We start from the raw sequence: 113,846 nt of genomic DNA, 5'->3' as shown, positions 1-113,846 counted from the left end.
GGCAGGAAGCCATGGCGGCCGCCGCCGTATTCGACGAAGGCCGCTTCCAGCGAGGGCTCGATGCGGAAGATCCGGCCCTTGTAGATGTTGGACTTCTTCTGTTCCTTGGACGGCTGCTCGATATCGATGTCATACAACGACTGGCCATCGACGATGGCAACACGCAGCTCTTCGGCCTGCGTGGCGTTGATCAGCATTCGCTTCATTCTTGCGTTCCTCGCAAGCGGCTACCGCGCGGAACGCCATGGGGTTTCGCCTCTGGATACGGCTCGCCGCCCATTCGCGCATGCGCGGGGAGGGCAGCTTCGGTTTCCAGCGCTACGACACCACGGCAGGCCGCGGGAGCGCTTCACTCTTATGGGTTTTGGGGTGTTGCAGGGCCGCAGGCAGCTGTCAGCCAGGCTGGAGCGCCACGCGGGACATGTTCAGCTCGGTTGCGTGTCAGGCATCCGGCGATGGCCGGGAAGGCCGGTGAGCCGCTAACATGGCCGCCCCGCGGGCGGTGGTCGCGCACTGTGCCGGATTCGTCGGAAGCTGGGCTTCTGGCCCTGAGTAACTTCCAACGAAATCAATCCCTTATCTCGCCCCCCGAGTGTAACAGAATAAACAGCCCGATGACTGCATCAGACCCCACCAAGCCGGCCGGCGACAAGCCTTCCGTGCGCATGATCACCGTTCCCGAGGACCGCGCCGGCCAGCGGCTGGACAACTTCCTGCTGGGCCAGCTGAAGGGCGCCCCGCGCAGCCTTGTCTACAAGCTGGTGCGCAGCGGCCAGGTGCGTGTGAATGGCGGCCGCGCCAAGGCCGAACGCAAGCTGGAGGCGGGCGACGAGGTGCGTGTGCCGCCGGTTCGTCTCACTGAAGAAGGAGACAAGGCCGGCCCGCCCGAGGCGTTCATGCACCGGCTGGAGCAGGCGATCGTGTTCGAGGACGCGCGCCTGCTGGCCCTGAACAAGCCCACCGGCGTGGCCAGCCACGGCGGCAGCGGCATCAGCTTCGGCGCCATCGAAACCCTGCGTGCGCTGCGCCCGGGGCAGACCCTGGAGCTGGTCCACCGGTTGGATCGCGACACCTCGGGCCTGCTGATCGTGGCCAAGAAGCGTTCGGCGCTGAGCGAACTGCAGGCCCTGCTGCGTGAAGACCACGGTGCCGGCATTCGCAAGCGCTACCTGACCCTGCTGGCCGGGCGCATGCCCGACGGCGTGATGACCGTGGACGCCCCGCTGCACGTGGGCCTGCGCCAGGGCGGCGAGCGCCATGTGCAGGTGAACGCGATCGGCAAGGAATCGATCAGCCACTTCCGCGTGCTGGAACGGCGCGGTGGGCACTCCTACTGCGAGGTGCGCATCGAAACCGGCCGTACCCACCAGATCCGCGTGCATGCCCAGCACCTGGGGCACCCGGTGGCCGGTGACGACAAATACGGCGATCCTGCCGTCAACAAGCGGCTTCGTGAGCAGATCGGGCTGAAGCGCCTGTTCCTGCACGCGGCCTCGCTGGAGTTTGCGCTGGACGCGGGCAAAACCCCGTACGTGCTGAACGCGCCGCTGGCCGAAGAACTGGTGGAAGCGCTGGACCGCCTGCGCTGACGTCGCGCGGAACGCCAGTCGAGCAAGCTCGACGCTACGGGGCCGTGGCGGTAGATCCACGGCATGCGTGGATGCGCCGTGCGGGGGCCGTCACCACTTGAACAGCACCAGGCTGATCGCCAGCGTGCCCATGCCGGCCACCAGCCCGTACACGGTCTCGTGGCCCTTGGCATAGCGCTTGGCCGCCGGCAGCAGCTCGTCCAGCGCCAGGAACACCATCACCCCGGCAATCAGGCCGAATACCCAGCCGAACGTGGCATGCGACAGCGCGCCCTTCAGCAGCACATAGCCGAGTACCGCGCCCACCGGCTCGGCCAGGCCTGACAGCAGGCTGGCGGCGAAGGCGTGCAGCTTGTTCTGCGTGGCGAAGTACACCGGCACGGCGATCGCGATGCCTTCGGGAATGTTGTGGATGGCGATGGCAAAGGCCAGCGGCATGCCCACCGATGGGCTTTCCAGGGTGGCGAAGAAGGTGGCCAGACCTTCCGGGAAATTGTGCGCGGTGATGGCGATGGCGGTCAGCAGGCCAACCCGCTTGATGTACGCCTTGTTGTTGTCGCGGAACGCGGGGTCCTGCTTGTCCAGCGTCTCGTGCGGGTTGGGAATCAGGTGGTCGATGACCACGATCGCCAGCATGCCCAGCAGGAAGGCTGCCGTGCCGTAGGTGAAGCCGCTGCGCTCGCCGTAGGCCAGCGAGAACGAGTCGATGGCCTTGTTCAGGATTTCCGACAGCGAGACATAGACCATCGCGCCGCCAGCGAAGGCCAGGCCGAAGGCCAGCAGGCGCGGGTTGGGCCGGCGCGAGAACAGCACCAGCAGGCTGCCGATGGCCGTGGCCAGGCCGGCCGCCAGGGTGACGGCCAGCGCCATCCAGATGTTTTCAGGGGGGATCTGCAGCATGTGCCGACGCGTTCCAGGGGGTCAGTCGACCGCCCCGGCACGGGCCGGGGCGGCAGGGGCGAGGCGGGCGTCGGCTGGCCTCGTCGCAGTCAGCGCGATCAGCCGCCGCGGCGGGCGCGCTCTTCAATGGCAAAGCACTGGTCGGGCTTGGGCTGCGGCGGGTTGAAGCTGACCGGCACCTGGATCGTGGCCGGCACCGCCGCCCCATTGCGGGTGGCGGCCTTGAACTGCCAGCCCTGCACGGCGGTGCGGGCCAGTTCGTCCAGCTGCGGGTTGCCCGCGCCGGTCAGCAGGGCCACGTCGCTGGGCTTGCCGTCGGTGCCGATCACTACCTTGAAGGTGCTGGTGCCGCCCACGCCCAGGCAGGCCAGTTCCAGCGGGTACTGCGGCGGCGGTGTCTTCACCGCGGCCACCTCGGTGGGCGGCGCGGCCGGCGCCGCCGGCGGTTCTGCGCCACCGCAGCCGGCCAGGCCGGTGGCAGCCAACAGGGATAGGGTCAGCAGTCGCACATTCATCACTTTTGCTCCGTCAGGGCCGAAGTCTTGGCCGCGCAGATGAAGTCGTTCTCGCTCAGGCCGCCCACGTCGTGGGTGGAATAGCGCACGACGGCGCGGTCGTAGTGCACGCCCAGGTCCGGGTGGTGGTCCTCGTGGTGGGCGATCCAGGCCAGCGCGTTCACGAAGGCCATGGTTTCGTAGTAGTTCTTGAAGCGGAAGGTGCGCAGCAGGGCCTGGCCGGCCTCGGCCAGCTCCCAGCCCGGCACCTGCGGCAGCAGCTCGGCCAGGCGGGCTTCGCCCAGCTTGTGGTCGCTGCCCTTTCGCGGCACGCAGTGCGCCTGTGCCAGCGGAATCAGGTCGGACATGGGTTCCTCCACCTCGTGTTGACTGAACAATGCGCCGGACAGTGTATAAATCGAATGAGCGGCCGACGCTGACTTGGCTAGAATAGCCTGATGATCCAGATCTCCGACACTGCCCAGACCCATTTCCGCAAGCTGATCGAACGTGAGGGCGTGCCCGGCATGGGCGTGCGCCTGAGCGCCGTCGATCCCGGCACCCCACGCGCCGATGCGCGCCTGGAGTTCGCCGAGCCGACCGATCTGCTGGGCGACGAATGGGCCGTGGATTGCGACGGCTTCACCCTGTACGTCGACGCCACCAGCGTCGGCTGGCTCGATGGCGCGGAAATCGACATCGTGCCCGGCACCGCCGGTACCCAGCAGCTGACCATCAAGGCGCCGCGCATCAAGGGCGAAGCGCCCGGCGAAGCGGCTTCGCTGGTGGAGCGCGTGCATTGGGTGGTGGAAAACGAGGTGAACCCGCAGCTGGCCTCGCACGGTGGCAAGGTGGCCGTGCAGGAAGTCTCGGCCGACGGCGTGGTGCTGCTGCGCTTCGGTGGCGGCTGCCAGGGCTGCGGCATGGCCGATGTCACCCTGAAGCAGGGCATTGAAAAGACCCTGATGGGCCGGGTGCCGGGCGTGACGGCGGTGCGTGACGCCACCGACCACGACAGCGGCCACGCGCCGTACATTCCCCGCGGCAACGCCGCCTGACCGGCACCGCGTGCCTCTGCCCAGGGCTGAGCAACTTGTCGATGTGCTGCTGGCACGCCAGCAGCAGCGTCTCATTCTCGAAAAGCACACCCGCCTGCCGTATGGCTGGGCGATCTGGCTGCGCTCGCTGAAACCCCTGCCTCGCCTGTTCCATGCCCGCGATGTGATTGCGGTGCTGCTGCCGCGGCCGTTGCCGGGGCGTCCGGGACGACTGCCCGCACTGTCGCCGTGGAATGCGGCGCGCCGCCTGTTCTGGCAGGACTGGGAGCCGGCGCCGCGTGACCAGCGCTGGATGCGCTGGACCTCGGCCGTGCTCAGCGCCTTGCTGCACCTGCTGTTCTTCCTGCTGCTGCTGTGGGTGGCAGTGATCCGCACCACCGAGCCCGATGCGGACGGCGCCGAAGGCGAGCGGGTGCAGATTGAATTCATCGGTGCCGGCGCGCAGGAAGGTGGTGGCGACCAGGCCGGTGCCGAAGCCGCCGCTGCCGCAGCGCCGGCCGGTTCCAGCGCTGCCAGCGGTGCGCCCGGCGGTGCTGCCACCGCACCGCAGCCGCAACCGCAGCCCGTTCCGCCCGCACCTGCAGCGCCCGCCGCAGCGGCTGCGACGAGTGCCCCGCCAGTGGCCGAGCCGGCGCCTGCGGTGGAGACCGCGCCGCCGCCCTCACCGGTGCAGGCCACCGAGGTTGCTGAGGTCACGTCCGATTTCGTGGTGCCACCAGTGACGGTGCCGCGCACCGAGGTGAGCGTGGTGCCGCGCAGTGTCACCCCCAGCGTGACCGAGCGCAGCGTGCCGCTGCTGCAGGCGCCGGCCACCCCGGCGCCCGTGGCACCGACGCAGGTGGTGGTGCAGACGCCTGCACCGCGCGATATCCAGGTGCGCGAGCGCGAAGTGGCCGTGGTGGATGCACCCGTGCTGTCGCCGCAGCCGATGCGCAGCGTGGACGTGCCGGTGTCGATGCCGCAGCGCGAAGTGCAGGTGCGCGAACGCGAAGTGCAGGCGGTGGTTGATCCGCAGGTGCGCATGGCGACCGTGGCCGGCCGCGAGCCGACCGTGCGTGCGCCACAGGGCCGTGACGTGCAGGTGCGCGAGCGTGCGGTCGCCCCGGCACCGGCTGCCGCGCCGTCGTCGGCCACCGGTAGTGGTGCTGCGCAGGCCGCGGCAGCCTCGGCCCAGAGCGCGGCGGCGCAGAGCGCGGCCAGCACGGCGGCCAATGCTGCGCCCGCTGCTGCAGCGAAACCGGCACAGGCCGGTGCGCGGCCGGCGCCGACACCGGGCAACTGGGCCACGCCGGCGCGCGGCGACGATTGGGGTGCATCCAGCCGCAACCGTGACGGTGCCACGCAGGGCAGCAGCCAGGCCAGCCGCAGTGGCCAGGGCGAGGGCTTGTTCAACGCCGACGGCAGCGTGCGCGTGCCCGGCCAGGAGGGCGCGGGCGCGGCCGAGCGCGGCGCCCCGGGCGGGGCCAATGATGGTTGGAGCAAGGAACGCATCGCCCAGTCCGGCACCTGGCTCAAGCGCCCGCCGTACGACTACACGCCCACCTCGTTCGACAAGTACTGGGTGCCGCAGGAATCACTGCTGGCCGAATGGGTGCGCAAGGGCATCAAGGCCATGGAGATTCCATTGCCTGGCACCAGCACGAAGATTTCCTGCGTGATCTCGATCCTGCAGGCCGGTGGTGGCTGCGGCCTGAGCGACCCGAACATGCAGGACCAGCCGGCCATCGCGCGACCGCCGCCGGACATTCCGTTCAAGAAAGAGCTACAGGAAGACAATGGGAGCCGCTAGCGGCTCCCGTTGTCCACGCATGTTTCCTTATCCCCGCGCCGTTGGCGCGAGCGCCGACCAAGGTCGGCCTCTACCAATGCAGAAGTAGATCCACGCCATGCGTGGATGAACCGCCGACGCGGCCTGGTCCTCACTCGCTCTGCGACAGAAACACCCAGAACGGCACATCACGCCCGACCCAGTCGCGGCAGGCTTCATCCATCACGTCCAGCAGCGTATCGAAGTCCTTGCCCGCTTCCGCGCGCAGGGTATCCACGTCGGCCAGGAACAGCGCATAGCCCGGCGCCGGCAGCCACTGCAGGTCGCGCAGGTTGTCTGAAAGGGCATCCCAGTTGCCACCGAAACCGGCGGGGAAGTCGAGCTGCGCCGACAGTCGCGCCAGCAGCGTGCGCTTGTCGGCCACGCCCTGCAGGTCGATGCGGATCACCTTCAATTGTGCATCGCGCATGGCAGCCGACAGTGCGGCGATGTCGCCGGTGTCGATGGCATAGACGCCAGCATTGTTGATGTCGTGCAGGCCGAGGCCGAAATCATCGTGGCTCATGGGCGGTCTCCGGAAGCGGGTACGGTGAAACTGCGGAACGATTCGTAGTGGTCGTCGGTGTAGTACCAGGCCTGGGCCGGGTCGCCGCCGGTAACGATGCGGCGCGCACCGCGGTTGCGGGCGCCCGGAGTGTCGACGGTGTATTCGCGGTAATAGCCACGGTCACGCGGCGGCAGCCGCTGTTCGCGGTTGCCGAAGGTGCTGCCATCCTGGCGGTGCGGGAACGGGCCGCCGCGCTGGATGAGGGCGATGGTCTGCCGCGCCTCGGCCGGCAGGAAGGCGGGCAGGGCGTCGTTGCGGGCGCTGGCCTTCGGTGCCGCCACGGCCGGTTGGCCGGCAAGGCTGGGCGCGAACTGTGGCGGCGCCGGCCGCTGCAGGAAATGGTTGGCCAGCAGGCCCAGCAACAGCAGGGCGATGGCGGTGATCAGCAGCCGGGGGTTGCGCATGGGTGGGCGGGGCAGGGAAGGTGCAGGCACTGTAGCGCCTGCGCGCTGCATCGCGCATGAGGACAGCGACAGCGTCACCGCTGCGTAACAATTGCCGGAGGGCTCACGGGCAGGACGCAATTTCCTTTACATCCCCCTTGGTAATCTGCGCGTCTGTCCCCATCATTCAACGCGCACTGCCCGGCGACACCGCCGGGTGCCCTCGCTATCAGGAGATGCATCATGGCCTACACCCTGCCCAAGCTGTCCTACGCCTACGACGCTCTGGAACCGCATATCGATGCGGCGACGATGGAAATCCATCACACCAAGCACCACCAGACCTACATCAACAACGTCAACGCAGCGCTGGAAGGCACCGAGTACGCCGACCTGCCGGTGGACGAACTGGTGAAGAAGCTGAAGTCGCTGCCGGAAAACCTGCAGGGTCCGGTGCGCAACAACGGTGGTGGCCATGCCAACCACTCGCTGTTCTGGACCGTGATGGCCCCCAACGCCGGTGGCAACCCGGTGGGCGACGTGGCCAAGGCCATCGACAAGGACCTGGGCGGCTTCGACAAGTTCAAGGATGCCTTCACCAAGGCGGCGCTGACCCGCTTCGGCAGCGGCTGGGCCTGGCTGAGCGTCACCCCGGACAAGAAGGTCGTGGTTGAAAGCACCGGCAACCAGGACAGCCCGCTGATGGAAGGCAACACGCCGATCCTGGGCCTGGACGTGTGGGAACACGCGTACTACCTGAAGTACCAGAACCGCCGTCCGGAATACATCGGCGCGTTCTTCAACGTGATCGACTGGAACGAAGTCGAGCGTCGTTACCAGGAAGCGATCGCCTGATCGCGGCACTGGAATGAAACGAAGAGGCCGGGGCAAACCCCGGCCTTTTTGTTTGCGTGCGATGGCATCCGCCGGGCATGGCCCGGCGCTACCGGGCGTCGGCGCGGCGCATCGGCATGCCCGGCCGGCAGGACGAGGCGATCATTCGCTGGACGCGGGCACACCCTGCAGGCGCAGCGTGGCCATCACCCCCAGCCGCACGCCGGGTGCTTCCCCTGCGGCCGGCAGGTCGATGGCCTGCTGGCGGATGCCGCCGAAATGTTTGACCTGGAACAGCACGTCCAAGCCGTGCCCGCTGGCACCGCCACCATTGGCGGCCGCCGTGTCCGGGCGTCCGCCGGGATTGCGCCGGGCCGGCTGGAAGCCCGGCGTGCTGCGTACCAGTTCGGTGGTGGGCGCGGCGAAGTCGCCGGCAATCAGGCTGGGCAGCCCTTCGGCGGTGGCGCCGATCCAGGCCATAAGATCGCTGGTCTGGTGCTGGCGCGCGCTGGCCTCGTCCGCTTCCGGGCGCAGGCGTGCCACATAGACATTCAACAGCGCCTCGCCCAGCCGCAGCCGCAGCATGCCCGCCGCACTGAAGGTGCCCGGCGGATGCAGCAGGGTCACCCCGTCTTCGCTCACCGGCAGCCGGGTCAGCATGGCGTTGCCGTGGCGCAGCGGCTGGCTCGGCGGGTCGGCGGTGACGAAGTCGCAGCTGTAACGAAGGCGGCTGGCCAGCCAGCACGCCGGGTTGCGGCCCTGTTCCTGCAGCACCTGCTGCACGGAAATGACATCGGGCTGCAGCTCGGTCAGCAGTTGCAGCACCTGTTCGCGCCGCTGCTTCCACTGCGCGTCGTCGCGGCTGGGCAGTTCCAGCGCCGCCACCGTCAGCTGCCGCACGTCGCTGGCCGCGCCGGGCGCCGGCGGCAGCTGCGGGCGCGCCAGGGCAGGCAGGACCAGCAGCAGCGCAAGGCTGCCGAGCAGGAAGCGGGCGGGGGCGAGGGGGCGCATAACGATAAGTTTACGCTTTCGCCGTGCAGGTGCCGTGACTTCCGGCACGGTGTGGTGCGCCTGCCATGGATTGGCGGCGCTGTCATGCAGCCCTGCAGCGTGCTTCGCGGGCGCAGGTTCCGGTAACCTTCACCCTTTCGCTTTGCAGGAATGCCTTACAGGATGAGCCACGACGCAGTCGCCCCCATCGCCGGCCAGGGAAAGATGCCGCGCCAGATTCCGTACATCATCGGCAATGAGGCCTGCGAACGGTTCAGTTTCTACGGGATGCGCAACATCCTGGTGCAGTTCCTGATCACCTCGCTGCTGCTGCAGGAACTCACTGCAGAAGGCCGCGCCGGTGAAGCCAAGGACATCATGCACAGCTTCATGATCGGCGTGTACTTCTTCCCGCTGCTCGGTGGCTGGCTGGCCGACAAGTTCTTCGGCAAGTACCACACCATCCTGTGGTTCAGCCTGGTCTACTGCGCCGGCCACCTGTGCCTGGCGCTGTTCGAGAACAGCCGCGAAGGCTTCTTCCTGGGCCTGGGCCTGATCGCGCTGGGCGCCGGTGGCATCAAGCCGCTGGTGGCCTCGTTCATGGGCGACCAGTTCGACCAGAGCAACAAGCACCTGGCCAAGATCGTCTTCGACGCCTTCTACTGGATCATCAACTTCGGCTCGCTGTTCGCCTCGCTGCTGATCCCGCTGGTGCTGAAGAACTGGGGCCCGCAGTGGGCCTTCGGTATTCCCGGCATCCTGATGTTCATCGCCACCTTCGTGTTCTGGCTGGGCCGCAAGCGCTACGTGCTGGTGCCGCTGCCGCCGAAGGATCCGCATTCGTTCGCCAACGTGGTGCGCACCGCGCTGACCGCGCGCGTGGCCGGCCGGGGCCGTCCGGGCCTGGTGATGGCCGTTGCCGGTCTGGTGCTGGCCGCTGCCTCGTTCGGCCTGGTCGGTTCGCTGGGCATCGTGATCTGCCTGTGCCTGGCGCTGGTGGCCATCCTGGCCGGCATCGGCGGCGGCACCTGGCTGCAGCTGGACCGCGCCCGCGCGCAGCATCCGGCCGAAGCCGTGGAAGGCGTGCGCGCCGTGCTGCGCGTGCTGGTCATCTTCGCCCTGACCACGCCGTTCTTCTCGCTGTTCGACCAGAAGGCCTCCACCTGGGTGCTGCAGGGCCAGCAGATGCAGATGCCGAGCTGGTTCACCGCCTCGCAGATGCAGGCACTGAACCCGCTGCTGGTGATGATCCTGATCCCGTTCAACAACCTGGTGCTGTACCCGGCGCTGCGCCGCTTCGGCTTCGAACCGACCGCGCTGCGCCGCATGACCGCCGGTATCGCCTTCAGCGGCCTGGCCTGGATCGTGGTGGGCGGCATCCAGGTGGTGATGGACGGTGGCAATGCCATGTCGATCTTCTGGCAGATGCTGCCGTATGCGCTGCTGACCTTCGGTGAAGTGCTGGTCTCGGCCACCGGCCTGGAGTTCGCCTACAGCCAGGCGCCGCAGGCCATGAAGGGCGTGGTGATGAGCTTCTGGAACCTGACCACCACCATCGGCAACCTGTGGGTGCTGCTGTCCAACGCGGCGGTGCGCAACGAGGCGGTGACCCACAAGATCGCCAGCACGGGCCTGAGCGAGGCGGCGTTCCTGATGTTCTTCTTCGCCGGCTTCGCCTTCATTGCGGCGTTCGCCTTCGGTTGGTATGCACGACGCTATCGTATGGTCGACAACTACCGCAGCGCCTGAGCCTGACCTGACATGACCCCCGTCAATCTCCTGTTGATCGCCATCACCGCCGTGCTGTCCTGGATGGCGTTCAACAACCGCAAGCTGGCTGACCGCCTGATCCTGTGGCCGCCGGCGGTGGACCGCCACCGCCAGTACGACCGCCTGGTCACCTACGGCTTCATCCATGCCGACTGGCCGCACCTGATCTTCAACATGTTCACCCTGTTCTTCTTCGGGGGATACATCGAGAGCGTGATGGTGCAGCTGACCGGCAGCTTCCTGACCTATCCCGCGTTCTACCTGGGGGCGCTGCTGGTGTCGATCCTGCCCAGCTACCTGAAGAACCAGAAGAATCCGAACTACCTCAGCCTGGGCGCGTCCGGTGCGGTGTCGGCGGTGCTGTTCGCCTACATCCTGCTGAACCCCTGGAAGATCATCCTGGTGTTCTTCATTCCCGCGCCGGCGATCGTGTATGCCGCGTTCTACGTCGGCTACAGCATCTGGATGGACAAGCGCGGCGGCGATCGCATCAACCACAGCGCGCATCTGGCGGGCGCAGCGTTCGGCATCATCTTCATGCTGGCCATGCAGCCGGCCATCTTCAGCCACTTCCTGCGCGAGCTGTCCAACCCCACCTTCAGCCTGGGCGGCTGAAGCGTGCCTGGGGTCGGATCCGCTGGATCCGACCCCGGTCTACCCGGTTTCAGGCCTGGCTGGCCTGGCCGTAGGTATCCAGCAGCCGCGAATACACTTCCTCGCCGATGCGCTGGAAGTCCTGCTCTTCGGTCTGCCCTTCCACAGCCAGCTGCAGGAGGCCTTCCAGCAGGGCGCGGTCGGTATCGGATGGGGACGGGTTGGGGTGCATGACGGGCCTCCACGGCAGAGTACGGGGACATCTTTCGCAAGGGCCGTGCCAGCGCGGCCGTACCCCTGCGAAGGGGTTAGCGGCCGCCCGCGCTGCAGCTTGAGGGGCACAAACTGACGCAGCCCGGCAGTCCTTGCCCCTGTTCAGGCTTCACGCGATCATGGCGCCCGGCTGCGCACCATCCACGCAGTCGCCGCAGGAGACAGTCCCATGGCTTCGGTCACACCCCCCGGTCTGGCCTATGAGGTCGCGCATGACCAGGCCAACCACCGTTTCACCGCCCGCGTACGCGGGCACGTGGCGGTGCTGGACTACCAGCTCAAGCGCAAGCGCATGGTGATCACCCACACCGAAGTGCCCGAGCCGATTGCCGGCCGCGGTGTTGCCGGCGAGTTGACGCGGGTGGCGCTACGCTTCGCCCGGGAGCACAAGTACAAAGTGGTGCCGGCCTGCGCCTATGCCGAGGCATTCCTGCAGCGGCACGAGGAGTTCCACGACCTGCTGGTGGGGTGATGCCGGCGGGCCACGCTTCAGCCACCGCGGGCGATGATGTACGAACATGAACAGGGGATCCCGATGAAGAACGGAAACAACCGGCCGTTGCGCGCAAGCGTGCTGGCCGGGGCAATGGGCGTGCTGCTGCTGGCCGGTTGCCAGCGCGGCGACGATGCGGCACCGGCCACCGACAGCGCACCCAGCGCGGATGCCAGCGCGCCGGCCACGGTGCAGGCGCCTGCCGCTGAAGCGCCGCTGGACCTGCGCGATGTGATCGAGAACAACGAACGCGAGGTGGTGGGAATCAGTTACCCGGCCGGCATCGACCGCTACCCGGGCCTGGCCCGCGCGCTGCAGGACTACGCGACCTCGGCACGCAGCGATCTGCAGCAGGCGCTCGATGGCCTGGGCAACGACAAGCCGACCATGCCTTACGAGCTGTCGCTGAGCTTCGAGAAAGTGCTGGAAACCCCGCAGCTGGTGGTGGTCAGTGCCGATGGCAGTCGCTACACCGGTGGCGCCCACGGCGAACCGCTGGTGGCACGCTTCGTCTGGCTGCCGCCGCAGCAGCAGATGCTGAGCGCCGACAAGCTGGTGGCCGACAGCAAGGGCTGGAAGGCGGTCAGTGATTTCGTCGCCGACCAGCTGCGCGAGCGCGTGGCCACGCGCCTGAGCGGCGAAGACATGGAACCGGCCGAACTGCAGGAATCGCTGCGCAATGCCTCGCGCATGATTGCCGAGGGCACCGGCCCGCAGGCCGACAACTTCAGCCAGTTCCAGCCGCTGACCGATGATAAGGGCCAGATCACCGCCCTGCGGTTCGTGTTCCCGCCCTACCAGGTGGGGCCGTATTCGGATGGCACGCAGACCGCTGATGTGCCGGCCGCCGTGCTGCTGCCGCACGTGGCCAAGGACTACGTGGAGCTGTTCGCCCGCGGTTGACCGCCCAGCAGGAGGTGTCGTGGATACAGGGTTGCAGGAGCGGGTGACCGGCCTGCTCCACGAAGCCGGGGTCCGCATTGGCGGCACCCAGCCACAGGACATCCAGGTACATGACCCGCGCTTCTTCGCGCGGGTCATGGGCCAGGGCTCGCTCGGCCTGGGCGAAAGCTACATGGATGGCTGGTGGGACGCCAACGTGCTGGATGAATTCCTGGTGCAGCTGATGCAGGCGCACCTGGATGAGCGCGTGCACGGCTGGCGCGAAGTGGCCGATGCCTTGAAAGCGCGCCTGTTCAACCTGCAGGCCGGGCAGGGCAGCTACGAGGTGGGCCGGCGCCATTACGACCTGGGCAACGATCTCTACCAGGCCATGCTGGGCCAGTACATGGTCTACAGCTGTGGCTACTGGCGCAACGCGGTGGACCTGGATGCGGCGCAGGAGGCCAAGCTGGATCTGGTCTGCCGCAAGCTGGGCCTGCGCCCGGGCCAGCGGGTGCTGGACATCGGCTGCGGCTGGGGCGAAGCATTGAAGTACGCTGCCGAGCGCTACGGCGTCAGCGGTGTGGGCGTGACCATTTCCCAGGAGCAGGCTGCGTTCGCCCGTGAGCGCTGTGCCGGGTTGCCGATCGAGATCCGCCTGCAGGATTACCGCGAACTGGACGAACCGTTCGATGCGATTTTCTCGATCGGCATGTTCGAACACGTGGGCGACAAGAATTACGGCAGTTTCTTCGAGGTGGCACGGCGCTGCCTGTCGCCACGTGGCCTGCTGCTGCTGCACACCATCGGCAGCAACGTTTCCCGCCACCGCACCGACCCGTGGATCGCCCGCTACATCTTTCCCAACTCGATGCTGCCCTCGGCGGTGCAGATCAGCCGCGCGTTCGAAGGGCAGTTCGTGCTGGAGGACTGGCACAACTTCGGCACCGACTACGACCTGACGCTGCAGGCGTGGCGGCGGAATGTCGAAGCGGCCTGGCCGACCCTGGACGCGCAGCGCTACGACGAGCGCTTCCGCCGCATGTGGCGGTTCTACCTGGCCGGTTCGATGGCCAGCTTCCGCTGCCGCCATGCGCAGCTGTGGCAGCTGGTGCTGTCGCCCGAGGGCGTGCCGGGTGGATACGTCGCGCCGCGTTGAGGGCGGGCATGGGGTCGAGGCATAGGGTCAGAGCCCTTTCCTGCGGAAAGGGATCTGACCCCGGCCAACAAAAAAACCGCCCGGTTTCCCGGGCGGTTTTCGTTTCACGCTACCAGGCGGGCGATCAGTTGCCGGCGCCGGTCAGGCCACGCTTTTCCAGCAGCGGTTCGATCTGCGGCTCGTGGCCGGCGAAATCGCGGAACAGCTGCATGGCATCCACGCTGCCGCCCTTGGACAGCAGGGTGGCGCGGAAGTGGTCGCCATTCTTGCGGCTCAGGCCGCCGTTGTCGCGGAACCACTTCTGGGTGTTGGCGTCCAGCACTTCCGACCAGATGTAGGCGTAGTAGCCGGCCGAGTAGCCACCCATGATGTGGCTGAAGTACGGGGTCTTGTAGCGCGGCGGCACCGGCGCGTAGTAGATGCCGTCCTTTTCCAGGGCCGCACGTTCGAAGGCCATCACGTCCTTGGCCGCCGGCACCTGGTCAGCGCCGATCTGGTGCCAGCGCTGGTCCAGCATGGCCGCACCCAGGTATTCGGTGGTGGCAAAGCCCTGGTTGAACTTGGCCGCGGCCAGCACCTTGTCCAGCAGCGCCTGCGGCATGGCCGAACCGTTCTGGTAGTGCTTGGCGTAGTTCTTCAGGATGGCCGGGTTGTCCGACCACATCTCGTTCACCTGCGAGGGGAACTCGACGAAGTCACGCGGCACCGCGGTGCCCGAGAAGTACGGGTACTTCACGTTGGAGAACATGCCGTGCAGGGCGTGGCCGAACTCGTGGAAGGTGGTGGTCACTTCATCCCAGGTCAGCAGCGTCGGCTGGCCGGCCGGCGGCTTGGGGATGTTCAGGTGGTTGGCCACCACCGGCTTGAAGCCGGTCAGCTCGGACTGCGAAACGTAGGAGTTCATCCACGCACCGCCACGCTTGGAAGCGCGCGCGTACGGGTCGAAGATGAAGATCGCCAGCTGGCTGCCATCGGCATCGAACACGTCGTAGACGGTCACGTCATCGTGGTAGACCGGCAGGTCGGTGCGCTGCTTGAAGGTCAGGCCAAATTCCTGGTTGGCGGCGAAGAACACGCCGTTTTCCAGCACGTTCTTCATTTCGAAGTACGGCTTCAGCTGCGACTCGTCGAAGTTGTACTTGGCCTGGCGCACCTTCTCGCTGTAGAACGCCCAGTCCCACGGTTCCAGAGCGAAGGTCGGCTTGCCGGCGGCCTTCTGTTCCTTGTCGATCATCGCCTGCAGGTCGGCGGCTTCGCGCTTGGCGTTGGCCACCGCGGCCGGGGCCAGCTTGCCCAGCATGGCGTTGACCGCTTCGGGGGTCTTGGCGGTCTGGTTGGTCAGGTTGTAGGCGGCGAAGTTGGCAAAGCCCATCAGCTTGGCCTTGTCGGCACGCAGCTGCATGATGCGCGAGACCAGCGCGGTGTTGTCGAACTCACCGCCACGGCTGCCACGGCTGATCGACGCTTCGTAGATCTTCTGGCGCAGTGCACGGTTGGCCAGGTTGGTCAGCGGCGGCTGGCCGGTGGTGTTGAGCAGGGTGATCACGTACTTGCCGTCCAGGCCACGGGCCTTGGCGGCTTCGGCAGCGGCGGCGATCTGTTCCTGCGACAGCCCGTCCAGTTCCTTCACGTCGTTGACCGTGATCGCCGAAGCATTCACTTCCGACTGCACGTTCTGGCTGAACTTGGTGCCCAGGTTGGCCAGCTCGGCATTCATCTTCTTCAGCGTGGCCTTGTCGGCCTCGGACAGCTTGGCGCCGGCGCGCACGTAGTTGTCGTAGTACTTCTCGACCAGGCGCACGCCTTCGGCATCCAGGCCCAGCTGGGTGCGGGTGTCATACAGCGCCTGGATGCGCGCGAACAGCTTGCCGTTCAGGGCGATCGCATCGCTGTGTGCGGCGAACTTCGCCGAGTAGTCGGCCTGCAGCTTCTTGCGTGCGTCGTTGGTGTCGGCGCCGACCAGGCTGAAGAACACGGTGGTCGCACGGTCCAGCACGTCACCGCTCTTTTCCAGGGCGATGATGGTGTTGTCGAAGGTCGGCTTGGCCTTGTTGTTGGCAATCGCCTCCACTTCCTTCAGTTGCTGCGCCATGCCGGCGTCGAAGGCCGGGGCGAAGTCGCTGTCCTTGATCTTGTCGAACTGCGGGAAGTGCAGCGGCAGCGGGCTGTCGGCGAAGAACGGGTTGGCCTGCTGGGCGTTGGCGGCAGCCGCCGGGGTGGCAGCGCTGGCCGAATAGGCGGGCAGGGCAAGGCCGAGGGTCATGGCCACGGCAAGGGCAAGGCGGGTGGTCAAGGCGTAACTCCGGTAAGACAGACAAGGGCCCGAGCGTAACCTGCGCAGCGGGCTGGGCACTTGTGTCGAAAGGCATGGACGCCGCCCGCGCGGGGTGGCCCGCTGCGATTACCATGGGGGTTTCCCGCCCGGAACGCTGCCATGGCCACCGCCTTCGACTTCACCTTCGTAGACCTGGACGGCCAGCCGCAGGCCCTGGCCCAGTACGCCGGTCGCCCGCTGCTGCTGGTGAACGTGGCCAGCCGCTGCGGCTTCACCCCGCAGTACACCGGGCTGGAGCAGCTGTGGCAGGACTACCGCGAGCGGGGTCTGGTGGTGGTCGGCTTCCCCTGCAACCAGTTCGGCGCGCAGGAGCCGGGCGATGCAGCGCAGATCCGCCAGTTCTGCTCGCTGGATTACCCGGTCAGCTTCCCGCTGTCGCAGAAGATCGAGGTCAATGGCGAAGGAGCCGACCCGCTGTGGGCGTGGCTGTCGCAGCAGAAGCGCGGGCTGCTGGGCAGCGCGCGCATCAAGTGGAACTTCAGCAAGTTCCTGGTCGATCGGCAGGGCAACGTGGTGGACCGCTTCGCGCCCACCACCAAGCCCGAGCAGCTGCGTGGGGCCATCGAAGCGCTGCTGTAACCGCCCACGCCCCGGGGTAGCGCCGGGTCATGCCCGGCGTTGCGCGCGCTTGCCGCCGCTCAGTTGGCTGCCGCGCCCGCCTGCGATGGGCGATTGCGCACGTCTTCGGGCAGCGCAGCGATGATTTCCTCGAGGATGCCCGGCAGGCTCGCTTCGCTGTAGCCGCGATGGGCATGGGCGACCTGTCCATCGCGACCGATGATGAACATGTGTGGCACCGCGGCGATGCCGTACTGCTCGGCCAAGGCGCCACGCGGATCGTGCAGGTAGTCCAGCTTCGGCCAGTCGCGGTGGCGCACCAGCCGGTTGACGTCGTTGCGCGGCTCGCCCCAGTTGATCGCGTAGACCTTCATCGCGTCTTCGCCGACGACCTTCTGCAGGTGCGCCAGGATCGGCAGTTCCTTGCGGCAGGGCCCGCACCAGGACGCCCAGAAGGTCACGATGACCACCTTGCCGCGTTGGTCGGCCAGGTTGACCGGCTTGCCCTGGCGGTCGTTGCCCAGCGCCTGTGGCGGCACCTCACCGGGGGCGGGCGATGCGGCCAGGGCCGGAACGGCCATGACCGCAAGCGCGGCCGCACATACCCACGCCCGCACCGACTGCGGGAACCGCTTGTTCGTCATCCTTGAGCCCCTGTTCGGACCGACGGCCCGTGCAGCGCAGACGATGCCGGGAAGGCAGCGTCCACGCAAGGGGCAGGGCAGGGCAGGACTTACTTTTCGACGAACGCGCGCTCGAACACGTAGTGGCCCGGCTGGCCGATGCGCGGCGAGACCTGGAAGCCGCGTGCATCGAGCACTGCGCGCAGGTCGGCCAGCATCTGCGGGCTGCCGCAGATCATCGCGCGGTCGTTTTCCGGGTTCAGTTCCGGCAGGCCCAGGGTGCGCTGCATCTCGCCGCTTTCCATCAGCGAGGTCAGGCGGCCCTGGTTGGCGAACGGTTCGCGGGTCACGGCCGGGTAGTACAGCAGCTTGTCGCCGATCATTTCGCCCAGGAACTCGTGCTCACGCAGTTCCTTTTCGAAGTAATCGCGGTAGGCCAGGTCCTTTTCGTAGCGCACGCCGTGGCACAGGATCACCTTGTCGAAGCGCTCGTAGGTTTCCGGGTCCTTGATGACTGACAGCCACGGCGCCATGCCGGTGCCGGTGCCCAGCAGGTACAGGTTCTTGCCCGGGTGCAGGTCGCTGATCAGCAGGGTGCCGGTGGGCTTCTTGCCAACCAGCACCTTGTCGCCCGGCTTGATGTGCTGCAGGCGTGAGGTCAGCGGGCCGTCCTGCACCTTGATGCTGAAGAACTCCAGATGCTCTTCCCAGTTCGCGCTGGCGATGGAATAGGCGCGCAGCAGCGGCCGCGCCTCGGTTTCCAGGCCGATCATCACGAACTGGCCGTTCTCGAAACGGAAACCGCTGTCGCGGGTCAGGGTGAAGCTGAAGTAGGCGTCGGTCCAGTGGCGGACCTCAAGCACCGTTTCGGCGCCGAAAGCAGAAGACATGGGGGTAGTCGGGGCATGGTTTCGTCCCCTCCATTCTACCCCAAATGAGAGAAGTTCTCATTGGCCGGAACGAGAGGCGTTCTCAGGCCGCCGGCACGGTTCAGCGATAGCCCGCCGCCTGCAGTTCGAACAGCTCGGCATAGCGCCCGCCCTGGGCCATCAGTTCGGCGTGGGTGCCGCTGGCCTCCAGCCGACCTTCGGCCAGCACCAGGATGCGATCGGCCATGCGCACCGAAGAGAAACGGTGCGAAATAAGCACCGCGGTGCGCTGCTCGGCCAGCTCGCGGAAGCGCTGGAACACTTCGAACTCGGCGCGGGCATCCAGTGCCGCGGTGGGCTCGTCCAGGATCATCACCTGCGCATCGCGCATCCATGCGCGGGCGATGGCGATCTTCTGCCACTGCCCCCCGGACAGGTCCACGCCCTGCTTGAAGCGCCGCCCGATCAGCTGTTCGTAGCCACCGGGCAGGGCATCGATCACCTCTTCGGCCATGCCGCGGCGTGCCGCATCTGCAATGCGCGCCTGGTCGGCCATGGCCTCCACCTGGCCCACGCCGATGTTCTCGGCGGCGGTCAGGTTGTAGCGCACGAAATCCTGGAAGATCACGCCCAGGTTGGCGCGCAGGTCGTCCAGGTCGTAGTCGCGCAGGTCGCGCCCGTCCAGCAGGATGCGGCCTTCATCCGGCTCGTACAGGCGTGCCAGCAGCTTCACCAGGGTGGTCTTGCCGGCGCCGTTCTCGCCCACCAGGGCCAGTACTTCGCCGGCGTGCAGCTGGAAGTCCAGGTGGCGTACGGCCCACTGCTCGGCATCGGGGTAGCGGAAGCCCACGTTCTCGAACACGAATCCCTGCTGGATCGGGCGCGGCACGGCCACGGCGTTGTCGTGCGAATGGATTTCCGGCTGGATCTGGAAGAACGAATACAGATCGTCCAGGTACAGCGCCTGGCTGGCCACCTGCGAGAACCCGATCAGCAGTCCTTCCAGCAGCTGGCGCAGGCGCAGGAAACTGCCGGCCAGGAAGGTCAGGTCACCGATGCTGAAATCCCCGCGCACGGTGCGCCAGGCGATGTAGGCGTAGGCGGTGTAGTAGCCCAGCGTGCCCAGCGCCGCCAGCAGCGTGCCCCAGAACGCGCGGCGCCGCGCCAGCGAACGGTTGGCCAGGAACAGCGCCGCCGACAGCCGTCGGTAGCGCTCCACCAGGAAACGGTGCAGGTTGAAGATCTTTACTTCCTTGGCCGTTTCCACGCTGGCGCCGAGCTGGCGCAGGTAGTCCAGCTGGCGGCGCTCAGGCGTCCACAGGAAGTTGAGGCTGTAGCCGGCCGCGTTGAAGTGCGATTCACCGATGAAGGCGGGCACCAGGGCCAGCGCCAGCAGCACGATCAGCCACGGCGCGTAGACCAGCAGGCCCACGGCCAGGCTGACCACGGTGATCGCATCCTGCACCTGGCCGAACAACTGGCTCATCAGGTTCATCCGGCCCATGGTCTGGCGCCGGGCGCGGTCCAGTTTGTCCTGCAGGTCGGGGTCTTCGAAGTCTTCCAGGTCCAGCGTGGCAGCATGTTCCATCAAGCGCACGCTGGTGGCGTTGGCGAACAGTTCCGACAGCAGCGCGTCGGCGTAGCTGACCAGCCGCCCCAGCAGGTCCGAGGCGATGGCCAGGCCGAATTCCAGCGCCAGCAATCCCAGCAGCGGGTTCAACAGGCCGCTGGACAGCGCTTCGTTCAACGGCGGGAAGCCGGCACCGTGCTGGCTCAGGTGCAGGGCGGTATCGATGATCAGCTTGCCCACGTACAGCATCGCCACCGGCAGCAGGGCGCGGATGATGCGCAGGCCAAGGCTGGCCAGGGTCAATGCCGGGCTGGTCTGCCATACCTGGCGCAGGAACGGCGGCAGGTTGCGCATGGCCTTGAAGCGCTGGCGCAGGCTGGGTTTCTTTTCGTTGGCAGCAGGCATGCCGCCATTGTGCGCGCGCACGGCGTGCAGATGGGGTCAGATGGGGTCAGATCCCTTTGCAGCGCAAAGGGCTCTGACCCCGCCACCGCACCTCGGGGTCAGAGCCCTTCGCCATGCGAAGGGATCCGACCCCATCTGAGCTCTCACATCCACGATCGATGATCAGCTTGCCCACGTACAGCATCGCCACCGGCAGCAGGGCGCGGATGATGCGCAGGCCAAGGCTGGCCAGGGTCAATGCCGGGCTGGTCTGCCATACCTGGCGCAGGAACGGCGGCAGGTTGCGCATGGCCTTGAAGCGCTGGCGCAGGCTGGGTTTCTTTTCGTTGGCAGCAGGCATGCCGCCATTGTGCGCGCGCACGGCGTGCAGATGGGGTCAGATGGGGTCAGATCCCTTTGCAGCGCAAAGGGCTCTGACCCCGCCACCGCACCTCGGGGTCAGAGCCCTTCGCCATGCGAGGGGATCCGACCCCATCTGAGCCCGCACATCCACGCATGAGGTGGACCCATCGTGTCGACCAAGGTCGACACCTACCAACAGCAGCGGGACATCTGTCGACGGCGGGGCGGGCCAGGTCGCAGGGGCGTGAGCCGCATGGATGCGGCGACCGAGCTTACATGGACGTACGTGCAGCGTCCCCTGCGACCTGACCCGCCCCGCCATCCCACAGAGCCCCAGCTGTTGACGTTGCTCTTGCTCTGGCCGTTGCCTCTGCGGGTGCCGGGCGCAGCCCGGCCAGGCAACCCCCCTTACGGCAGCGGCGGCAGCAGGCCGGCGCCCAGCCGGTTCCAGGCATTGATCACCGCAATGCCCATGCTCAGGTCGCTGATGCCCTTCTCATCGAAGTGCGGGGCCAGCGCATCGAACGCGACCTGCGACGGTGCGCCATCGGTCAGCCGGGTCAGCGCCTCGGCCCAGCCCAGCGCAGCGCGTTCGCGGGCATCGAAGAAGCGGCTTTCGTGCCACGCGGGCAGGGTGTCCAGCTTGCGTGGCTCGATGCCGCCCTTGCGCAGCGCAGTGCCGTGCATGTCCATGCAGTAACCACAGCCATTGAGCTGGGACACGCGCAGGAACACCAGTTCCATCAACGTCGGGTCGATCGAGCTGTCATGCACCGCCTTGCTGGTGGCCAGCAGGCCCTTGAAGGCCTCGGCGGCCAGGCGGGTGTAGGGAACGCGGGGAGAGGCGTGGTCGGACATGTTCGGCTCCACGGCGGCCACGATGGCCGCCTTTCACTACCAGGACGCCGCCGCGTCCGCCGCCGTGACAACCGCCGGCAATTTTTCCGGATTCAGCACGCTGTAGACCTCGGCGATGCGCCCGTCCACCACCTGCACCGTGGTGACCGAATGCAGGCGCTGGCCATCGAAGCGCAGGATCGCCGGTTCGCCGTTCACATAGCCCAGCTGCGCGGTGTGGCCCAGGCCGCGCTGGGCAATGGCCCAGAACAGCCGACCGATGCGCTCGGCGCCCAGCAGCGGCCGGATCGCGGCGGTCACCACGCCGCCGCCATCGGAGACCAGGCGCGCGTTGGCATGCAGCAGGGCCTGCACGGCCTGGCTGTCGCCCTGCTGGGTGGCGTGCATGAAGCGCGCCAGCAGTTCGCGGTGCTGGCTGGCATCGGCGTTGAAGCGCGGGCGCCCGGCCTGCAGACGCTGCCGGGCCCGATGCACCAGCTGGCGGCAGTTGGCCTGGCTGTGGCCGATCAGCTCGGCGATCTCGGCATAGTCGTGGTCGAACACTTCCTTCAGCAGGAACGCGGCGCGCTCTTCCGGTCCCAACTGTTCCAGCAGGGTCAGGAAGGCCACCGACACATCGTCGGCCAGCGCGTGGCGTTGCGCCGGGCCAGGGGCCGGGTCGGGTTCCAGGCTGATCGCCAGCGGTTCGGCCAGCCACGGGCCCACGTAGTGCGCGCGCTCGCGCCGGGCCGCGCGCAGGCGGTCCAGGCCCAGTCGCGTGGTCGCGGTCACCAGCCACGCCTCGGCATCGCGCACGCTGGCCGGGTCGGCGCCGGACCAGCGCAGCCAGGCGTCCTGGACGACATCCTCGGCGTCGGCGCGGCTGCCCAGCAGGCGGTAGGCCAGCGCCATCAGGCGCGGGCGGTGGGTCTGGAAGGTCGATTCAGCGTTCATGTTGGCAAGGACGCCAGAGAGGGCGGGGGCGTGACAAGGGGGGCGGGGTCAGAGCCCTTTCCGCCGGAAAGGGATCTGGCCCCTGCGAATCTACGCGCAGTCGGCGGAGGGGGTAAAATGGGCGGATTACCCCCGCCAGCCTTGAGCAAGCGAGCAAGCCGTGACATCGATCAAGCAGGAAGACCTCATCCAGTCCATCGCCGACGCGCTGCAGTACATCTCGTACTACCACCCGGTCGACTACATCAAGAACCTCGCCGCTGCCTACGAGCGCGAAGAGTCGCCGGCCGCGAAGGAAGCGATGGCCCAGATCCTGATCAATTCGCGGATGTGCGCCGAAGGCCACCGTCCGATCTGCCAGGACACCGGCATCGTCACCGTGTTCCTGGAAATCGGCATGGACGTGCGTTGGGACGACGCCACCATGGGCGTGGAAGACATGGCCAATGAAGGCGTGCGCCGCGCCTATCTGCACCCGGACAACAAGCTGCGCGCCTCGGTGCTGGCCGATCCGGCCGGCAAGCGCATCAACACCAACGACAACACCCCGGGCGTGGTGAACGTGAAGGTGGTGCCGGGCAACACGGTCGATGTGATCGTGGCCGCCAAGGGCGGTGGTTCGGAAGCCAAGACCAAGTTCGCCATGCTCAACCCGTCCGACTCCATCGTCGACTGGGTGCTGAAGACCGTGCCGACCATGGGCGCTGGCTGGTGCCCGCCGGGCATGCTCGGCATCGGCATTGGCGGCACCGCCGAAAAGGCAATGCTGCTGGCCAAGGAAGCGCTGATGGAGCCGATCGACATCACCGAGCTGCAGGCCCGTGGTGCATCCAACCGCATCGAAGAGCTGCGCCTGGGACTGTACGAAAAGGTCAATGCGCTGGGCATCGGCGCGCAGGGCCTGGGCGGCCTGACCACCGTGCTGGACATCAAGATCAACGATTACCCGACCCACGCGGCCAACCTGCCGGTGGCGATGATCCCGAACTGCGCGGCCACCCGCCATGCGCACTTCACCCTGGATGGCAGCGGCCCGGTGATGCTGGACCCGCCGTCGCTGGAAGACTGGCCGAAGCTGACCTACGACGCGTCCAAGGGCACCCGCGTGGACCTGGACACGATCACCCCCGAAGACGTGGCCAACTGGAAGCCGGGCCAGACCCTGCTGCTCAACGGCAAGCTGCTGACCGGCCGCGACGCCGCGCACAAGCGCATGGTCGACATGCTCAACAAGGGTGAGGAACTGCCGGTCGACCTGAAGGGTCGCTTCATCTACTACGTGGGCCCGGTCGATCCGGTGCGCGACGAAGTGGTGGGCCCGGCCGGCCCGACCACCGCCACCCGCATGGACAAGTTCACCGAGCAGGTGCTGGCGCAGACCGGCCTGCTGGGCATGGTCGGCAAGGCCGAGCGCGGCCCGGCCGCCATCGAGGCAATCAAGAAGCACAAGTCGGCCTACCTGATGGCCGTCGGTGGTTCGGCCTACCTGGTGTCCAAGGCGATCAAGGCGGCCAAGGTGGTCGGTTTCGCCGATCTGGGCATGGAAGCGATCTACGAATTCACCGTGCAGGACATGCCGGTGACCGTGGCAGTCGATTCCACCGGCGAATCGGTGCACAAGACCGGCCCGCGCGAATGGCAGGCCCGCATCGGCAAGATTCCGGTGGTGGTCGAGTAATCCGCAACGGAACCACGGAGAACGGCGTCGCAGGGCGCCGTTTTTCGTTGGCGGGCCATGATCGCCCGCGACACGACGGGGTAGAGTCGACTGTCAGTCGACTATCGCGCGCAGCGCGGGGTTTTCGTGGCCTGCGCGAAGGGCAGTCGACTGACAGTCGACTCTACCGAGCGGGTTTGATCGACCGGTGGCGGTCCCGGGGTCAGATCCCCGAAGGGGCTCTGACCCCAGGGCCAAGCGCAGGGCCAGCCGAGCATGGCTCGGCTCTACCGGGGCGGGTGGCCGCGCGTAGCGCGGGATTTTCGTGGCCTGGGCGAACAGCAGTCGACTGACAGTCGACTCTACCAAGGCGGGTGGCTTACAACAGCTCCAGCACGGTTTCCGGCGGTCGGCACAGCCGCGTGCCCTTGGGCGTGCGCACCACCGGCCGATTGATCAGGCGCGGGTGTTCGGCCATCGCGGCCAACAGCGCGGCGTCATCCGCATCGGCCAGGCCCAGTTCGGCGAACTGCGCCTCCTTGCTGCGCACCAGCTCAGCGGCGCTCAGGCCGGATTCGGCCAGCACCGCACGCAGGGTCGCGATGTCAGGCGGGGTGCCCAGGTAATCCACCACCACCGGTTCGATGCCGGCCTCGCGGATCAAGGCCAGGGCCCCGCGCGAATTGCTGCACGCCGGGTTGTGCCAGATCGTCACGGTCATCAGAACCACTCCAGCAGCGACACGCCAACGCCCACGTAGGTGGCCTTGTGGTTGTAGTCGATCAGGCTTTCGCCGTAGCCGTCGAAGATCTGCACGTGGCCGCGCAGCAGGTTGCTGATCGGGAAGCCGTAATCGAGCTGCAGCGCGCCGTGCGAGCGGTCGCCGGTGCGCAGCGAATGGCGTGCCATCAGCGAGACCTCGTGGCCGTTGCGGTTCCAGATCAGCGTGGCATCGCCACGGCCCATGTAGTCTTCGATGTCCGGGTTGTTGTCGTCGCTGCGTGTTTCCGGAATGCGGTACCAGGGCCGCAGTACCAGCGCCCAGTTTTCGCGGTCCAGGCCGATGTTGAGCATCACCCGGTTCCAGCTGCGCGACAGCGGGTCGGCGCGGCCGTTGGACTGGTGGTTCAGGCTGATGCCGGTCATGCGCCCGCGCCAGCCGCCGATCGAATAGCCATTGCGGAACACCATCATCACTTCCGGCTCGTAGTTCGTTTCGCGGAAGGGGCGGGAATTCTCGGCGTTGTAGGCCTGCCAGCGCGAGCTCTGGGTATAGCCGGCCCAGATATCACCGTTGTCGCCGAACAGGTTCTCGGCGATCTTGGTCTTGAAGCTGATCTGGAACTTCAGCTCGGTGCTGTCCAGCACCTGCGGCGTGGTCACGCTGTTGGCCGGGTTCGGCGACTGCGGCATCTGGTTCTTGTCGCTGGTCCAGAACGCGGGCAGCAGGTACACCGGCTTATAGGCGCGCAGCTGGAACGGGCCCAGCTTGGAGTCTTCGGCCAGTTCCCAGCGGCTGTCCAGCAGCGAGCCACGGCCGGCGTTGGCCAGCGCGCTGTCATCCGGGGCAGGGCGGAAGATGTCACCCACGCGGGCGCGCAGGTTCTCTTCACCCTGGCTCAGGCGTGCGGCGCGGCGTTGTTCGCGCAGCGTCTGTGCGGCCTGCTGGGCGGCCGCATCGGCGGCGGCGGTGGCCTCGGCACTGCGGCCGAACAGCCGGTCGTAGCAGGCCAGGCGGGCGGCGTCGGTGTCGATGGCCGCGCAACCGGCCGGTGTGGTGGTGGCGGTCGGCACGATCTCCTGCGCGGCCACGGGTGCGGCGGCCAGGGCCAGCGCCAGCGGAGCAAGGCGGGGGAGCAGAGCGGGGAGGGTCATTGCAGCAGGCCCTTCAAAATGAATACGGTGGATGCACAGTGTGGCGGCTGCCCGCACCTGCGGCCAGCCCCTTCGGTTTATGCCCGGCACCGGCGTGCGTGGGGTGTGAAGACGGGGGCGTCAGAAGAACCACGCAAAGGCGAACAGCCCCAGCATGGCGATGACCAGCGCCAGCTTCAGTGCCAGCCCCAGCAGGATGCCCAGCCAGGTGGCCAGGCCCACCTTGGTGGAGCGGCCCAGCTCGCGGCTGTGCCAGTACTCGCCCAGCAGGGCGCCCACCAGCGGCCCGGCGAACAGGCCGATGGGCATGAAGAACAGGCCCACGATGCTGCCCACGAAGGTGCCCCACAGCGCCTTGCGGCTGGCGCCGACCCGTTGCGCACCCACCACCGTGGCCAACACGTCGACCAGCAGCGACAGCACGGTCAATACGGCCAGGATCACCAGCGTGGGCCAGCCCACATGCGCGAAACCGTCAGCCCAGGCCGCCAGCAGCAGGCCCAGGAACACCAGCGGCACCCCCGGAAGGGCCGGCAGCACGATGCCGGCCAGGCCGACCAGGACAGAAATGACCGCTAGCAGATACAAGATGAATGAGAGGTCCATGCTGTTCCGTATGGTTGGCTTTTTGGGGTTGACAGTGAAAGATTTTGCCAGTTGCTTTTTCGTTTTGGTCGGGTTAAGTTGCAGTCGCTGAGCTTGGCAAGGTCACCGTGGATCGTGGCCTGATGAAGCAAGATCTCACCGATCCGCTGCATCGTTGCACCTCGCTTCCCCCTTGCTTGTCAGCCGCCCAACCAGGCGTATCCAACAACAAGAGAGAGTCACCAGGGAGTGAGTGAGATGTCTGATCGCGAGAGCGGTACCGTCAAGTGGTTCAACGATGCAAAGGGCTTCGGCTTCATCAGCCGTGAAAACGGCGAAGATGTGTTCGTGCACTTCCGTGCCATCCAGACCCAGGGCTTCAAGAGCCTGAAGGAAGGCCAGAAGGTCACCTTCACCGTCGTGCAGGGCCAGAAGGGCCTGCAGGCCGATGCCGTGCAGCCGGTCTGACCGGAGCGCATCGCGTTGAACGAAAAAGGCCCGCGCAAGCGGGCCTTTTTCTTTGCCAGTGGCCCGGGGCAGGTCAGCGCAGGATCACCCGGCCGTTGACCACGCGCACGTAGGTGTTTTCGCGGATACCGGCCAGGTCGCGCTGGTTCACCACCACGGTGCGGCCATCATCCATGCGCACGGTGATGTCGTAGGTATCGCTGGTCACGTTCTTCTGGATCTGGTTGCCGGCCAGCGCGCCACCCACCGCGCCTGCGGCGGCAGCGATGTTCTTGTTGCCGCGGCTGCCGCCGGTGTGGTCGGAAATCTCATGGCCGGCAACGGCGCCGACCAGGCCGCCCAGGATGGCGCCGGTGGCGGCCGGTGCGGTGCGGCCCGAGGCCACGGTGTTGATGCGGGTCACGATGCCGCAGTCCGCGCAACGGCCCTGGTTGTAGCCGGAGTTGTTGCCGTAGCCGCCGTTGTTGTAGCCATTGTTGTAACCACCGCCGCCGTAGCCGGGCGAGGTGGCGCAGCCGGCCAGCGCGAGGGTGGCGATGGTGGCGGCAGCGATGAGCTGGATCTTCATGGGGCGTCTCCTGGCCGTGAAGGCGGGTGCGGGTGGTACTGCGTCATGCAGCAGGGTGGCTGGAATCGTCCGCTTTCACACGTGAACAAGGTGCCAACCGCGACAGCGCATTCCGGCTGGAAGATGAATCAGCGGAAATCCTGGTGGCAGGCGCGGCAATCGTCCTGCACGGCCTGCACCAGTGTTGCCAGTGCCGTGCAGTCGGCGGGCGGCGCGGCCAGCGCGTCGTTGAGCCTGCCCCGGTAGGCACTGGCATGGGCCTGGAAGCGGCGGTCGTGCTGCAGTTGCGGGAAGGCCAGGTCCAGGTCGTTGGACAGCAGGCGCAACGCCTGCAGGCGCGGCACGCTGTCGGCCAGGCTGCAGCGGTTCTGCTGCTGGGCCTGCTGCAGCAGTTGCGACTGCCGCTGCATCACCTGCATCAGGCTGTCGGGAAACGGATCGCGACGGGCCTGCAGGGCACGGCCCACCATCACCGTGGCCACCAGACCGATCAGCAGGCCAAGGGCCAGCACGAACAGATAGCGGTAGGCCGTGGTCTGGCCGGGGGAGGGGCTGGCAGTCATGCGGGCACTCCGGGCATGCAACGGTGGGTTCGGTTGCGGCGCGCTGTGGCGACCGCCGCCTGCACGTTAAAATAGCCGCATGAACGAACAGGTCAAAGAACGCTTCGCCGGCATTGAACGGCTGTATGGCGTGGGTGCGCTCGAGCGCCTGCAGGGCAGCCGCGTGGCGGTGGTGGGCATGGGCGGCGTCGGCTCGTGGGTGGTCGAAGCGCTGGCGCGTTCGGCGGTGGGGCACCTGACCCTGATCGATGCCGACGATATCTGCGTGTCCAACACCAACCGCCAGTTGCCCGCCATGGAAGGCAACTACGGGCGCAACAAGTCGGTGGCGATGGCCGAGCGCTGCCGTGCCATCAATCCGCAGATCCAGGTGGATGCGGTGGAGGCGTTCCTGACCACCGGCAACATGGCCGAACTGCTGGACCGCAGCTTCGATCTGGTCATCGACGCCTGCGACAGCTTCCGGGTGAAGGTGGAAACCATTGCCTGGTGCCGCCGCCGCAAGCTGCCGCTGTTGACCGTGGGCGCAGCCGGTGGCCGCACCGATCCCACCCTGGTGCGCATCCGCGATGTCTCGCGCACCGAACATGACGCCATGCTGGCGCTGATCCGCAAGAAGCTGCGCAGCGAGTTCAACTTCCCCAAGAACGCCAAGCGCTACTTCGGTGTGCCGGCGGTGTATTCGCTGGAAAACGTGAAGTACCCGCAGGCCGATGGCAGCGTCTGTGGCCTGCGCCCGAACCTGGGTGCCGATGCGGCGCTGAAGCTGGATTGCGGTGCCGGCCTGGGTGCGGCCACGCACATCACCGGAGCCTTCGCCTTCGCAGCAGTGGGCAAGGCGCTGGAGATGCTGCTGGAGCCGAAGAAGGTGAAAGCCGAAGCGGACGCCGCGTAGGACCGGTAGCGCCGGGCCATGCCCGGCGACGCGTCAGACTGCGGGCAGATTGAACAGCCGCCGGGCGTTGTCGGCGGTCGCCTGGGCCACCGCCTCTACCGCTATCCCGCGCAGCGCGGCCACGTGGCGGGCAATCACTGCCAGCCGCGCCGGCTCGTTGCGCTGGCCGCGAATGCCGGCATCGGGCTGGTCGGGTGCATCGGTTTCCAGCAGCAGCTGTTCCAGCGGCATGTCGCGCACCAGACGGTGCAGGCGCTGGGCGCGCTCATGGGTCAGCGGCCCGCCCAGGCCCAGCAGAAAGCCCTGCTTGTGCAGCTGCACGGCCTGTTCGGGGCTGCCGGAATAGCTGTGCACCACCCCGCGCAGCCCGCCGATGCGGCGTATCGCGGCGATCACCGCATCCACTGCCTTGCGCGCGTGCACGATCACCGGCAGGTCGAATTCCCGCGCCAGCTGCAACTGGCCCAGGAAATAGTCCTGCTGGGCCTGCATATCCAGATCGCCCACGAAGAAATCCAGGCCGCATTCGCCGATGGCACATGGGCGCTCGCGCTCGATCCAGTCGCGCAGCTGCTGCAGATGCTCTGGCCGGTGCTCGGCCAGGAACATCGGGTGCAGGCCGTACGCCGGGTACAGCCCCGGCGCCTGCTGGCAGACCTGTCGCAGCTTCGGCCAGCTGGCCGCAGTAACCGCCGGCACCACCTGGGCCTGCACCCCGGCCGCCTGGGCGCGGGCGATCACCGCATCGCGGTCGGGGTCGAATTCGCTGGCATCCAGGTGGCAATGGCTGTCGATCAGCACGCTCAACCCTGCTGCAACGGCGGTGGCACGGCCGCGCCGCGCTGCTTCCAGTTGGCCAGCAGCAGCGTGCCCAGGCCCAGCAGCAGCTCATCCACGAACGGAATCGGGTCCGGGATGAAGAAGGTGATGGCAAACAGACCGGCGGTCAGCTTGAACAGGGTGGGGTAGCGCAGCCGGCGTGCCCATTGCAGAACCGGCAGCAGCATCGGGTTGGCCATGGTGGAAGTCCATGCGGGGAATGTGCAAACGCTACCACGGGCACAGCATTTCCAGATGCTGAATGGGTTACGGCCGTGAGCAGGAAATGTGGAGATTCCGTTCAGGCGGACCATGCTGCAATCTGTCCCAAGAACGTTGCGGATCGTCCGCAGGGAGCAGGTCATGAAAAGCACAACTACAACGGTCCTGGTCGCAGCAGGCGCACTGCTGGTCGGTGGTATCGCTACCGCCGCCTTCATGAAGAGTGGCTCGTCGGCCGATGTGGCCGGTTCGGCCCAGCCCTCGGCCGAATCCCGCCTGGCCGACGGCAGCACCGCCGATGACGGTGCGCGCACCGATACGCTCGACCCGAGCGCGCCGCGCGGGCTGGAATACGCCGATGTGCTGAAGGTCGATCCGATCACTGAAAAGCAGAAGGCCTACGCCACGGTCATCGGTACCGATGCGGTGCGCGAGACCTCCACCACCCAGACCCCGCACGAAGTCTGCCAGGACGTTGTTGTGCAGGAGCGCCTGCCCGAGCGTGATGGCAACGTCGGTGGCACCGTGGTCGGCGCCGTGGTTGGTGGCCTGCTGGGCAACCAGGTCGGTGGCGGCAACGGCAAGAAGGCCGCTACCGCTGCCGGTGCCGTGGCCGGTGGCTTCATCGGCAACCAGGTGGACAAGCGCCACGTGGGCGGCCGCGTGGTGAACCGCACCGAGCGCCAGTGCCACACCGAAACGGCCACCTCCGAATCCAGCCGCGTGACCGGCTACAACGTGACCTACCGCAACGAAGACGGCACCACCGGCACCATGCGCATGGCCAGCAAGCCGGGCAACCGCATCGCCATGGGCACCAACGACGTGGTGAAGGGGTACAACGTGACCTACCGCTACGACGGTGCCGAAAAGACCGTGCGCCTGGACAACAAGCCGGCCAGCGATCGCCTGCCGGTGGTCGACGGCCAGCTGGTCACCCAGACCGCGGCAGCGGGCGATACGGCGGCCAACCGCCAGTAACGCACGCAGCGCAATGGGAATCGGACAGGCCGGCATCTGCCGGCCTGTTTCGTTTGCGGGTCTGGATTCCGGGCCGGTATCGACGATGATGTCCGGCCATGGTCTGGCAGAGGAACCGGAATGAGCATCTTCGATCTGCGCATCGAAACCGAGCGGCTGATCCTGCGTCCGCCGCAGGCGCAGGACCTGGAACCTTACCTGGCGTTCTGTGCCGATGAAGAAACGATGCGCAGCCTGGGCGGGGTGCAGCCACCGTCGGTGGCCTGGCGCAGTTTCTGCAGCCTGGCCGGTGCCTGGCAGTTGTTCGGGTACTCGATGTTCAGCGTGATCGAAAAAGCCAGCGGTGAGTGGGTCGGCCGCATGGGCCCCTGGCAGCCGCTGGGCTGGCCCGGCCCGGAGGTGGGCTGGAGCATCCGCCGCGCCAGTTGGGGCCAGGGCTATGCGCCGGAAGCGGCGGTGGCGGCCATCGATTGGGCCTTCGCTACGCAGGACTGGCAGGAAGTGATCCATACCATTGCCGAGGACAACGAAAAATCCAGGGCCGTGGCGCGCAAGCTGGGCAGCCAGCTGCTGCGCATGGGCCAGTTGCCGCCGCCCTACCAGGGCGCGCCGCTGCAGATCTGGGGGCAGTCGCGCGCGCAGTGGCAGCAGCGCCCGCGCTGATTGTGTGACGGCCTGCGCGGCGATGCTGCATCCGCGCTTGGCAGCGCTGCCGGCAGTTGCCAGACTGCACCCAGCCGGCCGTCGGCCGGGTTTCGCTGGAGCAGGCAATGGTGGAAGAACGCGTTCCGTTGACGGTGCATGGCATGTCGGTGTCCGGCAACTGCCACAAGGTGCGGCTGCTGCTGGAACAGGTGGGCAGCCGCTACCGCTGGGTGGAAGTGGACAGTGCGCATGGCCAGACCCACACGCCTGAATTCCTGGCGCTCAATCCCAATGCCAAAGTGCCGTTGATCGTGCGCGATGACGGCCGCGTGCTGACCGAATCCAATGCGATCCTGTTCTGGCTGGCCGAAGGCACCCCGTACCTGCCGGCCGATGGCTGGGAGCGCGCGCAGGCGCTGAGCTGGATGTTCTTCGAGCAGTACACCCATGAGCCCTGCATCGCGGTGGCGCGCTTCATCCGCGGCTGGACCGAGCAGGATTCGCCGCGCCGGGCCGAGCTGCCGCGCCTGCACGAGCGTGCGCAGCACGCGCTGGCGGTGATGGAACAGCACCTGCGGCAGGCGATGTGGTTCACCGGCAGCCATTACGGCATTGCCGATATCGCGCTGTTTGCCTACACGCATGTGGCCGAAGACGGTGGCATCAGCCTGCAGCCGTTCCCGGAAGTACGCGGCTGGCTGCAGCGGGTGCGCGAACAACCGCGCTTCGTGCCCATGCCGGCGGTCACCGCCGAGGTGCAGGCACGCCTGGATGCACGCGGGTAGGTAGCGCCGGGCCATGCCCGGCGGAATGCAGCAACGACACGGAGGGTGTTCGATGTTTGCAGTCGTTCCAGATCCGATTCCCGCACGCATGCGCGCGCTGAACCGCGCCGAGGTGTGCGACGTCAATTTCCTTGAAGCGGTGCGTGGATGGGATGGGGTGGCGCGACAGCGCCCGGCACCGGATGCGCCGATCCTGCCCGGCAGCGGCCTGGGCGCCGCCGCGTTCGGCGAGCTGTTCGAATCACAGCTGGCCAGCCGCCAGCTGGACCTGATGGCCCGCGTGCTGCGGGTACAGAACAAGGTCTTCTACACCATCGGTTCGTCCGGGCATGAAGGCAACGCGTTGCTGGCGCGGGCGTGCCGGCACACCGATCCGGCCTTCCTGCACTACCGGTCCGGGGCGTTCATGATCGAGCGTTCGCGGCACGTGCCCGGGCTGGACCCGCTGCGTGATGCGGCGCTGTCCTTTGCCGCCAGCGCCGAAGACCCGGCCAGCGGGGGGCGGCACAAGGTCTGGGGCAGCCGCCCGCTGTGGGTGCTGCCGCAGACGTCCACCATTGCCTCGCACCTGCCCAAGGCGGTCGGCACCGCCCTGGCCATCGAGAGCGGCAAGCGCCTGGGGCAGCCACTGCCGATTCCGGCCGACAGTCTGGTGCTGTGTTCCTTCGGCGATGCCTCGGCCAACCATGCCACCGCGCAGACCGCGTTCAACACCGCCATGTGGGCCGCCTACCAGAAGCTGCCGGTGCCGGTGCTGTTCGTCTGCGAAGACAACGGCCTGGGCATTTCGGTGAAGACGCCCGAAGGCTGGATCGCCGAACGTTTCAGCCGCCAGCCGGGCCTGGATTACTTCTTTGCCGATGGTCTGGACCTGGCCGCCGGCCACAGCCAGGTGCAGGCCGCGGTGGAGCACTGCCGGCGCACGCGGCGGCCCACCTTCCTGCACCTGCGCACCACGCGGCTGATGGGCCACGCCGGCACCGACTTCGAGGTGGAATGGCGCGCGCTGGCCGACCTGTGCGCGGCCGAGGCGCAGGACCCGCTGCTGCGCTCGGCGCAGATTGCGCTGGAATCGGGTTGGATGACGGCCGCGCAGATCGAGCAGGCCTACGAAGACCTGCGCGCACGCTGCCTGACGGCGGCCCATCAGGCCGATGCACGGCCGAAGCTGCAGTCGCTGGACGAAGTGCTGGCGCCGCTGGCGCCGTACTCGCCGGCCGCGGTGCAGGCCGAAGCGGAGCGGGTGCTGGCGCCGGCGCTGCGTGAATCGATGTACGGCGGCGCCGATCATCTGCCCGAGGTGCAGCCGCCACGGCATCTGGCGGTGCAGATCAACCAGGCCCTGCAGGAGCTGCTGGGCAAGTACCCGCAGGCGGTGCTGTTCGGCGAAGACGTGGCACAGAAAGGCGGGGTCTACACCGTCACCCGCGACCTGCTGCGCCGCTTCGGTCCACGCCGGGTGTTCAACACCCTGCTGGATGAAACCATGATCCTGGGCATGGCCCAGGGCCTGGCCAACCTGGGCCTGCTGCCGATACCGGAAATCCAGTACCTGGCTTACCTGCACAACGCCATCGACCAGCTGCGCGGCGAGGCCTGCTCGCTGCAGTTCTTCTCCAACGACCAGTTCCGCAACCCGATGCTGGTGCGGGTGGCCGGCCTGGGCTACCAGAAGGGCTTCGGCGGCCACTTCCACAACGACAACTCCATTACCGCCCTGCGCGATATTCCCGGGCTGGTGGTCGGCTGCCCCTCGCGCGGCGACGATGCGGTGATGATGCTGCGCACGCTGGCTGCGCTGGCGCGGGTGGATGGGCGGGTGTCGGTGTTCCTGGAGCCGATCGCGCTGTACATGACCAAGGACCTGCACGCAGCAGGCGATGGCCAGTGGCTGTTCGACTATCCGCCGCCGGGGCAGGCACTGGTGCCCGACGAAGGGCGCATCTATGCGCCCGAGGCGCAGGACCTGCTGGTGATCACCTATGGCAACGGCGTGCCGATGGCCCTGCGCGCGGCACGCAGTATCGAGCAGCAGCTGGGCTGGCAGGTGCGCGTGCTCGACCTGCGCTGGCTGGTGCCGCTGCCGGCGGCGTTCATTGCCGCCCAGGCCGCCGACGCACGGCGGGTGCTGGTGCTGGACGAGGGCCGTCACAGCGGCGGGGTGGGCGAGGGCGTGGTGACCGCCCTGGTCGAGGCCGGGCTGGGCCACCTGCCACTGCGCCGGGTCTGCGGTGCCGATACCTATACGCCGCTGGCGGGGGCAGCAATGTTCGGGCTTCCAAGCGACAATGCAGTGGTTGGCGCCGCCCTGGACCTGGCGCAGGAAACCTGATGCATGTGTGGATTGGCGGGAATGTTGTTGCCGGCGGCGCAGGCCCCGGCCGAGCGGCTGCAGGCGCAGGCGCTGGCCATGGGCCAGGCGCTGCACCACCGTGGGCCCGATGACGGTGGCACCTGGGTGGACGCGGCGGCTGGCATTGCCCTGGCCCACCGGCGGTTGAGCATCCTCGACCTGTCGCCGCTGGGGCATCAGCCGATGGCGTCCAGCGATGGCCGTTACGTGATGGCCTACAACGGCGAGGTCTACAACTTCGCCGAGCTGCGTGCCGAGCTGGAACCGCTGGGCCACAGCTTCCGCGGCCATTCTGATACCGAAGTGCTGCTGGCGGCGGTGTTGCAATGGGGCGTGGAAGACACCCTGCAGCGCGCCAACGGCATGTTCGCCATCGCCCTGTGGGACCGCCAGCAGCAGTGCCTGTGGCTGGCCCGCGACCGGGTGGGCAAGAAACCGCTGTACTACGGCTGGGCCGGCGACACCCTGGTGTTCGGTTCGGAACTGAAGGCGCTGTGGCAGCACCCGGATTTCGACAACGAGATCGACCGCGATGCGCTGACCCTGCTGCTGCGCCTGGATTACATTCCCGCCCCGCACAGCATCCACCAGCGCTGCTTCAAGCTGATGCCCGGCCGGGTGCTGCGGCTGGATGCGGCCACGGTGGCCGCCGGTGCGGGCGCACACCGTCCCGAGCAGGCGCAGCGGCCGTACTGGGATGCGCGTGCGCGCATGCAGTCGGCGCTGGCCGCACCGTTCCAGGGCAGCATTGAGGAGGCCGAAGAACAGCTCGACGGCCTGCTGCGCGATGCGGTATCGCTGCGCATGGTGGCCGACGTGCCGGTGGGCGTGTTCCTGTCCGGTGGTACCGACTCCTCGCTGGTGGCCGCGCTGATGCAGGCGCAGAGCGCCACGCCGGTGCACAGCTTCAGCATCGGCTTTACCGGTTCGCACCACGACGAGGCGCCGCTGGCGCGGGAACTGGCCACCCACCTGGGCTGCGACCACACCGAACTTTATGTGAGCGGTGCCGATGCGCTGGCGGTGGTGCCGCAGTTGCCGGCCATGTTCGATGAACCCTTCGCCGATGCCTCGCAGGTGCCGACCGCACTGGTCGCGCGGCTGGCGCGGCAGGGCGTGACCGTGGCGCTGTCTGGCGACGGTGGCGACGAACTGTTCTTTGGCTACATGCGCTACGTGCGCGCGCTGCGCAACTGGCAGATGCTGGGGCGCGTGCCGGCGCCGCTGCGGCGCTGGATGGGCGCGCGTGCGCACCAGCAGGGCGAGGCCTCGCGCACCGGCGGGCTGGCCGCGCTGCTGGCCGAAACCGGCGCGCGCGGTATCGGCGATGTGTACCGCAACCGCATTTCGCGCTGGCGCGACCCGGCGGCGGCGGTGATCGGTGCACGCGAGGCGGGCAGCTTCTACGACCTGGCCGACCCGCTGCACGGGGCCGGCACCCCGGCCGACGCGATGATGCTGGCCGATTTCGTGTCCTACCTGCCCGATGACCTGCTGTGCAAGGTGGACCGCACCTCGATGGGGGTCAGCCTGGAGGCGCGGGCACCGCTGCTGGATTGGCGGGTGGCCGAATTTGCCTGGTCGCTGCCGCTGGCGTTCAAGCGCAGCCAGGACACCAGCAAGGTGCTGCTCAAGCGCGTGCTCGGCCGCTACGTGCCGCAGAACATGGTGCATCGACCGAAGCGCGGCTTTGGCGCACCGGTGAGCGACTGGCTGAAGGGCGACCTGCGCCCGTGGGCCGACGATCTGCTGCAGCCGGCGCGGCTGGAGCGCGAGGGCGTACTGTCGGCGGCGGCGGTGCAGCCGCTGTGGCAGCAGTTCCTGGGCGGCCAGCGCAAGTGGCATACCCATCTGTGGAACGTGCTGATGTTCCAGGCCTGGCAGGACCATTGGCGGCAGGTGCGCGCAGGCGTCACCCGCGGCTGATCTTCACCGGGGCACATCGGGCCGGCCGCTAGGCTGGTCCTTTCCCCGTCAGGAGTGTGCCGCCATGCCTGTACCCACCATCGCCGTGTTCGTTGGCAGCCTGCGCAAGGAATCGTGCAACCGCCGGCTGGCCCTGGCCCTGCAGAAGCTGGCCGGCGAGCGCGCGCGGTTCCAGTACGTGCGCATCGACGATCTGCCGCTGTACAACCAGGATTTCGATGGCAGCTACCCGGCCCAGGGCACCCGTCTGAAGGATGAGGTGCGCGGCGCCGACGCGGTGCTGTTCGTCACCCCCGAATACAACCGCTCGGTGCCGGGCGTGCTGAAGAACGCCATCGACATCGGCTCGCGGCCGTATGGCGACAGCGCGTTCGGCGGCAAGCCGGCGGCGGTGATCGGTGCCTCCATCGGCCAGATCGGCACGGCCGTGGCCCAGCAGCACCTGCGCAACAGCCTGGCCTTCCTGGACATGCACGTGCTCGGCCAGCCCGAAGCGTTCATCCACCTCAAGGATGAGCTGATCGGCGCCGATGGCACGATCCACAACGAGGGCACGCAGAAGTTCCTGCAGGGCTATGTGGACCGCTTCCTGCAGTTGATTGCGGTGCATGCCAAGGGCGACTGAGGTTGCCATCGGGGTCAGAGCCCTCTGCTGCCGGGTTCGGATCCCGTCGCGAAGCGGCGGGCTCTGACCCCCGTTTCCCGATCTGCGATAATGACCGTCTCAGGCTGTGCAACCGCGCTGTGCCGCGGCAGCCATCCCCCGTTCGTCCACGGCTTATCCACAGAGTTGTCCATGGCCGCCGGTGTGGGTGCATGCCTACACTGGCCCCGGCCACTTTCGCAGGAAACACCGCAGCATGTCCGCCCGTCCCGGCTTCCGTTCCAACCGCAAAGACCGCGGCGATGGCTTTGATCGTGATCGTGACGATTCGCGCATCGACCAGCTGCGCGTGCCCCCGCATTCGGTGGAAGCCGAACAGGCGGTGCTGGGCGGCCTGATGCTGGCCCCGGAAGCCTACGACCGGGTCAACGACCAGCTGAACGAAACTGACTTCTATCGTCGCGATCACCAGATGATCTACCGGGCGATCCGCGAGCTGTCCGAGCGCGAGCGTCCGTTCGATGCGGTCACCCTGGGCGAGTGGTTCGAGTCGCAGGGCAGGATGGAGCTGGTGGGCGATGGCGCTTACCTGATCGAGCTGGCCAGCACCACGCCGTCGGCGGCCAACATCGTGGCCTATGCCGAGATCGTGCGCGACAAGGCGGTGCTGCGGCAGCTGATCCAGGTCGGCACGGACATCGTCAACGACGGTTTCCAGCCCGAAGGGCGCGACAGCAGTGAACTGCTGGCATCGGCGGAAAAGAGCGTGTTCGCCATTGCCGAACAGGGCGCGCGCGGCCGTACCGATTTCGTGGCGATGCCCGGCGCACTGAAGGACGCCTTCGAAGAGCTGCGCAACCGCTTCGAGAACGGCGGCAACATCACCGGCCTGCCCACCGGCTACACCGACTTCGATGCGATGACCGCCGGCCTGCAGCCGACCGATCTGATCATCCTGGCCGCGCGCCCGGCAATGGGCAAGACCACCTTCGCGCTGAACATCGCCGAGTATGCGGCGATCAAGTCGAAGAAGGGCGTGGCGGTGTTTTCGATGGAAATGTCGGCATCGCAGCTGGCGATGCGCCTGATCTCCTCCAACGGCCGCATCAACGCCTCGCGCCTGCGTACCGGCCAGCTGGAAGACGAGGACTGGAGCCGGGTCACCAGCGCGATCAAGATGCTGAAGGAAACCAAGATCTTCATCGACGATACGCCGGGCGTGTCGCCGGAGATCCTGCGTTCCAAGTGCCGCCGCCTGAAGCGCGAGCACGACCTGGGCCTGATCGTGATCGACTACCTGCAGCTGATGAGCGTGCCGGGCAACAGCGAAAACCGCGCGACCGAAATCTCGGAAATCTCGCGTTCGCTGAAGGGCCTGGCCAAGGAACTGAACGTGCCGGTGATCGCGCTTTCGCAGCTGAACCGCTCGCTGGAAACGCGTACCGACAAGCGCCCGGTGATGGCCGACCTTCGCGAATCGGGCGCAATCGAGCAGGACGCGGACATGATCGTGTTCATCTACCGCGACGATTACTACAACAAGGAAAATTCCCCGGACAAGGGCCTGGCCGAAATCATCATCGGCAAGCACCGTGGTGGTCCCACCGGTTCGTGCAAGCTGAAGTTCTTCGGCGAATACACCCGTTTCGACAACCTGTCCCACGATTCGGTGGGTTCGTTCGAATAACGCCTGCGGGCGTTACCGTAGCGCCGGGCAATGCCCGGCCGCTTCCCGCGGTTTCGTCAGCCCCAGCCCGGTTTCGTCGCAAACCGTTTGCGGGCGGGCGGGCAGGGCGCCAAGGTGATCCCAGGCGGCAGGGTGCCGCTGCAAGGGAGACCTGTCATGAAGACGCTGTTCGCGCTGGGCGTGTGGTGCCTGCTGTTCGTGCTGTGCTGGCCGTTGGCGATCCTGGCCCTGCTGCTGTGGCCAGTGGTCTGGCTGCTGAGCCTGCCGTTCCGCCTGGTCGGCATCACCTTCTCGGCGCTGCTTGCCTTCCTGCGTGCGCTGTTCATGCTGCCGGCACGGCTGCTGGGTGGCCGGGCGGTGGCGGCATGAGGGCGCGGCTGATGCTCGGCCTGGCCCTGCTGGCAGGCCCGGCCCTGGCCGAACCGCCGCCGCCGGCACCCACCTCGGCCTGGCTGGAGCGGCAGCAGGTGGCTGCCGCCGATGAAGCCAACGCCGCGGCGGCCACGCCGTCGAAGAAGCCCGAGGCCAAGGAACGCTGCCGGGTCACGAAGGAATGGAAGGTCGGCGAGACGCTGGTGCAGCACAAGGTCTGCGAAGATCCGCCAAAGAAGCCGGCTGGAAAGGTGTAGCGCCGAGCCCATGCCCGGCTCTGAACGAAAACGGACAACAAAAAACCCCGCCGAAGCGGGGTTTTTCGTTTGCAGTTCAGTGCCGACCAACAGTCGGCACCCACCCCGAAGACGAACGATCAGTTCGCCTTGTGGATGGCGCGCTTGCTGACCGCCATGGCCGCGTCGTGGATCACTTCCGACAGCGACGGGTGGGCGTGGCAGATGCGGGCCAGATCATCGGCCGAACCGCTGAACTCCATGGTCAGCACGCCTTCGTGCACCAGCTCGGACACGTTGGCGCCGACCAGGTGCATGCCGAGGATGCGATCAGTTTCGGCATGGGCCAGGATCTTCACGAAGCCCGCCGGCTCGATCATCGCCACGGCACGGCCGTTGGCGGCGAACGGGAAGCTGCCGGCCTTGTACGGAATGCCTTCGGCCTTCAGCTGGGCTTCGGTCTTGCCAACCCAGGCCAGTTCCGGCTCGGTGTAGATGACCCACGGAATGGTGTCGAAGTTGACGTGGCCCGGCAGGCCAGCGATCAGCTCAGCCACCGCGATGCCTTCCTCGAAGCCCTTGTGCGCCAGCATCGGGCCGCGCACGCAGTCACCGACCGCCCACACGCCGTCAACGCCGGTGTGGCAGTGCGCGTCGACTTCGATCTGGCCACGGTCGTTGATCTTCACGCCGGTGCTTTCGGCCAGCAGGCCCTTGGTGGCGGCGCGACGGCCAACGGCCACCAGCAGCTTGTCCACGGTCAGGGTCTTTTCGCCTTCGCTGTCGGTATAGGTGACAACGACTTCCTTCTTCTTGCCCTTGCCGGTGATCTCGGTCTTGGAGACCTTGGCACCCAGGCGGATATCCAGGCCCTGCTTCTTGAATTCCTTGGCAGCGGTCTTGGCCACTTCGGCGTCGGCCACGGCCAGGAACTCCGGCAGTGCTTCCAGGATGGTGACTTCAGCGCCCAGGCGCTTCCACACGCTGCCCAGTTCCAGGCCGATCACGCCGGCGCCGATCACGGCCAGGCGGTTCGGCACTTCGGTGAAGTCCAGGCCGCCGACGTTGTCGACGATGGTCTCGCCGTCGAACTTGGCGAACGGCAGTTCGATCGAATCCGAACCGGCGGCGATGATCACGTTGGTGCCCTTCAGCTCGACGATGGAACCGTCATGCTGGGTGACCTTGACCACGTTGCCCGGCTGCAGTTCGCCGAAGCCGTAATAGGCGGCGACCTTGTTGGCCTTGAACAGCATGCCGATGCCGCCGGTGAACTGCTTGACGATCTTGTCCTTGCGGCCAACCATCGCTTCGACGTCGATCTTGGCGTCCTTGAAGCTGATGCCGTGGTCGCCAAAGATGTGGCCCATGTTCCAGAACTGGCGCGAGGAATCCAGCAGCGCCTTGGACGGGATGCAGCCCACGCGCAGGCAGGTGCCACCCAGGGCCGGCTTGCCGTCCTTGCCCAGCGCTGCGTCGATGCAGGCGGTCTTCAGGCCCAGCTGTGCGGCGCGGATGGCCGCGTGGTAACCGGCCGGGCCGGCACCGATGACGACGACGTCGAATTGTTCAGCCATTGAATTATTCCTTGTTGCTATACCAGAACCCCTCCGCGCGGACGCGGAGGGGCGGGAGGTCTCTTACAGGCCGAACAGCATGCGGCCCGGGTTTTCCAGCTGGTTCTTGATGTCCACCAGGAACTGCACCGAGTCCTTGCCATCGATGATGCGGTGGTCGTAGGACAGCGCCAGGTACATCATCGGCGCGATTACGACCTGGCCGTTCTGGGCGATCGGACGCTCCTTGATGGCGTGCATGCCCAGGATGGCGCTCTGCGGCGGGTTGATGATCGGGGTCGACAGCAGCGAACCGAAGGTGCCGCCGTTGGTCACGGTGAAGGTGCCGCCCTGCAGTTCGTCCAGGCCCAGCTTGCCGTCACGCGCCTTCTTGGCGTAGTCGGCAATGGTCTTTTCGATGTCGGCGAAGGACATGCGCTCGACGTTGCGCAGCACCGGGGTCACCAGACCCTTTTCGGTCGACACGGCAATCGAGATGTCCGAGTAGCCGTGGTAGATGATGTCGTCGCCGTCGATGGAGGCGTTGACCAGCGGGAAGCGCTGCAGGGCGTTGGCAGCGGCCTTCACGAAGAAGCTCATGAAGCCCAGCTTGATGCCGTGGGTCTTGACGAACTCGTCCTGCAGTTCCTTGCGCGCAGCCGACACCTTGGACAGGTCGACTTCGTTGAAGGTGGTCAGCATGGCGGTGGAGTTCTTCGACTCCATCAGGCGTTCGGCAATGCGCTTGCGGATGCGGGTCATCGGCACGCGTTCTTCCGGACGTGCGCCACCGGCCTTGCCGGCGCCGCCGTTGCGGGCGAAGTTGACGATGTCTTCCTTGGTGACCGCGCCGCGACGGCCGGTGCCGTCCACGTCGGCCGGGTTCACGCCTTCGGTGATGGCGGTGAAGCGGGCGCCCGGGGGCAGGCTGTCGGCAGCCGACTTGGCAGCCGGGGCCGGTGCAGCAGCGGCGGCCGGAGCGGCAGCAGCCGGGGCAGCGGCGGCAGCCGGAGCGGCTTCAGCGGCCGGGGCCGGGGCAGCAGCCACGGCGCCTTCTTCGATGATCGCCACGACCTGGCTGGAGGTGACGGTGTCGCCTTCCTTGAACTTGATTTCCTTGATCACGCCATCGACCGGCGACGGCACTTCCAGGACGACCTTGTCGGTTTCCAGGTCAAGCAGGTTTTCGTCGCGCTTGACGGCGTCGCCCACCTTCTTGTGCCAGGTGGCGATGGTGCCGTCGGCGACGGATTCGGGCAGTACCGGGGCTTTGACTTCGGTGGCCATTGCGGGAGCTTCCTGGTTTGTCTTCTAAATAGGGGGAGGAGTTATTCAGCGACCTGGTCGTTGAACGGGTTGACCAGTGCGTCGGCGACCAGCTGCTGCTGTTCACGCACGTGGTCAGCCATGTGGCCGGCAGCCGGCGAAGCCGAACGCGCGCGACCGGCGTAGTGCAGGTTCTGGCCATCGGCCAGGCAGAACTGCAGGTGGTGGCGGATCTGGTACCACGCGCCCTGGTTCTGCGGTTCTTCCTGCGTCCACACCACGTCGGTGGCGTTGCCGTACTTCTTCAGCTCGGCGGCCAGCAGCGCGCGCGGGAACGGGTACAGCTGTTCCACGCGGATGATGGCCACGTCGTCCTGGCCGCGCTTGGTCTGGTCTTCCAGCAGGTCGTAGTAGACCTTGCCCGAGCACAGCACCACGCGCTTGACCTTCTTGGCGTCTGCGTTGGCGTCGCCGATCAGGTGCTGGAACTCGCCATTGGCCAGTTCGTCCAGGGTCGACACGGCCAGCTTGTGGCGCAGCAGCGACTTGGGCGACATCACCACCAGCGGCTTGCGGGTGGTCAGGTGCAGCTGGCGGCGCAGCATGTGGAAGGCCTGGGCCGGGGTGGACGGCACCACGACCAGCATGTTTTCCAGTGCGCACAGCTGCAGGAAGCGCTCCAGGCGCGCCGAGCTGTGTTCCGGGCCCTGACCTTCGTAGCCGTGCGGCAGCAGCAGGGTCAGGCCGGAAATGCGGCCCCACTTGGCTTCACCGGCGGCGATGAACTGGTCGATGACCACCTGCGCGCCGTTGGCGAAGTCACCGAACTGGCCTTCCCAGATGCACAGGGTGTTGGGGTCGGTGGTGGAGAAGCCGTATTCGTAGGCCATCACCGCTTCTTCGCTCAGCAGCGAATCGATGACGGTGGCCTTTTCCGGCGAATCCACCAGCTGCCGCAGCGGCAGGTAGTAGTTGTCGGTGGCCTGGTCGTGCAGGATCGCGTGGCGGTGGGTGAAGGTGCCGCGGCCCACGTCCTGGCCGACCAGGCGCAGGGCATTGCCCTCGTCCAGCAGGGTGGCGTAGGCCAGGTTCTCGGCAAAGCCCCAGTCACCCGGGATCTCGCCGGCGGCCATCTTGCGGCGGTCGTCGTACACCTTGGCCACGCGCGAGTGCAGCTGTACTTCTTCGGGCACGGTGTTGATCAGCTTGGCCAGCTCCAGCAGCTTGGCCTTGTCGACCTTGGTCGAGATCGGATCGGACAGCTTGCCTTCCAGCAGCTTGGGCCAATCGACGAACAGCGGGCTGGTCGGCGGGGTCTTCTCGACCTTGGCCAGCTCGGTGGTCACTTCGCCGCCGTCCAGCTTGTCGCGGTATGCATCGACCATCGCCTTGCCGGCGCCGGCGGCGATCACGCCTGCCTTTTCCAGCTGCTCGGCGTACATCTCGCGGGTGGTCGGGTGCTTGCGGATCACCTGGTACATCAGCGGCTGGGTGATCGCCGGTTCGTCGGCCTCGTTGTGGCCCCAACGGCGGTAGCACATCAGGTCGATGACCACGTCCTTGGCGAACTTCTGGCGGAACTCGAAGGCCAGCTGTGCAGCGAACACCACCGCTTCCGGGTCATCGCCGTTCACGTGCAGCACCGGGGCGGCGATCATCTTCGCCACGTCGGTGGCATAGCGCGTGGAGCGCGTGTCCTGCGGGTTGGAGGTGGTGAAACCGACCTGGTTGTTGACCACGATGTGCACGGTGCCGCCAACGGCGAAGCCGCGGGCCTGCGACATCTGGAACAGCTCCATGACCACGCCCTGGCCGGAGAAGGCCGCGTCGCCGTGGATCAGGATCGGCATGACCTGCTTGCGCGCGGTGTCCTTGCGGCGCTCCTGGCGCGAACGCACGGAACCGGCCACGACCGGGTCAGCGATTTCCAGGTGCGACGGGTTGAACGCCAGCGCCAGGTGCACCGGGCCGCCTTCGGTGGCCACGTCGGCCGAGAAGCCCATGTGGTACTTCACGTCGCCGGCCGAGGCGTGTTCGTCGTGCTCGAACTTGCCTTCGAATTCGTCGAACAGCTTGCGCGGGTTCTTGCCCAGGGTGTTGACCAGCACGTTCAGGCGGCCACGGTGGGCCATGCCGACCACCACGTCCTTGACGCCATCCTTGCCGGCGCTGCGGATGATGGTGTCCATCATCGGGATCAGCGAGTCGCCGCCTTCCAGCGAGAAGCGCTTCTGGCCGACGTACTTGGTGTGCAGGTAGCGTTCCAGGCCTTCGGCAGCGGTCAGGCGCTCCAGGGTGCGGCGCTGGGTGTCAGCGTCCAGCTGATAGTTGCCACCGGCCAGTTCCAGCTTCTTGTAGATCCACTGGCGCTGCTCGACCTCGGAGATGTGCATGAACTCCGCACCGATCGAGCCGGTGTAGGTCGCCTTCAGGCGTGCCAGCAGGTCGCGCAGCTTCATGCGCGGCTGGCCGCCCACGCCGCCGGTGCTGAACTCGCTGTTCAGATCGCCATCGGACAGGCTGTGGAAGGGCAGGCCCAGGTCCGGGGTGTTGACCGGCTTGGTCAGGCCCAGCGGGTCCAGGCGGGCATCGAGGTGGCCGCGCGAACGGTAGGCGGTGATCAGACGACCGACATTGCGCTCACGCTCGTCGCCCGCACCGCTGCCGGTGCCGGCTTTCAGCGCATCCTTGGCCGCGTCCGCAATGTGGGAGATGACGGCCGAGTGCGGAATGTCGCCTGCTTCGCGGCCCTTGAAGCCGTCGAAGTAGGTCTTCCATTTGGGATCGACACTATCCGGGGAGACCAGGTACTGCTCGTACAGGTCCTCGACATAGGAGGCGTTGCCGCCGGCGAGTTGCGAAGATTGCGCAAACTGCTTCAGTTGATTGTCCACGATGGAGGGTGTTGATTCGCTTTGTGGGGTATGGCTTCAGAAGGACCCTGCAGGAAAATGAATAGCCCTGCACGGGCGCGTTCAAACAGCCAAATTGTACCCCCATCCGCACGGGATGGGGCAGCAACGGCGGCATTGCGCGCGTCGCGGTGTCGGTGCCAGACAGGTTTGTCCGCGTCGGCCGTGTCAGATGCCCAGGGCGCGCAGTTCGCTGCATTCGCGCGAACGGTCCCAGACGCGCTGCAATTGCTGCTCGAACGGCTGTGAACGTGCAGGCAGGGCGATCGCTGCCTCGCCGTCGAGGCGGTGGCCGATAAGACGAAAGTAGAAGTCGCCCGCGTCGTTGACCAGGCAGGCCGAGGCCAGTGCGCGGTCGACCGGATCGCTCACTTCGCGGAACTGGATCACGCTGGGCAGGCGCTGGTACAGCGCCAGCAGCGGTGCCCCGGCACTGGCAATCGCGGCAGCGTCGTGCACGATCACCCGCAGCTGCTTGTCATGGCGGGCCGTGGCGAAGCGGCGCAGGGCCGCCTGCACCGGCGGCGCATCCAGCAGCCCGGGGTCCAGCTGGCGGCTGTGCAGCCAGAGCTGGCGGCGGGCGCGGTGGATGATGGCGGTGGTGATGGCCACCGCCTCGGCGCGGCTGTCGATGGCGCTGGCCACGCCCAGCCGCCGGCGCATCTGCTGGTGGCCGATCCCGGCTTCCTCGAATACCTCGCCTTCGGGCAGGAATCCCTGGCGCGCGTAGAAGTCACGCGCCGGCAGCTGCGCGTGCAGGTGCAGGTCGGCCAGGCCCAGACGGCGACCGGCGTCCACCAGCGCCTCCAGCAGGGCCTCGCCAACGCCCTGGTTGCGGTGGCTGGCCAGCACGGCCATGCGGCCGATGCGGCCATCCGGGGCCAGGCGCCCGGTGCCGACGGGCTGGCCATCGGCATCCAGGGCCAGCACATGGGCACTGACCGGGTCCAGCGCGTCGCGCTCCAGTTCGGCGGCAATGCCCTGTTCCTGCACGAACACCCGCTGCCGCACGTCGTGGATGGCAACGTGGGCATCGGCGTGGCTGACCTGCTGGACCCGGATCATGGCCATGGCTCAGGCGCGACCGTCGTCGCTGTCGTCTTCGTCGTGGTCATCGAAGTTGACAATGACCTCGATCCCGTCGTCGTGCACGGTCACGGTGTGGACATCGTCGGACACGACCTCGTCGTCCAGTTCGGCCACCTGGTCGTGGCCTTCCACCACTTCGCCCAGCACGTCGTGGTCGCCGGCTTCCTCGTCTTCATCCTCGTCGGCGTAGACCTCGTTCGGGTCGATCAGCTGGAACACGCCGCCGACCAGCAGCTGCTGCAGCACCGCGCGGCCCTTGTCCGACAGCCCGCGATAGGCGGCGGCATCGAGCTGTTCGGCGCCGGCCAGGCGCTGCGCGTCCTTCACCGGCAGGGCGAAATCCTGGCCGCTGACATACAGGCTGGCGCCGCGCTTGGCCCGGCGCCAGGCCAGGCGCGCCCAGGGGTGGCGCTGCAGCAGCAGGCCCGAGGCCAGCGCCTGCACCACTTCTTCCGGCGCCGGCGCGGCCTGGTGGGCCATCACTTCGCCGGCGGCGCGGTAGGTGGTGATGAAGCGGCCGAACCAGTCGCCCAGCTTGTCCGGGTCATTCATGCGGATGGCGTTGAGCGCGGTGATCACCCGGGCCATCGCCACCGTATCGATTTCGTTCGGGTCGGCCGGCACCTTCAGGTCGGCATCCTGGTAGCGGATGTTCTCGTCGGCATCGGCGATCAGGGTGTCCAGGTAGTCGCTGATCAGCTCGGCCGAGGACGGCGCGCGCATGCCGAAGGAGAACGTCAGGCAGGGGTCTTCGGCCACGCCGTGGTGCGGCACGTTCGGCGGCAGGTACAGCATGTCACCCGGCGCCAGCACCCAGTCGTGGGTGGGCTTGAACACCTGCAGCAGCTTCAGTTCCACATCCGGGCGGAAGCCCAGCGGCGGGCGCTTGCCCTTGATCGATTCGCTGGCATCGATCTGCCAGCGGCGGTGGCCGTGGGCCTGCAGCAGGAACACGTCGTACTGGTCGACATGGGCGCCGACCGAGCCGCCGGTGGCGGCGAAGCTGATCATCACATCGTCCATGCGCCAGCGCGGCAGGAAGCTGAAGTGCTCGATCAGCGCGCGCACGTCCTTGTCCCACTTGTCCACGTCCTGCACCAGCAGGGTCCAGTCGTGGTCGGGCAGGGCGGGGAACACGTCTTCCTGGAACGGGCCGCTGCGCACGCGCCAGCTGTCCTGGGCCTTGTCATGCTGGATCAGGCGCGCCAGCACGCCTTCTTCGCAGGCCAGCCCGGCCAGGTCTTCCGGCTGCACCGGGGTCTGGAAATCGGCGAAGGCATTGCGGATCAGCAGCGGGCGCTTCTGCCAGAAGTCGCGCAGGAAGGTGGCCGGGGCCATGCCCAGCGGCTTGCCGGGGCGGGCGGTGACTTCAATGAGCGGAGCGGAGGACTTGCGGGCGGCCATGGGGGAATCCTTGCAGCGGAATGCGGGAGGGGCGGCGCGGCGGGCCGCCAAGGTCTCCATTGTCCGCCGTTCGCTGGGATTGCGCACGTGCGATGGTTTGTCGCGGGGTTCCGGCCAACGGCGAAGCCCCTCGTGGCGGGGTCTGGATTCACCGGCAAAAGCCGCGCTTGGCCGGGCGGGTGGGCTGCGCGGGGGACGCCGTTAACCCGTCCATGGGGGCTTGGCCGCGCGCAGCCCACCCGCCCGGCCCCTGACAGTTTCCTGCGCGGCCCGCCACGCCAGTAGATCCACGCCATGCGTGGATGGAGCTTTCTCCCCGCAACGTCATCCACGCATGGCGTGGATCTACCATTGTCGGGAATGTGCGGGCGCCCAAAACAAAGAGGGACGCGGCGAAGCCGCGTCCCTCTTTCAAATTCCGTCCCGACAACGTCATCCACGCATGGCGTGGATCTACCCATCCGTCACCGGGAAACTGTCAGGGGTGGGGCGGGTTGGGTTCGCGGGACCGCAGGCGCCATGGATGGCGCCTACGAGCCTCCATGGATGGATTCACGGCGTGTCCCGCGAACCCAACCCGCCCCACCCAGCTCGAAGCAACCCAGAGCCCGGATCGCAGTTGCAGTTGCAGTTGCCTGCCGCAGGCAGCGCCCGCGCCCGCCGCCGCAAAGGAAACCCTTAGATCTTCTTCGCCAGCGACTCGGCCAGGCCGGTGTAGCTGCCCGGGGTCATCTCCAGCAGGCGCTGCTTGGCATCGGCCGGCAGCTCCAGACCCTGCACGAACGTACGCATCGACTCGGCCGTGATGCCCTGGCCACGGGTCAGCGCCTTCAGCTGCTCGTACGGGTTGGGCAGGCCGTGGCGGCGCATCACCGTCTGCACGGCCTCGGCCAGCACTTCCCACGCCGCATCCAGATCGGCATCCAGGCGCTGCGGGTTCACTTCCAGCTTGCCCAGGCCCTTGGCCAGCGAATCCAGCGCCACCTGGCTGTGGCCGAACGCGGTGCCCAGTGCGCGCAGCACGGTGGAATCGGTCAGGTCACGCTGCCAGCGGCTGATCGGCAGCTTGGCGCTGAAGTGTTCGAACAGCGCGTTGGCAATGCCGAAGTTGCCTTCGGCATTCTCGAAATCGATCGGGTTGACCTTGTGCGGCATGGTCGACGAGCCCACTTCGCCTTCCTTCAGGCGCTGCTTGAAGTAGCCCAGCGAGATGTAGCCCCAGATGTCACGGGCCAGGTCGATCAGGATGATGTTGGCGCGACGCGCGGCATCGCCGATCTCGGCCACGTTGTCGTGCGGCTCGATCTGGGTGGTGTACGGGTTGAACACCAGGCCCAGGCCGGTGACGAAGCGCTCGGCGAACGCCGGCCAGTCCACGTCCGGGTAGCTGGCCACGTGCGCGTTGTAGTTGCCCACCGCACCGTTGATCTTGCCGGTCAGTTCCACCGCGGCGATCTGCCGGCGCTGGCGCTCCAGGCGGGCGACCACGTTGGCCAGTTCCTTGCCCAGGGTGGTGGGCGAAGCGGTCTGGCCATGGGTGCGCGACAACATCGGCTGGCCGGCCTGGGCGTGGGCCAGGGTGCGCAGCGTGGTGGCAATGCCGTCCAGGGTCGGCAGCAGCACTTCGCGGCGGGCCTGTTCCAGCATCAGGCCGTAGCTGAGGTTGTTGATGTCTTCGCTGGTGCAGGCGAAATGCACGAATTCCAGCGCCGGGGCCAGTTCGGCGTCGTCCTTCAGCTGTTCCTTGATGAAGTACTCGACGGCCTTGACGTCGTGGTTGGTGGTGCGCTCGATTTCCTTCACGCGCGCGGCCTGGGCCGGGCTGAAGCCAGCGGCCAGGGCGCGCAGGCGGGCGATGGCGCCCTCGGAAAACGGCGCCAGTTCGACGATGCCCGGCTCGGCGGCCAGCGCCAGCAGCCATTCCACCTCGACCACGATACGGGCCTTGATCAGGCCATATTCGGAGAAGATCGGACGCAGGGCGTCGACCTTGCCGGCATAACGGCCATCGAGCGGGGACAGGGCGAGCAGGGCGGAATCGGACATGTCGGCAGGGCTGGGGCAGGCGGCGGGGGCCATATTCTACGACGCGGGGCCTTTGCATGCTCGGTCGCGCCGGGCCATGCCCGGCGGATGGCGGCCGCGCTGCGCGCTCGCCGGGCACGGCCCGGCGCTACCCGTGTAAACGGCCCTGCGGACGGAACGATCTGGCCCGTCCTCGTCATCCCATGCTTCGGACAAGAGAGTATCGTTACCGCAGCCGCCAGCCCGGGAAGCGACACCCTGCCAGCCGCCGCTTCCCTTTCCCCAACAGAAGTAGTGCGGAGTTGATGCAATGAGCAAAGCTGCAAGCAAGGGTGGAACCGCCGGGTTCCGTGTTGAACATGACAGCATGGGTGAACTGCAGGTACCTGCCGACGCCCTGTGGGGCGCGCAGACCCAGCGCGCGGTGCAGAACTTCCCGGTGTCGGGCCAGCGCATGCCGCGCGGCTTCATCCGTGCCCTGGGCCTGGTGAAGGGCGCCGCCGCCGGCGTCAATGCCGAGCTGGGCCATCTGCCCAAGGGCGTGGCCAAGGCCATCCAGTCGGCCGCGGCCGAGGTGGCCCGTGGTGACTGGGACGCGCATTTCCCGATCGACGTCTACCAGACCGGTTCGGGCACGTCCTCGAACATGAACGCCAACGAGGTCATCGCCACCCTGGCCAATCGCGGCGGCAAGGCCGGCAAGGCCAGCGTGCACCCCAATGACCACGTCAACCAGGGCCAGAGCTCCAACGATGTGATTCCCACCGCGCTGCGGGTTTCGGCCGTGCTGGCCGCGCAGGAGCACCTGCTGCCGGCGCTGGCGCACCTGCGCAAGGTGATCGATCGCAAGGGCCGCAGCCTGCGCAAGGTGGTCAAGACCGGCCGCACCCATCTGATGGATGCCATGCCGCTGACCTTCGAGCAGGAGTTCGGCGCGTGGTCGGCGCAGCTGGCATCGGCCCAGGCGCGCATCGACGACAGCCTCAAGCGCCTGCGCCGCCTGCCGCTGGGCGGTACCGCCATCGGCACCGGCATCAATGCCGATCCGCGCTTCGGCGCGCAGGTGGCCAAGGCGTTGAAGCAGCAGACCGGGGCGAAGTTCGACAGCGCCGACAACAAGTTCGAGGGGCTGGCCGCGCAGGACGATGCGGTGGAACTGTCCGGTCAGCTCAATGCGCTGGCGGTGGCCCTGATCAAGATCGCCAACGATCTGCGCTGGATGAATGCCGGCCCGTTGGCCGGCCTGGGCGAGATCGAACTGCCGGCGCTGCAGCCGGGCAGCTCGATCATGCCGGGCAAGGTGAATCCGGTCATTCCCGAAGCGACCGTGATGGCCTGCGCGCAGGTGATCGGCCACCACACCGCGATCACCGTGGCCGGGCAGACCGGCAACTTCCAGTTGAACGTGACCCTGCCGCTGATCGCAGTGAACCTGCTCGATGGCATCGGCCTGCTGGCCAATGTGTCCACCCTGCTGGCCGACCGTGCCATCGACGGCCTGAAGGTGCGCCAGGACCGCGTGGCCGAAGCGCTGGCCCGCAACCCGATCCTGGTGACGGCGCTGAACCCGATCATCGGCTATGAGAAGGCCGCGGCAATTGCCAAGCGCGCCTACAAGGAACAGCGCCCGGTGCTGGATGTGGCGCTGGAAGACAGCGGGCTGGCCGAGGCCGAGCTGCGCCGCCTGCTGGATCCGACCGCGCTGACCGCCGGTGGCATCCAGGCCGGTGGTGGTGGCGCCGGCGGTTGATCGTCCGGTTGCGTACGTATACGGAAACGCCGCCCTGGGGCGGCGTTTTTCGTTTCAGCGACGGTCGGCGACGATGTTGCCGAAGGTGTCGGTGTAATCCTTGAATTCGGGGATGGTCTGCACCAGGTCGGCGGGGATGACCTCCAGCCCTTCCGGCGGCTGGATCTTCACCGGCTGCATGTTGGGGTCGGCCGGGGCAGCCACCAGGGTGTTCTGGCGCAGCACCTGCAGCTTGCCGAACATGGTCTGCAGCATCTGCCGCTGGGTGTCGTCCAGCGGAATCTGGATCTCGTCCATCTTCATCGTGCCGTCGGCCAGGATGATGATGTTCGGCGCGGGCTGGCGGCGCACGGTCACCATGGTCTGGCTGACCGAAATCTTCGGCTTGCCGCGTTCGGCGCGGTGGTTGCGGTACTCCTGGTCGCAGCCGGCCAGGCCCAGGCAGAGCAGGGCGGTCAGCAGCAGAAACAGCTTCTTCATGGCGGTCGATCGGGGCAAACGGGGTGCTTAGTGTAATCCCGCCCAGCCGCGGCGGCCGGCAACGCAGGGGCGTTGCCGGCCGGGTGCGACGAAATGTCTCAGGGCGCGCGCACGACCACGTTGTCCTTGCCGCAGTCGTCCACGTCGCTCTGGTCCATGGTGGCGTAGGGCTGGAAAGCCGGCAGGTCGCGTGCCAGCGCCTGCTGGCTGGCCAGCATCGCCGGCAGGCGGTTGCACAGCTGCTTGGCCTGGGCTTCGATCTTGGCCGCCTCATCGTTGATGCGCTTTTCGATGCCCTCGCTGTCACCGCTGAAGACGCCCTTCAGGGCTTCGCCGGCGGCATTGACGCCCAGCCGCGCACCGGCCATGCCGATGTCCATGCCATCGCTGGCGATGCCGGCGATGTGGCCGCGGTATTCCTGCAGCTGGCGCCGCTGCGCTTCATTGGTCGGCGACTCGGTGCCGCCGATCAGCAGGCGGCCGTCCGGGGTGATCTCGGCACGGGCCTGGCCCTTGCCGGAAATCTTGATGTTGCCCTGGGCGATCTCGCGGCGCGCCTTGTCGGTGGCGTCCTTGATCTCCTTGCCCACCGTGCTGCTGGCCTCGGCCACGGTCTTGCCGGCGCTGTCGGTGGTGGACGATGGGGACGTGCCGCCGCAGGCCATCAGCGGCAGGCACAGCAGGGTAGCGGGCAGCAGGCGCAGCAGGTTCATGACAGTTCCCTTCCGTTGAATGAGGTGGAATTACTTGCCGCGCGGCAGGGTGACGCTGCCGCCGATATCGCGGTGGCGCACATCGCCACTGCCGCTGTGCTGCACGGTCAGGCTGCCGCGGGCGCCGTTGACGGTGATGTCGCCCGAGCCGTGGCTGCGCACGCGGACGTTGCCGCCCACCTCGCTGATCTCCACATCGCCGGAGCCGACCACGCCCACCTCGACATCGCCCTTGACCCGCTGGAAATCGATATCGCCCGAGCCCACGGTTTCCAGACGCACGCTGCCGCCCACGTCGAACAGGTCCAGATCGCCCGAGCCGACGGTGCCGGTGCGGGCATCGCCACGGATGTTGCGCGCCTTCACTTCGCCCGAGCCCAGCGACAGCAGCTCCAGCGAGCCGGCGCCGTCGATGTCCAGGTCGCCCGAACCGACGGCGGCATGCACGCTGCCGCGGGTGCCGCGGGCACGGCCATCGCCGGAGCCCACGTCCATGCTCAGCGACTGTGCGTTCTCAACGCTGCCATCGCCGGAGCCGATCTTGAACTGCAGCGGCAGGTTGTCCGGCACGCTGCCGCCGATGTCCAGCCAGGCGTAGCTGTTGCCCAGCGACAGCGCCGAGCGGCCGTCGCGGCGCAGGCTGACCACCAGCTTGTCGCCCACCCGCTGCTGGTCCAGCACCAGCTGGTCCAGCCAGTCGGCAGTGGAGGCGCAGGCGCGTCCTTCCAGCTGGCCGCCACCACTGCGGGCGACGACCTTCAGGTCATGCTGGTTCACTTCGAACACCACCGCTTTCACCCCGGCCGTTTCCAGCTTCAGCGCGCGTGGCGCCGAATGCTTGCAGTTCGGGGCATCGGCAGCCAGCGCCGACAGCGGCAACAGCAACAACGCAGAGCAGGCAAGCAGGGTACGCATATGGGTGCCTCCAGTAGTGGTAGAGGGGAGCGTCAGATTTCGCCAGCGCGCCTGCGCAGGCGGATGGCGATGAAGATGAAGGCCACGCCGAACGCCGCGCCGATCCATAGATCGGGCATCGCCAGCGACTTCAACTGCTGGGCAGGGTTCATCAACGAGACGATCGTATCCAGGCTCTTGTGTTCGTCGCTGGCGCCAAGGCGATACAGCAGATCCACGCCTGGAACGGTGCCCAGCAGCAGGCGGCCGACGATGTGCTGCCAGAACCAGCCGGTGCTCATGTCGAACAGGTGCATCACCTTGGTGGTGCTGACGATGATGCCGGCGAACAGGGGCAGCATCACTGCCCACAGGAACGGCTTGCTCTTGGCCCAGGCCGAGCAGAGCAGCAGCCAGCCGGCAGTGGGCAGCGCCCACAACGCGTAGACGGGGATGGCCGCGAGCAGGCCGGCGGACAGGGTGAGCGGGCTGGCCGGCCCCCAGATCAGGGTGGTCGGGCTGCCGCCATGGGTCAACGCGACCAGGCTGATGATCAGCAGGAAGCCGAACATGGTGGCGATGGCAGCCAGCGTGGCTACCAGCGGGGCCACGACCAGTGCGCTGAGCACCTTGGACAGGACGGTCTGGGTATCGGACAGCGGCAGCGACTTCCAGAACAGGATGCTGCGGTCGCGGCGATCGTCGTACAGCGCACCCAGGCAGTAGAAGAACACCACGAAGGCCAGTACCAGGAAGGGCCAGGTCGAGCTGAGGATGAGGGTCAGGTCCAGGCCGTTGCCCAGGTCCGCCATGTCCTTTGCGCTGATCTGGCGGGTCAACAGGCCCAGATCCAGGCCGTTGATGTTCACGTCCTCGCCGTCGATGTGCAGGCCGCCATCGCGCGCGGCACGATGCAGGGCGAACAGGCCCAGGCCGATGCCGATGCCGCTCATCAGCAACGAAACAATGCCGGCGATAACCGGGGCGTACAGGAAACCACCGCGGTTTTCCCAGTATTCGCGCTTGAGCAGCCAGCGCAGCGTGCCTGCGGGGCTGACCGGATGATTGACGGCATTCATGCGTAGGTCCCCTTCATGACAGCAACGAACAGATCGGCCAGGCCCGCAGTGCGGGTTTCGCCCAGGGTGGAAAGCTGGCTGCGCGGCACGCCGTCATACAGCAGCACGGTCTTGCCGAAGGCCTGGCTGCGCTCGTCGATCGGCTTGAGGGCGCGCGCGGTTTCCAGCTGTTCGGCGCCGACCAGCAGTTCGGTATAACGCTCGCCCACTTCGTCCATTTCGGCGCTGAGCACGATGCGGCCGTCACGGATGAACATCACATCGCTGAGGATGTGCTCGATCTCTTCCACCTGGTGGGTGGTGACGATGATGGTCTTCTGCTCGTCGAAGTAGTCTTCCAGCAGGCGCTGGTAGAACTCCTTGCGGTACAGGATGTCCAGGCCCAGGGTCGGCTCGTCCAGCACCAGGATGCGGGCGTCGATGGCCATCACCAGGGCCAGGTGCAGCTGCACGATCATGCCCTTGGACAGCTCGCGCACGCGCTGCTTGGGCTGCAGTTTGGTGTTGGCCAGGAAGCGTTCGCAGCGGGCGCGGTCGAAGCGCGGATGCACGCCGGCGACGAAGTCGATGGCCTCGCGCACGCGCAGCCAGCGCGGCAGCACCGCCACGTCGGCGATGAAGCAGATCTCCTTCATCAGCTCGTCGCGGTGCAGGCGCGGGTCACGGCCGAGCACGCTCAGCTCGCCCTCCACCGAGGTCAGGCCCAGGATGGCCTTCAGCGCGGTGGTCTTGCCGGCGCCATTGGGGCCGATCAGGCCGACGATGCGCCCGGCGGGGATGTCGAAGGTGGTGTTGTCGAGGGCGAGGGTGTTCTTGTAAGCCTTGCGCAGACCCTTGGCGGTAATCACCGCTGGGCTGGATTCAACGTTCACGACACTGGCATTCATGAGGATTTCCCCTGGGGCAGCAATTCGTTCAGGCTCAGGCCCAGGCGCTGGATGCGCTCCAGGACCGCCGGCCATTCTTCGTTGAGGAAGCGGTCGCGCTCGCTGCTGCGCAGCTGCGTGGCCGCCTGCTCGGTCATGAACATGCCCAAGCCGCGGCGCTTTTCCACCAGGCCTTCATCGGCCAGTTCCTGGTAAGCGCGCGAAACGGTGATGGGGTTCAGTTGATAGTCGGCCGCCACCTGGCGGACCGAGGGCAGGGCATCGCCCGGCTTCAGGATGCCGTCGAGCATCATGGCAATCACGCGCTCCTTCAGCTGGCGGTAGATGGGAGCGCCGTCGCTCCACTGGATGTCGCTCATGGTCAGCTCCGTGGGGTCAGCGGCTGTGCGAACGAGAAATACGGCATGGACAGGGAGCTGTGCAGCCGACGCGGGGGGGAGGGTTCGGCGGTCCCTGCCGGGCTGGAGATCGCGTCCTGCGTGGAATCGGGGGAGGGGGAGGATTCTGCCGGCGGTGCCGGCAGCAGCAGCCACGTCAGCACGAACAGGGTTGAAACAGCGGTGACCGCGGGAGCGGTATGGCTGCGACGCATCCGGATGTTCATGGTTCCCCCTGTCTCAGGTGACTGGTGTTGTATGCAACTATAACACCGGCACGCCTATGTGCAACCCCCGACGCGCCCCAACTGATGGCAGGGGCCATGAACGGGCGCGGTTGCAAATCCAAGCTGTTGATTTCATTGCAATGGCATCGGCGAACGCCGTCCTGGACACGGGCCTGGCATTCATACATGTGTACGGCGTGTCCAGCAAGGGCGCGCCAATCGGGCCCCGCGCGTGCCGCCACGGCGGGCAAAGTGCATGCCCGGCGGCCGCGACAGTGCGCTGGCAGGCCGGTGCTATAGTTCGGCCGATCCCCGGTCTGCAAGGGCCGGGCCCCTGTTGCAGCTACCGTGGAATGTCCCGCATGCCTGTGTTTCTCACTGCTCCGCGCCGCCTGCGCGGCCTGTCCCTGCTGGCTGTGCTGGCGCTGGGCCTGGCGGGTTCCGCCAGCGCCGTGGCCGCCGACCTGCTGGACGTGAATTACCGGCCGCTGGCCGGCAAGCAGCAGGTGAACCTGCTCAAGCGCTACCAGGGCCAGGTGCTGCTGGTGGTCAATACGGCCAGCAAGTGCGGCTACACCCCCCAGTACGAAGGGCTGGAAGCGCTGCAGAAGCAGTACGCCAGCCGCGGTTTCGCCGTGTTGGGTTTCCCGTCCAACGACTTCAAGGGGCAGGAACCGGGCGATGAGAAGCAGATCCAGGATTTCTGCACGCTCACCTATGGGGTGAAGTTCCCCATGTTCGAGAAGGTGCACGTGGTGGGCGAACAGGCCACGCCGCTGTATCAGCGCCTGACCGCCGCCACCGGCGTGGCACCGGGCTGGAACTTCCACAAATACCTGATCGGCCGCGACGGCAAGGTCATCGCCCAGTTCGCCAGCAAGGTCACCCCGGATGATCCGCAGCTGGGCGCGGCCATCAGCAAGGCGCTGGCCGCACCGGCACCGCGTTGATCACCGGCACGCATGCCTCGACATCTCCGGCATGCGTGCGACAATGGTTCTTTTCGCGCCGACGTCGGCGCCCAGACACTTCCAGGAATGCAGCGAATGAAGATGGGAATGCGCGGCGCCGCGGCGTCGGTTCTGATTCTGGCGATGGGTACCTCTGGTGTCGCCCTGTCGCAACAACCGGCCGCAGCGGCGGCCGCCAAGGAGACCGCAACCTTGAATTCCCCCAAGCAGAAGCTCGGCTACGCCATCGGTCTGGATGTGGCCAAGTCGTTCGCGCCGATCGCCGATGAAATCGACGTGGCCGCCCTGCGCACCGCCGTGGAGCGTTCGTTCGAAGGCCTGCAGCCGCAGATCACCCAGGACCAGGCCAAGGCCACCGATGCCGCCCTGCGCCAGGTAGTGATGGCCCGCAACGGCCAGCAGGTGCCGGGCGTTGCGCCGGGCTCGCAGCCGCCGAAGGTGGACCGCGTGAAGGTCGCGCAGATGATCGGTTCGTACTCCATCGGTCCGTCGCTGGCGCAGCTGAAGGACGATATCGATACCGCCTCGCTGTTTGACGCGATCAGCACCGGCCTGACCAAGGGCCAGGCGAAGATGACCGAAGCCGACGCAACCGCCACCATCCAGTCGTTCATGGGTGCCAAGCAGGCCGAGATGCAGGCCAAGGCCGCGCAGGCCGCGCAGACCAACCGCAGCGAAGGCAACGCCTTCCTGGCCAAGAACAAGACCCAGCCGGGCGTGGTGACCACCCCGTCGGGCCTGCAGTACCAGGTGATCCGCCCGGGTAGCGGCGAGCGTCCGCTGCCGAGCAGCAAGGTGCGCGTGAACTACGAAGGCAAGCTGCTGGACGGCACCGTCTTCGACAGCTCCGCGGGCCGTGGCCCGGCCGAATTCGGTCTGGACCAGGTCATCAAGGGCTGGACCGAAGGCGTGGCGCTGATGCCGGTGGGCTCGAAGTACCGCTTCTGGATCCCGGGCGAACTGGCCTACGGTGAGAACGGTACCCCGGGCGGCCCGATCGGCCCGAACGCCACCCTGACCTTCGACGTCGAGCTGCTGGGCGTCCTGCCGTAAGCGACCACGGAGCCAGCACGGATATGCGCGTTGCGATTTTCGGTACCGGGTACGTCGGTCTGGTGACCGGCACTTGCCTGGCCGACGTAGGCCACCAGGTGGTCTGTGTCGACATCGACCAGGCCAAGGTGGATGGGCTCAACCAGGGCATCATCCCGATCTACGAACCCGGCCTTGAGCCGATGGTGAAGGCCAACCATGCCGCGCTGCGGCTGTCCTTCACCACCGATGGCGCCAGCGCCATCGGCCACGGCCAGGTGGTCTTCATCGCGGTGGGTACGCCCCCCGACGAAGACGGCAGTGCCGATCTGCAGTACGTGCTGGCCGTGGCCCGCACCATCGGCCGCCACATGGCGGTGCCGACGGTGGTGGTGAACAAGTCGACGGTGCCGGTGGGCACCGCCGACAAGGTGCGCGCGGCCATTGCCGAAGAGCTGGCGGCGCGCGGTGCGGACATCGCCTTCGATGTGGTGTCCAACCCCGAATTCCTGAAGGAAGGCGATGCGGTGGCCGACTGCATGCGCCCGGACCGCATCATCATCGGTGCCAGCAGCGCCGACTCGGTGGCGGTGATGCGCCGCTTGTACGCACCGTTCAACCGCAACCACGATCGCGTGGTGGAAATGGACGTGCGTTCGGCCGAGCTGACCAAGTACGCGGCCAACGCGATGCTGGCGACCAAGATTTCGTTCATGAACGAAATCGCCAACATCGCCGAACGCGTGGGTGCCGACGTCGAACAGGTCCGCCAGGGCATCGGTTCGGACCCGCGTATCGGCTGGCACTTCATCTATCCCGGTGCCGGCTACGGCGGCTCGTGCTTCCCCAAGGACGTGCAGGCGCTGGCGCGCACCGCCCAGCAGTACGGCCTGGAGCCGAAGCTGTTGAACGCGGTCGAAGCGGTGAACGATGCCCAGAAGGGGCACTTGTTCGCGCTCATCCAGCGCCACTACGACAAGGGCGAGGACGAAGGTGTGCGCGGCAAGACCTTTGCCGTGTGGGGCCTGGCCTTCAAGCCCAACACCGACGACATGCGCGAAGCCTCCAGCCGCCGCCTGCTGGCGCAGCTGTGGGAAGGCGGTGCCACGGTGCGTGCCTACGATCCGGAAGCGATGCACGAATCGCAGCGCATCTTCGGTGAACGTGACGACCTGGTGTTCTGCGCCAATGCCAGCGAAGCGCTGGAAGGCGCCGATGCACTGGTGGTGGTGACCGAGTGGAAGCAGTTCCGCAGCCCCGATTTCCAGATGCTGCGCGAGCGGCTGAAGGATGCGGTGGTGTTCGACGGTCGCAATCTGTACGACCCGGCCGAGGTGGAAGCCGCTGGCGTGGCGTACTACGGCATTGGTCGGGGGCGTTCGCTGCATGTCTGAGCTGCCCACCGAACGCGAACAGGCGCTGGAAGCGCGCCTGGTCGAACTGGAAATGCGCGTGTCCTTCCAGGAACACGCGCTGGCCGAACTGAGCGATGCACTGGCCGACGCCCGCATGCAGGGCACGCGCAACGCCGATGTGCTGCGCGTGCTGCTGGAAGACCTGGGCAAGGTGCGCAACGCACTGAATTCTTCTGATCCGGCGAGCGAACCGCCGCCGCCGCACTACTGATCTGCATTCCTATGAGCGATACCCTCCGCGACCAGCTGATGGGCCTGGGCTTCAAGCCGGCGCCCAAGCCCGAGCGCAAGAACGATGCCCCCCGCCGTGATGGCCGCCCGCAGGGCAAGGGCGGCAATGGCAATGGAAAGCCGCAGGGCGCAGGCAAGGGCGAGCACAAGCCCGGTGAGCGCCGTGGTGGCCACGGCCACGCTGGCGCAGGCAAGCCCGGGCAGTCCCGTGGGCCGGGCGCGCAGGGCCCGCGCAAGCCGCGTTCTGCCGAGGAAATGGACCTGGCCAAGGCCTATGCCATCCGCGCGCAGAAAGAAAAGCAGGAACGCATTGAAAGCGAACGCCTGAAGCAGGAAGAAGCGCGCGTGCGCCGCGAGGCCAAGGCCAAGCTGGAAGAGCTGCTGAAGGACAAGAGCCTGAATGCCGAGGCGGCCGACATCGCCCGCCATTTCCCGTATGGCGGCAAGATCAAGCGCATCTACGTCACCCCCGAACAGCTGACCGCGCTCAATGCCGGTGAACTGGGCGTGGTCCAGCTCAATGGCCGCTACCTGCTGGTGACCGCCGAAGTGCTGGCGCAGTCCGAGGCGGTGTTCGCCGCGTCGGTGGCGCTGAAGGTCGACCCGAACGCGCCGGCCGAGGAAGACCCGTACGCCGATCCGCAGTACCAGGTGCCCGACGACCTGGTCTGGTAACGCACGACCGCCGTGGCGCCCCCTGCGGCAGCAGCGGCAGGGGGAGACGGATGTCCACTGATCCAAGCCGCGGCTACGTGCCGCACATTGACGGCCTGCGCGCGATTGCCGTGCTGGCCGTCATCGTGTTCCACCTCGATCCGGCCTGGCTGCCGGGTGGCTTCACCGGGGTGGACGTGTTCTTCGTCATCTCCGGCTTCGTGGTCAGTGCGTCGGTGCATCGCCTGCCGGCCCTGTCCTGGCGCGCCTCGATGCTGCGCTTCTATGCGCGCCGGGTACGCCGCATCGCGCCTGCGCTGGTGGCCTGCCTGCTGGCGACGGCCGTGGCCAGCGTGTTGTTCATTCCCGATTCGTGGCTGAGCGAAGCATCCGACAAGACCGGGTTGATGGCCTTCTTCGGGCTGAGCAACTGGGTGCTGGCGGCCGTTGGCAACGACTACTTCGCGCCCAAGGCCGAGTTCAATCCCTATACGCACACGTGGTCGCTGGGCGTGGAAGAGCAGTTCTACCTGCTGTTCCCGCTGCTGTTCCTGGCCTGGGCCCGCGGCCCGCGCGGCCGTTGGCTGAGCCTTGCGCTGTTCGCCGCGGTAAGCGTGGGCTCGTTGCTGCATGCGGCCCTGCTGGGGTTGCGTGATGCGCCGCCGGCCTGGGCGTTCTATGCCACCAGCACCCGCTTGTGGCAGCTGGGCGTGGGCGTTCTGCTGTTCCAGCTGCTGCATGTGGCCGATCGTGGTGAGCCTGGCAGTGCTGCACCGGTGGTCCGTTGGCGCTGGGCGTGGTCAGCGTTGGCCCTGCTGTCGCTGGGCGCACTGGGGTGGGCGCTGTGGACGGCGCGCGCCGGGCGCTCGCCGTGGCCGGACGGCGTGCTGCCGGCGCTTGCCACCGCCGGCCTGCTGCTGGCCCTGCACCAGCACCCGCAGGCATGGATCGCGCGGCTGTTGGCCAGTGCGCCGATGCGGCGGATCGGCCTGCTGTCCTATTCGCTGTACCTGTGGCATTGGCCGGTGTTCGTGCTGATGCGCTGGACCGTGGGCCTGGAAACCGCCCTGCAGATGGCCGCGGCCAGTGCGCTGGTGGCGCTGCTGGCATGGATCTCGTGGCGCTGGATCGAGCAGCCCTTCCGTGGCCCCAGGTGGCAGCATCTTGCACCCGGGCGCTGGGTGGCCGCCGGCGTGCTGACCCTGCTGCTGGCCGGTGGCCTGCAGGCGTTGCTGTACTGGCAGTCGCCCCTGCTGTCACTGAGCACGGTCAGTCGCCATCCGGCGGACTGGTACCCCGACGGCAAGAGCGTGGCGGCTGATTACCCCGGGTGCGCGCTGCAGGTGAGCAAGCACCGCTACCCCGGTGGCAGCGCGCGCACCTTCGCCCGCGGCGATTGCCCGCGCGCAGGGGCCGTGCAGGGGCCGGCGCAGGTGTTCCTGGCCGGCGATTCGCATGCCATGGCCTACCGCGAGCTGCTGCAGCGGCTGGCGCTGGAGACCGGTTCGACGGTGTCGCTGTACGGCCGCGGTGGCTGCCCGCAGATCAGCCTGCAGCAGTGGCGGGGTGCCGGTGCGGGCTGTGCCGAGCATGATGCGGCCGTGCGCGCGGACATCGCCGCGCGTGCGCAGCCGGGTGATGTGGTGGTGCTGGTGTCGCTGCGGGTACCGCGCCTGTCCGACCAGTACGTGCTGTTCGACGCGCAGGCGCAGTTGGCGGGCGAGCGCAGTGCGCAGGCCGCCGCCGGCCGCAACGCCGAGGTGGCCGAGGCCATTGCGCAGTGGCTGCCGCTGGCCCAGCGCGGCGTGCGTATCGTGATCGAAGCGCCCAAGCCGGTGCTGCCGGCACCGCCGTACCGGTGTTCCGACCGCTTCAATGCAGGCAATGCCGTCTGCCGCAACGGGCTGGATATTGCGCGGGCGGACATGGAAGCGCTGCGCGCACCGATGCTGGGCAGTCTGCAGCAGGTGGTCGATGGCCTGCCAGGCGCAGTGCTGTGGGATCCCTTGCCCGACCTCTGCACGGCTACGACGTGCGCGGCGCAGCGTGATGGCCGACCGTTGTTCTTCGACGGCGACCATCTGAGCGGTCATGGCAACCGCGTGCTGCTGCCGTCCCTGCAGCGGGTGCTGCAGCCCTAGCGCCGGGCCGTGCCCGGCACACGGGCCATCGGCCATCAGCGCTCGACCGCTTGCCCGGCCTGCCACACGGCGTGGATGTGCTGTGTATTGCCGATGTCGGCCAGGGGATCGGCATCGAGCACCAGCAGGTCGGCACGCTTGCCGGCGGCAATGCGGCCGCGATCGTCCATGCCCAGCAGCGTGGCGGCGTCGGCGGTGGCGGTCTGCAGGGCCTGGGCCGGGCTGAAGCCGGCCTCGGTCAGCAGCTTCAGTTCGCGGTGTTCGGCAAATCCAATCACCCGCTGCGGCATCGCCCCGGCATCGGTGCCGAAACCGAACTTCACCTTGGCCGCGCTCAGTCGGCGCAGGTTTTCCAGGTTCATCGCCACCGCTGCGCGCGCACCGGGAATGTTGGCCCCGGCCAGCTGCTCGCGCTGCCACTGCGGCTGCTGCCAGCGCGCGCGCACCGCAGCGGGCAGGGCATCGCGCAGGAACGGCTGCTGCAGTGCCTGCGGGTTTTCCGCATACCAGTAGTTGGCTTCGTCGATGTTCACCGTGGCGATGTACCAGGTGCCCTGGTCGTGCATTTTCCGCGCCAGCATCGGGTCCACCGCGCGATCGCGGATACCGTGGGCGATGATGTCCACGCGTGCATTCACCAGGTCGCGCGCCTGGTCAAGGTCGTGGATGTGCGCGGCCACCTTCAGGCCGCGCGCGTGGGCCTCGGCAATGGCGGCGCGGTAGATCTCCGGCGCCATCATCGGGAACTTGCCGCCCAGCGAATCCACCCAGAGCTTGATCACGTCCACGCCGTCGGCCTGCTGCGTGGCGACGGCGGCGCGGGCTTCTTCGGCATTGCGTGGCCGCGCCACCGGGTCGTGGGCCAGGCCCATCGCGGCCGCCGGCGGTGCACCGGCGAAGGCACCGATGCCGGCGCCAGCGCCGTACAGCTGCGCGCCCAGCGCGGGCGAGGCGTTCACTTCCTTGCGGATATCGAAGAAGGCCGGGCCGTTCATGCCCAGCGCGGTGACGGTGGTGATGCCGTAGCGCTGGAACTGGCGCAGGTCGCGCACCACGTTGTCGCGGGTGTAATAGCGATCACCGTGCTGCAGCCCTTCGGTGTTGCCCACGTGCGCGTGGTTGCTGACCAGGCCGGGCAGCAGGGTCTTGCCCTGGTAGTCGATGCGCCGGGCTGCGGTGGCGGCGGCCGGCAGCGGCGTGCCGACATGCACGATGCGCTCGCCGTCGATCAGGACCGGGGTAATGCCCAGGTCGCGGCGGCCGTCGAATACCCGGGCATTTTCCAGCAGGATCGGCTGCGCGGCGGCAGGAACGGCGGCGGTGGCGGCAAGCAGCAGCGCCCACAGGCGGGTCGGTCGCATCGGCAACTCCGGTCAGGGGGAAGCCCGAGGGTAACCGATGGGCCGCCCGCAGGCGTGTGCGCCGGGTCTATTCGGGGTCGTAATCCAGGTTCGACGCCAGCCAGCGCTCGGCCTGTGCACGCTCCACGCCCTTGCGCCGCGCGTAGTCGGTCACCTGTTCACGGCTCAGGCGGCCGACCACGAAGTACTGACTCTGCGGGTGGCTGAAGTAATAGCCCGACACGGCAGCGGTGGGCAGCATAGCGAAGCTTTCGGTCAGTTCCATGCTGGCGTGGGTTTCGGCCTGCAGCAGATCGAACAGCCGGCGCTTCTCGCTGTGCTCGGGGCAGGCCGGGTAGCCCGGGGCGGGGCGGATGCCGCGGTACTGCTCGTCGATCAGCGCGTCGTTGTCGAGCGTCTCGGCATGGTCGTAGCCCCAGAACCCGGTGCGCACCCGCTGGTGCAGGCGTTCGGCCAGCGCTTCAGCGAAGCGGTCGGCCAGCGCCTTCAGCAGGATCGCGTTGTAGTCATCGTGGTCGGCCTCGAAGCGGGCCACGTGTGCATCGATGCCGATGCCGGCGGTGACTGCGAATGCGCCGATCCAGTCCTGTTTGCCGCTGTCGGCGGGGGCGATGAAATCGGCCAGGCAGAAATCGGGGCGCTCGGCCGGCTTGTCCACCTGCTGGCGCAGGAAGTGCAGGGTGGTCTCACCGGCGGGGTGCTGCACGCGGACATCGTCGCCCACGCTGTTGGCCGGCCACAGGCCGAACACCGCCTTGGCGGTCAGCCACTGCTCGTCCACGATGCGCGCCAGCATGGCCCGCGCATCGCGGTACAGATCGCTGGCCTGGGGGCCGACGATCTCGTCGGTCAGGATCGCCGGGAATTTGCCGGCCAGTTCCCAGGCCTGGAAGAACGGCGTCCAGTCGATGTAGTCGACCAGTTCGGCCAACGGGTAGTCTTCGAATACATGCAGGCCGGGCTGCTTCGGCGCAGGGGGTGTGTAGTTGTCCCAGTCGCCCCGGAACTTCTGCCCGCGTGCATGTTCCAGGCTGACCAGGCGCTTGGCGTCACCGCGGTTGCGATGGCGGGCACGGATCTCGGCATAGTCCGCTTCGTTGGCGGCCACGAAGGCATCGCGCAGCTCGCGCGAGATCAGTGACTGCGCCACGCCCACCGCGCGCGAGGCATCCTTCACCCACACGGTGGGGGCGTGGTAATGCGGGTCGATCTTCAGCGCGGTATGCGCGCGCGAGGTGGTAGCGCCGCCGATCAGCAAGGGCAGGTCGAAGCCCTGCCGCTGCATTTCGCGGGCGACCTGGCTCATCTCCTCCAGCGACGGGGTGATCAGGCCGGACAGGCCGACCAGATCGGCATTGTGCTCGCGCGCGGCGTCGAGAATCTTCTGCGCCGGCACCATCACGCCCAGGTCGATCACTTCGAAGTTGTTGCAGGCCAGGACCACGCCGACGATGTTCTTGCCGATGTCATGCACATCGCCCTTCACCGTGGCCATGATGATGCGGCCGTTGCTCTTGGCGGTATCGCCGCTGCGTGCCTTTTCGGCCTCGATGTACGGCAGCAGGTAGGCCACCGCTTTCTTCATCACGCGCGCGGATTTGACCACCTGCGGCAGGAACATCTTGCCGGCCCCGAACAGGTCGCCGACGATGTTCATGCCATCCATCAGCGGGCCCTCGATCACGTCCAGCGGGCGGCTGGAGCCCTGCCGCGCCAGCTCGGTGTCTTCCTCCACCCAGGCGTCCAAGCCGTGCACCAGCGCATGCGCCAGGCGCTGTGCCACGGGTTTTTCGCGCCAGGTCAGGTCCTCGGTCTTGGCCGCGCCCTTCTTGCCCTTGTAGCGCTCGGCGATTTCCAGCAGGCGCTCGGTGGCGTCGCTGCGGCGGTTGAGGATCACATCCTCCACGCGCTCGCGCAGGTCCGGTTCCAGCTCGTCGTAGATCGGCATGGCGCCCGCGTTGACGATGCCCATGTCCATGCCGGCGGCAATGGCGTGGTACAGGAAGACCGAATGGATGGCCTGGCGCACCGTCTCGTTGCCACGGAACGAGAACGACACGTTGGAGACGCCGCCGGAGACATGGCAGTGCGGCAGGGTCTGCTTGATGATGCGGGTGGCTTCGATGAAGTCCACCGCATAGTTGTCGTGCTCTTCGATGCCGGTGGCCACGGCGAAGATGTTCGGGTCGAAGATGATGTCCTGCGGCGGGAAGCCGATCTCTTCGACCAGGATGCGGTAGGCGCGGGTGCAGATCTCCACCTTGCGTGCGCAGGTGTCAGCCTGGCCGGTTTCGTCGAAGGCCATCACCACCGCGGCGGCGCCGTAGCGCAGCACCTTGCGCGCGTGCTCGCGGAACAGGGCTTCGCCTTCCTTCAGCGAGATCGAGTTGACCACGCTCTTGCCCTGCAGGCACTTCAGGCCGGCTTCGATCACGCTCCACTTCGACGAATCGACCATCACCGGAATGCGCGCGATGTCCGGCTCGGACATGATCAGGTTCAGGTAGCGGGTCATCGCCGCTTCCGAATCGATCAGGCCTTCGTCCATGTTCACATCGAGGATCTGCGCACCGCTGGCCACCTGCTGCCGGGCCACGTCCACCGCTTCTTCGTAGCGGCCTTCCTTGATGAGCTTGCGGAACTGCGCGCTGCCGGTGACGTTGGTACGTTCGCCCACGTTGACGAACAACAGGTCCGGGGTGATGACCAGCGGCTCCAGGCCGGACAGGCGGGTGTAGGGCGTTGTGCTCATGCGGCCTGCTGCTCCTGTGCGCCGGGCACCGCGCGCGGTGGCAGCCCGGCCACGGCCTGGGCAATGGCACGGATATGGTCCGGGGTGGAGCCGCAGCAACCGCCGACCAGGTTCAACAGCCCATCTTCGGCAAAGCTGCGCAGCGTGGCGGCCATTTCCTCGGGCGTTTCATCGTATTCGCCGAAGGCATTGGGCAGGCCGGCGTTGGGGTGCGCGCTGACGTGACAGGGGGCGACCTGGGCCAGGGTTTCCACATGCGGACGCATCGCGTCGGCGCCCAGCGCGCAGTTCAGGCCGATCGACAGCGGCCGCGAATGCGCCAGCGAGGCGTGGAAGGCTTCGGCGGTCTGCCCGGACAGGGTGCGCCCGGAGGCATCGGTAATCGTGCCGGAGATCATGATGGGCAGGCGCGCACCACGCGCATCGAAGGCCTCTTCGATGGCGTACAGGGCGGCCTTGGCATTCAGCGTGTCGAAGATGGTTTCGACCATCAGGGTGTCCGCGCCGCCATCGATCAGGCCGTCAATGGCTTCGCGATAGGTATCGCGCAGGGCGTCGAAGCTGGTGTTGCGGAAGCCGGGATCGTTCACGTCGGGGCTGATCGAGGCGGTGCGGCTGGTCGGGCCCAGTACGCCGATCACGAAGCGCGGCTTGTCCGGGGTGGTGGCCTGCACCGCATCGCAGCAGGCGCGCGCCACGGCGGCACCGGCCTTGTTCAGTTCGTACACCAGGTGTTCCAGGTGGTAATCGGCCTGGCTGACCGAGGTGGCGTTGAACGTGTTGGTTTCCACCAGATCCGCACCGGCCTGCAGATAGGCGGTGTGGATGTCGGCGATGACCTGCGGGCGGGTCAACAACAGCAGATCGTTGTTGCCCTTCAGGTCATGCCCTTCGGGCGTGCCATGGTCGCAGCCGGGGCCGTGGCTGTGGTCGTAGCCATCGGCGAAGCGTTCGCCGCGGTAGTCCGCTTCCTGCAGGCCGTGGCGCTGGATCATCGTGCCCATCGCACCATCGATGATCAGGATGCGCGTGCGCAATGCGTCGAGCAGGGCGTTGGTACGTTCGGGATGCAACCACGGCAGGCTGGACACGGCGACCTCAGGGCTTGTTGGCGATCAGCGAGATGACTTCAAAGTGCGGCGGGCGCTTTTCGCGCGTGACTGTTTCCAGGCTCGATACCTGCAGTCCGGCCTTGTCCACGAACTTGCGCAGTTCCTTGTCGCTGAAACCGAGGTTGACGTGACCATAGGCTTCCACTGCTGCCTTGTGTTCGTGGCGGGCCAGGCTGCACAGCAGCAGCCGTCCGCCCGGGCGCAGCACGCGCGCCGCCTCGGTCACGGCCTGTGCCGGCTTGCTGGCATAGGTCAGCGCGTGCATCAGCACCACCAGGTCGAAGCTGCGGTCCTTGAAGGGCAGGGCATGCATGTCGCCTTCGCGTACTTCCACGTTGGGCAGGCGGCGCAGGCGCTCGCTGGCCGCGGCGACCACGCGCGCGCTGGTGTCGATGCAGATGTAGCGCTTGGCATGCGGGGCCACCAGCTCGGCCAGCACGCCATCGCCGGAGGCGATGTCCAGCACGTCGCCGGTTTCCAGCAGCGGCAGCGCGGTGCGCGCCAGCGCTTCCCAGGTGCGGCCCGGGGAATAGTGGCGTTCCATGTCGCCGGCCACGCTGTCGGCCCAGTTCTGGTCGGCGGCGCGGTGGGCCAGCACGGCGGCCACGCGTTCAGCATCCTGGCGCAGCAGCGGATCATCGCTTCCATTGCTCAGGGCATGCCACAATGCACGCTGCGCCGGGTCCAGCTGGGCCTCGTCGAAGCGGTAGTAGGCCGACACGCCCGAGCGGCGGTCGCGCACCAGGCCGGCTTCCTTCAGCCGCGCCAGATGGGTGGACACCCGCGGCTGCGCCAGCCGGGTGATGGCCGACAACTCGGCCACGGTCAGCTCCTCCTGCTCCAGCAGCGCCAGCAGGCGCACGCGGGTGGCGTCGGCGAACACCTTCAGGCGGGTCGACCAGTCTTCCAGATCCATAAATATCTACCTATCGCGATATAGAGATATATTCGCCGACGGGTGCTGCCATGGTCAAGCCGGTGCGTGCGGCGAGTCAGCCGCCGATGCCCGCCCGCAGTTACAATCGGCACATCCGGGGGCGCCTGTTGCGGCCCCCGTCATCATGTACCTGGGAGGGTGTTGTGGATTTCAGCTTTACCGAAGAGCAGTTGATGCTGCAGGACGTGGCGCGGCGCATCGCGCAGGAAAAGATCGCCCCCAGCGCGGAGCACCATGACCGCACCGGCGAGTTCCCCCTTGAGAACATCCGCCTGCTGGGCGAAAACGGCCTGATGGGCATCGAAGTGCCGACCGAGTACGGCGGCGCGGGCATGGACCCGATCGCCTACGTGCTGGCGATGGTGGAAGTGGCCGCCGGCGATGCCGCGCATTCGACCATCATGTCGGTGAACAATTCGCTGTTCTGCAACGGCATCCTGACCCACGGCAGCGAGGCGCAGAAGCAGAAGTACGTGCGCGCCATCGCCGAGGGCGAGGCCATCGGCGCCTTCGCGCTGACCGAGCCGCAGTCCGGTTCTGATGCCACCGCCATGCGCTGCCGCGCGGTGAAGCAGGCCGACGGCACCTACGTGATCAACGGCAAGAAGAGCTGGATCACCTCCGGCCCGGTGGCCAAGTACATCGTGCTGTTCGCGATGAGCGAGCCGGACAAGGGCGCGCGTGGCATTACCGCCTTCCTGGTGGACACCGACAAGGCCGGCTTCGGCCGCGGCAAGACCGAGCCCAAGCTGGGCATCCGTGCGTCGGCCACCTGCGAGATCGAGTTCAATGATTACGTGGCGCAGCCCGATGAAGTGCTCGGCCAGGAAGGCGAGGGCTTCAAGATCGCCATGGGCGTGCTCGACGCCGGCCGTATCGGCATTGCCTCGCAGGCGATCGGCATTGCCCGTGCTGCGTATGAAGCCACGATCGAATACGTGAAGGACCGCAAGGCCTTCGGCGCGGCCATCGGCACCTTCCAGATGACCCAGGCCAAGATTGCCGACATGAAGTGCAAGCTGGACGCAGCGCTGCTGCTGACCCTGCGCGCGGCGTGGGTGAAGGGCGAGGGCAAGCGCTTCAGCAACGAGGCGGCCATCGCCAAGCTGACCGCCTCGGAAGCGGCGATGTGGATCACCCACCAGGCGGTGCAGATCCACGGCGGCATGGGCTATTCCAAGGAAATGCCGCTGGAGCGCTACTTCCGTGATGCCAAGATCACCGAGATCTACGAAGGCACCTCGGAAATCCAACGCCTGGTGATCGCCCGCAACGAGACCGGGCTGCGCTGAGCCGCATGGGGGCCGGCCCTGGATGCGTGCCAACCTTGGTTGGCACGCATCCAGGGCGCCAACCAAGGTTGGCGACTACCGGGCTCCCGCCGCTCTGGCACCAACGAGAAGACTCCGGTGGGCTGCGCCGCTGCAATGGCGGCGCATGGGAGCCCCCTCGGTCGGTGCCAACCTTGGTTGGCACGCATCTACGAGCGCCAACCAAGGTTGGCGCCTACCGCAAGGCCAGGCGCAGGCTAGCGCGGCACCTGGCAGTGCAGCTGCCTGCCATCCCATCGGCAGATCGGGCCGGAGGGTGCCGCACCCGGGTTGACCTCGATCTGCACCCCGTACAGGTGCGCCGAGTCCAGCCAGCGCTGGTAGTCGTCATCATTGTTGAAGTGGTAGTTGCCCACATACCCTTCGCCGGTTTCTGTATTGGATGCGGCGCCATCGGGAATGCGGTTGCCCTGGGCATCCACGCTTTCACCGGTCACGTACCGGGCCTTGTCCACGGCGTCTGGTGAGATGACCAATCGGGTCTGCGAGCCGTCCCGCCAGGTGATGACATAGGTGACCGTGTCGACGCCGAACAGCTTGCTCACCCAGCTCAGGACAATGGATGAAATGGTCGTCGCGAGTGAATTCCAGGCGGGTTGCTGGCTGTCAGCGCCGCTGAAGGCCCGGCCGATGGCCAGCTCCAGTTGGCTGCGGTAGGTCGCTGACTGCACTACGTCGTACGCGTTGAGCGCTTTCATGGCGTCAGGAAAGGTGATGCCGTTGGCCATCTGCGGATCGTCCGGATGCACGGGCACCACGGCGCCGCGCCCGAATGCCTGCGGCACGAACTGGGTGCCGGGGCCGAGATGCGCGTTTGGCAGGCCAAGAATTCGGTTGAACATGCGCGTGACCTCGGCCGGGGCCGGCGTGGGCAGCGCGCGGTATCGCTGAAGTTCGCGGTCGTATTCCACGTTATAGGCGCTCAGTCGCTGTTGCTGCGGATCGACGACGACGGTAAGCCCGGTGCCCGACTGCAGCGCCGCGGCGCGAGGGTCTGCACAGTTGACGCAGGGCACGACGCCTCCGGCGCGGGCATCCAGATGCGGGGCCAGGCCGGCCGTAAGTAGAAGCCAGGCCGCGACAAGACGTCTGGCAGAAGAGAGTGATGGGTGCATGGTTCGGTCATTCCGTTGAAGGAATGCTCTGGATAGCGTTCTGCGCGCGAGCGAACCGGGAGCCGGATCCCATCTGCGGAATGTCGGATCGCATGCGTAGGTTTGAGTCGCGATTGACGCAATGGAAGGCCGCAGATGCAGCGCGATACCCAGCACAAGGCGCTGGCAGCCGCAGTCAGTCCCGACAATTGCGACACAACGCGCGCCGCCATGGTCAAATGCGATCCGCTTTTCGTTGTGGAGACGTTGAATGATCTATCGCGGTTGGGGGTTTGTGACCCTGGTGACGCCGATTGCAGCGATCCTGTTGCTGGCGTATTTCTTCCCGCACGAAGGCCCGAAGGGCAATATTCCGCTGCAGCAGGTGCTGCTGGGCGCGGGCCTGGGTGCTGCGCTGAACGTGCTGCTGGGGCTGTGGTTGAACCGCGCGCCGCGGCAGAAGGGTGAGGCCGCGCCGCATCATTTCTTCTTCGTGCCGATGCAGTGGGTGGCGCTGCTGATCGTGTTGTTGTGCGGCGCGATCGCGTTGCTGCGCTGAAGCGCGGCGAGTGCCAACCAAGGTTGGCACCTACCCGAAGCGCCCGCACATGGTGGGTGCCAACCAAGGCTGGCACCTACCCCAAGCGCCTGCACCCGGTAGGTGCCAACCTTGGTTGGCACCCATCCCGGTAGTCGCCAACAAAAAGGCCCCGGATCGCTCCGGGGCCTTTTCATTTCACTCTACTGCCGGATCAACGATCCGGACGGTGTGCCGATTCGGCGTCGCGCTGGCGTTCCATGAACTCCTTGGACGGCTCGTCGAGCTTGTCGCCCAGCATGCGGCGCACCACCACGAAGAACACCGGGATCATCAGCAGACCCAACAGGGTGGCAAACAGCATGCCGCCGATCACGCCGGTACCGATGGCGTGGCGCGAGTTGGCGCCGGCACCGGTGGAGATGGCCATCGGGATCACGCCCATGATGAAGGCGAACGAGGTCATCAGGATCGGGCGGAAACGCAGGCGGGCCGCTTCAATCGTGGCATCGCGCAGGGTCTTGCCCGCTGCCCGCTGCTCCACCGCGAATTCCACGATCAGGATCGCGTTCTTCGCGGCCAGGCCAATCACGGTGATCATGCCGATCTTGAAGAAGATGTCGTTGGGCAGGCCACGCATCATCGACAGACCGATGGCACCCAGCACGCCCAGCGGAACCACCAGCAGCACCGCCACCGGAATCGACCAGCTTTCATACAGCGCGGCCAGGCAGAGGAACACCACCACCACCGACAGCACCAGCAGCAGGGTGGCTGCGTTGCCCGCCAGGATTTCCTGGTAGGACATGCCTGACCAGTCGTAACCATAGCCGGCCGGCAGGTCGTTGTTGACGATGTCTTCCATCGCCGTCATCGCTTCACCCGAGCTCTTGCCCGGTGCCTGCGAGCCGACGATGTTGATGGCCGAATAGCCGTTGTAGCGGCTCAGCGACGGCGGTGCCGACACCCACTCGGAACTGACCACGGTGCTCAGCGGGATCATCGCGCTGGTACCGTCGGCATTGGTGGTCAGGCTGGACGGGCTGTAGAAGCTCTTCAGCGATTCCTGGCCGGTACGGTACGGCGCGTCGGCCTGCATGGTCACGCGCTTGATGCGGCCCTGGTAGAAGAAGTCGTTCACGTACACCGGGGCCAGCATCAGCTGCACCGTGCTGTACACGTCCGACACCGACATGCCCATCGACTGCGCCTGCACGCGGTCCACGTGCAGCTGCAGCTGCGGGGCGTTTTCCAGGCCGTTGGGGCGCACGCCGGCCAGCTTGTCGGTTTCCTGCGCGGCCTTGCCCAGCAGCATGTTGCGCGCCTGGGTCAGCTGTTCGTAGCCCTGGCCGCCACGGTCCTGCAGCCACATGTCGAAGCCGCCGAACTGGCCCAGACCCTGCACGGTGGGCAGGTTGACCACGAAGATCTGCGCTTCCTTGATGCCGTAGAACGCGCCGTTCATGTTCTGGATGAACTCCGGAACGGTGACCTTGCGCTCGTCCCATGGCTTGAGGCGGATGAAGCCCATGCCCACGTTTTCGCCGGAACCGACGAAGCTGAAGCCGGCGATCTGCATCAGGCCTTCATAGCCTTCCTGCTTTTCCAGGATGCCGCGCATCTGGGCGAAGACTTCGTTGGTCTGGCTCTTCGGCGAACCCGGCGGCAGCTGCACGATGGCCAGTGCGTAGCCCTGGTCTTCTTCAGGCAGGAAGCTGCCCGGCATGCGGGTGAACAGGAAGCCGCACAGCGCGGTCAGCACCACGGCCAGGATCATCCAGCGCGGCGCATGCTTCACCGCCGAGGTGATGTGGCCGACGTAGGTGTGGCTGATCTTGTCGTAGTACTTGTTGAAGGTGCGGTAGACGATGTTCGGGTGGTCGTTGTGGGTCGGCTTCAGGAAGGTGGCACACAGGGCCGGGGTGAAGCCCAGCGCCAGGAACGCCGAGAAGCCCATCGAAATGGCGATGGTCAGTGCGAACTGCTTGTAGATCTCACCGGCCGCGCCGCCCTGCAGCGCCGAGGGGATGAACACTGCCGCCAGCACGACGGTGATGGCCACCACCGCGCCGGTGATCTGGGTCATCGCTTTCTGGGTGGCCGGCTTGGGCGCCAGGCCCTCCTCGGTCATGATGCGCTCGACGTTCTCGATCACCACGATCGCGTCATCGACCACGATGCCGATCGCCAGCACCATCGCGAACAGGGTCAGCTGGTTGATCGTGAAGCCGATCATCCACATGCCCAGGAAGGTACCCAGCAGGGCCACCGGAATGACCAGGGTGGGGATGATGGTGGCGCGGAAGTTCTGCAGGAAGATCAGCATCACCAGGAACACCAGCAACACCGCTTCAAACAGCGTCTTGACCACTTCCTCGATGGAGATCTTGACGAAGGTGGTGCTGTCGTACGGCGAGAACCAGCTCACGCCCGCCGGGAAGCTGGGCTGCAGTTCGTCCATCTTGGCGCGCACCGCATCGGCCACGTTCAGGGCGTTTGCGCCCGGCAGCAGCTGGATGGCGAAGGCGCCGGTGGGGGCACCGTTGTACTGGGTGTCGAAGCCGTAGTTGTTGGCACCGAAGCCGATACGGGCGATGTCCTTCAGCAGCACGCGCGAGCCGTCGGCGTTGGCGCGCAGGATGATGTTCTCGAACTCTTCGGGCGAGCTGAAGCGGCCTTCGGCCGAGACCGTGGCGGTGAAGTGGCCATCGGGCGAGGGGTCCGAACCCAGCGAACCGGCAGCGAACTGCACGTTCTGGGCGCGCACCGCCGCCAGCACCTGGCTGGCCGACAGGCCGTAGCCCTGCATCTTTTCCGGGTTCAGCCAGATGTTCATGGCGTACTCGGAACCGAACTGCTGGGTGCTGCCGACGCCGGGGATACGCGAGACCTGGTCGAGCACGCGCGAGCCGACGATGTCGTTCAGCGCATCACGGGTGATCGACGGGGTTTCCGAACGCAGGCCCACCACCATCAGGAAGCCGGCGTTGGCCTTGGCCACCACCACGCCCTGCTGGGTCACTTCGGTGGGCAGGCGCGGCGTGGCCAGCGACACCTTGTTCTGCACCTGCACCTGGGCGATGTCCGGGTCGGTACCGGTTTCAAAGGTCAGGGTGATCTGCGCACGGCCGTTGGACGAGGACGACGAGCTGAAATACAGCAGGTGATCGATACCGGTCAGCTGCTGCTCGATCACCTGGGTGACCGATTTTTCCGTCGTGTCCGCGCTGGCGCCCGGGTAGGTGGCCGACACGGTCACCTGCGGTGGGGCGATGTTGGGGTAGGACTCCACGCCAAGGTTGAGGATCGCGATCACGCCGCTGAGCGAGATCAGGATCGCCACCACCCAGGCGAAGACCGGATGTTCGATGAAAAATTTAGGCATGACGGAAGGGTCCCGTTACTGCTTGTTCGATTCGGTGGCAGCCGGTTCGGCCTGGTCGGCCGCTTCGGCCGGGGCCTTGTCGGCGGCCGGTGCGGCACCGGCGGCGGCCGGCTTGGCGCTGGCATTGGCGTCCTGGCCCGGGGTCCAGGGCTTGGCCGTGGCCGGCGCCCCTTCCTTGACCTTCTGCACGCCGGCCACGATCACCTTGTCACCGGCGGCCAGGCCGTCGCTGACCAGCCAGTTGCCGCCCTGGGCACCGTCGGTCTTCACGTTCTTGCGCACCACCTTGCCGTCGGCGCCGACCACCATCACGAAGCCGCCCATGGTGTCGCGCTGCAGGGCCTGCTGCGGAACCAGGTAGGCGTTGTTGCGGTCACCCAGGTTGGCCTGGAAGCTGACGAAGGCGCCCGGCAGCAGGATCTGCTGCGGGTTCGGCAGCACCGCACGCAGGGACACCGCACCGGTGGTCGGGTCCACGGTGGTGGACGAGAAGTCCAGGGTGCCCTGTTCGCCGTAGGTGGTGCCGTCGGACAGCTTCACCGCCACGGTGGCCTTGCCATCGCCGGACAGCGCCAGCGCGCCCTTGGCCTGCTGCGCGCGCAGCAGGCTCAGTTCGTCCACGCTCAGCGAGAAGTTCACGTACAGCGGGTCCAGCTGGTCCACGGTGGTCAGCAGGGTCACATCGCCCTGGCCGACCAGCGCGCCTTCGGTCACCTGCTGCTTGTTGGCCACGCCGCTGATCGGCGCGGTCACTTCGGCATAGCCCAGGCTGATGCGCGAGGACGACACGGCCGCCTCGGCCTGCTTCACCGCGGCCAGCGCGGTGCGCTCGGTGGCCTGGGCCGCGTCCAGGTCGGACTTGGACACGTACTGCTGCGGGGCCAGCGAACGGGCGCGGTCGGCGGCGACCTTGGCGTTGGCATAGGTGGCGCGGGCCGAGGCCAGCTGGGCCTCGGAAGCATTCAGTTCGGCGCGCAGCGGGGCCGGATCGATCAGGAACAGGGTCTGGCCCTGCTTGACCTGGCTGCCTTCCTGGTAGACGCGCTTGAGCAGCACGCCGGGCACGCGGGCGCGCACGTCGGCACTGCGGTAGGGCGACAGGCGGCCGACCAGTTCACGCTGCAGCGGCAGGGTCTGCGGCTTGGCATCGATCACGCCCACTTCCGGCGGCGGGGGCGTCTGCTGTTCCGGCTTCTTGCAGGCCGCCAGGGCGACAGCGACGGCGCACGTCAAGGCAAGGGTGCGGAGTGGGGCGGTCATCAGGAGAAACTCCGGTGTTGGTTTGTAGACGGGACCGCTGCCGGTTCCGGCGCGAACGCGCGCAGGAAACCGTCAACGGAGAACTCGGCCCAGCGCCTGCGCGCACGCGCGTCATCGCGATGGGGGGTATGGAAGCGTTGTTTGTCGAAATCCTGACCGGCGATCATGCTCAGCAGCAGTTCGGCCATGTAGTGCGGGTCGTCATGCCGGAGCAGGCCACGCCTGCAAACGGTTTCAATCCATTCAGCAAGATGAAGTGTCAGCGCCCCGGCGCCTTCCCGGTACAGCGTACGCGCCTCTTCGGGGAACTGGGATGCATCGGCGGCAATCAGTCGGCAGGCCTGGCCCACGTGGGGCTGGTTGAAGTGCTCCAGGAAGTCGGTGGCGAACTGCAACAGGCTGGCACGCAGGTCGTCACTGCGGAGTGCACGCAGCAGGATGCCGCTGGCATCGCCCACGTGCCGCTGCACGACCCGGCGCAGCAGGTCCTGCTTGTTGCCGTAGCGCGAATAGAGCGTCTGTTTGGAACAGCCGGCCTGCTGGGCCACCGCGTCCATGCTCATCTGCATGCCCTGGCGGCCCAGCAGTTCGCGCACGGCATCGAACACGCGCTCATCGCGCGCGTCCACGGCAACGGGGAGGGTAGTGGGGTTCACGCGGTGGACTATACCGTCCAGTTCAGGATTGTGGAATCGTGCCGATAGTCCTGCCTGTCGCCTGCCGCGTGGTTTTCCGTAACACGCTTTGCCGATCCTGTCGGCAGCGGCGCAACGCCCGTGCGCGCCATACCGGTGCGAACTGAATAGGCGTCTAAACCGCAGCAAACCCGAATCTGGTTATTCCGTCCTGCAGCAAGGCCTTTACGCGGGATAGGTCTACAATTTCATTTTCCCAACTGAGCAAGCGCATCGCTCTGCCATGAAACCGCAAAAAACCGCAGCCAAGACCGTGAAAAACAAGACCAAGCCAGCTGAGTCGGAGGTCGCAGTGACCGCTGGTTTCTCCCTGGAGCCGGTGTACACGGCCTTGCGCAAGCGTTACCCCTCTGCCGCGCAGGCCGAGGCAGTGGCATTCGCCGCGGATTTCTACAAGCGCATGGAGTCGGACGAGTTCCCGCACCACAGCGCTGACGAGTGGGCCGCGCTGGCCGCCGACACGCTGGAATTCGCCCGTGCCCGCAAGGCCGGCAAGGCCAATGTGCGCGTGTTCAATCCGACCACCAAGGCCAACGGCTGGGAATCGCCGCACACGGTGCTGCAGATCGTCAATGACGATATGCCGTTCCTCGTCGATACCGTCACCATGACCCTGGCCGAACAGGGCGTGGGCGTGCATGTGCTGGGCCACCCGGTGCTGCGCTTCACCCGCGACAAGGCCGGCAAGCTGGCCAAGGTGGGCGAGGGCGACGCCGAATCGGTGATGCTGCTGGAGATCGACCGCCAGCCGGCCGATGCCATGGCCGCCATCGAGCAGGCCATCAACAAGGCGCTGGACGAAGTGCGCGCCATCGTGCGCGACTGGCAGCCGATGAAGGACAAGGCCCTTGCCCTGGCCGACGACCTCGGCAGCCGCACCCTGCCGGTGGACGACACCTCGCGCGCCGAAGCACAGGAATTCCTGCGCTGGGCCGCCGACAACCACTTCACCTTCTTCGGCTACCGCGAATACCGCGTTGAGAAGCAGGGCAAGGAAGAAGTGCTGGCACCGCTGAACGACACCGGCCTGGGCCTGATGCGCGGCAAGGACAAGTCCGCTGCGCGCCCGGTCAAGACGCTGGCCGCGCAGGGCCTGAACACCACGTCCGGGCTGAAGGACGCGCTGATCCTGACCAAGACCAATGCCCGTTCGCGCGTGCACCGCGCCGGCTACATGGACTACATCGGCGTGCTGGAATTCGACGCCAAGGGCAAGATCATCGGCGAACAGCGCTTCCTGGGCCTGTTCACCTCCAGCGCCTACAACCGCCGCCCGTGGGAAATCCCGCTGGTGCGCCAGCGCCACGAACACGTGATGAAGCAGTCCGGCCTGGCCCCGGCCAGCCACAGCGGCAAGGCCCTGCGCCACATCCTGGAAACCCTGCCGCGCGAAGAGCTGTTCCAGTCCAGCGAGGACGAACTGCTGCGCACCGCCATGGGCGTGCTGGGCCTGCAGGAACGCGTGCGCAGCCGCCTGTTCCTGCGCCGCGACAAGTACAGCCGTTTCATTTCCGCACTGGTCTACCTGCCGCGCGAGCGCTTCAACACCGACGTGCGCCTGCGCATCGAGGCCATGCTGAAGGAAGCGCTGCACGGTGAGTACGTGGACAGCTCGGTGGTGCTGGGCGAATCGCCGCTGGCCCAGGTGCACCTGATCGTGCGCCCCAAGCCGGGCGAAATGCTGGACGTCGATACCGCCGAACTGGAACAGAAGCTGGCCCAGGTGCTGCGCAACTGGCAGGACGACCTGCGTGAAGCGCTGGTGTCGCGCCATGGCGAAACCGAAGGCCTGCGCATTGCCGCACGCATCGGCAAGGCACTGCCGGCCGGCTACATCGAAGACAACAGCACCGCCGTTGCCGCCAACGATGTCAGCCAGCTCGATGCGCTGACCGGCCCGGACGACCTGCGCCTGAGCCTGCAGGCCGTGCCGCGCGAAAGCGGCGATGGCCTGCGCCTGAAGCTGTACCGCCAGCTGGACGACATTCCGCTGTCGGACGCGCTGCCGATGATGGAGAACATGGGCCTGCGCGTGATCGCCGAGCGCCCGTACCGCCTGTCGGTGGACAACGCGCCGGTGTACGTGCAGGACTTCGAAGTCGAATCGACCGCCGGCGCCATCGATGCCGCGCGCGTGGATGAAGCCTTCGGCGAGACCTTCGCCCGCGTCTGGCACGGCGATGCCGAGAACGATGGCTTCAACCGCCTGGTACTGGCCGCCGGCCTGCACTGGCGCCAGGTCGCCATGCTGCGTGGCTACTGCAAGTACCTGCTGCAGACCGGCGTGCCGTTCTCGCAGGCCTATGTGGAGGGCACTTTCGCCCGCTACCCGCTGCTGGCGCGCCTGCTGGTGGAGCTGTTCGAAGCCCGCTTCGATCCGGCCACCGGCCACGAGAGCAAGGACGACATCGCCGCGGGCCAGGCCCATCTGAAGGCCCACTTCGATGTGCTGGCCGCCGGCGACGAGGCCACCCTGAAGGTGCTCAAGACCGTGGTCGACGCCCGCAAGGGTGACCGCGATGCGCAGATGCAGGCCGCGCGCGATGCGCTGCTCAAGCTGATGGACCGCGTGTCCAGCCTGGACGAGGACCGCATCCTGCGCTCGTTCATGGGCGTGATCGACGCGACCCTGCGCACCAGCTACTACCAGACCGATGCCAACGGCCAGCACGGCCATGTCATCAGCTTCAAGTTCGATTCGGCACTGGTGCCGGACCTGCCCAAGCCGCGCCCGTATCGCGAAATCTTCGTGTACGGCCCGCGCGTGGAAGGCACCCACCTGCGCTTCGGCGCCGTGGCCCGTGGCGGCCTGCGCTGGTCGGATCGTCGCGAAGACTTCCGTACCGAGGTGCTGGGCCTGGTCAAGGCGCAGATGGTGAAGAACACCGTGATCGTGCCGGTCGGCGCCAAGGGCGGCTTCTTCGCCAAGATGCCGCCGGTGAACGGTGATCGCGATGCGATCTTCGCCAACGGCGTGGCCTGCTACAAGCTGTTCATCCAGGGCCTGCTGGACATCACCGACAACATCGTCAACAACAAGATCGTGCCGCCGGTGGACGTTGTGCGCCACGACATGGACGACCCGTACCTGGTGGTGGCGGCCGACAAGGGCACGGCGACCTTCAGTGACATCGCCAACGGCCTGGCCATCGCCCACGGCTTCTGGATGGGCGATGCGTTCGCCTCCGGTGGTTCGGTCGGTTACGACCACAAGGGCATGGGCATCACCGCGCGCGGTGCGTGGGAATCGGTCAAGCGCCACTTCCGTGCGCTGGGCCGTGACAGCCAGACCCAGGACTTCACCACCGTCGGCGTCGGCGACATGTCCGGCGACGTGTTCGGCAACGGCATGCTGCTGTCGCGCCACATCCGCCTGCTGGCCGCGTTCGACCACCGCCACATCTTCCTGGACCCGAACCCGGATGCGGCCACCTCGTTCGTCGAGCGCGAGCGCATGTTCACCGTGCCGCGTTCCAGCTGGGCCGACTACGATGCCAAGCTGATCAGCAAGGGCGGCGGCATCTATCCGCGCAGCCTGAAGTCGATCGAGATCACCCCGCAGGTGCGAGAAGCACTGGGCCTGGACGAGAACGTCAAGGCGCTGTCGCCGAACGATCTGATGAGCGCGATCCTGAAGGCACCGGTGGACCTGCTGTGGAACGGCGGCATCGGTACCTACGTGAAGGCTGCCAGCGAACAGCACAGCGACGTCGGCGACCGCGCCAACAACGCGCTGCGCGTGAACGGTGGCGAGCTGCGCTGCAAGGTGGTGGGCGAGGGCGGCAACCTGGGCATGACCCAGCTGGGCCGCATCGAAGCCGCCCAGGCCGGCGTGCTGCTCAACACCGACTTCATCGACAACTCGGCCGGTGTGGATACCTCCGACCACGAAGTCAACATCAAGATCCTGCTCAACGATGTGGTGCGGGCCAAGAAGCTGACCGTTGAACAGCGCAACAAGCTGCTGGCGTCGATGACCGACGAAGTGGCCGATCTGGTGCTGAACGACAACTACCGCCAGAACCAGGCGCTGAGCCTGATGGAGCGGATGGCCGTCAAGCGCCTGGGTTCCAAGCAGCACTTCATCCGCACGCTGGAACAGCAGGGCCTGCTGGATCGCCAGATCGAGTTCCTGCCGTCCGATGCCGAGCTGTCCCAGCGCAAGGCACGTGGCCAGGGCCTGACCCGTCCGGAACTGTCGGTGCTGCTGTCCTATTCCAAGCTGGTGGCGTTCGCCCAGCTGCTGGACTCGGATATTCCCGAAGACCCGTACCTGTCCAAGGAACTGCAGCGCTACTTCCCGACCCCGCTGCAGAAGAAGTACGCCGACGCGATGGAGCGTCACCGCCTGAAGCGCGAAATCATCGCCACGGCCGTGACCAACCAGACCATCAACCGCATGGGTGCCACCTTCCTGATGCGCATGCAGGAAGACACCGGCCGTTCCATTGCCGAGGTTGCCAAGGCCTACACCATCAGCCGCGAAACGCTGGATGCCCGCGCGCTGTGGGCGCAGATCGATGCGCTGGACGGCAAGCTGCCCGAATCGGTGCAGATCGACGCACTGGAAGTGATCTGGAAGCTGCAGCGTTCGTTCGTGCGTTGGCTGCTGTCGCGTCCGGGCCCGATGCCGGGCATCACCGAGGCGGTGAACCGCTACCAGGGGCCGTTCAACGACATCCGCGTCGCGTCGGGCGTGCTGCCTGATTCGCAGCGTCCGACCTACGAAGCCCTGGTGGCTGAGTGGAAGGAGAAGGGCCTGCCGTCGGCACTGGCACAGCAGCTGGCGGAACTGCACTTCCTGGAGCCGGCGTTCGACATCATCGAACTGGCCCGTACCCGCAAGCTGAAGCCGGTGGACGTGTCCAAGATCCACTTCCGCCTGGGCGATGCCCTGCAGCTGCCGTGGCTGTTCGAGCAGATCGACGCGCTGGAGGTCAACGGCCGCTGGCATGCCGTGGCCCGTGGCGTGCTGCGCGACGAGCTGGCCCACCACCACCGCAACCTGGCCGGCCAGGTGCTGGCGACCAAGGGCAGCAGTGCCGAGGCCAAGGTGTCGGCGTGGATCGGCCGCGACGACAACAGCCTGCGCTTCACCCTGTCGATGCTGGCCGAACTGGCCGAGCAGAAGACCCTGGACTACCCGACCGTTTCGGTCGCGGTGCAGCGCCTGGGTCAGCTCGCAGCACACGGCGCGTAACTGAAGTAGTGCCAGGCCACGCCTGGCATGCATGAACCAGAACGGCCCCGCGAAAGCGGGGCCGTTCTGCGTTGGGGGCCGCCGTTCGCCGGGCATGGCCCGGCGCTACCAGCGTGCGGGATTGCAGGTGGCGCCGGGCCATGCCCGGCGAGCGCAGCGGCGCTCGGTTATGCTCTTGAACAGCCTTCCCCCGGATCCATCCATGAGCGACACCCCCCGCATCGCGTTCCTGGCCAGCACCACCGAACCTGCGCAGATGGCCCGCGCGGCCATGGTGTCGCGCTATGGCGACCATGCGCCCGACCAGGCCGATGTGCTGTGCCCGCTGGGCGGCGACGGTTTCATGCTGCAGACCCTGCACCGCCATGGCCACCTGGGCAAGCCGGTGTTCGGCATGAAGCTGGGCACGGTGGGCTTCCTGATGAATCAGTACCGTGGCGACGATGACGTGCAGGCCCGCATCGCCCGTGCCGAGCCGGCCAACCTGCGCCCGCTGGAAATGATCGCGCTGACCGAATCGGGCACCAGTACCGGCTCGCTGGCCTACAACGATGTGTCGCTGCTGCGGCAGACCCGCCAGGCCGCGCATATCGGCATCGATCTGAACGGCCAGGAGCGCGTGGCCGAGCTGATCGGCGATGGCGTGCTGGTGGCCACCCCGGCCGGTAGTACGGCCTACAACTATTCCGCGCACGGCCCGGTACTGCCCCTGGGCTCCCACACCATCGCCCTGACGCCGCTGGCCCCGTACCGGCCACGCCGCTGGCGCGGCGCCATCCTCAAGGCCGACACCGAAGTGCGCTTCCGCGTGCTGGACCCGTACAAGCGCCCGGTGAGCGTGACCGCCGATTCGCACGAGACGCGTGACGTGGTGGAAGTGACCATCCGCGAATCCAAGGACCGCCGGGTGACCCTGCTGTTCGACCCGGAGCACAACCTGGAAGACCGGATCCTGAGCGAACAGTTCGTTTTTTAAGGGACAATACGCCGCCGGCCCCCGCCGTCCGCTGCAAGGAACCCCCGCCATGGGCGACAACACCCCCCGTTTGCTGACCGTCGCGGTAACCTCGCGCGCGCTGTTCGATCTGGAAGAGAGCCACGCGCTGTTCGAGAGCGATGGCGTGGCGGCCTATGCCGAATACCAGCGCCAGCACGAGGATGACATCCTGGGGCCGGGTGTCGCGTTCCCGGTGGTGCGCAAGCTGTTGGCCCTGAACCAGGGCGCCAGCCCGGAAAACCCGCGGGTGGAAGTGATCCTGCTGTCGCGCAACTCGGCCGATACCGGCCTGCGCATCTTCAATTCCATCCAGCATTACGGGCTGGGCATCATCCGCGCCACCTTCACCGCCGGCGAGCCGACCTGGCCGTACGTGAAGCCGTTCGGCACCGATCTGTTCCTGTCGGCCAACCCCGAGTCGGTGCGCAGTGCGCTGCGCCATGGCATCGCCGCCGCCACCATCCTGCCCAAGCCGCCCGGCGAAACCGCCGCGGCCGCCGAGGACCAGGTGGTACACAGCGAGCGCAACGCCGGCCAGCTGCGCATCGCCTTCGATGGCGACGCGGTGATCTTCGGCGATGAAAGCGAGCGCATTTCGCGCGAGCAGGGCGTGGAAGCGTTTGGTCGCCACGAGCGCGAGCGGGCGCGCGAGCCGCTCAGCGGCGGGCCGTTCCGCGGCTTCCTGTCGGCGCTGCACACGCTGCAGGAAGTGTTCCCGGCCGGTGAGAGTGCGCCGATCCGCACCGCGCTGGTGACCGCGCGTTCGGCGCCGGCGCACGAGCGGGTGATCCGCACCCTGCGCGAATGGGGCGTGCGCCTGGATGAAGCGTTGTTCCTGGGCGGCCGGCACAAGGGGCCGTTCCTGCAGGCCTTCGGCGCGGACATCTTCTTCGACGATTCCCAGCACAACATCGATAGCGCCCGCGAACACGTGGCCGCCGGCCACGTGCCGCACGGCGTCGCCAACGAGGGGTGACGCCATGATGGGTGGGTGCCAACCGTTGGTTGGCACGTCATCGCCCCGGTAGATGCCAACCTTGGTTGGCACGGTTGTGCGTCAATGCCCACCAAGGTGGGCATCTACCAAAGTGGGGCTTAGGGGCTGCCCGACATCCCCAGCTGCAGGTCCACCACCTTCCAGCGCAGGCCCTGCGGTTCCAGCACCACCTTCAACGGTGGCTGGCCCGGCCCGCGGTCCACATCCACCACGAACCGGTCCAACGCCTCGAAATGGTGTTCAGCGTGCTTCAGCGGCTGCGCGGGTTCGGTCGGGCCGAAGGCATCGCCGCCCTGCAGTTCGTTGCGGCCACGCTTCCACAACACGTGGCCCTGCAGCAAGGCGCCGATGCCCGTAGGCGTGATCATCGTGTCCACCGCCGCGCCGCCCAACTGGTCGCCCAGGCCATACAACAGCGCGCCGAAGGGGCTGCTGGCCACCTCGGGCCCGGCCTGGCGCACCAGGTAATCATTGAGCTGCGCGCGCAGGCTGCTGCGCACGCGCGGGAAATCCACGTAGCGCTCCAGCCGCGCGGTGTCGCGCTGCTCGATGGCCTTGGACAGGCCGTGGACGGTCAGGTAGGGGCCGCCGAACCACCACGCACACACGGCCGCAACCGCCAGGATCAGGACGCCGATGAGCTTCTTCATGCCGCCCAGACTGCCGCAAACGCCGGCCGCGCAGGTGAAGACTCAGTGACTGGGTGAGCCGCGGCCGTCACCGAAGGCGGCCACCAGCCGCTGCCGTTCGGCGGCGCTGAGTGCGTCCACGCGGGTAGCCAGCACCTCATCCAGGCTGCGCAGGCGGGTAGTGCCGAGGATGCCGCTGGCCACGCCCGGGTGTTGCAGCACGTAGGCGAAGGCGGTCTGCGCCGGGCGTTGGCTGTGGATGCTCGCTACCGCGCGGCGCATCACGCCCGCACTGCGCATCAACTGGCGGCTGCTCGGTTTCAGCCATGCGCGGGCCAGGTACCAGGCATCGGCCAGCCGGGGCAGGCGCGGGCGTGCGGGCAGCAGGTGCCCCTGTGCCAGCACCGTGCCGGCCAGCACGCCGATTCCGGCCGCGGTCAGCCGATCGATCAGCGGCGCACGGTCCTGCTGCAACGCGTTGAAATCCAGCAGCACCACGTCGAAGGCCTGCGGGTGGTCAATCATCCATTCCAGCGTGGCGGCCGAATGGGTGTTGATGCCGGTGTGCCGGATCAGCCCGCGTTCGCGCAGGCGGGCCAGCGCGTGCAGCAGATCGTCGTTGATGTCGTGCTGGCTGGCGCCGTGCAACTGGTACACGTCCAGGTAGTCCAGGCCCAGGTTGCGCAGCGACGCCTCGCAACTGGCGGTGATCGCCGCCGGCGAGAAATCACGCTGCTCGGCACCGCTGATCCCGGCCTGCCCGGTCAGCGTGCCGCCCTTGCTGGAAATCACCAGCGATTCGCGCGGAAAGCGTGCCAGCAGCGGGCGCAGGATGCGGCCCAGGCGCGGTTCGGCGTGGAAGCCGGAGTAGTTGTGGCCGGTGTCGAGCAGGTTCACGCCCTGCGCCAGCGCGTGCTCGACCACTGCTGCAGCGGCGTCCTCGGCGAAGCGCGGATGGCCCCAGAAGCCGGAACAGCCCAGCCCGACCGGTGAGACGGCCAGCCCGGTGCGGCCCAGCATGCGGCGCTGCAGGGGCAGGGCGTTGCCCATCAGAACTCCAGGTCCAGTGCCGCGCACAGGTAGTCCACGAACGGCGCCAGAGTGGCCAGGTCCTTGCCCAGGGTGGACAGCAGGCGCGGGCCGGTCATGGTGTCATCGTCCAGCGAACGCCACATGACCCAGTTGCGATGCTTCAGATCGTCGATGAATTCGAAGTCGGCCGGGAAGCCGCGCGGCGGCCGCACCAGCTTTTCGCTCTGCTCGAAGTCGAAGCGCTTGCGCAGGGGCGCGCCGTGCGCGGCCGCCTTCCAGCTGCCCGGGTTGTCCAAAATGAAGTGGCGCACGCGCCGCTGGGTCTCCGGTTCCGGGTGCCACAGGCCGGCGCCGACGAAGCTTTCGCCGGGCTGCAGGTGGATGTAGAACGAGGGCGCGGCCACTTCACGGCGGCGCTCGTGGAACAGGCGCGCACCCTGCCAGGTCTTGTACGGCGACTTGTCGTTGGAAAAGCGTGCATCACGGTGGATGCGGAACAGCGAGCCGCCCACGCCGCGGGTGTCGGCGCGGAAGTGCTCGCTGACCTCGCCCAGGGCGGGCTGCAGGTCGCCCAGCAGGCGCAGGAACGGCTGCCGCACGTGGTCTTCGTACTGCTGGCGATGGTCGTTGAACCACGCCTTTTCGTTATGCCGCGCCAGGCTGCGCAGGAACTTGAAACTGGCCTCGGAAAAATACGTACTCACAGCTGCTCCTGCAGGTGGTGGCCCCAGTCGCGCAGCGACTGCAGCAGCTCGGCGCGGCGCACGTCGTCGGGCGCTTCGGCGGCCAGCGCGTCGATCTGCTGCTGGTACTGGGGCAGGTTCAGTTCGCCCAGGCCCTGTTCGCCCAGCAGGCGTTGGCGGCGATACGCCTGCCAGCGTTCCTGTTCGGCCGGCGACAGGGTGCCGGGATGGTTGCGGGCGCGGTAGCGGAACAGCAGCTCGGGCAATCGCGGGTCGCGGAAGCGCTCTTCCAGCGCGGCCAGTTGCTGCGGCGCGCTGGTGCGAGCCAGGGCCAGCAACGGCTTGTCGCCGGCGCCGAGGAAACCGTCGTACAACGAGGCGTCCACATCGGTCAGCATCGGTGGGCGTGGCTGGTTGAATACCTGGCGGGCCTTCTCGGCCAGCTGCGGCGCGACCTCGCGCAGGCGCGCGGCCTTGGCTTCGATCGCCGCCACGTCCAGTCCCAGCCGTGCATGGTCATCGGCACGCAGGTGGTTCCAGGCCACCAGCGCCGGCACCTTGTTCAGATGCACTTCCTTCAGCGGCACGCGGGCCACGCCCTCGGGCAGTTCGCTGGCGCGCAGGTACAGGCGCTGGGCGATCACCTCGGCCGGCAGCGCCAGCAGGTCGTCCACTTCGCCGTCCAGATCGAACACGATGGCGCGGTTGCCGATGGTCGGGTGCATGGCCAGCGGCAGCACTGGCGCCGCGCACAGGCGGCTGGCCGGGTAGCGCATGGAAATGTGCAGTACTGGCTGCATCGCGGCCACGTCCAGCAGGCTGCCGACGAAGCGCTTGTCGCGCAACTTCAGGGCGTAGTCCCACAAGCGCGGCTGCGATTGCTTGAACAGGCGGGCCATGCCCAGCGTGGCGCGCACATCGGAAAGCGCTTCGTGCGCATCGCCTTCGCGCACGCCATTGGCCTCGGCCAGGTGTTCGAGCTTGAACGAGGTCGCGCCGTCTTCGCGCTGCGGCCACTGGATGCCGTCCGGGCGCAGTGCGCGCATCAGCCGCAGCATGTCCAGCAGGTCCCAGCGCGAATTGCCGTTGCGCCACTCGCGCTCGTAGGGATCGTGGAAGTTGCGGAACAGGCCGTAGCGGATGAACTCGTCGTCGAAACGCAGGGTGTTGTAGCCCAGCGCACAGGTGCCGGGGCGCGACAACTGCTCGTTGATGCGGTCGAACGCCTCGGCCTCGCTCACGCCCTCGGCCATGGCCTGCTGCGGGGTGATGCCGGTCACCAGGGTGGCCATGGGCGAGGGCAGCAGATCATCGGCCGGGCGCACGAAGAAGCTGACCGGCGTGTCGATCACGTTCAGATCGGCGTCGGTACGCATGGCCGCGAACTGCGCGATGCGGGTGCGGCGCGGATCCTGGCCGAAGGTTTCCAGGTCGTAGAACAGGAAGCTGTCAGCCATCAGTGCGCGCCCTCCAGCACCGGCAGCTGCGCGTGGATCTGCGCTTCCAGTGCGGCCCAGTCGATGTTGTCCAGCGTGGTGTGGCCGGCAGTGGCCGCCACCAGCATGTCGCGCTGCAGTTCGGTGCGGCGCAGCGCTTCGGCATACGGCGTGTGCAGGAAGGTGACCATGGTGTAGTGCGGCACGAAGCGGGTCGGCCAGCGCCGTTGCAGCTCCTGTTCCAGCTCGCGCTGCAGCAGGAAGGTCGGGTCGGCCACGCGGTCACGCATTTCCAGGTAGTTTTCCAGCGCCATCTGCTGGATCGCCTGCGCATTGGGCTTGCGCTCGGCCTCGAAGGCGGCGAAGGCGCCCTGCAGGTCGTCGGCATCCATCAGCTGCCGGGCCAGCGCCACGCAATCCTCGAACGCGCAGTTCATGCCCTGGCCGTGGAACGGCACCATCGCGTGCGCGGCATCGCCGATCAGCACGGCGCGGCCGTCCTGGTGCCAGCGCTCCAGGGTCAGCGTGCCCAGCAGGCCCGGCGGGTGCTGCTCCCAATCGGCGCGCAGGTCCGGGATCAGCGGCAGCGCATCGGCGAATTCGGCGGCGAACAGCGCCTCGGCCTGCGCACCGGTGTTGACCGTGGCGAAGCTGGGGTTGCCCTGGTTGGGCAGGAACAGGGTGACGGTGAAGGTGCCTTCGTGGTTGGGCAGGGCGATGCACATGTAGTGGCCGCGCGGCCAGATGTGCAGCGCATTGCGCTCGATGCGGAAGCTGCCATCCGCGGCCGGCGGGATTTCCAGTTCCTTGTAGGAATGGTCGAGGAAGGCGATGTCCTCACCCAGCGGCGCGCGCCGGTTCATTGCCGCACGCAGTGCCGAACCGGCACCGTCGGCGCCGATCAGGCTGTCGAAGCGGATGTCATGCGGGCTGTCGTCGCGGTCATCGATGAAGCGCGCGTAGCCGGCGTCGAAATCCACGGTGTGCAGGCGGCGGTGGAAATGCACGGTGGCACCGGCTTCTTCGGCCAGCTGCAGCAGCGTGGTGTTCAGTTCACTGCGATGGATCGACCAGATCACTTCGCTGTCGTCGCGGCCATAGCGTTGCAGCTGCGGCTGGCCGTCGCGTGGGTGAACCATGCGCCCGCGCATCATCACCGCGCGGGCCATCACTTCGTCTTCCACGCCGGCCTGGCGCAGCGCATTGCGGCCGCGCTCGGCCAGGGCCAGGTTGATCGAACGGCCGCTTTCATAATCGGCCACGCGCGGGTCGCCGCGGCGTTCGTACAGGGTGATGCGCCAGCCCTGCCGCGACAGCAGGATGGCCAGCAGGGAACCGGCCAGGCCGGCGCCGATGATGCTCAGGGAGCGGGAGGCGTGTGCGATCAACGAACTGTCCAGCAATAGGGGAGGGCGCGGCTTACAGGCCGGCCCAGGCTTCCACTTCCTCGACGAAATGGTGCACGTCCAGGTAGCGGTTGTAGAGCGGGGTGGGCGAAATGCGGATGACGTCCGGCTCGCGCCAGTCGCCGAGCACGCCGACGCCACGCAGGTATTCGAACAGCGCGCGTCCACGTTCGCGGCCACCGATCACCCGCAGCGACAGCTGGCAGCCGCGGCGTTCCGGTTCGGACGGGGTGACCACGTCCAGCACCTGCGGCAGGCGCGCGCGCACCATTGCATCGAGCAGGCCGGTCAGCGCCAGCGATTTGCTGCGCAGCGCTTCCATGCCGGCGCGCTCGAACAGGTCCAGCGAGGCGCGCAGCGGGGCCAGGCCCAGGATCGGCGGATTGCTCAGCTGCCAGCCCTCGGCGCCCACCGCCGGGGTGAACTGTGGCGACATCTGGAAGCGCGTGGCCTCTTCATGGCCCCACCAGCCGGCGAAGCGCGGCAGGGTGGTGTCGCGGTGGTGGCGCTCGTGCACGAAGGCACCGGCCACGGCACCCGGGCCGCTGTTGAGGTACTTGTAGTGGCACCACACGGCGAAGTCTGGCGCCACATCGTGCAGGTGCAGCGGCACGTTGCCGACCGAATGGGCCAGGTCGAAACCGATGCGGGCGCCCTGCAGGCGCGCGGCGCGGGTGATCGCGTCCAGGTTGAACACCTGGCCGCTGCGGTACTGCACGCCGGGCCACAGTACCAGCGCCAGGCGCGGGCCGTGTTCGGCGATGGCGTGTTCGATGGCCGCCATCGAAATCGTGCCGTTGGCTTCATCCGGCTGCACTTCCACCAGGCAGTCGGCCGGGTCGAAGCCGTGGAAGCGGATCTGTGCTTCCACCGCGTGGCGGTCGGTCGGGAAGGCGCCGGCTTCCATCAGGATGACCGGGCGCTGCGCGGTGGGCCGGTAGAAGCTGACCATCATCAGGTGCAGGTTCACGCTCAGCGTGTTCATCGCCACCACTTCGCTGGGCAGGGCGCCGACCACGCGGGCCAGCTGCGCGCTCACCAGGCGGTGGTAGGACAGCCACTGGGTAGGGCCGGTGAAATGACCTTCCACGGCCAGCTCGCCCCACTGCTTCATGACCTCCTGCACGGCGGCCTGCGCGCCGCGCGGCTGCAGACCCAGCGAGTTGCCGACAAAGTAGGTCTGCTCACCGCCGCCATGGCGCGGAATCAGGAATTCGTTGCGCAGCGGGCGCAGCGGATCGGCAGCGTCCAGGGCAATGGCGTGGGTGCGGCTGAGCAGATCGGACATGGGCGGGCAACAGGCTGCAACGGGATTGCCAGTGTAGCGCCTGGCGCCTGCCCGGGGCGTCGCGGCCGCGCTTCGGGCGCCGCGTTTTCTGGTAGTGGCCAACCTTGGTTGGCGCTCTTAGATCCATGCGCCCACCAAGGTGGGCGCCTACCGGTGCGGGCGTCGCGTTTTCTGGTAGTGGCCAACCTTGGTTGGCGCTCTTAGATCCATGCGCCCACCAAGGTGGGCGCCTACCGGTGCGGGCGTCGCGTTTTCTGGTAGTGGCCAACCTTGGTTGGCGCCTACCGGTGTGGGCCTCAGCCCGCTGCGGGTGCCGGCAACGGGTCCACGTGCCCGCATTCACTGCAGGTGCGCAGTTCCAGGCTCGCCTGGTAGCGCGCGAACACCTTGGGCAGGTCGGTCTCGATGTTCTGCAGGGTGAAGTACTCTTCGTACAGCTTGTGGTTGCACTGCTCGCAATGCCAGATCACGCCATCGCGCTCATGCGCCAGGCGCTTGCGCTCGACCACCAGGCCGACGCCACCGGGCGGGCGCCGCGGCGAATGCGGCACCTTGCCCGGCAACAGGAAGATCTCGCCGGCCCGGATCGGGATATCGCGCACGGCGCCGTCTTCCTGCACCTTCAGCACCATCTCGCCTTCCAGCTGGTAGAACCACTCCGGGCCTTCGTCGTAGTGGTAGTCGGTGCGCGAGTTCGGCCCGCCCACCACCATCACGATGAAGTCGCCGTTCTCGATCATCTTGTTGCCCACCGGCGGCTTCAGCAGGTGCCGGTGTTCTTCGATCCAGGCCAGCAGGTTGATCGGCGAGGCGAGCATGGCAGTCTCCGGTCGGTCAGTCGCGCTTGCCGTGGCGGGGCACGAAGGCCAGGGCCTTTTCGTACGCCGGCTTCAGCTCGTCCTGGGCACCGACGTCGATGCCCATCTCGCTCACCCGGCCATCCTTCAGGCTGTACACCCAGCCGTGCACCATCAGCTTCTGGCCACGCGCCCAGGCGTCTTCCACGATGGTGGAGCGGCACAGGTTGGCCACCTGTTCGATCACGTTCAGTTCGCACAGGCGCGCGTGCTTGAGCTCGTCATCGTCGATCGCATCGAGGATGGCCGCGTGCTTCTGTGCCACATCGCCCACGTGGCGCAGCCAGTTGTCGGCCAGGCCCACGCGGGTGTTGTGCAGGCAGGCGTGCACGCCACCGCAGCCGTAGTGGCCCACGATCAGGATGTGCTTCACCTTCAACTGGTCCACCGCGTACTGCACCACGCTCAGGCAGTTCAGGTCGCTGTGGGCCACCACGTTGGCCACGTTGCGGTGCACGAACACCTCGCCCGGGGCCATGCCGATGATCTGGTTGGCCGGCACGCGCGAATCGGAACAGCCGATCCACAGGTATTCCGGATGCTGCTGCTTGGCCAGCTGGTGGAAGAACTCAGGGTCTTCCTTTTCGATGCGGTCGGCCCATTCGCGGTTGTTCTGCAGCAGCTTGTGGATGTCTTTCATGTTCGTGTATCCCTGACGTCAGGTGGGCGCACGAGGCGACCCTGCCGGCCGCGTCGTGGTGGGGAAACGGGCGCTCAGCCGCCGGCGGCGGCCTCGTCGCGGTGCCAGCGCATCCACTGCGCCAGCTCGGTGGATGCGGGGGTGTGCAGCTCATCCAGCGCAGCGATCACCGCCAGCTGGTTGGCTTCAGGATGGTTCTGGCTCAGCTTCAGCTTCACCTGCACCTGTTCAACCTGGAAACGGAAGCCGACGATGGCGCGCAGTTCCGGGCCGTGTTCGGGGCGGTCGGCCTCGAACTGCCACGACTGCCCGACGCTGGCTTCGTAATGGTCGCTGATGGCGCCGACCAGGTCGGCCAGTGCGGCAGGGTCGTCGAACCGCTGCAGCTGCCCGCGCAGTTCGGCGGCGGCGTAGTTCCAGGTGGGAACGCGTGCGGCGGGTTCCTTGTCGGGGTACCAGCTGGCCGACACGTACCCGTACGGGCCATCCACCAGCACCTTGGCCGGGCCGTCGCGGCGCGACTGCGGGTTGGCCCGGGCCCAGTGCCCGCGCAGTTCGATCTGCGTGCCCTGGCGCTGGTACAGCACCGGCATCCGGGTCAGTTCCGGCAGGCCGTCCTCACCGGTGGTCAGCACCGTGACAAACGCATCGCGGGCCAGCAGGCGGTCCAGCCAGCGCAGGTCGGTTTCGGCGAAGGCGCGCGGGGTGAACATCGGCCTGGGCTCAGGCGCGCCCGCCCAGCGACTGCACCATGCGGCCGCGCAGGCCTTCATCGCTGCCGGCCTGCGGCGGCTGCACTTCATGCAGGCTGAAGCCGCGGACCAGCGCGTCTTCTTCGTCCAGGCCGTCGTACTCGACGAATTCGGCATCGAACAGCTGCGAACGGGCGGTATCTTCGCTGTCGTAGCTCAGCGTGTTGCCGTCGCTGTCGAGCACTTCGGCGGTGCCGGCCGGGCGCACGCGCAGGCGGGCCCAGATCAGGGTGTTGCCAAGGCTGGCCAGCCACCAGCTGTCGCGGGCGTCGTTGTTGTCGTTCATGTGCGTATTACCAGAGCGAGGCCAGCCAGAGCAGGGCAGCCATGCCCAGTCCGGCCAGCAGGGTCAGCAGCGATACCCAGGCCGGCGTCGCCAGCCCGGACAGCGAGCGGTCCGGCTGCTGGCGATAGTCGCGGCGCAGCAGCCAGGCCAGGGCGTCGGGCTTGAGGAAGGCGCCACTGCCAAAGCGCGCGGCGAGCGCCGGGTGGCGGTCGCGCACGTGTACCAGAGTCAGCGGCCAGAAGATCACGAAGGCACTGAACCCGGCCACTGCAACGCCGACGAAACAGAGGGCGAAGAACAGGGTCATGGGGGCAGTACCTCCGTGCTCGTGTGGGGCTTAGAAGTCCGCGCTGCCCGGGGCGCGCGGGTAAGGAATGGCATCGCGGATGTTGGACAGGCCGCAGACGTAGACCACCAAGCGCTCGAAGCCCAGCCCGAAGCCGGCGTGCGGCACCGAGCCGTAGCGGCGGAAATCGCGGTACCAGCTGTAATGCTCGCGATCCAGGCCGAACTGCGCCATGCGCGCGTCCAGCACGTCCAAGCGCTCTTCGCGCTGGCTGCCGCCGATGATCTCGCCGATGCCCGGGGCCAGCACGTCCATCGCGGCCACGGTCTTGCCGTCGTCGTTCAGGCGCATGTAGAAGGCCTTGATGTGCTCGGGGTAGTTGGTCACCACCACCGGGCGGCCGACGTGTTCTTCGGTCAGCCAGCGCTCGTGCTCGGTCTGCAGGTCCAGGCCCCATTCGACCGGGAAGTCGAACTTCTTGCCGGACTTCTGCAGCAGGCTGACCGCATCGGTGTAGTCGATGCGCTCGAACGGCGCGTTGATGAAGTCTTCCAGCTTGGTGATCGCGTTCTTGTCCACGCGCTCGGCGATGAAGGCCAGGTCGTCACCGCGCTCGTTCAGCACGGCACGGAACAGGTACTTCAGGAACTCTTCGGCCAGGCGTGCGTCTTCGGCCAGGTCGGCGAAGGCGATTTCCGGCTCGATCATCCAGAACTCCGCCAGATGGCGGGTGGTATGGCTGTTTTCGGCGCGGAAGGTCGGGCCGAAGGTGTAGACCTTGCTCAGCGCCAGGCAGTAGGCCTCGACGTTCAGCTGGCCGGACACGGTCAGGAAGGTTTCCTTGCCGAAGAAGTCGCGGCTGAAGTCGATCGCGCCCTTCTCATCGCGCGGCAGGTTCACCATGTCCAGGGTGGACACGCGGAACATCTGGCCGGCGCCTTCGGCGTCGGAGGTGGTGATGATCGGGGTGCTGATCCAGTTGAAGCCGTTCTCGTGGAAGAAACGGTGCACGGCCTGGGCCAGGCAGTTGCGGATGCGGGTGACCGCGCCGAACAGGTTGGTGCGCGGGCGCAGGTGCGCCACTTCACGCAGGAACTCCGGCGACATCGGCTTGGGCTGGATCGGGTAGGTCAGCGGGTCTTCCACCCAACCAACCACTTCCAGCGCGCTGGCCTGGATCTCGAACGACTGGCCCTTGCCCTGCGACTTCACCAGGGTGCCGGTGGCGATGACCGAGCAGCCGCTGGTCAGGCGCTTGATCTCGTCGAAGTTGCCCAGGGTGTCGTTGGCCACGACCTGGATCGGGGCGAAGCAGGAGCCGTCGCTCACATTCACGAAAGCCAGATTCGCTGAACCGCGCACCGTGCGCACCCAACCGCGTACCGTGACTTCGCCGCCTTCCGGGATCTTCCCGGCAAGCGCATGTTCAACGCTGACCACCGTCATGACTTGAATCCTCTGCTGATCGACTCGATCTGTGAACACGGGAGTTTACCGGTTGCAGCGTTCTGCTTGCGAGGCATTTTTCGCGCCGCTGGGCTCCTTATAATGTCCCCGTACCCCTGGAGTGAGCCTCATGGCCGTCAGCCTGACCCCCATCGCCTTCGAGCGCGTGCAGCGCTTTGTAGCCCAGACCCCCGGCGCCCTGGGCCTGCGCTTCGGCGTGACCAAGACCGGCTGCTCCGGCTGGGGCCATGTGACCGACCTGGCCCGGGACGAGCGCGAGGGTGACACCGTGTTCGACCAGGACGGGGTGAAGATCTATGTCGATGCCAAGAGCCTGGCCCTGGTGGACGGCACCGTGATCGACTTCGGCAAGCATGGCCTGAGCGAGACGTTCACGTTCAGCAACCCGAACGCCACCGCCGAGTGCGGGTGCGGTGAAAGCTTCACCACCGACGCCGACAAGGCCTGACGCACGGTTGTGGCGCCCGCCGGGCATGGCCCGGCGCTACCTCGCCGGGGAAAGGCCCGGCGCAACCCCGCCGGGGAAGGCCCGGCCAACCCGCCTGGCAGGTGCCGACCGCACCCCGCCTGGTAGGTGCCGACCTTGGTCGGCACGAAAGGACCCACGGATGGAACGCCCGGTTTTCACCTACCACCCCAATGCCTACACGATCGCCTTTGAAGCGGTCGATGGGGTCTGTGACGGCTGCGGCCAGTCGCGCACGCTGCGCTACCGCGGGCCGTTCTACGCCGCCCGGAAACCCGACTACCTGTGCCCGTGGTGTATCGCCGATGGCAGTGCGTCGGCACGTTTCGATGGCGAATTCACCGGCTGGAGTGACATCGAGGGGGTTTCCCCGGACCCGGCCGACCCGCCGCCGACCATCCCCCGCGAGCATCTGCTGGAGATCTGCGAGCGCACCCCGGGCTACCGGTCCTGGCAGCAGTCGGTCTGGCTGAGCCATTGTGAACGGCCCTGCGCGTTCCTCGGATTCGCCAGCGGCGAAGACCTGCTGCCGATCCTGGACCAGGTCCGGCCGGACGTGGCGGCGGTCAACCCGCGCGACGCCGACGGGGTACTGGAATGCCTGACCCGTGATGGCGAGATGGTCGGTTGCCTGTTCCAGTGCCTGCAGTGCGGCCAGCACCGCCTTCACGTCGATCTGGGCTGAATACGTTCGCCGGGCCCGGTAGGTGCCGACCTTGGTCGGCACGACGGCAGGGCGGGCCGGGTTGCCCGCCACCCCCATCTGCGCCATAATGCGCGGCTTCCTGCCCTCTGGGCGGGAACCCTTGCCCCACCGCGGTATCCACGGCGGGGGGCTGTCCGGCCGCAAGGCCACATCCGAAAGGTAGAAAAAACATGAGTCGTCATTACGAAATCGTGTTCATGGTCCACCCGGACCAGAGCGAGCAGGTCCCGGCCATGATCGAGCGCTACAAGTCGCTGGTCGAGAACGGCAACGGCACCATCCACCGTCTGGAAGACTGGGGCCGCCGCCAGCTGGCGTACCCGATCCAGAACCTGGTGAAGGCGCACTACGTGCTGCTGAACATCGAAGCCGACCAGGCCGTGCTGAACGAGCTGACCGAAAGCTTCCGCTTCAACGACGCCGTGCTGCGCAACCTGGTCATCAAGCGTGACGAGGCTGACACCGAGCAGTCGCTGATCATGAAGAGCAAGGACGAGAAGGGTGACAAGCCGGAGCGCGGTGAGCGCCGTCGTCGTGACGACGAAGAAGGCGAGTCCACCACCACCGCTGACAACGAAGCCGGCGACGACGCCGCTTCCGCCGCCTAAGGAGCCTTCCCATGTCCAAGTTCTTCCGTCGCCGCAAGTTCTGCAAGTTCACGGCTGAAGGTGTGAAGGAGATCGACTACAAGGATCTCAACACCCTGCGCCAGTACCTGACCGAGAACGGCAAGATCGTGCCGAGCCGCGTCACCGGTACCAAGTCGAAGTACCAGCGTCAGCTGGCGACCGCCGTCAAGCGCGCTCGCTTCCTGGCCCTGATTCCGTACACCGACAACCACGACGTCTGATGCCCGGCGGGGCGGCCCCGTGCCGCCCCGCTGTGCCAGCTATTCGGACAGCCACAGTTGCGGGGCGCTGCCTCGCTAACGAATAACTTATCTGGAGCACTACCATGCAGCTGATCCTCCTGCAGAAGGTCACCAACCTCGGCAACCTGGGCGACCTGGTCACCGTCAAGCCGGGCTACGGCCGTAACTTCCTCGTGCCGCAGGGCAAGGCCGTGCCGGCCACCGAGAGCAACAAGGCCGAGTTCGAAGCCAAGCGCGCCGAATACGAAGCCAAGGCACAGGCCATCCACGCCGACGCTGAAGCCCGCAAGGCCAAGCTGGAAGGCGCGAGCGTGACCATCGCCGCCAACGCTTCGACCGAAGGCAAGCTGTACGGCTCGGTCGGCGCCCGCGAAATCGCCGATGCCTTCACCGCTGCCGGCCTGGAGCTGAGCAAGAGCGAAGTCATCCTGGGCGAAGGCGCCTTCCGCAACATCGGTGAATACGACGTCCTGGTGCACCTGCACGCCGACGTGGAAACCACCGTCAAGGTTGTGGTCGAAGCCGAAAAGGCCTGATTCCGGGCCGAAAGGCCGGGTATCACCGCAGAACGGGCGCCCGCAGGGGTGCCCGTTTTGTTTTGGGCGGCCGCCGCCCGCCCTGCCATGTTCCACGCCCCGCGTAGAACATGCCGTGTAGAACCGGGCCACATCGGTATACTCAGGGCGTCACGCCCATGTCATTGTCGGCGATCCCAGTAGGATCAATGACTTGCAGGGCAAGCAGGCCGCCCGCCGGCCCCAGCCCGGAACCCCTATGCGTCTTTCCACGATCAAGCTGTCCGGCTTCAAGTCGTTCGTCGATCCGACCACCCTGCACCTGCCGACCAACATGACCGGCGTGGTGGGCCCCAATGGTTGCGGCAAGTCGAACATCATCGACGCCGTGCGCTGGGTCATGGGTGAGAGTTCGGCCAGCCGTCTGCGTGGCGACTCGCTGACCGACGTGATCTTCTCCGGTTCCAATGCGCGCAAGCCGGTCTCGCAGGCCACCGTCGAGCTGATCTTCGACAACTCCGACCATACGATTTCCGGCGAGTACGCCTCGTTCAACGAAATCTCGGTCAAGCGCACGGTCAGCCGCGATGGCACCAGCAACTATTATCTGAACGGCACCAAGTGCCGCCGCCGCGATATCACCGATCTGTTCCTGGGCACCGGCCTGGGCCCGCGCAGCTACTCGATCATCGAGCAGGGCATGATCAGCCAGATCATCGAGGCGCGCCCGGAAGACCTGCGCGTGTACCTGGAAGAGGCCGCCGGCATTTCCAAGTACAAGGAACGCCGCAAGGAAACTGAAACCCGCATCCGCCATACCCGCGAGAACCTGGACCGGCTGGGCGACCTGCGCGATGAGATCGGCAAGCAGCTGGAGCACCTGAAGCGCCAGGCCAAGCAGGCCGAGCAGTACCAGGCGCTGCAGGAAGAGCGCCGGGTGAAGGACGGGCAGTGGAAGGCGCTGGAATTCCGCGGCCTGGATGGCCGTCTTTCCAAGCTGCGCGAAGGCCTGCTGCAGGAAGAAACGCGTCTGCAGCAGCTGATTGCCGAGCAGCGTGAAGCCGAAGCCCATATCGAGACCTCGCGCGTGCGCCGCGAAGAGGCGGCCGACGCTCTGAACACCGCACAGGCTGCCGTCTATCAGGTGGGCAGCACGCTGGCCCGGGTAGAACAGCAGATCCAGCACCAGCGCGAGCTGTCGCAGCGCCTGCACAAGGCGCGCGACGAAACCCAGCAGGCGCTGGCCGAGCTGGGCCAGCACATCAGCGGCGACGAGGCGCGCCTGGGCGTGCTGCGCGAGGCCGTCGAAGACGCGACCCCGCAGCTGGAAGCGCTGCAGGAAGAGCACGAGATCAAGCAGGAAAGCCTGCGCGAGGCCGAGGACCGCCTGGCCAGCTGGCAGCAGCGCTGGGAACACCACACCTCGCAGAGTTCGGAAGCCTCGCGCGCCGGCGATGTCGAGCGCACCCGCGTGGACTACCTGGACAAGCAGATCCTGGATGCCGACCGCCGCCGTGAGGCGCTGGCGGCCGAGCGCGCCGGCCTGGATGTCGAGGCACTGGAAGAGGCGTTCGAACAGCTGCACCTGCAGCACGACACGCAGAAGACCGCGCTGGACGAGCTGACCGAAGAGGTCGAGCACCGCAAGGAAGGCGTGGCCGTCGTGCAGGAACAGCAGCGCGCGGGCCAGAACGAGCTGGCCGAGCTGCGCAAGCAGGTCAATGGCCTGCGCGGGCGCCTGGCCTCGCTGGAAACCCTGCAGCAGGCCGCACTGGGCCAGGAGCAGGGTGCTGCGGTGGCCTGGCTGCAGTCGCACGGCCTGGATTCGGCTGCGCGTGTCGGCGAGCGTCTGGACGTCGATGCCGGCTGGGAAAATGCCGTTGAAAGTGCGCTGGGCGAACTGATCGAAGGCGTGCTGGTCGACGACCCGTCCCGCCTGGTCGACGCGCTCGGCGAGCTGGGCGAGGGCCGCATTGCCCTGGTCGCCAGCGATGACGCCGCGCTGGATGTGGCGCCGACCTCGTTGGCCGCGCGCGTGCGTGGCCCGGTGGCGATCCGTCGCCTGCTGGCGCACCTGCACGGTGCCCGCGACCTGGCCGAGGCCAAGACGCTGCAGGCCGGTCTGCCTGAAGGCGATTCCATCATCACCCAGCACGGCGAGCGCCTGGGCCGGGGCTGGCTGCGCGTGTCGCGCTCCGGCGCCGCGCAGCAGGGCGCCTTGCTGCGCGAACGTGAGATCAATGAGCTGCGCGAACAGATCGAACAGCTGCAGGACCGCGAGGCCGAGCTGGAAGAGCGCTTGGCCGGCCTGCGCGAGCAGTTGCTGGCCGCCGAGCAGCAGCGCGAGGACGCGCAGCGCACCTTGTACCAGGCCCATCGCGGCGTATCCGAACTGGCCGGCCAGCTGCAGGGCCAGCAGGGCAAGGTAGAGGCCGCGCGTGCCCGCATCGACCGCATCGAAGGTGAGCTGAAGCAGTTGCTGGAGACGTTGGATGCCAACAACGAACAGGCGCGCGAAGCGCGTTCAAGGCTGGAAAACGCGGTCAGCAGCATGGGCGACCTGGAGTCGACCCGGCAGGGGCTGGAAGGCGAGCGCCGCCAGCTGACCGAAGCGCGCGACCTGGCCCGTGATGCTGCACGTGCAGTGCGCGAGCGTTCGCATGCGCTGGCACTGACCCTGGAATCGCAGCGTGCGCAGCTGGCGTCGCTGGGGCAGGCGCTGGAGCGCATGAGCACCCAGCGTGGCCAGCTGGATTCGCGCCTGGGCGAACTGCATTCGCAGCTGGACGATGGCGATTCGCCGGTGGAATCGCTGCAGGCCGAGCACCAGCATGCGCTGGAAGAGCGTGTGCGCGCCGATCGCGTGCTGACCGAGGCACGCACCCTGCTGGACGGCATCGATGCCGACCTGCGCACCTATGAACAGACCCGCCACCAGCGTGACGAGCAGGCATTGGCGCAGCGCGAGCGTATCTCCCAGCGCCGGCTGGACCAGCAGGCGCTGGTGCTGAGCGCCGAAACCCTGCAGGCCGCCGTGGAAAAGGCCGGCTTCGTGATGGCTGAAGTGCTGGAGGCGCTGCCGGATGATGCGCGCCTGGACGAGTGGGAACAGGCCGTGCACCAGATCGACGCGCGCATGCGCCGGCTGGAGCCGGTGAACCTGGCCGCCATCCACGAGTACGGCGAGGCCTCGCAGCGCTCGGATTACCTGGATGCGCAGCACACCGACCTGACCACCGCGCTGGAAACCCTGGAAGATGCGATCCGCAAGATCGACCGCGAAACCCGCGGGCGCTTCAAGGACACCTTCGACCGGGTCAACGCCGGCGTGCAGGCGCTGTATCCGCGCCTGTTCGGTGGCGGCCATGCCTACCTGGAACTGACCGGCGAAGACCTGCTCGACACCGGCGTGACCATCATGGCGCGCCCGCCGGGCAAGCGCGTGTCCAGCATTTCGCTGCTGTCCGGCGGCGAAAAGGCGATGACCGCGGTGGCCCTGGTGTTTGCCATCTTCCAGCTCAACCCCGCGCCGTTCTGCCTGCTGGACGAAGTGGACGCGCCACTGGACGAGGCCAACGTCGGTCGCCTGGCCAACATGGTCAAGGAAATGAGCGAGAAGGTGCAGTTCCTGTTCGTCAGCCATAACAAGGCGACGATGGAAGCGGCGCACCAGCTTTCCGGCGTGACCATGCGCGAGCCGGGCGTCAGCCGCCTGGTCAGCGTGGACCTGGAAGAAGCCGCGCGATTGGCGGGCGCGGCCTGACGTGCCATTCTAGTTACCTGAATGAACTAGCCGGAGAACCCATCGAATGTCCGACACGGCACTGTTGCGCATCGGCATCCTGGCCGCCGGCCTGCTGCTGGTGGCTGCGATCTTCCTGTTTGGTCGCCCCAAGAAAAAGCCGCAGGGGCGCCGCGTGGACGGCCCCGAGCCGGTTGCAGGCGAGCGCCGCGAACCGGTACTGGGCGAAGACGGCGTGCCGTTGGCCGAGACCCGCAGCGAACCCGGCCTGGGCGAAGAGGGCCAGCAGGCCGAGCTGGGCCTGGCCGATGCAGACGGCGCGGCCAACGACCTGGGCAAGCGCGCCACCCAGGATTTCGACAAGATCGTTTCGCTGTTCGTGGCCGCCCGCGCGGGCGAACAGCTGCGCGGCGAAGACATCGTGGTGGCGGCGGAAAAGACCGGCCTGGTATTCGGCCACATGAACGTGTTCCACCGGCTGGTGGAAGGCCACCCCGAGCGCGGCCCGATCTTCTCGATGGCCAGCATCATGAAGCCGGGCAGCTTCGACATGGCCAACATCCGCGCCATGGAAACCCCGGCCATCGCCTTCTTCCTGACCCTGCCGGCGCCGCTGACCGCGCTCGATGCCTGGGAAAAGATGCTGCCCACCGTGCAGCGCATGGCCGAACTGCTCGATGGCGTGGTGCTGGATGACAGCCGCAACGCCCTGGGCCGCCAGCGCATCGCCCATATCCGTGACGAACTGCGCGCCTACGACCGCCAGCACCAGGCCCCGCCGCTGACCAAGACCCCGCGCTGGTAACAGCGTTCTTTTCGGTGTGCCGACCAACGGTCGGCACCCACCCGTACCGTCGGGCGGCACCCACCCGGGTAGATCCACGCCACGCGTGGATGGGGCGAACCGAGGTTCGCCCCCACCTTCTACGTTACGCCGGTACGCCGGCCACCTTTGCAAACGCGCGGCGGAATGCCGCCATCTCCGCTTCGGTGCCCACGGTGACCCGCACGCGCTGCGGCCAGATCGGCCAGCTGCGGCCGATCACCACGCCGTTGTCGGCCATGGCCTTGGCAAAGGCACTGCCGTCGCGCTGCACATCCACCACGAAGCAGTTCGCTTCCGACGGCACGCAACTGAAACCTCGCTTGCCCAGCCAGGCGATGGTGGCCTGGCGTACCTGCGCGTTCTGCAGGCGCCGCTGCGGCACCAGCTGTGCGTCGCCCAGGCTGGCCAGCGCGGCGGCCAGGGCGGGTACGGGCAGGGGGTTCTCGCCCAGGCTGGACAGTTCGCGCAGGCGCTCGGGATGGGCGGCGGCCACGCCCAGGCGCAGGCCGGCCATGCCATACAGCTTGGAAAACGTGCGCAGCACGATCAGGTCATCGCGCTGGGCGACCTGGCCGATCAGGCTGGGCAGGTCGCTGTACTGCAGGTAGGCCTCGTCCACCAGCACACGGGTGGACGCCGGCTTGTTGGCCAGCAGCCAGGCCAGTTCGGCCGGCGCACTGATCGATCCGGTCGGGTTGTTCGGGTTGCACACGTAGATCAGGCCCGTGGGCCGCGCGTGGGCTGCTGCCACCATCGCCCGCAGGTCGTGAGCACCGTCCTCGCGCAGTGGCACCTTTGTTACCTGCGCGCCGCGCGCAGCAGCCAGGTCACCCAGCGCCTCGAAGGTGGGGTCGGCCACCACCAGCGCAGACTGCGGCCCGGTCCAAAGCGTGGCGGCGCGGTTCAGGGGTTCGCTGGAACCCGGGTACAGGCGCACATGGTCGGCCGGCACGGCGTTCTGGGTGGCGAAGACATCGCGCACCTGCCCGGCCAGCGCAAACTGATAGCGGCCGCTGCCGGCGATGCTGTCGCGAGCGGCCTGTCGGGCGGCGGACGCAGGGCCGTAGGGGCACTCATTGAAGTTCAACAGCACTGGGACAGCTGCCACGGGCGCCGGTTGCGCTGCAGCAGCGCGGGGCAGACCCGTGCCGGCAACAGCCAGGCCGACGCCGGCCAGGTGCAGGAAATGGCGGCGCGATGTGGGCAGGGTCACGGGCGGGATTCCAAGGGGCGGTTGCCGCACGCTAGCGCTGGTAGGGGCAGGGCGGCAAGCCCACCGCCCGGTAGAGTCGAGCTTGCTCGACTGCCGTCCAGACCCAGTCGAGCAAGCTCGACTCTACACAAAGCAGTCGAGCAAGCTCGACTCTACAAACCATCGGGCAATACGGGGCCTGACGGCCGGGCGCGGTAGAATTCCCGGCCATCCCAGAACCACCGGATTCCGATGAGCCCCAGCCCCGCCGAACGCGCCGAGGATCTCCGCCGGCAGATCGCCCAGGCCAACCGTGCCTATCACGAGCTGGATGCGCCGGAAATTCCCGATGCCGACTACGACCGCCTGGTCCGCGCGCTGGAGGCACTGGAGCGCGAGCATCCCGAGCTGGCCCGCGCCGACAGCCCGACCCAGCAGGTGGGCGCGCGCCCGTCCGGCCGCTTCGCCGAAGTCGCCCACGCGGTCCCGATGCTGTCGCTGTCCAATGCGTTCAGCGATGAGGAAGTGGCGGACTTCGTGCGCCGTATCGACGAGCGCCTGCGCCGTGGCGCGCTGCGCTTTTCCGCCGAACCGAAGATGGACGGCCTGGCGATCAGCCTGCGCTACGAGGACGGCCAGTTCGTGCTGGGCGCGACCCGTGGGGATGGCAGCACCGGCGAGGACGTGACCGCGAACCTGCGGCAGATCGCCGATATTCCCAAGCGCCTGCAGGGCAGTGGTTGGCCCGATGTGCTGGAAGTGCGCGGCGAGGTGTACATGGCCCGCGCCGATTTCGAGGCCTACAACGAACGTGCGCGCCTGCACGGCGGCAAGGTGCTGGCCAACCCGCGCAACGCAGCGGCGGGATCACTGCGCCAGCTCGACGCGAAAATCAGCGCCCAGCGTCGGCTCAGCTTCTTTGCCTACGGCACCGGCGAAGTGCAGGGCGGCGAGCTGCCGGACACCCATTCGGGCACGCTGGCGCAGCTTGGGGCCTGGGGTTTCCCGGTCAGCGACCTGTGCCAGGTGGTGGAAGGCAGCGACGGGCTGCTGGGCTACTACCGCATGATCGGCGAGCGCCGTGACGGCCTGCCTTTCGATATCGACGGGGTGGTCTACAAGCTGGACGACCGCGCCGGCCAGCAGACGATGGGCTTCGTTTCGCGCGCGCCGCGCTGGGCCATCGCACACAAGTTCCCGGCGCAGGAACAGAGCACCACGGTCGAGGCGATCGAGATCCAGATCGGCCGTACCGGTGCGGCAACGCCGGTCGCGCGTCTGGCGCCGGTGGCAGTGGCCGGGGTGATCGTGTCCAACGCCACCCTGCACAACGCCGATCAGATCGCGCGGCTGGACGTGCGCGTTGGCGACAGCGTGATCGTGCGCCGTGCCGGCGATGTCATTCCCGAAGTGGTCAGCGTCATCGTGGACCGTCGCCCGCCGGGCACCACGCCCTGGCAGATGCCCACCCACTGCCCGGTGTGCGGTGCGGAGATCGTGCGCGAAGAAGGTGCAGCGGCATGGCGCTGTTCGGGCGAACTGTCCTGCCCGGCGCAGCGCAAGGAAGCCATTGCGCACTTCGCATCGCGCCGCGCCATGGATATCGACGGCCTGGGCGACAAGTACATTGAAACGCTGGTCGATGCCGGCATCGTGAAAAGCGTGGCGGATCTGTACCGCCTGCGCCGTGACACCCTGCTGCACCTGAAGCTGGTGCTCGATGCCGAAGATCCTTCGGCCCTGGCTGCGGCACTGAAGCTGCACCTGCCCGCCGAGGGCAGTGGCGCGGTGCTCACGGCGGTGCTGAAGCTGGACGCCGCCGATGCGGGCTGGCGCGCGCAGGCGCTGGTGCAGCCGGCCAGCTTCGAATGGAACACGAAGAAGATCGCCACCAAGTGGGCCGACAACCTGATCGCGGCCATCGACGCCAGCCGCGATGCCACGCTGGAACGGCTGCTGTTCGCGCTGGGCATCGAGCACGTGGGCGAAAGCACGGCCAAGGCACTGGCGCAGTGGTTCGGTGATCTGGAACTGATCCGCCACCTGCCGTGGCCGCTGTTCAAGCGCGTGCCAGACATCGGCGGTGAAGTCGCGCGCTCGCTGGGGCATTTCTTCGAGCAGCCCGGCAACCAGCAGGCCATCGACGATCTGCTGCAGGTGGGGCAGGTGCGCATTGCCGACGCCCATCCGCCCAGCGCCAAGCTGCGCGAAGGGCTGGATCTGGCCCAGCTGCTGGTGGAAGCCGAGATTCCCGGCATCACCCGTCTCCGCGCGGAAAAGCTGGTGGCAGTATTGCCATCCGCGCAGGCAGTGCTGGACGCCGAGCACGGCCAGTTCGTCAACGCCGGCCTGCCCGATGACACCGCGCGCGGGCTGGCGCAGTGGCTGGACAGCGACGGCCATGGCGCAATGCTGCTGGCCGCCGAGCGCGCCATGCAGCACATCCTGGCGCACGCACCGGCCCTGGCCGACGTGGTGGCCGGGCCGCTGGACGGGCAGACCGTGGTGCTGACCGGCACCCTGGCCCAGCTCACCCGCGATGTGGCCAAGGAACGCCTGGAAGCGCTGGGCGCCAAGGTGTCGGGCAGCGTCTCGAAGAAGACCAGCTTCCTGGTGGCAGGCACCGAAGCCGGTTCCAAGCTGGACAAGGCGCAGTCGCTGGGCGTGCCGGTGTGGGACGAGGAACGCCTGCTGGCCTATCTGGCCGAACACGAGTGATGAACCCGCCGGGCGCCCCGAGCGCCCGGCCTGAAGCAAGAGAGGACTACCGATGCAGATCGCCCCGCTGGATTTCCGCCTGGCCACCCGTGCCGATGAAGAGGCATTGATTGCCTTGATGCGCGACTTCTACGCCGAAGACAAGATCGAATTCGATGATGCCCGCGTTCGCCGCGGGGTCGATGCGCTGCTGGCCGACCCACGCAATGGCGAGGTACTGCTGTGGCTGGACGAAGCCGGCGAGGTGGTCGGCCATGCCGTGCTGGCGATGGGCTTCAGCCTGGAGCAGGGCGGCCATTTCGTGCTGCTGGACGAGCTCTACCTGAGCCATCGCGCACGTGGCCGTGGCCGCGGCAAGCAGGCGCTGGCCATCTGCGAACAGCGTGCACGCGGCCGCGGCGTCACCCGTCTGCGGCTGGAAGTGAACCACCACAACGAACTGGCACGCCGCCTGTACCTGGCCAGCGGCTACATCGATGACACCCGCAGCCTGCTGACCCTGCCGCTGGACCATCCGCGCGCCGAGGGCATCCTGTGAATCCGCAGCTGATGCGCACGCTGCAGCAGCGCGCGGCGTTGAATGCGCTGCTGCGCCGTTTCTTCGCCGAACGCGATGTGATGGAAGTGGAAACGCCGATCCTGTCGGTGGCCGGTAACACCGAGCCGAACATCGACAGCTTCCATACCGATTTCAGTGGCCACGTCGATGCAGGTGGCCGCCGCCGCTGGCTGCGCACCTCGCCCGAGTTTCCGCTGAAGCGTCTGCTGGCGGCCGGCGTGGGCGACTGCTACGAGCTGGGCCGGGTGTTCCGTAACGGCGAAGCGGGCGGCCGCCACAACCCCGAATTCACCATGCTGGAATGGTATCGGGTCGGCTGGGACCACCACCGCTTGATGCACGAAACCGCCGAGCTGGTACGCCAGGCGCTGGCCTTGGTGGGGCGCACCGCCAGCCTGCGCGTGCTCAGCTATCGCGAGCTGTTCCAGCAGCATGCCGGGGTGGATCCCTTCGCTGCCGACGAGACAGCACTGCGCGCGGCGCTGGGCGAGGTACACATCGACCCGGTCGGGCTGACCCGCGATGACTGGCTGGACCTGCTGATGACCCATCGCATCCAGCCGCACTTCGATGACGCGGTGATGACGGTGGTGCATGACTGGCCCGCCAGCCAGGCGGCGCTGGCCCGCATCCGTGCCGGCAGCCCGCCGCTGGCCGAACGCTTCGAGCTGTACCTGGGCACGGTGGAACTGGCCAACGGCTACCACGAACTGAACGATGCCCATGAACAGCGCGCGCGCTTCAACAACGATCTGCAGCGCCGCCACGCGCGTGGGCAGGTGCAGCCGGCACTGGATGAAGCGCTGCTGGACGCACTGCCGGGCCTGCCCGACTGCGCGGGCGTGGCGGTGGGCGTGGACCGCCTGCTGATGGCGATGAACGGCACGCCGCGCATCGCCGATGTGCTGGCCTTCGACTTCGCCCATGCATGAGCGTGGCGTGCGCGCGCTCTTCGCGCCGCCGCTGCAGGGCCTGAACGGATCGAGCACATTCCACGCTTGATTCAGCAACGGCGATGATGCTCTTATCACGCCTGATGCCAGACACTGGCAGCGTGGTTATCGACTCGGTTGGGGAAAGCTTTGGTCAAGTGGTTGGCGGTCGTGGCGGCACCGGTGTACTCCATGGCGATATGGGGCGCGGTCATGCCGTTGCCGGCGTCGGCGCAGACCGGTTATGACGGCCAGGTCATCACCTGTGAATCGCGCGACATGGGCTGGGTGCACTGCGACCTGGACGTCAGCAATGGCGTCGACCTGGTACGGCAGTTGTCCAGCAACAGCTGCATCCGCGGCAGCGAATGGGGCACCGACCGCAGCGGCGTGTGGGTCACCTTGGGCTGCCGCGCCGAGTTCCGCGCACGCCCGGCCGCCGGTGCTGCGGCCACGACGGCCAGCCCCGAGACCGGCAAGCGCCTGGTGCGCCGCGTGGTGCGCTGCGAATCCAGCGGACGGCCGCAGAGCTGCCCCGTGCGGCTGGACGGCGCGCCAGTGCGGCTGCTGCGCCAGTTGTCGGTGCTGCCGTGCCGGGAAGGGCAGGGCTGGGGCTACAAGCGCAATGAAATCTGGACCAGCCGTGGCTGCCAGGGCGATTTCGAGGTGGCCGACGAACAGGGCCGCTTCGTCGATATGCCGCGCCGGCTGACCTGCGAATCCAAATCCAAGCGGCGTCGCTTCTGCGGGGCCAGCATCAACGCCGGCGCCGTGGTGTCGCGGCAGATTTCCGGAACCGCCTGCGTGGAAGGGCAAACCTGGGGCTGGAACCGCAACGGGATCTGGGTGGACGGCGGCTGCCGGGCCGAATTCTCGGTGAATTGACCGCCCGGCAGGGCCACGGGGCAGGGGCTGGCCCTACAATGGGCGCATGAACACTGCCACCGATCTCGATTACGCCCGTTACGACCATATCCGTCCGATCCTGTGGACCGGCGACGCGCTGCAGCTGCTGGACCAGCGCAAGCTGCCGTTCGTGGTGGAACACGTAGCCTGCCATGACAGCGACGAAGTCGCCGCCGCCATCCATGCGCTGACCGTACGTGGCGCGCCGGCCATCGGCATCGCCGCGGCCTGGGGCGTGGTGCTGGCCGCGCGCGATGTGCAGGCCGCCGACGGCGCGCATGCGCTGCAGCAGCTGGAACCGGCGCTGCAGCGCCTGAATGCCTCGCGCCCGACCGCAGTGAACCTGGCTTGGGCGCTGGCGCGCATGCGCCGCGCGCTGTCCGCCGCCGGCGCCGACTGGAAGGCCGTGCTGGAAGCCGAGGCGCAGGCCATTGCCGAAGAAGACCTGGCCGCCAACCGCCACATGGGCGCACTGGGCGCGGGTCTGATCGAGGCCGGCAGCGGCGTGCTGACCCACTGCAACACCGGTTCGCTGGCTACGGCCGGTTTCGGCACCGCCCTGGGCGTGATCCGCGCCGGCATGGCCCAGCAGCGCATCGCCCGGGTGTTTGCCGGCGAAACCCGGCCGTGGCTGCAGGGCGCCCGCCTGACCGTGTGGGAACTGCAGCAGGATGGCATCGACGCCACCCTGATCGCCGATTCGGCCGCCTCGCACCTGATGAAGACCGGTGCGGTGCAGTGGGTGATCGTCGGCGCCGACCGCATCTGCGCCAACGGCGATACCGCCAACAAGATCGGCACCTACCAGCTGGCCATCGCCGCCCGCCACCACGGGGTGAAGTTCATGGTGGTGGCACCCTCGTCCACGGTGGACATGGATACCGTGGACGGCAGCCAGATCGAGATCGAGCAGCGCGACCCGGGCGAGCTGTACGGCGTGGGCGGTACCCGCACCGTGGCCGAGGGCATCGCCGCCTGGAACCCGGTGTTCGACGTGACCCCGGGCGAGCTGATCGACGCCATCGTGACCGAGCGCGGGGTCATCCTGAACCCGACCGTGGAAAACATGCGGGCTGCTTTCGGCGGCTGACGGACAGGCGGGGTCAGAGCCCTTTCCTGCGGAAAGGGATCTGACCCCGGCCCCGACCAGGCTGGCCGGGCCGGTAGATCCACGCCATGCGTGGATGGTTCGCCGTTCCGTCGCCCGGCTACCCCTAAGTTCCTGATTTGTGCCGGTAAAACCCCCGTAAACACGGGCGGAAAACGGCCCGTTGTGGTAGTATCGGCAGGTTGAATCGAGGTTCCGGCACGACCCCTCCTGCAGTGGGCTGCGCCGGACTGGACCGCTACCAGACAACGGAACCCGAATGGCAGAAACCGCCAAGGAAATCATCCAGGTCAACCTGGAAGACGAGATGCGCAAGAGCTACCTCGATTACGCCATGAGCGTGATTGTGGGGCGTGCGCTGCCCGATGCGCGCGATGGCCTCAAGCCCGTGCATCGCCGTGTGCTGTTCGCGATGAACGAACTGAACGCGCACAGCAACAAGCCTTACTTCAAGTCGGCGCGTATCGTCGGTGACGTGATCGGTAAGTACCACCCGCACGGCGATCAGTCGGTCTACGACACGCTGGTGCGCCTGGCACAGCCGTTCTCGCTGCGCTACATGCTGGTCGATGGCCAGGGTAACTTCGGTTCGATCGACGGCGACTCCGCCGCGGCGATGCGTTACACCGAAGCCCGCATGTCCCGCCTCGCCCACGAGCTGATGGCGGACATCGACAAGGAAACCGTCGATTTCCAGCCCAACTACGACGAAAAGGAACTGGAGCCGACGGTCATGCCGACCCGGTTCCCGAACCTGCTGGTCAATGGTTCGGCCGGTATCGCGGTGGGCATGGCCACCAACATCCCGCCGCACAACCTGAGCGAATCGATCAACGCCTGCATCGCGCTGATCGACAACCCGGAAATCGATGTCGACGGCCTGATGGAGTACATCCCGGGCCCGGATTTCCCGACCGCAGGCATCATCAACGGCACCGCCGGCATCGTCGCCGGCTACCGCACCGGCCGTGGCCGCGTGCGCATCCGTGCCAAGGCCGATATCGAAGTGGCCGACAACGGCCGCGAATCGATCATCGTCACTGAAATTCCTTACCAGGTGAACAAGGCGCGTCTGATCGAAAAGATCGCCGAGCTGGTCAAGGAAAAGAAGATCGAAGGCATCAGCGAGCTGCGCGATGAGTCCGACAAGGACGGCATGCGCATCTACATCGAGATCAAGCGCGGTGAATCTGCCGAGGTTGTGCTGAACAACCTGTATCAGCAGACGCAGATGGAATCGGTGTTCGGCATCAACATGGTGGCGCTGGTCGATGGCCGCCCGCAGTTGATGAACCTCAAGCAGATGCTGGAGGCCTTCGTCCGCCACCGTCGCGAAGTGGTCACCCGCCGCACCGTGTTCGAGCTGCGCAAGGCGCGCGCCCGTGCCCACGTGCTGGAAGGCCTGACCGTTGCGCTGGCCAACATCGACGAGATGATCGAACTGATCAAGACCTCGCCGAACCCCAACGAAGCGCGCGAACGCATGCTCGCCCGCCTGTGGGAGCCGGGCCTGGTCGGTTCGATGCTGGGTGCCGCCGGCGCTGAAGCCTCGCGCCCGGAAGACCTGCCCAAGGGCGTGGGCCTGATCGAGGGCGGCTACCAGCTGACCGAGATCCAGGCCACGCAGATCCTGGAAATGCGCCTGCACCGCCTGACCGGGCTGGAGCAGGACCGCCTGACCGAGGAATACAAGCAGCTGCTGGAAGTGATCGCCGGGCTGATCCACATCCTGGAAGATCCCGACCGCCTGCTGCAGGTGATCCGCGAAGAGCTGATCAACGTGAAGGCCGAGTTCGGCGACGAGCGTCGTACCGAAATCCGCCACAGCGAAGAAGACCTGGACATCCTGGACCTGATCGCGCCGGAAGACGTGGTGGTGACCGTGTCCCACGCCGGTTACGTGAAGCGCCAGCCGGTCAGCGTCTACCGCGCGCAGCGCCGCGGTGGCCGTGGCCGCAGTGCGGCGGCGACCAAGGAAGAGGATTTCATCGAACAGCTGTGGCTGGTCAACACGCACGATACGCTGCTGACCTTCACCAGCTCGGGCAAGGTGTTCTGGCTGCCGGTCTACCAGCTGCCCGAAGCCGGTTCCAACGCCCGCGGCCGTCCGATCATCAACTGGATTCCGCTGGAACCGGGTGAACGCGTGCAGGCCGTGCTTCCGGTGCGTGAGTACGCCGATGGCCAGTTCGTGTTCTTCGCCACGAAGAACGGCACGGTCAAGAAGACCCCGCTGAGCGAGTTCGCCTTCCGTCTGGCCCGCGGCAAGATCGCCATCAACCTGGACGAAGGCGATGCCCTGGTTGGCGTCGGCCTGACCGATGGCGAGCGTGACATCCTGCTGTTCGCCTCCAACGGCAAGACCGTGCGCTTCGGTGAAGACAAGGTCCGTTCGATGGGCCGTACCGCTACCGGCGTGCGCGGCATCAAGATGCCGGCCGGCGAGGAAGTGGTCAGCCTGATCGTGGCCGAAAGTGCCGGTGGCATCGAGGACGAGAACGAGGACGACAACGGTGTCGAGGAAACCGCCGCCAACGGCGATGCGGTGATCGACGGCGCCGACGACGCCAGCGTGCAGTACATCCTGACCGCCACCGAAAACGGCTACGGCAAGCGCACCCCGCTGCCGGACTACCCGCGCAAGGGCCGCGGCACGCAGGGCGTGATCGGCATCCAGACCACCGAGCGCAACGGCAAGCTGGTCGCCGCGGTGCTGATGGGGTCGGGCGACGAAGTCCTGCTGATCTCCGACGGCGGCACCCTGGTGCGTACGCGCGGCTCGGAAATCAGCCGCGTGGGCCGCAACACCCAGGGCGTGACCCTCATCCGCCTGTCCAAGGATGAGAAGCTGCAGGCCGTGGAGCGCATGGACGCCTCGATCGACGAGGACGAGGACGAGGTGGCTGCTGCCGCCCCGGCCGAAGCCCCCGCACCGAGCGAGGACGCGCCGCAGGCGTAAGCACGCGTCGCGACGTCACCTCAACAACGCCGGCCTCGTGCCGGCGTTGTTGTATCCGGCGCTCACCGCACGCGCACTTCACAGCGACGGTGGGATAACAGGCCATGCTGCCCCCGGAGATCGACGATGTCCGCCACGCCGCAGTCCGCCGCACCCGCTGTGTCCCGCCACCCGTTGGTAACCGTGCTGGCCCTGCTGCTGGTCGTGCTGGGGCTGGTCATCGGTGGCCTGGGCGCGTGGCTGGGTAGCCTGGGCGGCTCCTGGTACTACGCCATCGCCGGTGTCGGCCTGCTGGCCAGCGGCATCCTGCTGTGGGGCAATCGGCGCAGCGGCGCACTCGTCTACGCGGCGCTGTTCGTCGGCACCCTGCTGTGGACCTGGTGGGAATCAGGCAGCGACTACTGGCGCTGGGTGCCGCGGCTGGGCATGGTGACCGCGCTGGGCATCGTGCTGGCGTTCGTGGCACCCACCCTGCGCGCGCCGGTGCCCAAGCGGCTGTCGCGCAGCGTTGGATGTGTGCTGATCCTGGTCTTCGTGGCCGCCTTCGCGCTGGCCTTTGCGCCACACGGCGAAGTGGATGGTCGCCAGCCATACCCCGAGGCCGCGGTCAGTGCCGGCCTGGACCCCACGCGCGACACCACCGGGCTGCAGCCGTCCGACCAACCTGCCGAAGAGGACTGGGCGGCATGGGGCCGCAGCAACGCGGCCACGCGTTTTTCGCCGCTGCAGCAGATCACCCCGAAGAATGTGGACACGCTGCAGCTGGCCTGGCAGTTCCGCACCGGTGATGTGCCGCGAAAGCGCTGGGGTGCCGAGACCACGCCGCTGAAGATCGGCAACCGGCTGTACCTGTGCAGTGCGCGCAACCAGTTGATCGCGCTGGACGCGGCCAGCGGCAATGAAGTCTGGCGCTTCGATCCCAAGGTGCGCGATGCCTCCATTCCCTATACCGCCGCCTGCCGAGGCGTGGCCTATTACGAGCAGCCCAGTGCGCCCACGGTGGCCGATGCCGTGCTGGCCGATGTGGCCGCAGATCTGGCTCTGCCGGCGCCGCCGCCCACCCCGATGCACCGCGCAGCCGCAGACGGCAGCCGGCCGTTCTGCAGTGCCCGCATCATCGAAGGCACGCTGGATGGCCGCCTGATCGCCGTGGATGCAGACAGCGGGCGACCCTGCGCCGCCTTCGGCAACAACGGTCAGGTGGACATCACCCTGGGCATGGGCGAGGTGCCGCCGGGCTATGTGTCCATCACCTCGCCGCCGGCCATCGTGCGGGGGCTGATCATCACCGGCC

General features: G+C 67.2%; 102 protein-coding genes and 1 pseudogene (2 of these 103 cut by a window edge). 48 read left to right on the top strand and 55 right to left on the bottom strand.

Translation table 11 applies throughout. The annotated features are described in order from the left end of the window. Positions 1-206, bottom strand: the start of a protein-coding gene (gene rne / locus C1931_RS12895) for a ribonuclease E (protein WP_108756642.1). Its footprint begins 3,031 nt before the window's first position; the window shows 206 of its 3,237 coding nt (coding positions 1-206); the start codon lies at positions 204-206; the stop codon falls past the left edge of the window. 408 nt (positions 207-614) lie between these two features. Here rne and C1931_RS12890 point away from each other — a divergent pair, with 408 nt between their 5' ends. Continuing rightward, on the top strand, positions 615-1,589 hold the full coding sequence (locus C1931_RS12890) for an RluA family pseudouridine synthase (RefSeq protein WP_108756641.1): 975 nt from the start codon (positions 615-617) through the stop codon (positions 1,587-1,589). 90 nt (positions 1,590-1,679) lie between these two features. On the opposite strand, the gene zupT is transcribed toward C1931_RS12890, so the two are convergent. The 3 genes from zupT to C1931_RS12875 all read right to left on the bottom strand — a co-directional run bounded on the left by zupT (position 1,680) and on the right by C1931_RS12875 (position 3,351). Next, positions 1,680-2,489 (bottom strand): zinc transporter ZupT, encoded by an 810-nt coding sequence (gene zupT / locus C1931_RS12885; RefSeq protein ID WP_108756640.1) that lies wholly within the window; start codon positions 2,487-2,489, stop codon positions 1,680-1,682. A gap of 98 nt (positions 2,490-2,587) precedes the next feature. Beyond that, positions 2,588-3,004 carry an energy transducer TonB gene (locus tag C1931_RS12880; RefSeq protein WP_108756639.1) on the bottom strand — a complete coding sequence of 139 codons (417 nt, stop codon included), beginning with the start codon at positions 3,002-3,004 and terminating at the stop codon, positions 2,588-2,590. Further along, complete coding sequence (locus C1931_RS12875) at positions 3,004-3,351, bottom strand: 4a-hydroxytetrahydrobiopterin dehydratase (RefSeq protein WP_108750085.1); 348 nt, start codon at positions 3,349-3,351, stop codon at positions 3,004-3,006. Before C1931_RS12875 ends, C1931_RS12880 begins: the two co-directional genes overlap by 1 nt. 90 nt (positions 3,352-3,441) lie before the next feature. Between C1931_RS12875 and C1931_RS12870 the strand changes: the two genes are divergently transcribed. Both C1931_RS12870 and C1931_RS12865 read left to right on the top strand, forming a co-directional pair. Continuing rightward, positions 3,442-4,041: an NfuA family Fe-S biogenesis protein gene (locus C1931_RS12870; protein WP_108753590.1), complete on the top strand. Its 600-nt coding sequence runs from the start codon at positions 3,442-3,444 to the stop codon at positions 4,039-4,041. Positions 4,042-4,051: 10 nt separating this feature from the next. Beyond that, on the top strand, positions 4,052-5,830 hold the full coding sequence (locus C1931_RS12865; protein ID WP_108756638.1) for a hypothetical protein: 1,779 nt from the start codon (positions 4,052-4,054) through the stop codon (positions 5,828-5,830). 130 nt (positions 5,831-5,960) lie between these two features. Here C1931_RS12865 and C1931_RS12860 read toward each other — a convergent pair whose 3' ends face one another. Together C1931_RS12860 and C1931_RS12855 are read right to left on the bottom strand one after the other, a co-directional pair. Next, positions 5,961-6,374 (bottom strand): barstar family protein, encoded by a 414-nt coding sequence (locus C1931_RS12860; RefSeq protein WP_108756637.1) that lies wholly within the window; start codon positions 6,372-6,374, stop codon positions 5,961-5,963. Further along, positions 6,371-6,820 carry a ribonuclease domain-containing protein gene (locus C1931_RS12855; RefSeq protein WP_108756636.1) on the bottom strand — a complete coding sequence of 150 codons (450 nt, stop codon included), beginning with the start codon at positions 6,818-6,820 and terminating at the stop codon, positions 6,371-6,373. Before C1931_RS12855 ends, C1931_RS12860 begins: the two co-directional genes overlap by 4 nt. A 222-nt stretch (positions 6,821-7,042) precedes the next feature. On the opposite strand from C1931_RS12855, the gene C1931_RS12850 reads away from it, so the two are divergent. Continuing rightward, entirely contained in the window at positions 7,043-7,654 is a 612-nt protein-coding gene (locus tag C1931_RS12850) for a superoxide dismutase (RefSeq protein WP_108750080.1), read from the top strand. Positions 7,655-7,795: 141 nt separating this feature from the next. Here the strand turns inward: C1931_RS12850 and C1931_RS12845 are convergent, their stop codons facing one another. Further along, complete coding sequence (locus C1931_RS12845; RefSeq protein WP_108756635.1) at positions 7,796-8,644, bottom strand: endonuclease/exonuclease/phosphatase family protein; 849 nt, start codon at positions 8,642-8,644, stop codon at positions 7,796-7,798. Positions 8,645-8,806: 162 nt separating this feature from the next. Between C1931_RS12845 and C1931_RS12840 the strand changes: the two genes are divergently transcribed. Together C1931_RS12840 and C1931_RS12835 are read left to right on the top strand one after the other, a co-directional pair. Beyond that, entirely contained in the window at positions 8,807-10,372 is a 1,566-nt protein-coding gene (locus C1931_RS12840; RefSeq protein WP_108756634.1) for an oligopeptide:H+ symporter, read from the top strand. A gap of 12 nt (positions 10,373-10,384) precedes the next feature. Continuing rightward, positions 10,385-11,008, top strand: coding sequence for a rhomboid family intramembrane serine protease (locus tag C1931_RS12835; protein WP_108750077.1), 624 nt, complete (start codon positions 10,385-10,387; stop codon positions 11,006-11,008). Between the two features lie 49 nt (positions 11,009-11,057). Here the strand turns inward: C1931_RS12835 and C1931_RS20425 are convergent, their stop codons facing one another. Continuing rightward, positions 11,058-11,219 carry a hypothetical protein gene (locus C1931_RS20425; RefSeq protein ID WP_199911963.1) on the bottom strand — a complete coding sequence of 54 codons (162 nt, stop codon included), beginning with the start codon at positions 11,217-11,219 and terminating at the stop codon, positions 11,058-11,060. 210 nt (positions 11,220-11,429) lie between these two features. Here C1931_RS20425 and C1931_RS12830 point away from each other — a divergent pair, with 210 nt between their 5' ends. From C1931_RS12830 to cfa, 3 genes are read left to right on the top strand one after another with little or no spacing between them, the layout of a single operon-like run. Beyond that, complete coding sequence (locus C1931_RS12830; RefSeq protein WP_108750076.1) at positions 11,430-11,732, top strand: GNAT family N-acetyltransferase; 303 nt, start codon at positions 11,430-11,432, stop codon at positions 11,730-11,732. Between the two features lie 36 nt (positions 11,733-11,768). After that, complete coding sequence (locus C1931_RS12825; RefSeq protein ID WP_108757758.1) at positions 11,769-12,656, top strand: DUF3298 and DUF4163 domain-containing protein; 888 nt, start codon at positions 11,769-11,771, stop codon at positions 12,654-12,656. A gap of 19 nt (positions 12,657-12,675) precedes the next feature. Further along, a complete protein-coding gene (cfa, locus tag C1931_RS12820) occupies positions 12,676-13,794 on the top strand; it encodes a cyclopropane fatty acyl phospholipid synthase (protein WP_108756633.1) in 1,119 nt (372 codons plus the stop codon). A gap of 124 nt (positions 13,795-13,918) precedes the next feature. Here cfa and C1931_RS12815 read toward each other — a convergent pair whose 3' ends face one another. Then, on the bottom strand, positions 13,919-16,087 hold the full coding sequence (locus tag C1931_RS12815) for a M3 family metallopeptidase (RefSeq protein WP_108753583.1): 2,169 nt from the start codon (positions 16,085-16,087) through the stop codon (positions 13,919-13,921). Positions 16,088-16,228: 141 nt separating this feature from the next. On the opposite strand from C1931_RS12815, the gene C1931_RS12810 reads away from it, so the two are divergent. After that, positions 16,229-16,708 (top strand): glutathione peroxidase, encoded by a 480-nt coding sequence (locus C1931_RS12810; protein WP_108756632.1) that lies wholly within the window; start codon positions 16,229-16,231, stop codon positions 16,706-16,708. 59 nt (positions 16,709-16,767) lie between these two features. On the opposite strand, the gene C1931_RS12805 is transcribed toward C1931_RS12810, so the two are convergent. The 6 genes and pseudogenes from C1931_RS12805 to C1931_RS12780 form a co-directional block, all read right to left on the bottom strand. Beyond that, entirely contained in the window at positions 16,768-17,331 is a 564-nt protein-coding gene (locus C1931_RS12805) for a TlpA disulfide reductase family protein (protein WP_234412662.1), read from the bottom strand. An 89-nt stretch (positions 17,332-17,420) separates the two neighbouring features. Continuing rightward, complete coding sequence (locus C1931_RS12800) at positions 17,421-18,200, bottom strand: ferredoxin--NADP reductase (protein WP_108753581.1); 780 nt, start codon at positions 18,198-18,200, stop codon at positions 17,421-17,423. 100 nt (positions 18,201-18,300) lie between these two features. Further along, positions 18,301-20,154, bottom strand: coding sequence for an ABC transporter ATP-binding protein (locus C1931_RS12795; protein WP_108757756.1), 1,854 nt, complete (start codon positions 20,152-20,154; stop codon positions 18,301-18,303). Positions 20,155-20,308: 154 nt separating this feature from the next. Next, positions 20,309-20,494, bottom strand: a pseudogene (locus C1931_RS20625) (hypothetical protein); the annotation flags it as partial. Positions 20,495-20,904: 410 nt separating this feature from the next. Beyond that, positions 20,905-21,354, bottom strand: coding sequence for a carboxymuconolactone decarboxylase family protein (locus C1931_RS12785; RefSeq protein WP_108756631.1), 450 nt, complete (start codon positions 21,352-21,354; stop codon positions 20,905-20,907). A gap of 36 nt (positions 21,355-21,390) precedes the next feature. After that, on the bottom strand, positions 21,391-22,287 hold the full coding sequence (locus C1931_RS12780) for an RNA polymerase sigma-70 factor (protein WP_108756630.1): 897 nt from the start codon (positions 22,285-22,287) through the stop codon (positions 21,391-21,393). Between the two features lie 160 nt (positions 22,288-22,447). Between C1931_RS12780 and C1931_RS12775 the strand changes: the two genes are divergently transcribed. Beyond that, positions 22,448-23,965, top strand: a complete 1,518-nt coding sequence (locus C1931_RS12775; RefSeq protein ID WP_108756629.1) for a fumarate hydratase — start codon at positions 22,448-22,450, stop codon at positions 23,963-23,965. Positions 23,966-24,323: 358 nt separating this feature from the next. Here the strand turns inward: C1931_RS12775 and arsC are convergent, their stop codons facing one another. The 3 genes from arsC to C1931_RS12760 all read right to left on the bottom strand — a co-directional run bounded on the left by arsC (position 24,324) and on the right by C1931_RS12760 (position 26,425). Then, a complete protein-coding gene (gene arsC, locus C1931_RS12770) occupies positions 24,324-24,665 on the bottom strand; it encodes an arsenate reductase (glutaredoxin) (RefSeq protein WP_108756628.1) in 342 nt (113 codons plus the stop codon). Continuing rightward, positions 24,665-25,819 (bottom strand): phospholipase A, encoded by a 1,155-nt coding sequence (locus tag C1931_RS12765; protein ID WP_108756627.1) that lies wholly within the window; start codon positions 25,817-25,819, stop codon positions 24,665-24,667. Before C1931_RS12765 ends, arsC begins: the two co-directional genes overlap by 1 nt. Before the next feature lie 120 nt (positions 25,820-25,939). Next, entirely contained in the window at positions 25,940-26,425 is a 486-nt protein-coding gene (locus C1931_RS12760; RefSeq protein WP_108756626.1) for a DUF456 domain-containing protein, read from the bottom strand. A 237-nt stretch (positions 26,426-26,662) separates the two neighbouring features. On the opposite strand from C1931_RS12760, the gene C1931_RS12755 reads away from it, so the two are divergent. After that, the gene (locus C1931_RS12755; protein WP_065197592.1) at positions 26,663-26,872 is read left to right on the top strand and encodes a cold-shock protein; all 210 of its coding nucleotides are present in this window, start codon (positions 26,663-26,665) and stop codon (positions 26,870-26,872) included. Positions 26,873-26,945: 73 nt separating this feature from the next. Here C1931_RS12755 and C1931_RS12750 read toward each other — a convergent pair whose 3' ends face one another. Both C1931_RS12750 and C1931_RS12745 read right to left on the bottom strand, forming a co-directional pair. Beyond that, the gene (locus C1931_RS12750; RefSeq protein ID WP_108750065.1) at positions 26,946-27,440 is read right to left on the bottom strand and encodes a glycine zipper 2TM domain-containing protein; all 495 of its coding nucleotides are present in this window, start codon (positions 27,438-27,440) and stop codon (positions 26,946-26,948) included. 128 nt (positions 27,441-27,568) lie between these two features. Further along, on the bottom strand, positions 27,569-28,003 hold the full coding sequence (locus tag C1931_RS12745; RefSeq protein ID WP_108756625.1) for a hypothetical protein: 435 nt from the start codon (positions 28,001-28,003) through the stop codon (positions 27,569-27,571). Between the two features lie 79 nt (positions 28,004-28,082). Between C1931_RS12745 and C1931_RS12740 the strand changes: the two genes are divergently transcribed. Continuing rightward, positions 28,083-28,898: a tRNA threonylcarbamoyladenosine dehydratase gene (locus C1931_RS12740; protein WP_108756624.1), complete on the top strand. Its 816-nt coding sequence runs from the start codon at positions 28,083-28,085 to the stop codon at positions 28,896-28,898. A gap of 33 nt (positions 28,899-28,931) precedes the next feature. On the opposite strand, the gene C1931_RS12735 is transcribed toward C1931_RS12740, so the two are convergent. Together C1931_RS12735 and C1931_RS12730 are read right to left on the bottom strand one after the other, a co-directional pair. After that, positions 28,932-29,705 (bottom strand): TatD family hydrolase, encoded by a 774-nt coding sequence (locus C1931_RS12735; RefSeq protein ID WP_108756623.1) that lies wholly within the window; start codon positions 29,703-29,705, stop codon positions 28,932-28,934. Further along, a complete protein-coding gene (locus C1931_RS12730; protein WP_108750061.1) occupies positions 29,702-29,917 on the bottom strand; it encodes a DUF6116 family protein in 216 nt (71 codons plus the stop codon). The genes C1931_RS12735 and C1931_RS12730 overlap by 4 nt, the downstream gene beginning before the upstream one ends. Before the next feature lie 163 nt (positions 29,918-30,080). Here C1931_RS12730 and C1931_RS12725 point away from each other — a divergent pair, with 163 nt between their 5' ends. The 9 genes from C1931_RS12725 to C1931_RS12685 all read left to right on the top strand — a co-directional run bounded on the left by C1931_RS12725 (position 30,081) and on the right by C1931_RS12685 (position 39,549). Next, a complete protein-coding gene (locus C1931_RS12725; RefSeq protein WP_108756622.1) occupies positions 30,081-30,920 on the top strand; it encodes a glycine zipper 2TM domain-containing protein in 840 nt (279 codons plus the stop codon). A gap of 120 nt (positions 30,921-31,040) precedes the next feature. Next, entirely contained in the window at positions 31,041-31,583 is a 543-nt protein-coding gene (locus tag C1931_RS12720; RefSeq protein WP_108756621.1) for a GNAT family N-acetyltransferase, read from the top strand. A 107-nt stretch (positions 31,584-31,690) separates the two neighbouring features. Then, complete coding sequence (locus C1931_RS12715; protein ID WP_108756620.1) at positions 31,691-32,350, top strand: glutathione S-transferase family protein; 660 nt, start codon at positions 31,691-31,693, stop codon at positions 32,348-32,350. Between the two features lie 52 nt (positions 32,351-32,402). Continuing rightward, complete coding sequence (locus C1931_RS12710; RefSeq protein WP_108756619.1) at positions 32,403-34,682, top strand: thiamine pyrophosphate-dependent enzyme; 2,280 nt, start codon at positions 32,403-32,405, stop codon at positions 34,680-34,682. 3 nt (positions 34,683-34,685) lie between these two features. Further along, positions 34,686-36,629, top strand: coding sequence for an asparagine synthase (glutamine-hydrolyzing) (gene asnB, locus C1931_RS12705; protein WP_108756618.1), 1,944 nt, complete (start codon positions 34,686-34,688; stop codon positions 36,627-36,629). A gap of 64 nt (positions 36,630-36,693) precedes the next feature. Continuing rightward, positions 36,694-37,254 carry an NAD(P)H-dependent oxidoreductase gene (locus tag C1931_RS12700; protein ID WP_108756617.1) on the top strand — a complete coding sequence of 187 codons (561 nt, stop codon included), beginning with the start codon at positions 36,694-36,696 and terminating at the stop codon, positions 37,252-37,254. Between the two features lie 235 nt (positions 37,255-37,489). Next, positions 37,490-38,920 carry a replicative DNA helicase gene (locus C1931_RS12695; RefSeq protein WP_108756616.1) on the top strand — a complete coding sequence of 477 codons (1,431 nt, stop codon included), beginning with the start codon at positions 37,490-37,492 and terminating at the stop codon, positions 38,918-38,920. 156 nt (positions 38,921-39,076) lie between these two features. Continuing rightward, positions 39,077-39,289 (top strand): hypothetical protein, encoded by a 213-nt coding sequence (locus C1931_RS12690; protein ID WP_108756615.1) that lies wholly within the window; start codon positions 39,077-39,079, stop codon positions 39,287-39,289. Continuing rightward, a complete protein-coding gene (locus C1931_RS12685) occupies positions 39,286-39,549 on the top strand; it encodes a hypothetical protein (RefSeq protein ID WP_108756614.1) in 264 nt (87 codons plus the stop codon). Before C1931_RS12690 ends, C1931_RS12685 begins: the two co-directional genes overlap by 4 nt. Positions 39,550-39,668: 119 nt before the next feature. On the opposite strand, the gene lpdA is transcribed toward C1931_RS12685, so the two are convergent. The 6 genes from lpdA to purB all read right to left on the bottom strand — a co-directional run bounded on the left by lpdA (position 39,669) and on the right by purB (position 49,801). Continuing rightward, positions 39,669-41,105: a dihydrolipoyl dehydrogenase gene (gene lpdA, locus C1931_RS12680; protein WP_108756613.1), complete on the bottom strand. Its 1,437-nt coding sequence runs from the start codon at positions 41,103-41,105 to the stop codon at positions 39,669-39,671. 63 nt (positions 41,106-41,168) lie between these two features. Continuing rightward, positions 41,169-42,371: a dihydrolipoyllysine-residue succinyltransferase gene (gene sucB / locus C1931_RS12675; protein WP_108756612.1), complete on the bottom strand. Its 1,203-nt coding sequence runs from the start codon at positions 42,369-42,371 to the stop codon at positions 41,169-41,171. Positions 42,372-42,412: 41 nt separating this feature from the next. Next, positions 42,413-45,244, bottom strand: coding sequence for a 2-oxoglutarate dehydrogenase E1 component (locus C1931_RS12670; protein WP_108753560.1), 2,832 nt, complete (start codon positions 45,242-45,244; stop codon positions 42,413-42,415). Between the two features lie 186 nt (positions 45,245-45,430). Continuing rightward, a complete protein-coding gene (locus C1931_RS12665) occupies positions 45,431-46,327 on the bottom strand; it encodes a GNAT family N-acetyltransferase (protein ID WP_108757755.1) in 897 nt (298 codons plus the stop codon). Positions 46,328-46,336: 9 nt separating this feature from the next. Continuing rightward, the gene (locus tag C1931_RS12660; protein ID WP_108756611.1) at positions 46,337-47,755 is read right to left on the bottom strand and encodes a cupin domain-containing protein; all 1,419 of its coding nucleotides are present in this window, start codon (positions 47,753-47,755) and stop codon (positions 46,337-46,339) included. A gap of 678 nt (positions 47,756-48,433) precedes the next feature. Further along, complete coding sequence (gene purB, locus C1931_RS12655; protein ID WP_108756610.1) at positions 48,434-49,801, bottom strand: adenylosuccinate lyase; 1,368 nt, start codon at positions 49,799-49,801, stop codon at positions 48,434-48,436. A 289-nt stretch (positions 49,802-50,090) separates the two neighbouring features. On the opposite strand from purB, the gene C1931_RS12650 reads away from it, so the two are divergent. Then, complete coding sequence (locus C1931_RS12650; protein WP_108756609.1) at positions 50,091-51,530, top strand: class II fumarate hydratase; 1,440 nt, start codon at positions 50,091-50,093, stop codon at positions 51,528-51,530. A 54-nt stretch (positions 51,531-51,584) separates the two neighbouring features. Here C1931_RS12650 and C1931_RS12645 read toward each other — a convergent pair whose 3' ends face one another. The 6 genes from C1931_RS12645 to C1931_RS12620 form a co-directional block, all read right to left on the bottom strand. Beyond that, positions 51,585-52,010, bottom strand: a complete 426-nt coding sequence (locus C1931_RS12645; protein ID WP_108750044.1) for a hypothetical protein — start codon at positions 52,008-52,010, stop codon at positions 51,585-51,587. 98 nt (positions 52,011-52,108) lie between these two features. Continuing rightward, a complete protein-coding gene (locus C1931_RS12640) occupies positions 52,109-52,723 on the bottom strand; it encodes a hypothetical protein (protein ID WP_108756608.1) in 615 nt (204 codons plus the stop codon). Between the two features lie 30 nt (positions 52,724-52,753). Continuing rightward, a complete protein-coding gene (locus C1931_RS12635; protein WP_108750042.1) occupies positions 52,754-53,638 on the bottom strand; it encodes a DUF2807 domain-containing protein in 885 nt (294 codons plus the stop codon). A gap of 32 nt (positions 53,639-53,670) precedes the next feature. Next, positions 53,671-54,696: a hypothetical protein gene (locus tag C1931_RS12630; protein ID WP_108756607.1), complete on the bottom strand. Its 1,026-nt coding sequence runs from the start codon at positions 54,694-54,696 to the stop codon at positions 53,671-53,673. Then, the gene (locus C1931_RS12625; RefSeq protein WP_108756606.1) at positions 54,693-55,583 is read right to left on the bottom strand and encodes an ABC transporter ATP-binding protein; all 891 of its coding nucleotides are present in this window, start codon (positions 55,581-55,583) and stop codon (positions 54,693-54,695) included. Before C1931_RS12625 ends, C1931_RS12630 begins: the two co-directional genes overlap by 4 nt. After that, complete coding sequence (locus C1931_RS12620) at positions 55,580-55,942, bottom strand: GntR family transcriptional regulator (RefSeq protein ID WP_108756605.1); 363 nt, start codon at positions 55,940-55,942, stop codon at positions 55,580-55,582. The genes C1931_RS12625 and C1931_RS12620 overlap by 4 nt, the downstream gene beginning before the upstream one ends. A 607-nt stretch (positions 55,943-56,549) precedes the next feature. Between C1931_RS12620 and C1931_RS12610 the strand changes: the two genes are divergently transcribed. The 6 genes from C1931_RS12610 to C1931_RS12585 all read left to right on the top strand — a co-directional run bounded on the left by C1931_RS12610 (position 56,550) and on the right by C1931_RS12585 (position 62,631). Further along, positions 56,550-57,137, top strand: coding sequence for a glutathione peroxidase (locus C1931_RS12610; protein WP_108757754.1), 588 nt, complete (start codon positions 56,550-56,552; stop codon positions 57,135-57,137). A gap of 96 nt (positions 57,138-57,233) precedes the next feature. Continuing rightward, complete coding sequence (locus C1931_RS12605) at positions 57,234-58,211, top strand: FKBP-type peptidyl-prolyl cis-trans isomerase (RefSeq protein WP_108756603.1); 978 nt, start codon at positions 57,234-57,236, stop codon at positions 58,209-58,211. 23 nt (positions 58,212-58,234) lie between these two features. Then, positions 58,235-59,584, top strand: a complete 1,350-nt coding sequence (locus tag C1931_RS12600) for a UDP-glucose/GDP-mannose dehydrogenase family protein (RefSeq protein WP_108753550.1) — start codon at positions 58,235-58,237, stop codon at positions 59,582-59,584. Continuing rightward, complete coding sequence (locus C1931_RS12595) at positions 59,577-59,816, top strand: SlyX family protein (RefSeq protein ID WP_053515402.1); 240 nt, start codon at positions 59,577-59,579, stop codon at positions 59,814-59,816. Before C1931_RS12600 ends, C1931_RS12595 begins: the two co-directional genes overlap by 8 nt. Positions 59,817-59,827: 11 nt before the next feature. Next, entirely contained in the window at positions 59,828-60,511 is a 684-nt protein-coding gene (locus C1931_RS12590; protein WP_108756602.1) for a DUF2058 family protein, read from the top strand. A gap of 50 nt (positions 60,512-60,561) precedes the next feature. Then, positions 60,562-62,631, top strand: coding sequence for an acyltransferase family protein (locus C1931_RS12585; protein ID WP_108756601.1), 2,070 nt, complete (start codon positions 60,562-60,564; stop codon positions 62,629-62,631). A gap of 35 nt (positions 62,632-62,666) precedes the next feature. On the opposite strand, the gene C1931_RS12580 is transcribed toward C1931_RS12585, so the two are convergent. The 4 genes from C1931_RS12580 to C1931_RS12565 form a co-directional block, all read right to left on the bottom strand. Then, on the bottom strand, positions 62,667-63,992 hold the full coding sequence (locus tag C1931_RS12580; RefSeq protein WP_108756600.1) for an amidohydrolase family protein: 1,326 nt from the start codon (positions 63,990-63,992) through the stop codon (positions 62,667-62,669). Between the two features lie 67 nt (positions 63,993-64,059). Continuing rightward, positions 64,060-66,744 (bottom strand): methionine synthase, encoded by a 2,685-nt coding sequence (gene metH, locus C1931_RS12575; protein ID WP_108756599.1) that lies wholly within the window; start codon positions 66,742-66,744, stop codon positions 64,060-64,062. Continuing rightward, on the bottom strand, positions 66,741-67,835 hold the full coding sequence (locus C1931_RS12570; RefSeq protein ID WP_108756598.1) for a homocysteine S-methyltransferase family protein: 1,095 nt from the start codon (positions 67,833-67,835) through the stop codon (positions 66,741-66,743). The genes metH and C1931_RS12570 overlap by 4 nt, the downstream gene beginning before the upstream one ends. Before the next feature lie 7 nt (positions 67,836-67,842). Then, on the bottom strand, positions 67,843-68,772 hold the full coding sequence (locus tag C1931_RS12565) for a metalloregulator ArsR/SmtB family transcription factor (RefSeq protein ID WP_108750029.1): 930 nt from the start codon (positions 68,770-68,772) through the stop codon (positions 67,843-67,845). A gap of 164 nt (positions 68,773-68,936) precedes the next feature. On the opposite strand from C1931_RS12565, the gene C1931_RS12560 reads away from it, so the two are divergent. Then, the gene (locus C1931_RS12560) at positions 68,937-70,085 is read left to right on the top strand and encodes an acyl-CoA dehydrogenase family protein (RefSeq protein ID WP_108756597.1); all 1,149 of its coding nucleotides are present in this window, start codon (positions 68,937-68,939) and stop codon (positions 70,083-70,085) included. A 236-nt stretch (positions 70,086-70,321) separates the two neighbouring features. Here C1931_RS12560 and C1931_RS12555 read toward each other — a convergent pair whose 3' ends face one another. Further along, positions 70,322-71,239, bottom strand: coding sequence for a hypothetical protein (locus tag C1931_RS12555; RefSeq protein ID WP_108756596.1), 918 nt, complete (start codon positions 71,237-71,239; stop codon positions 70,322-70,324). Positions 71,240-71,489: 250 nt separating this feature from the next. On the opposite strand from C1931_RS12555, the gene C1931_RS12550 reads away from it, so the two are divergent. Beyond that, positions 71,490-71,777 carry a hypothetical protein gene (locus tag C1931_RS12550; protein ID WP_108756595.1) on the top strand — a complete coding sequence of 96 codons (288 nt, stop codon included), beginning with the start codon at positions 71,490-71,492 and terminating at the stop codon, positions 71,775-71,777. 193 nt (positions 71,778-71,970) lie between these two features. Here the strand turns inward: C1931_RS12550 and C1931_RS12545 are convergent, their stop codons facing one another. From C1931_RS12545 to C1931_RS12535, 3 genes are read right to left on the bottom strand one after another with little or no spacing between them, the layout of a single operon-like run. Next, on the bottom strand, positions 71,971-75,141 hold the full coding sequence (locus C1931_RS12545; RefSeq protein ID WP_108750025.1) for a multidrug efflux RND transporter permease subunit: 3,171 nt from the start codon (positions 75,139-75,141) through the stop codon (positions 71,971-71,973). Positions 75,142-75,156: 15 nt separating this feature from the next. Next, positions 75,157-76,401 (bottom strand): efflux RND transporter periplasmic adaptor subunit, encoded by a 1,245-nt coding sequence (locus tag C1931_RS12540; RefSeq protein ID WP_108756594.1) that lies wholly within the window; start codon positions 76,399-76,401, stop codon positions 75,157-75,159. Continuing rightward, positions 76,401-77,057, bottom strand: coding sequence for a TetR/AcrR family transcriptional regulator (locus C1931_RS12535; RefSeq protein ID WP_108750023.1), 657 nt, complete (start codon positions 77,055-77,057; stop codon positions 76,401-76,403). Before C1931_RS12535 ends, C1931_RS12540 begins: the two co-directional genes overlap by 1 nt. A gap of 262 nt (positions 77,058-77,319) precedes the next feature. Here C1931_RS12535 and C1931_RS12530 point away from each other — a divergent pair, with 262 nt between their 5' ends. The 3 genes from C1931_RS12530 to C1931_RS12520 all read left to right on the top strand — a co-directional run bounded on the left by C1931_RS12530 (position 77,320) and on the right by C1931_RS12520 (position 84,269). Beyond that, positions 77,320-82,296 carry an NAD-glutamate dehydrogenase domain-containing protein gene (locus tag C1931_RS12530; RefSeq protein ID WP_108756593.1) on the top strand — a complete coding sequence of 1,659 codons (4,977 nt, stop codon included), beginning with the start codon at positions 77,320-77,322 and terminating at the stop codon, positions 82,294-82,296. A 202-nt stretch (positions 82,297-82,498) separates the two neighbouring features. Continuing rightward, positions 82,499-83,272, top strand: coding sequence for an NAD kinase (locus tag C1931_RS12525; protein WP_108750021.1), 774 nt, complete (start codon positions 82,499-82,501; stop codon positions 83,270-83,272). A 49-nt stretch (positions 83,273-83,321) separates the two neighbouring features. Continuing rightward, positions 83,322-84,269, top strand: a complete 948-nt coding sequence (locus C1931_RS12520; RefSeq protein ID WP_108750020.1) for a 5'-nucleotidase — start codon at positions 83,322-83,324, stop codon at positions 84,267-84,269. Positions 84,270-84,388: 119 nt separating this feature from the next. On the opposite strand, the gene C1931_RS12515 is transcribed toward C1931_RS12520, so the two are convergent. The 12 genes from C1931_RS12515 to asnS form a co-directional block, all read right to left on the bottom strand. Next, complete coding sequence (locus tag C1931_RS12515; protein WP_108756592.1) at positions 84,389-84,940, bottom strand: DUF2939 domain-containing protein; 552 nt, start codon at positions 84,938-84,940, stop codon at positions 84,389-84,391. Positions 84,941-84,982: 42 nt separating this feature from the next. Then, a complete protein-coding gene (locus C1931_RS12510; RefSeq protein WP_108756591.1) occupies positions 84,983-85,969 on the bottom strand; it encodes an aldo/keto reductase in 987 nt (328 codons plus the stop codon). Beyond that, complete coding sequence (locus tag C1931_RS12505) at positions 85,969-86,655, bottom strand: DUF2461 domain-containing protein (RefSeq protein ID WP_108756590.1); 687 nt, start codon at positions 86,653-86,655, stop codon at positions 85,969-85,971. Before C1931_RS12505 ends, C1931_RS12510 begins: the two co-directional genes overlap by 1 nt. Beyond that, positions 86,652-88,091 carry an exodeoxyribonuclease I gene (gene sbcB, locus C1931_RS12500; RefSeq protein WP_108756589.1) on the bottom strand — a complete coding sequence of 480 codons (1,440 nt, stop codon included), beginning with the start codon at positions 88,089-88,091 and terminating at the stop codon, positions 86,652-86,654. Before sbcB ends, C1931_RS12505 begins: the two co-directional genes overlap by 4 nt. Further along, entirely contained in the window at positions 88,091-89,458 is a 1,368-nt protein-coding gene (locus C1931_RS12495) for an NAD(P)/FAD-dependent oxidoreductase (RefSeq protein ID WP_108757753.1), read from the bottom strand. Before C1931_RS12495 ends, sbcB begins: the two co-directional genes overlap by 1 nt. Before the next feature lie 31 nt (positions 89,459-89,489). Further along, a complete protein-coding gene (kynU, locus tag C1931_RS12490; protein WP_108756588.1) occupies positions 89,490-90,764 on the bottom strand; it encodes a kynureninase in 1,275 nt (424 codons plus the stop codon). 296 nt (positions 90,765-91,060) lie between these two features. Next, positions 91,061-91,582: a 3-hydroxyanthranilate 3,4-dioxygenase gene (locus C1931_RS12485; RefSeq protein ID WP_108753534.1), complete on the bottom strand. Its 522-nt coding sequence runs from the start codon at positions 91,580-91,582 to the stop codon at positions 91,061-91,063. A 16-nt stretch (positions 91,583-91,598) separates the two neighbouring features. Beyond that, on the bottom strand, positions 91,599-92,261 hold the full coding sequence (gene can, locus C1931_RS12480; protein WP_108750013.1) for a carbonate dehydratase: 663 nt from the start codon (positions 92,259-92,261) through the stop codon (positions 91,599-91,601). 74 nt (positions 92,262-92,335) lie between these two features. Next, positions 92,336-92,974 carry an FMN-binding negative transcriptional regulator gene (locus C1931_RS12475; protein WP_108756587.1) on the bottom strand — a complete coding sequence of 213 codons (639 nt, stop codon included), beginning with the start codon at positions 92,972-92,974 and terminating at the stop codon, positions 92,336-92,338. Between the two features lie 10 nt (positions 92,975-92,984). Next, positions 92,985-93,299: a hypothetical protein gene (locus tag C1931_RS12470; RefSeq protein WP_108750011.1), complete on the bottom strand. Its 315-nt coding sequence runs from the start codon at positions 93,297-93,299 to the stop codon at positions 92,985-92,987. Between the two features lie 7 nt (positions 93,300-93,306). Beyond that, a complete protein-coding gene (locus C1931_RS12465; RefSeq protein WP_005410232.1) occupies positions 93,307-93,606 on the bottom strand; it encodes a hypothetical protein in 300 nt (99 codons plus the stop codon). 30 nt (positions 93,607-93,636) lie between these two features. After that, positions 93,637-95,031, bottom strand: a complete 1,395-nt coding sequence (gene asnS / locus C1931_RS12460; RefSeq protein ID WP_108750010.1) for an asparagine--tRNA ligase — start codon at positions 95,029-95,031, stop codon at positions 93,637-93,639. Between the two features lie 130 nt (positions 95,032-95,161). Here asnS and C1931_RS12455 point away from each other — a divergent pair, with 130 nt between their 5' ends. The 7 genes from C1931_RS12455 to zipA all read left to right on the top strand — a co-directional run bounded on the left by C1931_RS12455 (position 95,162) and on the right by zipA (position 102,157). After that, positions 95,162-95,500, top strand: a complete 339-nt coding sequence (locus tag C1931_RS12455) for an iron-sulfur cluster assembly accessory protein (protein ID WP_006452998.1) — start codon at positions 95,162-95,164, stop codon at positions 95,498-95,500. Between the two features lie 160 nt (positions 95,501-95,660). Continuing rightward, positions 95,661-96,203, top strand: coding sequence for a CbrC family protein (locus C1931_RS12450; protein WP_108756586.1), 543 nt, complete (start codon positions 95,661-95,663; stop codon positions 96,201-96,203). Between the two features lie 191 nt (positions 96,204-96,394). Then, a complete protein-coding gene (gene rpsF / locus C1931_RS12445) occupies positions 96,395-96,832 on the top strand; it encodes a 30S ribosomal protein S6 (RefSeq protein WP_049445625.1) in 438 nt (145 codons plus the stop codon). 11 nt (positions 96,833-96,843) lie between these two features. Beyond that, positions 96,844-97,074, top strand: a complete 231-nt coding sequence (gene rpsR / locus C1931_RS12440; protein WP_002804494.1) for a 30S ribosomal protein S18 — start codon at positions 96,844-96,846, stop codon at positions 97,072-97,074. 104 nt (positions 97,075-97,178) lie between these two features. Continuing rightward, complete coding sequence (gene rplI / locus C1931_RS12435) at positions 97,179-97,631, top strand: 50S ribosomal protein L9 (RefSeq protein WP_108756585.1); 453 nt, start codon at positions 97,179-97,181, stop codon at positions 97,629-97,631. Between the two features lie 238 nt (positions 97,632-97,869). Further along, entirely contained in the window at positions 97,870-101,373 is a 3,504-nt protein-coding gene (gene smc, locus C1931_RS12430) for a chromosome segregation protein SMC (RefSeq protein WP_108756584.1), read from the top strand. Positions 101,374-101,419: 46 nt separating this feature from the next. After that, positions 101,420-102,157 carry a cell division protein ZipA gene (gene zipA / locus C1931_RS12425; RefSeq protein ID WP_108756583.1) on the top strand — a complete coding sequence of 246 codons (738 nt, stop codon included), beginning with the start codon at positions 101,420-101,422 and terminating at the stop codon, positions 102,155-102,157. Positions 102,158-102,281: 124 nt separating this feature from the next. Here zipA and C1931_RS12420 read toward each other — a convergent pair whose 3' ends face one another. Beyond that, a complete protein-coding gene (locus C1931_RS12420) occupies positions 102,282-103,391 on the bottom strand; it encodes a pyridoxal phosphate-dependent aminotransferase (RefSeq protein WP_108756582.1) in 1,110 nt (369 codons plus the stop codon). A gap of 225 nt (positions 103,392-103,616) precedes the next feature. Between C1931_RS12420 and ligA the strand changes: the two genes are divergently transcribed. The 7 genes from ligA to C1931_RS12385 all read left to right on the top strand — a co-directional run. Further along, positions 103,617-106,088, top strand: a complete 2,472-nt coding sequence (gene ligA, locus C1931_RS12415; RefSeq protein WP_199913933.1) for an NAD-dependent DNA ligase LigA — start codon at positions 103,617-103,619, stop codon at positions 106,086-106,088. A 52-nt stretch (positions 106,089-106,140) separates the two neighbouring features. Further along, a complete protein-coding gene (locus C1931_RS12410) occupies positions 106,141-106,626 on the top strand; it encodes a GNAT family N-acetyltransferase (RefSeq protein ID WP_108753524.1) in 486 nt (161 codons plus the stop codon). Further along, positions 106,623-107,579: an EF-P lysine aminoacylase EpmA gene (gene epmA / locus C1931_RS12405; RefSeq protein ID WP_108756580.1), complete on the top strand. Its 957-nt coding sequence runs from the start codon at positions 106,623-106,625 to the stop codon at positions 107,577-107,579. Before C1931_RS12410 ends, epmA begins: the two co-directional genes overlap by 4 nt. 150 nt (positions 107,580-107,729) lie before the next feature. After that, positions 107,730-108,464 (top strand): DUF3011 domain-containing protein, encoded by a 735-nt coding sequence (locus tag C1931_RS12400; protein WP_108756579.1) that lies wholly within the window; start codon positions 107,730-107,732, stop codon positions 108,462-108,464. A 46-nt stretch (positions 108,465-108,510) separates the two neighbouring features. Next, positions 108,511-109,575, top strand: a complete 1,065-nt coding sequence (mtnA, locus tag C1931_RS12395) for an S-methyl-5-thioribose-1-phosphate isomerase (protein WP_108756578.1) — start codon at positions 108,511-108,513, stop codon at positions 109,573-109,575. Between the two features lie 277 nt (positions 109,576-109,852). After that, positions 109,853-112,552, top strand: coding sequence for a DNA gyrase subunit A (gene gyrA / locus C1931_RS12390; RefSeq protein ID WP_108749999.1), 2,700 nt, complete (start codon positions 109,853-109,855; stop codon positions 112,550-112,552). Positions 112,553-112,678: 126 nt separating this feature from the next. After that, positions 112,679-113,846, top strand: the start of a protein-coding gene (locus C1931_RS12385; RefSeq protein WP_108756577.1) for a membrane-bound PQQ-dependent dehydrogenase, glucose/quinate/shikimate family. Its footprint extends 1,361 nt past the window's final position; the window shows 1,168 of its 2,529 coding nt (coding positions 1-1,168); it begins with the start codon at positions 112,679-112,681; its stop codon lies off the right edge, out of view.

The organism is Stenotrophomonas sp. YAU14A_MKIMI4_1, from assembly GCF_003086855.1.
GTDB lineage: Bacteria > Pseudomonadota > Gammaproteobacteria > Xanthomonadales > Xanthomonadaceae > Stenotrophomonas.
This window is presented reverse-complemented; position numbering and strand designations above follow the sequence as displayed.

What these genes read in the sequence shown, in the direction of transcription:
- C1931_RS12755 (WP_065197592.1), top strand. Translation starts at nt 26,663, where the DNA reads ATGTCTGATCGCGAGAGCGGTACCGTCAAGTGGTTCAACGATGCAAAG.
- C1931_RS12760 (WP_108756626.1), bottom strand. Translation starts at nt 26,425, where the DNA reads ATGGACCTCTCATTCATCTTGTATCTGCTAGCGGTCATTTCTGTCCTG.
- C1931_RS12870 (WP_108753590.1), top strand. Translation starts at nt 3,442, where the DNA reads ATGATCCAGATCTCCGACACTGCCCAGACCCATTTCCGCAAGCTGATC.
- C1931_RS12540 (WP_108756594.1), bottom strand. Translation starts at nt 76,401, where the DNA reads ATGACCGCCCCACTCCGCACCCTTGCCTTGACGTGCGCCGTCGCTGTC.
- C1931_RS12550 (WP_108756595.1), top strand. Translation starts at nt 71,490, where the DNA reads ATGATCTATCGCGGTTGGGGGTTTGTGACCCTGGTGACGCCGATTGCA.
- C1931_RS12470 (WP_108750011.1), bottom strand. Translation starts at nt 93,299, where the DNA reads ATGAACGACAACAACGACGCCCGCGACAGCTGGTGGCTGGCCAGCCTT.
- C1931_RS12590 (WP_108756602.1), top strand. Translation starts at nt 59,828, where the DNA reads ATGAGCGATACCCTCCGCGACCAGCTGATGGGCCTGGGCTTCAAGCCG.
- C1931_RS12710 (WP_108756619.1), top strand. Translation starts at nt 32,403, where the DNA reads ATGTTTGCAGTCGTTCCAGATCCGATTCCCGCACGCATGCGCGCGCTG.
- C1931_RS12800 (WP_108753581.1), bottom strand. Translation starts at nt 18,200, where the DNA reads ATGTCTTCTGCTTTCGGCGCCGAAACGGTGCTTGAGGTCCGCCACTGG.
- C1931_RS12810 (WP_108756632.1), top strand. Translation starts at nt 16,229, where the DNA reads ATGGCCACCGCCTTCGACTTCACCTTCGTAGACCTGGACGGCCAGCCG.
- C1931_RS12530 (WP_108756593.1), top strand. Translation starts at nt 77,320, where the DNA reads ATGAAACCGCAAAAAACCGCAGCCAAGACCGTGAAAAACAAGACCAAG.
- C1931_RS12410 (WP_108753524.1), top strand. Translation starts at nt 106,141, where the DNA reads ATGCAGATCGCCCCGCTGGATTTCCGCCTGGCCACCCGTGCCGATGAA.
- C1931_RS12835 (WP_108750077.1), top strand. Translation starts at nt 10,385, where the DNA reads ATGACCCCCGTCAATCTCCTGTTGATCGCCATCACCGCCGTGCTGTCC.
- smc (WP_108756584.1), top strand. Translation starts at nt 97,870, where the DNA reads ATGCGTCTTTCCACGATCAAGCTGTCCGGCTTCAAGTCGTTCGTCGAT.
- metH (WP_108756599.1), bottom strand. Translation starts at nt 66,744, where the DNA reads ATGAGCACAACGCCCTACACCCGCCTGTCCGGCCTGGAGCCGCTGGTC.
- C1931_RS12715 (WP_108756620.1), top strand. Translation starts at nt 31,691, where the DNA reads ATGGTGGAAGAACGCGTTCCGTTGACGGTGCATGGCATGTCGGTGTCC.
- C1931_RS12795 (WP_108757756.1), bottom strand. Translation starts at nt 20,154, where the DNA reads ATGCCTGCTGCCAACGAAAAGAAACCCAGCCTGCGCCAGCGCTTCAAG.
- gyrA (WP_108749999.1), top strand. Translation starts at nt 109,853, where the DNA reads ATGGCAGAAACCGCCAAGGAAATCATCCAGGTCAACCTGGAAGACGAG.
- C1931_RS12545 (WP_108750025.1), bottom strand. Translation starts at nt 75,141, where the DNA reads ATGCCTAAATTTTTCATCGAACATCCGGTCTTCGCCTGGGTGGTGGCG.
- C1931_RS12750 (WP_108750065.1), bottom strand. Translation starts at nt 27,440, where the DNA reads ATGAAGATCCAGCTCATCGCTGCCGCCACCATCGCCACCCTCGCGCTG.
- C1931_RS12620 (WP_108756605.1), bottom strand. Translation starts at nt 55,942, where the DNA reads ATGAGCGACATCCAGTGGAGCGACGGCGCTCCCATCTACCGCCAGCTG.
- C1931_RS12585 (WP_108756601.1), top strand. Translation starts at nt 60,562, where the DNA reads ATGTCCACTGATCCAAGCCGCGGCTACGTGCCGCACATTGACGGCCTG.
- zupT (WP_108756640.1), bottom strand. Translation starts at nt 2,489, where the DNA reads ATGCTGCAGATCCCCCCTGAAAACATCTGGATGGCGCTGGCCGTCACC.
- C1931_RS12855 (WP_108756636.1), bottom strand. Translation starts at nt 6,820, where the DNA reads ATGCGCAACCCCCGGCTGCTGATCACCGCCATCGCCCTGCTGTTGCTG.
- C1931_RS12645 (WP_108750044.1), bottom strand. Translation starts at nt 52,010, where the DNA reads ATGAAGAAGCTGTTTCTGCTGCTGACCGCCCTGCTCTGCCTGGGCCTG.
- C1931_RS12515 (WP_108756592.1), bottom strand. Translation starts at nt 84,940, where the DNA reads ATGAAGAAGCTCATCGGCGTCCTGATCCTGGCGGTTGCGGCCGTGTGT.
- C1931_RS12465 (WP_005410232.1), bottom strand. Translation starts at nt 93,606, where the DNA reads ATGACCCTGTTCTTCGCCCTCTGTTTCGTCGGCGTTGCAGTGGCCGGG.
- C1931_RS12625 (WP_108756606.1), bottom strand. Translation starts at nt 55,583, where the DNA reads ATGAATGCCAGTGTCGTGAACGTTGAATCCAGCCCAGCGGTGATTACC.
- C1931_RS12485 (WP_108753534.1), bottom strand. Translation starts at nt 91,582, where the DNA reads ATGCTCGCCTCGCCGATCAACCTGCTGGCCTGGATCGAAGAACACCGG.
- C1931_RS12660 (WP_108756611.1), bottom strand. Translation starts at nt 47,755, where the DNA reads ATGGCCGCCCGCAAGTCCTCCGCTCCGCTCATTGAAGTCACCGCCCGC.
- C1931_RS12830 (WP_108750076.1), top strand. Translation starts at nt 11,430, where the DNA reads ATGGCTTCGGTCACACCCCCCGGTCTGGCCTATGAGGTCGCGCATGAC.
- C1931_RS12845 (WP_108756635.1), bottom strand. Translation starts at nt 8,644, where the DNA reads ATGCGCCCCCTCGCCCCCGCCCGCTTCCTGCTCGGCAGCCTTGCGCTG.
- C1931_RS12745 (WP_108756625.1), bottom strand. Translation starts at nt 28,003, where the DNA reads ATGACTGCCAGCCCCTCCCCCGGCCAGACCACGGCCTACCGCTATCTG.
- C1931_RS12525 (WP_108750021.1), top strand. Translation starts at nt 82,499, where the DNA reads ATGAGCGACACCCCCCGCATCGCGTTCCTGGCCAGCACCACCGAACCT.
- C1931_RS12725 (WP_108756622.1), top strand. Translation starts at nt 30,081, where the DNA reads ATGAAAAGCACAACTACAACGGTCCTGGTCGCAGCAGGCGCACTGCTG.
- C1931_RS12700 (WP_108756617.1), top strand. Translation starts at nt 36,694, where the DNA reads ATGCCTGTACCCACCATCGCCGTGTTCGTTGGCAGCCTGCGCAAGGAA.
- C1931_RS12610 (WP_108757754.1), top strand. Translation starts at nt 56,550, where the DNA reads ATGCCTGTGTTTCTCACTGCTCCGCGCCGCCTGCGCGGCCTGTCCCTG.
- C1931_RS12730 (WP_108750061.1), bottom strand. Translation starts at nt 29,917, where the DNA reads ATGGCCAACCCGATGCTGCTGCCGGTTCTGCAATGGGCACGCCGGCTG.
- C1931_RS12455 (WP_006452998.1), top strand. Translation starts at nt 95,162, where the DNA reads ATGGCCGTCAGCCTGACCCCCATCGCCTTCGAGCGCGTGCAGCGCTTT.
- C1931_RS12450 (WP_108756586.1), top strand. Translation starts at nt 95,661, where the DNA reads ATGGAACGCCCGGTTTTCACCTACCACCCCAATGCCTACACGATCGCC.
- C1931_RS12475 (WP_108756587.1), bottom strand. Translation starts at nt 92,974, where the DNA reads ATGTTCACCCCGCGCGCCTTCGCCGAAACCGACCTGCGCTGGCTGGAC.
- C1931_RS12685 (WP_108756614.1), top strand. Translation starts at nt 39,286, where the DNA reads ATGAGGGCGCGGCTGATGCTCGGCCTGGCCCTGCTGGCAGGCCCGGCC.
- C1931_RS12740 (WP_108756624.1), top strand. Translation starts at nt 28,083, where the DNA reads ATGAACGAACAGGTCAAAGAACGCTTCGCCGGCATTGAACGGCTGTAT.
- asnB (WP_108756618.1), top strand. Translation starts at nt 34,686, where the DNA reads ATGTGTGGATTGGCGGGAATGTTGTTGCCGGCGGCGCAGGCCCCGGCC.
- C1931_RS12630 (WP_108756607.1), bottom strand. Translation starts at nt 54,696, where the DNA reads ATGAATGCCGTCAATCATCCGGTCAGCCCCGCAGGCACGCTGCGCTGG.
- C1931_RS12720 (WP_108756621.1), top strand. Translation starts at nt 31,041, where the DNA reads ATGAGCATCTTCGATCTGCGCATCGAAACCGAGCGGCTGATCCTGCGT.
- C1931_RS12555 (WP_108756596.1), bottom strand. Translation starts at nt 71,239, where the DNA reads ATGCACCCATCACTCTCTTCTGCCAGACGTCTTGTCGCGGCCTGGCTT.
- mtnA (WP_108756578.1), top strand. Translation starts at nt 108,511, where the DNA reads ATGAACACTGCCACCGATCTCGATTACGCCCGTTACGACCATATCCGT.
- C1931_RS12860 (WP_108756637.1), bottom strand. Translation starts at nt 6,374, where the DNA reads ATGAGCCACGATGATTTCGGCCTCGGCCTGCACGACATCAACAATGCT.
- asnS (WP_108750010.1), bottom strand. Translation starts at nt 95,031, where the DNA reads ATGACGGTGGTCAGCGTTGAACATGCGCTTGCCGGGAAGATCCCGGAA.
- C1931_RS12510 (WP_108756591.1), bottom strand. Translation starts at nt 85,969, where the DNA reads ATGGGCAACGCCCTGCCCCTGCAGCGCCGCATGCTGGGCCGCACCGGG.
- C1931_RS12765 (WP_108756627.1), bottom strand. Translation starts at nt 25,819, where the DNA reads ATGACCCTCCCCGCTCTGCTCCCCCGCCTTGCTCCGCTGGCGCTGGCC.
- C1931_RS12890 (WP_108756641.1), top strand. Translation starts at nt 615, where the DNA reads ATGACTGCATCAGACCCCACCAAGCCGGCCGGCGACAAGCCTTCCGTG.
- C1931_RS12825 (WP_108757758.1), top strand. Translation starts at nt 11,769, where the DNA reads ATGTACGAACATGAACAGGGGATCCCGATGAAGAACGGAAACAACCGG.
- C1931_RS12805 (WP_234412662.1), bottom strand. Translation starts at nt 17,331, where the DNA reads ATGACGAACAAGCGGTTCCCGCAGTCGGTGCGGGCGTGGGTATGTGCG.
- C1931_RS12635 (WP_108750042.1), bottom strand. Translation starts at nt 53,638, where the DNA reads ATGCGTACCCTGCTTGCCTGCTCTGCGTTGTTGCTGTTGCCGCTGTCG.
- zipA (WP_108756583.1), top strand. Translation starts at nt 101,420, where the DNA reads ATGTCCGACACGGCACTGTTGCGCATCGGCATCCTGGCCGCCGGCCTG.
- C1931_RS20425 (WP_199911963.1), bottom strand. Translation starts at nt 11,219, where the DNA reads ATGCACCCCAACCCGTCCCCATCCGATACCGACCGCGCCCTGCTGGAA.
- C1931_RS12850 (WP_108750080.1), top strand. Translation starts at nt 7,043, where the DNA reads ATGGCCTACACCCTGCCCAAGCTGTCCTACGCCTACGACGCTCTGGAA.
- C1931_RS12665 (WP_108757755.1), bottom strand. Translation starts at nt 46,327, where the DNA reads ATGATCCGGGTCCAGCAGGTCAGCCACGCCGATGCCCACGTTGCCATC.
- rplI (WP_108756585.1), top strand. Translation starts at nt 97,179, where the DNA reads ATGCAGCTGATCCTCCTGCAGAAGGTCACCAACCTCGGCAACCTGGGC.
- C1931_RS12875 (WP_108750085.1), bottom strand. Translation starts at nt 3,351, where the DNA reads ATGTCCGACCTGATTCCGCTGGCACAGGCGCACTGCGTGCCGCGAAAG.
- lpdA (WP_108756613.1), bottom strand. Translation starts at nt 41,105, where the DNA reads ATGGCTGAACAATTCGACGTCGTCGTCATCGGTGCCGGCCCGGCCGGT.
- C1931_RS12840 (WP_108756634.1), top strand. Translation starts at nt 8,807, where the DNA reads ATGAGCCACGACGCAGTCGCCCCCATCGCCGGCCAGGGAAAGATGCCG.
- can (WP_108750013.1), bottom strand. Translation starts at nt 92,261, where the DNA reads ATGAAAGACATCCACAAGCTGCTGCAGAACAACCGCGAATGGGCCGAC.
- sucB (WP_108756612.1), bottom strand. Translation starts at nt 42,371, where the DNA reads ATGGCCACCGAAGTCAAAGCCCCGGTACTGCCCGAATCCGTCGCCGAC.
- C1931_RS12595 (WP_053515402.1), top strand. Translation starts at nt 59,577, where the DNA reads ATGTCTGAGCTGCCCACCGAACGCGAACAGGCGCTGGAAGCGCGCCTG.
- C1931_RS12650 (WP_108756609.1), top strand. Translation starts at nt 50,091, where the DNA reads ATGAGCAAAGCTGCAAGCAAGGGTGGAACCGCCGGGTTCCGTGTTGAA.
- C1931_RS12580 (WP_108756600.1), bottom strand. Translation starts at nt 63,992, where the DNA reads ATGCGACCGACCCGCCTGTGGGCGCTGCTGCTTGCCGCCACCGCCGCC.
- purB (WP_108756610.1), bottom strand. Translation starts at nt 49,801, where the DNA reads ATGTCCGATTCCGCCCTGCTCGCCCTGTCCCCGCTCGATGGCCGTTAT.
- C1931_RS12695 (WP_108756616.1), top strand. Translation starts at nt 37,490, where the DNA reads ATGTCCGCCCGTCCCGGCTTCCGTTCCAACCGCAAAGACCGCGGCGAT.
- C1931_RS12880 (WP_108756639.1), bottom strand. Translation starts at nt 3,004, where the DNA reads ATGAATGTGCGACTGCTGACCCTATCCCTGTTGGCTGCCACCGGCCTG.
- C1931_RS12565 (WP_108750029.1), bottom strand. Translation starts at nt 68,772, where the DNA reads ATGGATCTGGAAGACTGGTCGACCCGCCTGAAGGTGTTCGCCGACGCC.
- C1931_RS12600 (WP_108753550.1), top strand. Translation starts at nt 58,235, where the DNA reads ATGCGCGTTGCGATTTTCGGTACCGGGTACGTCGGTCTGGTGACCGGC.
- C1931_RS12605 (WP_108756603.1), top strand. Translation starts at nt 57,234, where the DNA reads ATGAAGATGGGAATGCGCGGCGCCGCGGCGTCGGTTCTGATTCTGGCG.
- C1931_RS12520 (WP_108750020.1), top strand. Translation starts at nt 83,322, where the DNA reads ATGGGCGACAACACCCCCCGTTTGCTGACCGTCGCGGTAACCTCGCGC.
- C1931_RS12640 (WP_108756608.1), bottom strand. Translation starts at nt 52,723, where the DNA reads ATGAACCTGCTGCGCCTGCTGCCCGCTACCCTGCTGTGCCTGCCGCTG.
- sbcB (WP_108756589.1), bottom strand. Translation starts at nt 88,091, where the DNA reads ATGGCTGACAGCTTCCTGTTCTACGACCTGGAAACCTTCGGCCAGGAT.
- C1931_RS12785 (WP_108756631.1), bottom strand. Translation starts at nt 21,354, where the DNA reads ATGTCCGACCACGCCTCTCCCCGCGTTCCCTACACCCGCCTGGCCGCC.
- C1931_RS12780 (WP_108756630.1), bottom strand. Translation starts at nt 22,287, where the DNA reads ATGAACGCTGAATCGACCTTCCAGACCCACCGCCCGCGCCTGATGGCG.
- rpsR (WP_002804494.1), top strand. Translation starts at nt 96,844, where the DNA reads ATGTCCAAGTTCTTCCGTCGCCGCAAGTTCTGCAAGTTCACGGCTGAA.
- arsC (WP_108756628.1), bottom strand. Translation starts at nt 24,665, where the DNA reads ATGACCGTGACGATCTGGCACAACCCGGCGTGCAGCAATTCGCGCGGG.
- kynU (WP_108756588.1), bottom strand. Translation starts at nt 90,764, where the DNA reads ATGTCCGATCTGCTCAGCCGCACCCACGCCATTGCCCTGGACGCTGCC.
- C1931_RS12690 (WP_108756615.1), top strand. Translation starts at nt 39,077, where the DNA reads ATGAAGACGCTGTTCGCGCTGGGCGTGTGGTGCCTGCTGTTCGTGCTG.
- rpsF (WP_049445625.1), top strand. Translation starts at nt 96,395, where the DNA reads ATGAGTCGTCATTACGAAATCGTGTTCATGGTCCACCCGGACCAGAGC.